The 115,343-nt window shown below is 40.3% G+C and carries 95 protein-coding genes and 1 other annotated feature (1 of these 96 running past the window's edge); of the genes, 45 read left to right on the top strand and 50 right to left on the bottom strand.

Features of this window, described 5'->3' with window-relative positions; translation table 11 throughout:
• The 3 genes from GARC_RS03925 to GARC_RS03915 all read right to left on the bottom strand — a co-directional run.
• Nucleotides 1-184: the 5' portion of an efflux RND transporter periplasmic adaptor subunit gene (locus GARC_RS03925; protein ID WP_007616977.1), read on the bottom strand. Its footprint begins 563 nt before the window's first position; only the first 184 of its 747 coding nucleotides appear in the window; it begins with the start codon at nt 182-184; its stop codon lies off the left edge, out of view.
• Entirely contained in the window at nt 181-777 is a 597-nt protein-coding gene (locus GARC_RS03920) for a TetR/AcrR family transcriptional regulator (protein ID WP_007616975.1), read from the bottom strand. Before GARC_RS03920 ends, GARC_RS03925 begins: the two co-directional genes overlap by 4 nt.
• A gap of 232 nt (nt 778-1,009) precedes the next feature.
• The gene (locus GARC_RS03915) at nt 1,010-1,978 is read right to left on the bottom strand and encodes a sulfotransferase family protein (protein WP_007616970.1); all 969 of its coding nucleotides are present in this window, start codon (nt 1,976-1,978) and stop codon (nt 1,010-1,012) included.
• Between the two features lie 425 nt (nt 1,979-2,403).
• On the opposite strand from GARC_RS03915, the gene GARC_RS03910 reads away from it, so the two are divergent.
• Together GARC_RS03910 and GARC_RS27650 are read left to right on the top strand one after the other, a co-directional pair.
• Nucleotides 2,404-3,354, top strand: a complete 951-nt coding sequence (locus GARC_RS03910) for an alpha/beta fold hydrolase (RefSeq protein WP_007616968.1) — start codon at nt 2,404-2,406, stop codon at nt 3,352-3,354.
• Nucleotides 3,347-4,942, top strand: a complete 1,596-nt coding sequence (locus GARC_RS27650; protein ID WP_407636163.1) for a lipase/acyltransferase domain-containing protein — start codon at nt 3,347-3,349, stop codon at nt 4,940-4,942. The genes GARC_RS03910 and GARC_RS27650 overlap by 8 nt, the downstream gene beginning before the upstream one ends.
• Nucleotides 4,943-5,018: 76 nt before the next feature.
• On the opposite strand, the gene GARC_RS03900 is transcribed toward GARC_RS27650, so the two are convergent.
• From GARC_RS03900 to GARC_RS03880, 5 genes are all read right to left on the bottom strand, one after another.
• The gene (locus tag GARC_RS03900; RefSeq protein ID WP_007616965.1) at nt 5,019-6,494 is read right to left on the bottom strand and encodes an amidohydrolase; all 1,476 of its coding nucleotides are present in this window, start codon (nt 6,492-6,494) and stop codon (nt 5,019-5,021) included.
• A complete protein-coding gene (locus tag GARC_RS03895; RefSeq protein ID WP_007616964.1) occupies nt 6,478-7,644 on the bottom strand; it encodes a M14 family metallopeptidase in 1,167 nt (388 codons plus the stop codon). Before GARC_RS03895 ends, GARC_RS03900 begins: the two co-directional genes overlap by 17 nt.
• An 88-nt stretch (nt 7,645-7,732) precedes the next feature.
• Nucleotides 7,733-10,894, bottom strand: a complete 3,162-nt coding sequence (locus GARC_RS03890; RefSeq protein WP_007616963.1) for a TonB-dependent receptor — start codon at nt 10,892-10,894, stop codon at nt 7,733-7,735.
• Between the two features lie 96 nt (nt 10,895-10,990).
• On the bottom strand, nt 10,991-11,989 hold the full coding sequence (locus GARC_RS03885; protein ID WP_007616962.1) for a FecR family protein: 999 nt from the start codon (nt 11,987-11,989) through the stop codon (nt 10,991-10,993).
• The gene (locus GARC_RS03880; RefSeq protein ID WP_007616960.1) at nt 11,986-12,555 is read right to left on the bottom strand and encodes an RNA polymerase sigma factor; all 570 of its coding nucleotides are present in this window, start codon (nt 12,553-12,555) and stop codon (nt 11,986-11,988) included. The genes GARC_RS03885 and GARC_RS03880 overlap by 4 nt, the downstream gene beginning before the upstream one ends.
• Nucleotides 12,556-12,807: 252 nt before the next feature.
• Between GARC_RS03880 and GARC_RS03875 the strand changes: the two genes are divergently transcribed.
• Nucleotides 12,808-13,308, top strand: coding sequence for a hypothetical protein (locus GARC_RS03875; protein WP_226989056.1), 501 nt, complete (start codon nt 12,808-12,810; stop codon nt 13,306-13,308).
• A gap of 45 nt (nt 13,309-13,353) precedes the next feature.
• Here the strand turns inward: GARC_RS03875 and GARC_RS03870 are convergent, their stop codons facing one another.
• From GARC_RS03870 to hisG, 10 genes are all read right to left on the bottom strand, one after another.
• Nucleotides 13,354-14,100, bottom strand: coding sequence for a hypothetical protein (locus tag GARC_RS03870; RefSeq protein WP_007616931.1), 747 nt, complete (start codon nt 14,098-14,100; stop codon nt 13,354-13,356).
• 313 nt (nt 14,101-14,413) lie between these two features.
• Entirely contained in the window at nt 14,414-15,034 is a 621-nt protein-coding gene (gene hisIE, locus GARC_RS03865) for a bifunctional phosphoribosyl-AMP cyclohydrolase/phosphoribosyl-ATP diphosphatase HisIE (RefSeq protein WP_007616929.1), read from the bottom strand.
• 301 nt (nt 15,035-15,335) lie between these two features.
• Complete coding sequence (gene hisF / locus GARC_RS03860; RefSeq protein ID WP_007616927.1) at nt 15,336-16,109, bottom strand: imidazole glycerol phosphate synthase subunit HisF; 774 nt, start codon at nt 16,107-16,109, stop codon at nt 15,336-15,338.
• Between the two features lie 225 nt (nt 16,110-16,334).
• Nucleotides 16,335-17,333: a branched-chain amino acid aminotransferase gene (locus tag GARC_RS03855; RefSeq protein WP_007616925.1), complete on the bottom strand. Its 999-nt coding sequence runs from the start codon at nt 17,331-17,333 to the stop codon at nt 16,335-16,337.
• A gap of 58 nt (nt 17,334-17,391) precedes the next feature.
• Entirely contained in the window at nt 17,392-18,132 is a 741-nt protein-coding gene (gene hisA, locus GARC_RS03850) for a 1-(5-phosphoribosyl)-5-[(5-phosphoribosylamino)methylideneamino]imidazole-4-carboxamide isomerase (RefSeq protein ID WP_007616924.1), read from the bottom strand.
• Between the two features lie 36 nt (nt 18,133-18,168).
• Nucleotides 18,169-18,774, bottom strand: a complete 606-nt coding sequence (hisH, locus tag GARC_RS03845; protein WP_007616923.1) for an imidazole glycerol phosphate synthase subunit HisH — start codon at nt 18,772-18,774, stop codon at nt 18,169-18,171.
• Nucleotides 18,775-18,776: 2 nt separating this feature from the next.
• Nucleotides 18,777-19,847, bottom strand: a complete 1,071-nt coding sequence (gene hisB / locus GARC_RS03840) for a bifunctional histidinol-phosphatase/imidazoleglycerol-phosphate dehydratase HisB (protein ID WP_007616922.1) — start codon at nt 19,845-19,847, stop codon at nt 18,777-18,779.
• A complete protein-coding gene (hisC, locus tag GARC_RS03835) occupies nt 19,844-20,941 on the bottom strand; it encodes a histidinol-phosphate transaminase (protein WP_007616917.1) in 1,098 nt (365 codons plus the stop codon). The genes hisB and hisC overlap by 4 nt, the downstream gene beginning before the upstream one ends.
• On the bottom strand, nt 20,938-22,239 hold the full coding sequence (gene hisD, locus GARC_RS03830; protein ID WP_007616909.1) for a histidinol dehydrogenase: 1,302 nt from the start codon (nt 22,237-22,239) through the stop codon (nt 20,938-20,940). Before hisD ends, hisC begins: the two co-directional genes overlap by 4 nt.
• A 58-nt stretch (nt 22,240-22,297) precedes the next feature.
• Nucleotides 22,298-23,197, bottom strand: coding sequence for an ATP phosphoribosyltransferase (gene hisG / locus GARC_RS03825; protein ID WP_007616907.1), 900 nt, complete (start codon nt 23,195-23,197; stop codon nt 22,298-22,300).
• A gap of 56 nt (nt 23,198-23,253) precedes the next feature.
• Nucleotides 23,254-23,369: a sequence feature (His leader region), on the bottom strand.
• A 240-nt stretch (nt 23,370-23,609) separates the two neighbouring features.
• Here hisG and GARC_RS03820 point away from each other — a divergent pair.
• The 3 genes from GARC_RS03820 (at nt 23,610) to GARC_RS03810 (ending at nt 27,510) form a co-directional block, all read left to right on the top strand.
• The gene (locus GARC_RS03820) at nt 23,610-23,903 is read left to right on the top strand and encodes a hypothetical protein (protein ID WP_007616906.1); all 294 of its coding nucleotides are present in this window, start codon (nt 23,610-23,612) and stop codon (nt 23,901-23,903) included.
• Between the two features lie 261 nt (nt 23,904-24,164).
• Nucleotides 24,165-26,279, top strand: coding sequence for a TonB-dependent receptor (locus tag GARC_RS03815; RefSeq protein WP_007616905.1), 2,115 nt, complete (start codon nt 24,165-24,167; stop codon nt 26,277-26,279).
• 100 nt (nt 26,280-26,379) lie between these two features.
• Nucleotides 26,380-27,510 (top strand): PepSY-associated TM helix domain-containing protein, encoded by a 1,131-nt coding sequence (locus GARC_RS03810; protein WP_007616904.1) that lies wholly within the window; start codon nt 26,380-26,382, stop codon nt 27,508-27,510.
• Nucleotides 27,511-27,573: 63 nt separating this feature from the next.
• Here the strand turns inward: GARC_RS03810 and GARC_RS03805 are convergent, their stop codons facing one another.
• Nucleotides 27,574-28,089 (bottom strand): peptide-methionine (S)-S-oxide reductase, encoded by a 516-nt coding sequence (locus GARC_RS03805; protein WP_007616903.1) that lies wholly within the window; start codon nt 28,087-28,089, stop codon nt 27,574-27,576.
• A gap of 250 nt (nt 28,090-28,339) precedes the next feature.
• Here GARC_RS03805 and GARC_RS03800 point away from each other — a divergent pair, with 250 nt between their 5' ends.
• Together GARC_RS03800 and GARC_RS03795 are read left to right on the top strand one after the other, a co-directional pair.
• Nucleotides 28,340-30,199, top strand: coding sequence for a TonB-dependent receptor plug domain-containing protein (locus GARC_RS03800; protein ID WP_007616902.1), 1,860 nt, complete (start codon nt 28,340-28,342; stop codon nt 30,197-30,199).
• Between the two features lie 68 nt (nt 30,200-30,267).
• Nucleotides 30,268-31,149, top strand: coding sequence for an EamA family transporter (locus GARC_RS03795; protein ID WP_007616901.1), 882 nt, complete (start codon nt 30,268-30,270; stop codon nt 31,147-31,149).
• An 83-nt stretch (nt 31,150-31,232) separates the two neighbouring features.
• Here GARC_RS03795 and GARC_RS03790 read toward each other — a convergent pair whose 3' ends face one another.
• Together GARC_RS03790 and GARC_RS03785 are read right to left on the bottom strand one after the other, a co-directional pair.
• A complete protein-coding gene (locus GARC_RS03790) occupies nt 31,233-31,907 on the bottom strand; it encodes an exonuclease domain-containing protein (RefSeq protein ID WP_007616900.1) in 675 nt (224 codons plus the stop codon).
• 9 nt (nt 31,908-31,916) lie between these two features.
• The gene (locus GARC_RS03785; protein ID WP_007616899.1) at nt 31,917-33,791 is read right to left on the bottom strand and encodes a putative nucleotidyltransferase substrate binding domain-containing protein; all 1,875 of its coding nucleotides are present in this window, start codon (nt 33,789-33,791) and stop codon (nt 31,917-31,919) included.
• 290 nt (nt 33,792-34,081) lie between these two features.
• Here GARC_RS03785 and GARC_RS03780 point away from each other — a divergent pair, with 290 nt between their 5' ends.
• From GARC_RS03780 to GARC_RS03770, 3 genes are all read left to right on the top strand, one after another.
• Nucleotides 34,082-34,336: a DUF4212 domain-containing protein gene (locus tag GARC_RS03780; RefSeq protein ID WP_007616898.1), complete on the top strand. Its 255-nt coding sequence runs from the start codon at nt 34,082-34,084 to the stop codon at nt 34,334-34,336.
• Entirely contained in the window at nt 34,336-36,072 is a 1,737-nt protein-coding gene (locus GARC_RS03775; RefSeq protein ID WP_007616897.1) for a sodium:solute symporter family protein, read from the top strand. Before GARC_RS03780 ends, GARC_RS03775 begins: the two co-directional genes overlap by 1 nt.
• 179 nt (nt 36,073-36,251) lie before the next feature.
• Nucleotides 36,252-36,689: a hypothetical protein gene (locus tag GARC_RS03770; protein WP_007616896.1), complete on the top strand. Its 438-nt coding sequence runs from the start codon at nt 36,252-36,254 to the stop codon at nt 36,687-36,689.
• Nucleotides 36,690-37,464: 775 nt separating this feature from the next.
• Here GARC_RS03770 and GARC_RS03765 read toward each other — a convergent pair.
• The gene (locus tag GARC_RS03765; protein ID WP_007616895.1) at nt 37,465-37,983 is read right to left on the bottom strand and encodes a cupin domain-containing protein; all 519 of its coding nucleotides are present in this window, start codon (nt 37,981-37,983) and stop codon (nt 37,465-37,467) included.
• A gap of 321 nt (nt 37,984-38,304) precedes the next feature.
• Between GARC_RS03765 and GARC_RS27620 the strand changes: the two genes are divergently transcribed.
• On the top strand, nt 38,305-39,603 hold the full coding sequence (locus GARC_RS27620; protein WP_007616894.1) for a methyl-accepting chemotaxis protein: 1,299 nt from the start codon (nt 38,305-38,307) through the stop codon (nt 39,601-39,603).
• A gap of 187 nt (nt 39,604-39,790) precedes the next feature.
• On the opposite strand, the gene GARC_RS03755 is transcribed toward GARC_RS27620, so the two are convergent.
• Both GARC_RS03755 and GARC_RS03750 read right to left on the bottom strand, forming a co-directional pair.
• Nucleotides 39,791-41,515, bottom strand: a complete 1,725-nt coding sequence (locus GARC_RS03755; protein WP_007616893.1) for a TolB-like translocation protein — start codon at nt 41,513-41,515, stop codon at nt 39,791-39,793.
• Nucleotides 41,505-41,891, bottom strand: coding sequence for a winged helix-turn-helix domain-containing protein (locus tag GARC_RS03750; RefSeq protein WP_007616892.1), 387 nt, complete (start codon nt 41,889-41,891; stop codon nt 41,505-41,507). Before GARC_RS03750 ends, GARC_RS03755 begins: the two co-directional genes overlap by 11 nt.
• A 349-nt stretch (nt 41,892-42,240) precedes the next feature.
• On the opposite strand from GARC_RS03750, the gene GARC_RS03745 reads away from it, so the two are divergent.
• Nucleotides 42,241-45,279, top strand: a complete 3,039-nt coding sequence (locus GARC_RS03745) for a TonB-dependent receptor plug domain-containing protein (protein ID WP_007616885.1) — start codon at nt 42,241-42,243, stop codon at nt 45,277-45,279.
• A 119-nt stretch (nt 45,280-45,398) separates the two neighbouring features.
• Entirely contained in the window at nt 45,399-46,508 is a 1,110-nt protein-coding gene (locus tag GARC_RS03740; RefSeq protein WP_007616883.1) for a metallophosphoesterase, read from the top strand.
• Nucleotides 46,509-47,001: 493 nt separating this feature from the next.
• Here the strand turns inward: GARC_RS03740 and GARC_RS03735 are convergent, their stop codons facing one another.
• The 4 genes from GARC_RS03735 to GARC_RS25830 all read right to left on the bottom strand — a co-directional run bounded on the left by GARC_RS03735 (nt 47,002) and on the right by GARC_RS25830 (nt 50,202).
• Entirely contained in the window at nt 47,002-47,412 is a 411-nt protein-coding gene (locus GARC_RS03735) for an ArsR/SmtB family transcription factor (protein WP_007616881.1), read from the bottom strand.
• Nucleotides 47,402-47,713 (bottom strand): hypothetical protein, encoded by a 312-nt coding sequence (locus GARC_RS03730; RefSeq protein ID WP_007616879.1) that lies wholly within the window; start codon nt 47,711-47,713, stop codon nt 47,402-47,404. The genes GARC_RS03735 and GARC_RS03730 overlap by 11 nt, the downstream gene beginning before the upstream one ends.
• An 80-nt stretch (nt 47,714-47,793) precedes the next feature.
• Complete coding sequence (locus GARC_RS03725) at nt 47,794-48,777, bottom strand: permease (protein WP_007616878.1); 984 nt, start codon at nt 48,775-48,777, stop codon at nt 47,794-47,796.
• 345 nt (nt 48,778-49,122) lie between these two features.
• On the bottom strand, nt 49,123-50,202 hold the full coding sequence (locus tag GARC_RS25830) for a winged helix-turn-helix domain-containing protein (RefSeq protein WP_007616877.1): 1,080 nt from the start codon (nt 50,200-50,202) through the stop codon (nt 49,123-49,125).
• Between the two features lie 241 nt (nt 50,203-50,443).
• Here GARC_RS25830 and GARC_RS03715 point away from each other — a divergent pair, with 241 nt between their 5' ends.
• The 7 genes from GARC_RS03715 (at nt 50,444) to GARC_RS03685 (ending at nt 60,999) form a co-directional block, all read left to right on the top strand.
• On the top strand, nt 50,444-51,091 hold the full coding sequence (locus GARC_RS03715) for a hypothetical protein (protein ID WP_153810858.1): 648 nt from the start codon (nt 50,444-50,446) through the stop codon (nt 51,089-51,091).
• On the top strand, nt 51,091-54,585 hold the full coding sequence (locus GARC_RS03710) for a putative Ig domain-containing protein (protein WP_007616875.1): 3,495 nt from the start codon (nt 51,091-51,093) through the stop codon (nt 54,583-54,585). The genes GARC_RS03715 and GARC_RS03710 overlap by 1 nt, the downstream gene beginning before the upstream one ends.
• A gap of 406 nt (nt 54,586-54,991) precedes the next feature.
• A complete protein-coding gene (locus GARC_RS03705) occupies nt 54,992-55,951 on the top strand; it encodes an aldo/keto reductase (protein WP_007616874.1) in 960 nt (319 codons plus the stop codon).
• Nucleotides 55,952-55,961: 10 nt separating this feature from the next.
• Nucleotides 55,962-56,945: a TauD/TfdA family dioxygenase gene (locus GARC_RS03700; protein ID WP_007616873.1), complete on the top strand. Its 984-nt coding sequence runs from the start codon at nt 55,962-55,964 to the stop codon at nt 56,943-56,945.
• A 53-nt stretch (nt 56,946-56,998) separates the two neighbouring features.
• Nucleotides 56,999-57,976 carry a YeiH family protein gene (locus tag GARC_RS03695; RefSeq protein ID WP_007616872.1) on the top strand — a complete coding sequence of 326 codons (978 nt, stop codon included), beginning with the start codon at nt 56,999-57,001 and terminating at the stop codon, nt 57,974-57,976.
• 263 nt (nt 57,977-58,239) lie between these two features.
• The gene (locus tag GARC_RS03690) at nt 58,240-59,475 is read left to right on the top strand and encodes an NAD-binding protein (protein WP_007616871.1); all 1,236 of its coding nucleotides are present in this window, start codon (nt 58,240-58,242) and stop codon (nt 59,473-59,475) included.
• Between the two features lie 255 nt (nt 59,476-59,730).
• Entirely contained in the window at nt 59,731-60,999 is a 1,269-nt protein-coding gene (locus GARC_RS03685) for a cation:proton antiporter (protein ID WP_007616870.1), read from the top strand.
• A 123-nt stretch (nt 61,000-61,122) separates the two neighbouring features.
• Here GARC_RS03685 and GARC_RS03680 read toward each other — a convergent pair whose 3' ends face one another.
• The 5 genes from GARC_RS03680 to GARC_RS03660 form a co-directional block, all read right to left on the bottom strand.
• Nucleotides 61,123-63,510 (bottom strand): TonB-dependent receptor, encoded by a 2,388-nt coding sequence (locus tag GARC_RS03680; protein ID WP_007616869.1) that lies wholly within the window; start codon nt 63,508-63,510, stop codon nt 61,123-61,125.
• 250 nt (nt 63,511-63,760) lie between these two features.
• Nucleotides 63,761-64,801: a TRAP transporter substrate-binding protein gene (locus GARC_RS03675; protein ID WP_007616868.1), complete on the bottom strand. Its 1,041-nt coding sequence runs from the start codon at nt 64,799-64,801 to the stop codon at nt 63,761-63,763.
• 1 nt (nt 64,802) lies between these two features.
• Nucleotides 64,803-66,089: a TRAP transporter large permease gene (locus GARC_RS03670; protein ID WP_007616867.1), complete on the bottom strand. Its 1,287-nt coding sequence runs from the start codon at nt 66,087-66,089 to the stop codon at nt 64,803-64,805.
• Between the two features lies 1 nt (nt 66,090).
• Nucleotides 66,091-66,633: a TRAP transporter small permease gene (locus GARC_RS03665; RefSeq protein ID WP_007616866.1), complete on the bottom strand. Its 543-nt coding sequence runs from the start codon at nt 66,631-66,633 to the stop codon at nt 66,091-66,093.
• Nucleotides 66,630-68,759, bottom strand: a complete 2,130-nt coding sequence (locus tag GARC_RS03660; protein WP_007616865.1) for a glycoside hydrolase family 31 protein — start codon at nt 68,757-68,759, stop codon at nt 66,630-66,632. Before GARC_RS03660 ends, GARC_RS03665 begins: the two co-directional genes overlap by 4 nt.
• A 248-nt stretch (nt 68,760-69,007) precedes the next feature.
• Between GARC_RS03660 and GARC_RS03655 the strand changes: the two genes are divergently transcribed.
• Nucleotides 69,008-69,757 (top strand): GntR family transcriptional regulator, encoded by a 750-nt coding sequence (locus GARC_RS03655; protein WP_007616864.1) that lies wholly within the window; start codon nt 69,008-69,010, stop codon nt 69,755-69,757.
• An 805-nt stretch (nt 69,758-70,562) separates the two neighbouring features.
• Here GARC_RS03655 and GARC_RS03645 read toward each other — a convergent pair.
• From GARC_RS03645 to GARC_RS03640, 3 genes are all read right to left on the bottom strand, one after another.
• Entirely contained in the window at nt 70,563-73,112 is a 2,550-nt protein-coding gene (locus GARC_RS03645) for an excinuclease ABC subunit UvrA (protein WP_007616862.1), read from the bottom strand.
• Between the two features lie 119 nt (nt 73,113-73,231).
• Entirely contained in the window at nt 73,232-73,354 is a 123-nt protein-coding gene (locus GARC_RS27530) for a VOC family protein (RefSeq protein ID WP_007616841.1), read from the bottom strand.
• Between the two features lie 184 nt (nt 73,355-73,538).
• The gene (locus tag GARC_RS03640) at nt 73,539-74,405 is read right to left on the bottom strand and encodes a LysR substrate-binding domain-containing protein (protein ID WP_007616839.1); all 867 of its coding nucleotides are present in this window, start codon (nt 74,403-74,405) and stop codon (nt 73,539-73,541) included.
• A gap of 183 nt (nt 74,406-74,588) precedes the next feature.
• Here GARC_RS03640 and GARC_RS03635 point away from each other — a divergent pair, with 183 nt between their 5' ends.
• The 4 genes from GARC_RS03635 to trpS all read left to right on the top strand — a co-directional run bounded on the left by GARC_RS03635 (nt 74,589) and on the right by trpS (nt 78,797).
• Nucleotides 74,589-74,915: a DMT family transporter gene (locus GARC_RS03635; protein ID WP_007616837.1), complete on the top strand. Its 327-nt coding sequence runs from the start codon at nt 74,589-74,591 to the stop codon at nt 74,913-74,915.
• A 58-nt stretch (nt 74,916-74,973) separates the two neighbouring features.
• Nucleotides 74,974-76,104: an S-(hydroxymethyl)glutathione dehydrogenase/class III alcohol dehydrogenase gene (locus tag GARC_RS03630; protein ID WP_007616835.1), complete on the top strand. Its 1,131-nt coding sequence runs from the start codon at nt 74,974-74,976 to the stop codon at nt 76,102-76,104.
• Between the two features lie 57 nt (nt 76,105-76,161).
• Nucleotides 76,162-77,001: an S-formylglutathione hydrolase gene (gene fghA, locus GARC_RS03625; protein WP_007616833.1), complete on the top strand. Its 840-nt coding sequence runs from the start codon at nt 76,162-76,164 to the stop codon at nt 76,999-77,001.
• A 737-nt stretch (nt 77,002-77,738) separates the two neighbouring features.
• Nucleotides 77,739-78,797 (top strand): tryptophan--tRNA ligase, encoded by a 1,059-nt coding sequence (gene trpS / locus GARC_RS03615; protein ID WP_007616830.1) that lies wholly within the window; start codon nt 77,739-77,741, stop codon nt 78,795-78,797.
• Nucleotides 78,798-78,903: 106 nt separating this feature from the next.
• Here the strand turns inward: trpS and GARC_RS03610 are convergent, their stop codons facing one another.
• Nucleotides 78,904-79,800, bottom strand: coding sequence for a LysR family transcriptional regulator (locus GARC_RS03610; protein ID WP_007616829.1), 897 nt, complete (start codon nt 79,798-79,800; stop codon nt 78,904-78,906).
• Nucleotides 79,801-79,946: 146 nt separating this feature from the next.
• On the opposite strand from GARC_RS03610, the gene GARC_RS03605 reads away from it, so the two are divergent.
• Entirely contained in the window at nt 79,947-81,119 is a 1,173-nt protein-coding gene (locus GARC_RS03605) for an MFS transporter (RefSeq protein WP_007616827.1), read from the top strand.
• Between the two features lie 158 nt (nt 81,120-81,277).
• On the opposite strand, the gene GARC_RS03600 is transcribed toward GARC_RS03605, so the two are convergent.
• A complete protein-coding gene (locus tag GARC_RS03600; protein ID WP_007616825.1) occupies nt 81,278-82,516 on the bottom strand; it encodes a saccharopine dehydrogenase family protein in 1,239 nt (412 codons plus the stop codon).
• Nucleotides 82,517-82,657: 141 nt separating this feature from the next.
• On the opposite strand from GARC_RS03600, the gene GARC_RS03595 reads away from it, so the two are divergent.
• The gene (locus GARC_RS03595; RefSeq protein WP_007616823.1) at nt 82,658-83,770 is read left to right on the top strand and encodes a DUF2855 family protein; all 1,113 of its coding nucleotides are present in this window, start codon (nt 82,658-82,660) and stop codon (nt 83,768-83,770) included.
• A 92-nt stretch (nt 83,771-83,862) separates the two neighbouring features.
• Here GARC_RS03595 and GARC_RS03590 read toward each other — a convergent pair whose 3' ends face one another.
• Complete coding sequence (locus tag GARC_RS03590; protein WP_007616820.1) at nt 83,863-84,342, bottom strand: DUF4920 domain-containing protein; 480 nt, start codon at nt 84,340-84,342, stop codon at nt 83,863-83,865.
• 294 nt (nt 84,343-84,636) lie between these two features.
• On the opposite strand from GARC_RS03590, the gene GARC_RS03585 reads away from it, so the two are divergent.
• The gene (locus GARC_RS03585; protein ID WP_007616818.1) at nt 84,637-85,263 is read left to right on the top strand and encodes a hypothetical protein; all 627 of its coding nucleotides are present in this window, start codon (nt 84,637-84,639) and stop codon (nt 85,261-85,263) included.
• 325 nt (nt 85,264-85,588) lie between these two features.
• Here the strand turns inward: GARC_RS03585 and GARC_RS03580 are convergent, their stop codons facing one another.
• Nucleotides 85,589-86,569 carry a transposase gene (locus GARC_RS03580; protein ID WP_007616816.1) on the bottom strand — a complete coding sequence of 327 codons (981 nt, stop codon included), beginning with the start codon at nt 86,567-86,569 and terminating at the stop codon, nt 85,589-85,591.
• Between the two features lie 276 nt (nt 86,570-86,845).
• Between GARC_RS03580 and GARC_RS03575 the strand changes: the two genes are divergently transcribed.
• Nucleotides 86,846-87,709: a formate dehydrogenase accessory sulfurtransferase FdhD gene (locus tag GARC_RS03575; protein WP_007616813.1), complete on the top strand. Its 864-nt coding sequence runs from the start codon at nt 86,846-86,848 to the stop codon at nt 87,707-87,709.
• 21 nt (nt 87,710-87,730) lie between these two features.
• Here GARC_RS03575 and dsbB read toward each other — a convergent pair whose 3' ends face one another.
• Nucleotides 87,731-88,249: a disulfide bond formation protein DsbB gene (dsbB, locus tag GARC_RS03570; RefSeq protein WP_039988634.1), complete on the bottom strand. Its 519-nt coding sequence runs from the start codon at nt 88,247-88,249 to the stop codon at nt 87,731-87,733.
• 13 nt (nt 88,250-88,262) lie between these two features.
• A complete protein-coding gene (gene nhaB / locus GARC_RS03565) occupies nt 88,263-89,840 on the bottom strand; it encodes a sodium/proton antiporter NhaB (protein WP_007616808.1) in 1,578 nt (525 codons plus the stop codon).
• 226 nt (nt 89,841-90,066) lie between these two features.
• On the opposite strand from nhaB, the gene fadR reads away from it, so the two are divergent.
• The 6 genes from fadR (at nt 90,067) to GARC_RS03530 (ending at nt 95,362) form a co-directional block, all read left to right on the top strand.
• On the top strand, nt 90,067-90,777 hold the full coding sequence (gene fadR, locus GARC_RS03560) for a fatty acid metabolism transcriptional regulator FadR (protein ID WP_007616806.1): 711 nt from the start codon (nt 90,067-90,069) through the stop codon (nt 90,775-90,777).
• Between the two features lie 255 nt (nt 90,778-91,032).
• Nucleotides 91,033-91,386: a phasin family protein gene (locus GARC_RS03555; RefSeq protein ID WP_007616804.1), complete on the top strand. Its 354-nt coding sequence runs from the start codon at nt 91,033-91,035 to the stop codon at nt 91,384-91,386.
• A 102-nt stretch (nt 91,387-91,488) separates the two neighbouring features.
• Nucleotides 91,489-92,181 carry a hypothetical protein gene (locus GARC_RS26665; RefSeq protein ID WP_007616803.1) on the top strand — a complete coding sequence of 231 codons (693 nt, stop codon included), beginning with the start codon at nt 91,489-91,491 and terminating at the stop codon, nt 92,179-92,181.
• 682 nt (nt 92,182-92,863) lie between these two features.
• Nucleotides 92,864-93,163, top strand: a complete 300-nt coding sequence (locus tag GARC_RS03540; protein ID WP_007616799.1) for a BrnT family toxin — start codon at nt 92,864-92,866, stop codon at nt 93,161-93,163.
• Nucleotides 93,150-93,422, top strand: coding sequence for a BrnA antitoxin family protein (locus GARC_RS03535; protein ID WP_007616798.1), 273 nt, complete (start codon nt 93,150-93,152; stop codon nt 93,420-93,422). The genes GARC_RS03540 and GARC_RS03535 overlap by 14 nt, the downstream gene beginning before the upstream one ends.
• Nucleotides 93,423-93,778: 356 nt before the next feature.
• A complete protein-coding gene (locus GARC_RS03530) occupies nt 93,779-95,362 on the top strand; it encodes an MFS transporter (RefSeq protein WP_039988630.1) in 1,584 nt (527 codons plus the stop codon).
• A 117-nt stretch (nt 95,363-95,479) separates the two neighbouring features.
• Here the strand turns inward: GARC_RS03530 and GARC_RS03525 are convergent, their stop codons facing one another.
• Nucleotides 95,480-96,952 (bottom strand): DUF3336 domain-containing protein, encoded by a 1,473-nt coding sequence (locus GARC_RS03525; RefSeq protein ID WP_007616794.1) that lies wholly within the window; start codon nt 96,950-96,952, stop codon nt 95,480-95,482.
• A 272-nt stretch (nt 96,953-97,224) separates the two neighbouring features.
• Between GARC_RS03525 and GARC_RS03520 the strand changes: the two genes are divergently transcribed.
• Both GARC_RS03520 and GARC_RS03515 read left to right on the top strand, forming a co-directional pair.
• Nucleotides 97,225-98,442: a DUF445 domain-containing protein gene (locus GARC_RS03520; RefSeq protein ID WP_007616793.1), complete on the top strand. Its 1,218-nt coding sequence runs from the start codon at nt 97,225-97,227 to the stop codon at nt 98,440-98,442.
• Between the two features lie 32 nt (nt 98,443-98,474).
• On the top strand, nt 98,475-99,308 hold the full coding sequence (locus tag GARC_RS03515; RefSeq protein WP_007616792.1) for an N-acyl homoserine lactonase family protein: 834 nt from the start codon (nt 98,475-98,477) through the stop codon (nt 99,306-99,308).
• A 64-nt stretch (nt 99,309-99,372) separates the two neighbouring features.
• Here the strand turns inward: GARC_RS03515 and GARC_RS03510 are convergent, their stop codons facing one another.
• Entirely contained in the window at nt 99,373-100,140 is a 768-nt protein-coding gene (locus GARC_RS03510; protein ID WP_007616789.1) for a ParA family protein, read from the bottom strand.
• Nucleotides 100,141-100,272: 132 nt separating this feature from the next.
• On the opposite strand from GARC_RS03510, the gene GARC_RS03505 reads away from it, so the two are divergent.
• The 3 genes from GARC_RS03505 to GARC_RS03495 are packed head-to-tail and all read left to right on the top strand — an operon-like array spanning nt 100,273 to nt 103,911.
• Nucleotides 100,273-100,923, top strand: a complete 651-nt coding sequence (locus GARC_RS03505) for a TetR/AcrR family transcriptional regulator (protein WP_007616787.1) — start codon at nt 100,273-100,275, stop codon at nt 100,921-100,923.
• 42 nt (nt 100,924-100,965) lie between these two features.
• Nucleotides 100,966-102,414, top strand: a complete 1,449-nt coding sequence (locus GARC_RS03500) for a wax ester/triacylglycerol synthase domain-containing protein (RefSeq protein ID WP_007616786.1) — start codon at nt 100,966-100,968, stop codon at nt 102,412-102,414.
• Between the two features lie 42 nt (nt 102,415-102,456).
• Nucleotides 102,457-103,911 carry a hypothetical protein gene (locus tag GARC_RS03495; RefSeq protein ID WP_007616784.1) on the top strand — a complete coding sequence of 485 codons (1,455 nt, stop codon included), beginning with the start codon at nt 102,457-102,459 and terminating at the stop codon, nt 103,909-103,911.
• A 52-nt stretch (nt 103,912-103,963) separates the two neighbouring features.
• Here GARC_RS03495 and GARC_RS03490 read toward each other — a convergent pair whose 3' ends face one another.
• Nucleotides 103,964-104,680 carry a hypothetical protein gene (locus GARC_RS03490; protein WP_007616782.1) on the bottom strand — a complete coding sequence of 239 codons (717 nt, stop codon included), beginning with the start codon at nt 104,678-104,680 and terminating at the stop codon, nt 103,964-103,966.
• A gap of 263 nt (nt 104,681-104,943) precedes the next feature.
• Between GARC_RS03490 and GARC_RS03485 the strand changes: the two genes are divergently transcribed.
• Together GARC_RS03485 and GARC_RS03480 are read left to right on the top strand one after the other, a co-directional pair.
• Nucleotides 104,944-106,572: a GMC family oxidoreductase gene (locus GARC_RS03485; RefSeq protein ID WP_007616780.1), complete on the top strand. Its 1,629-nt coding sequence runs from the start codon at nt 104,944-104,946 to the stop codon at nt 106,570-106,572.
• A 140-nt stretch (nt 106,573-106,712) separates the two neighbouring features.
• On the top strand, nt 106,713-107,825 hold the full coding sequence (locus tag GARC_RS03480; protein ID WP_007616778.1) for a DNA alkylation repair protein: 1,113 nt from the start codon (nt 106,713-106,715) through the stop codon (nt 107,823-107,825).
• Nucleotides 107,826-108,091: 266 nt separating this feature from the next.
• On the opposite strand, the gene GARC_RS03475 is transcribed toward GARC_RS03480, so the two are convergent.
• The 5 genes from GARC_RS03475 to GARC_RS03450 all read right to left on the bottom strand — a co-directional run bounded on the left by GARC_RS03475 (nt 108,092) and on the right by GARC_RS03450 (nt 113,527).
• A complete protein-coding gene (locus GARC_RS03475) occupies nt 108,092-109,777 on the bottom strand; it encodes a methyl-accepting chemotaxis protein (protein WP_007616773.1) in 1,686 nt (561 codons plus the stop codon).
• A gap of 231 nt (nt 109,778-110,008) precedes the next feature.
• On the bottom strand, nt 110,009-110,473 hold the full coding sequence (locus GARC_RS03470) for a hypothetical protein (protein WP_007616770.1): 465 nt from the start codon (nt 110,471-110,473) through the stop codon (nt 110,009-110,011).
• Between the two features lie 883 nt (nt 110,474-111,356).
• Nucleotides 111,357-112,328 carry a glycerophosphodiester phosphodiesterase gene (glpQ, locus tag GARC_RS03460; protein WP_007616766.1) on the bottom strand — a complete coding sequence of 324 codons (972 nt, stop codon included), beginning with the start codon at nt 112,326-112,328 and terminating at the stop codon, nt 111,357-111,359.
• Nucleotides 112,329-112,368: 40 nt separating this feature from the next.
• Complete coding sequence (gene gloA, locus GARC_RS03455; protein ID WP_007616764.1) at nt 112,369-112,752, bottom strand: lactoylglutathione lyase; 384 nt, start codon at nt 112,750-112,752, stop codon at nt 112,369-112,371.
• A 232-nt stretch (nt 112,753-112,984) separates the two neighbouring features.
• A complete protein-coding gene (locus GARC_RS03450; RefSeq protein ID WP_007616762.1) occupies nt 112,985-113,527 on the bottom strand; it encodes a GspH/FimT family pseudopilin in 543 nt (180 codons plus the stop codon).
• A gap of 266 nt (nt 113,528-113,793) precedes the next feature.
• Between GARC_RS03450 and nadE the strand changes: the two genes are divergently transcribed.
• Complete coding sequence (nadE, locus tag GARC_RS03445; RefSeq protein ID WP_007616760.1) at nt 113,794-114,633, top strand: ammonia-dependent NAD(+) synthetase; 840 nt, start codon at nt 113,794-113,796, stop codon at nt 114,631-114,633.
• A gap of 29 nt (nt 114,634-114,662) precedes the next feature.
• Nucleotides 114,663-115,001, top strand: a complete 339-nt coding sequence (glnB, locus tag GARC_RS03440) for a nitrogen regulatory protein P-II (protein ID WP_007616758.1) — start codon at nt 114,663-114,665, stop codon at nt 114,999-115,001.
• Nucleotides 115,002-115,343: the final 342 nt, after the last annotated feature.

The following is a 115,343-nucleotide window of genomic DNA, read 5'->3' as shown; positions in this document are numbered from 1 at the left end:
TAGCCAAGATCTGACCTTTTTTAACCACACTCATAATGTCTACATGAAGTTCTTCCACAATGCCACTGTAATTAAACGCTAAGCTGGCACCCTGTTTTGCATGTACTGTAAATGTGGCATATATTTCTTTGGCTTGTACTTTTGTTATACAAAGTACAAGGGCTAACATTATGATTTTTTTCATTTTTTTATCTCTATTAAATCGAATAGGGTGTCTATATAATCTTTAAACTCTTGTTTCAAGTCTTTGCCATCTGCCCAAGCAGTTAACATATAGCCCCTTTCTGCTTTTATTAATCCATCAACTAAACGTTTAGCAATCCCTTTGATTTCGCCTTTTTTGATCCCTTCAGCAATGATGTTTTCTAAGATCGTTTTAATAAAACATGAACATTCACTGTTGAATTCCAGCATGGGGCAGGATTTTGTCGACAAGGTTACGCTTAAGTATTCTCTGTAAACGTCTTGGTGTTTTTCATAAGACTTATATTCAGATAAGAAAAAATCGAAGAGATATAAGACTTTTTGTTTAGTTGAAGTCTGTTGGTCGCTTCGACTTAGCAAGTTATGCTGGTGTTCTTCTATAAACTTTCGAATGATTTCGAAGACTATTTCTTCTTTATTGCTGAAATAATCATAAACCGTTCCTTTGCCAATGCCTGCGGTTCTAGCAATCTCGGTAATGGTTAAATTTTTAATTCCTTTTTCCAATAAAAGCTCAGTACAAGCACCTGCTATGTCGCGTCTTTTTTTGTCTTTATCTACTATGATCGCCATTTTGAACCGTAAGTCTTAAAGTTATTTATAAATGACCGACGGTCGGTCATTTATGCTGATGGTAAATTAAACCTATTAAAAAATATAGATTTATTTAGGGTAAACAGGTTAGAAAATTGGGAGAGGTTGCGACTAAAAAATTTGTGTAAGGAAATTGTTTAGATAAAATTATTCATATATAAGAGCAATCAAAATCTAGCTAATCTGATGATGTTTAACTTTTTGATTTTTTCTAAGGTATATCGCTAGGGAAATAATGAGTGGATTGAAAATGGTCTTCTTTAATTGGTCTATATAGTTCTAAGACTCTCTTTTTGGAGTCGGTATCAATCAATGTGTCACTTGGGTAGAGATCAAAAATTCCATTTATCTCTTTTAAATGAGTCATTAAGCGCTCTTTGTCTTTAGCTTTAACATCATAGTGATTTATCGTTCGAAGTAGTTTTGTCACCACACTGTGTACACTTTTATTTTGCCTTGGTGTGGGATTGTCGTGGGCAGTGGCTAGACCTAATTTTTGTATGACTTCTTGCACCACATCACCTTGGTATTGAAAAGCTGAAACACTGTTTATACCAAACAGTTTTTGGCAATCACTGACAAAACCTTGATAGTTTAAATGTTGTGAGAACCACTGAATGTCTAACATTTCAGCAAAGCTTAAGTCTCTGCCATAACAAGGATTATTTTGAATTTTTGGGTTGCGAATACATTGTTTATAGTAACTTTCAATAAAGGATAAAGGCTCTCGGAACCATACCCATACTTGTACATCGAAGAGTTGACTTAGCTCAGATAAAATTGTTTTTGAAGCTTCTGGAAAATCCCACCAGTAATTATAAATACCTTCGGATGATAGGATGATGGTGTGAGTGTCTTGCTTCACTTGGGTGATGATGTTTTTAAAATTTGCCAGCAAACTTTGTAGGTTTGTAGTCACTAAGTTCTTTTCAAACCATTGGTGTTTTGGGGCATTGGGGTTTTGTATTTCATCAAGGTTGTGCGGGTAAAGGATGCCTTTTCCTCTAAGTTTTCGTTGTTTTTTATCTAAGTAGGTTTGTAAGCTAGTAGTGCCGGTTTTAGGTGTGCCAGCATGAATGATGAGTCTTATTTTCTGGGTGTTACCTAAGACTAACGATTGCTCAAATGGTTTTAACTGTTCGCGGATCTCGTTAATAAAATGAATATCTGGCGTTTGCATTGGGATAATTATAACCTTTAAAAATTACAGATAATCAAAGTGTTAGGGGCAATATCCATATCACTTAGCCTCTCAAAGCCGTCATTGATGTTGTTTTTTACACAGTGACAAAACGTAGCAGTTTTGAGCAAAACATACTGCTAACATCAGAATTGTAATGAGTTTTTCAAACTTTTCTCAAGCCTTTTGTAAACATATAGCGATTTTAACACGGCAACTGTAGAGTGATATAGCTATGACAACTCATACCGATAAATCGTGCATATCAGGGTGGGGTATTGCTGTTATTTTACGCTATCTTTGATAAAAGTTTTTGGCGGCACTTTGATTATCAATCTGCTGCGAATATACACAACTTATTGTTTGCAGTACTCTATATCGTATCTATCTGGCCGAACATCGGCTGTTGTTTTTGGGGAGTGTGAGTGAAGTATTTAATCCGTCTATCTTTGTTGTTACTAGTGGCTGTTTCTGGCGCTTATGGGTATTTGCAATTTGCTTTTTCAGAGCCAGACAGACCAGTGCAAGATCTAATCGACCGATGGGCTAAGGCACCTTCACAGTTTTTATCACTTTCTGGTATGCAAGTGCATTATCGAGATGAAGGCCCTAAAGAAGACCCTTTGCCTATCATATTGGTGCATGGCACTAGTGCTTCGCTACACACTTGGAATGGTTGGACTGAAGTGTTATCAGATCATCATAGAGTGATACGTTTCGATATGCCGGGATTTGGTTTAACAGGCCCTCATCCGCAAAGTAAATATCGTATTGAAGATTATGCTAAAACCTTAATTAAATTGATGGATGCCATGGGCATTGATTCGGCTATTGTCGCGGGGAATTCATTAGGGGGATATGTGGCGTGGAGCGCAGCGGTTCTTTTCCCTGAGCGTGTAGCAAAACTTGTTTTGGTTGATTCAAGCGGTTACCCATTTGAGTCAGACTCTGTTCCCATTGCATTTCGAATTTATAGCTCCCCAATACTCAAATTTTTATTCGGGAACATCATGCCCAGATCAGTGGTGAAAAGTAGTCTTGCTAATGTGTATGGAAATCCTGATAAGATCACTGAAGACTTGGTTGATAGATATTTTGAGCTGAGCACCAGAGAGGGCAATAGAGAAGCACTGGCAAAGCGCTTTGTTGAAACCAAAGCAGGTCAACTGGCAGACAGAGTCAGTGAATTAACTCAAGAAACACTAATCATCTGGGGAGATAAAGATCACTTGATACCAATAAGTAGTGGTCATCGTTTTCACCGAGAAATACCTAATAGCCAGTTTAAATCATTTAGTGATTTGGGGCATGTGCCCCACGAAGAAGATCCCTTGGCAACAGTTCAAGCTGTCGAAAAGTTTCTGCATAGTGAATAAAATCGCTTTTAATACTTTGGGGTATTTGGCGGTATGTTTGTTACTGTCCTCATGCACTTACCTTAAATACACTTCGGTCCAAGCGAATTACGCGAAGATCCAAAATGCAGAGCCCAGTCAAAAAAACCTAAAACATATGCTGGATCGAGAGACTTTTTTTGTAATCGGTAAAACCATAGATGCGTCTGGGAAATACTCAGATATGTCTTTAGCCATTGCCGCTTATTCAGATAAATTCAAAGTGAATGAACGCGTAGATATTATGTTTTCCAATAGGACCACAGACACCCACTTTGGGTTAAACTTACCTGAAGGAGACTACGACCTACAGGTCTATGCTGATATCAATAGGGATGATGTTTTCGATCACAATGAAGTTGTTGGTCACAGCAAACTCACTCTCAGTAAGGTGCTCTACCCTGAGTTAATAGTCAGCCAAGTTGATATATTGTTAACTGCAAATAAGTTGTCTGCACGGTTTGATAAGATTTTCTTGCCTGTAGGTTTTGAAGCCCAGCAATCTCTTTTTTATCCATCGGGAAGCATACGCTCTCTTAGTGATCCTTTGTTTGACAAAAACATGTCGACCTTAGGCATGTACGACCCAGCTTCATTTCTAGAGCATGCTCCCACTATGTTCTATGCACTCGAAGAAGATCAAGTTCACAAAATCCCTGTGGTGTTTGTACACGGTATTGGCGACAGTGCTAGGGCCTTCGAATCCATCATCAGTCAATTAGATAGGGATAGATATAGACCTTGGTTTTTCTATTATCCGTCGGGTGGTGATCTGGATCAGCTTGCTGGTTTATTTTATAACTTGTTTCTTTCAGGCCAAGTCATTCCCTTAGGGGAAATGCCACTCATTGTTGTTGCCCATAGTATGGGCGGGCTTGTAGTACGAGAGGCCATTAATAAATATAAAGGACAAGAAGGGGAAAATAAGATTAAGTTATTTGTCTCCATCGCCAGTCCTTTTGGCGGTCATCCGCAAGCGGCCAAGGGCGAAAATAATGGGCTGATTGTTTTGCCAGCATGGCGTGATTTGAATCCTAACAATAAATTTATTCAACAACTATATAGAAAACCGCTACCAGAATTTATTAACCACCAACTTTTTTACGCCTTTAGAAACCCAGGTACCTTAAAACTAGGTGAAAATAACGATGGGGTGGTGCCACTTTCCAGTCAATTACACCCAGAGGCGCAAAAACAAGCCAAACAAACATTTGGCTTTGATAGTGGTCATGTGGATATTCTGTCTGATGAACACATGATAGCGCGTCTATTTGATCTGATGGCTGATGTGGATAACATCTTTTCTAAAAAAAGCATGGCGGCCCTAGTAGATGGTGGTTTTGAGGTAACGCTTAGTGATGAATACAGAGCCACAACTAAACATTTGATCCACTATGCAGGTAAGTACTTAGCATTGCTTGTTCATGGCCGAATTGCACCTTTGCCGCAACAAAAACATTTTGTGTTGGCGCTGCAAGGTAAAGTGCCTGTCAGCACTGAATTGGAAAAGGAATTTATGTTGTTTATGCATCAATACCCAGATTTAGTTAGTTCTGTTTTGCGGAATTAATGAAGCTATTCGCACTACTGCATGTATAAATCATTGAATGAAATCGCAATAGCTGGTCAATAGTGCGTAATAAATATTATAAAGCGGGAGAGCGATCACCAATTTGTGATTGATATTGCACATCACCTACTCTTTCACGCCATTCTGTTTTTGCCTTTTGTATCAGCTCGGGCTGTTCGAATAAACGAATTGCACTTAGTGCTAGGGTTTTACTCGCCAACTGCATACCTTTATAGCCAATACTCATACCGCCCGTTGCTACGGCCTGCCAGCTGTGAGGTGCAGTACCAGGAACCCAAGTTGCTGTTACAAAACCGGCTGTTGGCACATTCCAGCTAATGTCACCTACATCGGTAGATGCAGTGGCATGGTAGATATCATCAGTAAAAGTGGCAATTTTTTGTTCATTACCGATTTGCTTTAAGGCACGTTTACTGAGTGTTGGACGAATTTCATCGGAAAATTTTTGCTCTTCGGGTGAATAGTCGATACCACCAAAAGTTTGCATGGCATCGTGAGCAACTTTAGCTAGAGTGGCATTAGGCAGGGTACTCCATACTCCTGACATGATTTCCCAATCGACTGTGGTTTCTGTTCCTAGTGCGGCAGCTTGTGCGGTTTTTTCTAATCTGCTCCATAACGCAGGCAAATCTGCTGCCGAAGGTGTGCGCATGTAATAATAGACCTCAGCGAACTCTGGCACTACGTTTGGCGCGCTGCCACCATTGGTAATAATGTAGTGAATACGAGTATCAGAGGGTACATGTTCGCGCATCATATTCACCATATAATTCATTGCTTCAACAGCATCTAGGGCTGAACGTCCACGTTCTGGTGCTGCGGCAGCATGAGAGGCAATACCGTGAAAACGAAATTTGGCGGTTTTATTGGCAAGTGTCGACATAGGCTGTGTAGTGTTTTGGTCGCCAGGATGCCAGTGTAAAACTGTATCGACATCGTCAAACAAGCCTTCACGTACCATGTACACTTTGCCTGAACCTCCTTCTTCCGCAGGGGTACCATATAGGCGAATTTGGCCTTTTATTTTGTTCTGTTGTAACCAATTTTTAACTGTTAATGCAGCAGACAATGAACCCGCACCAAACAAATGATGACCACAAGCATGACCTGCTGCTTTACCGTCAATGGCTTGTTTGTGGGGTGCTGCTTGCTGAGACAAACCTGGCAAAGCATCCATTTCTGCCAATATGCCGATAACAGGGCCATCATCAGATCCATAAGTGGCAACAAAAGCAGTCGGCATACCAGCGATACCGGCCTCAACTTTGAAGCCTTGCTCGGCAAGGATCTGTTGCATTGCTTGACTACTTTTTTGTTCGTGAAAACGTGTTTCTGCCCAACCCCACATATTTTGAGCTAATTCACGACTTAAAGCTTGATGACCTGTTACATCTTTTTCTACAAAAGAAGCGTTGCTTTGTGCCGTAGCTAAGCTTACCCAAGTACTCAAGCATAAGGTCGCTACAATACTGATGCGTGACCAAGATGGTGTTTTTATCATTGTGTTTAGTTGGCTATTTTTGGGTAACATAAAATGCTTCTGGTTTTAGTCTTAACAAGTTATCGACCAGTGACTTGGCTGCTTGTTTAGCCACATAAGGAATAAGCTGGCGATTGCTGTTATCACCTACTTCGTAGGTTACGCCATGCACTTGGTAGTGATCGGCAATATATTGTTTGAAAATGCCTTTGTCTGGTGACGAAGCTGATTTGTTGACGGGTCTAAATATCCAATTTGTCTCCGCTTCTAAACTCGCTAACCAATCGGTCATCAAAGGTTGTGGTGCTAAATTATGATCTTCTGGCATAGTATAAAACACGTCATGAAAGGTTGAGTGAAAATCAATCGCGAATACTATTTTTCCGCCATTTTTCACTATGCTGGCCATTTTGTCTCTGACTAAGCGAGTTTCAATTTGTGTGAATTTTTTCCAGTCGCGGTTTAAATCAACGCCATTAGCGTTGTGCCGCCAGTTACCATCTTCTACGCCATCTGGGTTTAAGTCAGGTACTAATAATAAATTAAAGCGTTCAAAAAATGGATTTCGTAGGCTGTCGTCTAGTAATAATGATTCACTGAAACTAAATAGAGCCATAGCGCCTGTCACTTCTGGCGGGTGTTGGCGACCAAGGATCACTAGCCATTCTTGGTTTTTTGCAGATTGTTTTACTAAGGCCTTAATTTCACGACCTTTTTCTGAGTGGCCGAGGGTTTCAATAGATATTTCAGGACTTTGTTTTTTTAAGCCTCTTAACCATATGTCGTACTCTTGATTATTGATCACTTCTTGAGCTGAGATCCAAACCGGTTTATTGCCCGTGTTGACTGTCAGCCACATTTCTTGACCTGTTGTATTAAAAGCGAGTCCTTGCCAGTGTATGCCATCGGTGCTGATCTTAGGCAAATAGCGTGGCTTATTACCGTTGAAGGTGAGTTTTATTGTTACCTCAGCTGCATTTTCTGAATGTAGTTTGAAACTAAACCAAGGGCTGGGATTAACGGGCTCATTTTCTGGCAATATGCCGATATGATATTGGTGTTTAGCAAGTTTGTTACAGCTATCTAGACGGGCTCCACTGAAATTACTATCGAAAGTCACATCATCGAATTTACAGGCTTGGGCATAACTAAAGGGTGAAAAACTAAATAAGAATAATATCGGTATAAAGTATCTAAACATGATTTGGGTTATCCATTCTTTGTGGGGGAAGGGCGATAAAAATAGCCAATCAGAGACGGTCTCTGATTGGCTAAGTAACTAAGATTGACTAGAACTTTTTGTTTAATGTCATGTATAAGTAGCGTCCTGAAGATGAATGAACGCTGTTTTCATAACCGAAGGTATTGGATGAAAAAGGAGGTTCTTCATCGCCAATATTACGTGCGCCTAGTGTCACTTTTGTTTTATCTAACCAGTTGTTTTGTTTAGCAAAAGAGTAAGTTGCATAGGCATCGACTGTCGCCCAGCTATCAATCTGATGATAAATTAAATCATCATTTTCATCGAAGTAAGACAGAAAGATATTTTCTAGTTCACTAGTGTATTTATATTTAACACCCGCGCCCCAACTGCCATTTTTCCATTTTATGCCAAGATTACTACGCCATTCAGGACGACCATTTTGCGCTAATAAGTCACCAGCAGCCCCAGGTATTCCCACTGCTGCATCGTTATACAATACTGAAGGATCTCCAGCCGCTTGTGCATCAGCGACACTTTGAGTAATACTGTCTAAGCCTTGTTCAAACTTGGTCAGATGCGCCGCATTTGCACTAAAAGTAAATTTACCTATATCGGTTTCTAATTTATATGAAATGCTGTAGTCGACACCTTTAATTTCACGAGGTAACAAGTTTGTGTAGTCATTGGTAACGTAGAGTATTTCATTGTTGTCATTTCTAATGACGTTTTGATTACTGCCCCCATCAGCTCGTAATATTGCATCATATAAAATTTGTGTTTGGCTACTTAAAATTCCCACCACATCTTTTTGTTTGATATGCCACCAATCAGCAGTCAATGTTATGTTTTCAGTAGGAGTGAAAACAATACCAGCGAAGGTGTTTTTACTGGTTTCAGGTTTTAAGTCAGAACTGCCATTACGAATTTCTAAGGTGCCTTGACGCGTGCCTGAAATAGGATCTGAGCGTGTATTTGAGCGTGATACATCCACTGCTGTAGTTTGTGGTAAACCAGGTGCTTTAAAACCTTCAGCGTAGGCTGCACGAAATTGAACCATGTCATTCACTTGCCATGCTAAAGACACTTTAGGTTTAGCAATATCTCCTACATCAGAAAAACTCTCATAACGGGAAGCAAGTTGCATATTTAGGCTTTTTACACCAGGTAAGTCAGCGAGTAATGGTACTGCCAATTCTAAATAAGCTGAGAACACATTGCGGCTGCCCGATGAATCTGGTGTTGGACTACTGCCCAGTACTGTACTGGCTAATGGGCTTTCCTCGCCCGTTACTATATTGATAAAGCTATTTGTACCGTTTAATGCATCACTACGTGCGTCTGAAAAACTCTCGTAACGGTATTCAACACCCACTGCCATACCTACATCACCGGCTGGTAAAGTGAATAAATCAGGGCGCGAGATTTTAAAGTCATATAAAGCAAGTTCAGTTTCTGACTCTCGCTCAATATTAAACATAAAATTGTCGATGACATCTAGCGGGTTACCCGTTGCATCACCAATATTCGGGGTGGTTAAACTTCCGCCATTAAAAATGTCATAGGCGGTACTTTGATCTGTGCTGTTGACTGCTTGTTGAAACAAAGTTGTATTAACACGATTAGCTGAATCGAGCGTGTGGGCTTTGGAATAAAGTAAAGCTGAATCCCAGTCCCAGTCCTGGTAATAGCCTCTTAAACCAGTAAGAAAACGGTATGAATAGTCTTCTACATTAATTTTACGGGGTCCAGTATCAATGGGACGGTAGCGTCTTACTGTTATATCTTCATCGAAGGGGTTGTAGAAAGCATCACTGGATACAGTAAAGCGCTGGGCAGTCAGATTACCACTCTGTTCTCTTAAACGATCCGCCTCGGCCTGATAATAAAGGGCTTCACCATAAAGCTCGATATCGTCGCTCAGTTCATGGGTCATTAATGCATATAAGTTAATACGACTGACTTCAGAACTTAGTGAACGTTCTGAATTAGAGTCGTATCTTAATTCGCGACCTAAACTGCCTTGATCTGCGCAAATTCCATTGCCAAGATCAGCAACACAGCCACTTAATGTATCTGGCTGAATATGAAATGTACCTAAGCTGTCAGAGCTTAATTCAGCCCAAGGTGTAGAGGTTGTTCGACCATCTAGGGAAGTACTGCTGGCAAATTCTTCACCAAGACCTGGGTAATTACGCTTATCTGAACTGGCTGAATAGGGACGTTCAGACGCCATCAACATATCTTTTTTGTATAAGCTGCCACTTAAGGTTAAATGGGTTTTATCCTCATTAAAAAACCAGCCACCAGAACCCGAAAGACTCAGGGTATCTCTATTGGTACCGTCGTTTTTGCCATATTGAATTTGTAAATCACCACCGGTGTTTTCATCTTTTAGAACGTAGTTGATTACGCCTGCTATTGCATCTGTACCGTATATAGCCGCTGCACCATCACGTAATACTTCAACACGTTTTAGACCGCGCACGGGTAGGGCATTTGAGTTAACTGTGCTTACAGGTACTAAATCTTCAGCCTGAGTACCAGGGTGAAGCACTAAACGACGACCATTTAATAAGGTTAAGCTGTAACCTGAGCCGATACCTCGCAAGTTAATCGAAGAAACATCACCACGGGCGTCATTTACGCCGCCAACTACGCGGGAACTATTAAAACTCACGTCACCTTGCTGGGGTAGCTCAGCTAATAAATCAGCACCACTTTCAATACCCAAGTCTTCAAAGTCTTCGGCATTAAATGTAGTGACAGGTAGTGCGCCAGAATCTTGATTGACGCGGATATTTGAGCCAACTACTTGGATGCGCTCAACACTGGCTTCGCCGTCAGTCTTTTTTGTTTGTGTACCGTTTTGTGGAGTTGCTGATGTCACTGCAGAGGTTTTAGTCTGAGGTTTTACCTTAGATTGGTTACTCTTTTCACGGATCACAAATGTATTGGCAGAGTCCTTTACGTATTCCAAAGTTGTATTCTCTAACAATATAAAAAGCGCTTCTTCTACAGTTAAAGTCGCGGATATTTTGCGAGTGGTGATGTCGGGCATACTAAGGGACGAAAATAATATTTGTGTTTCGCTTTCTTCTGCGAGTTCGAGCAACGCAGAGTTAATATTCTGTGCTGGGATATCTATGTTTAGTGGTGTTTCTTGTGCGGCCAAACTTTGGTTGGTATGCATTATTAACAACATGCTGCAAGCTAGGGTACTAAGTTTAAATGACGGACGTATTCTCATATGTGTGCCTCTATTATTATTAGAATTGACTGTTCCTATTAGAGGTATACGCAATGAAAAAAATAATCCTCCATAAATCCTCCATAAAGGTGCAAATTAATTTTTAGCCGTTAATTCTATGTACTTAGGGTAACGTTCTACATTCACCGGCAGTGCGGCTTCAATGGCGGATAAAATACTATCACCGTCTTTCAATTTGAAAACGCCACTTATTTTTAATTTACCCAATCTTTCATTTTGCAGGGTGATTTTTTTCAAGCGATAACGATTAAATTCAGTAATGACTTTAGCCAAAGGTTCATTGTCAAAACGAAATACACCTTGTCGCCATTGTTGCTCAGTAAGGGTTTCTTGAAAGGTCACTTTTGCCACAACTTCACTGGTGCCAGTAAATGCACCAATTGAGCCTGCTGGTAGTAGTGTTTCTGCATTATCGAATTCAATTTGGTCACTTGATGGCTGTGCAGATGATTGCACCGCAACCAAACCTTCTGATACCGACACTTTTAGTGTTTCATTTGATTTGCGCACATTAAATTTTGTGCCAATGACTCTAATTGTTTTGTGGCCGGTATCTATGCTGAATACTCGGTTGGGATCTTTTGCAACATCAAAATAGACTTCTCCCTTATCTAACCATACACGTCGCTGAGTACCTGTGAAATCTATTGTAATAGCGCTGTTGGTATTTAAAGTCACCATGCTGCCATCAGGTAAATTCACTGTGCTTATTTCGCCAATTGTGGTTTGGTAATGATTCGGTCTATGGGTTGAGGCTTGGTAAAGTGGACCTGTGTTTTGTTTGGGAATGGCTAAAAACCACACCAAAATCACAGCGCCAACCACACTCGCTGCTAAACCGGAGAACCAGTATGCCCGTATAGGTTTGGATGTCGCTTTAGGCGTTTGATATAACTGACTACTGCTATCCCAGATGGAGAGCATGTTATCAAACTCTTGCTGATGAGCAGCACTGTGCTCACACCAAGTGTAAATTTGGTTTTCTTCTTGGGCGCTTAATTCACCTGAATACAGACGAGCAACAAATTTTGCAGCTTGCTGGCGCATAGCTTGTTGATTGTTTTCACTATTCATTCTGGCGACACCTGTGCTCTTATGGCAACCAGTGCTGCTGCTATGTGTTTTTCTACAGTACTTACCGATACACCCAATAAATCGCTGATTTCACGGTAACTTTTACCTTCAATTCTGTTTAACATAAATGCCTGTTGGTGGCTGGTTTTAATTTCACCTAGTACTTTTTCAATCTGCCTTAACTGTTTACGATTTTGCAGTGCTCTCTCAGGTGAAAATATAGATGATAAAATTGCTGTTTCATGATCACTAACATGAGCGTCTTTGCAGCGCACTTTTGCTCTGCGATTACGGTCGATTAATATATGCGTGGCAATTTGAAATAGATAGTTACGCACTGTGTCCATACGACCTGCGAGTTTTTGCTGTAAATTTTCAAATTTTAATAAGCGTTCATATACTTCTTGCATAACATCCTCGCAATCACCTTCACTTAATCGAGAGCGAACGCGGATAAAACGGCGTAAAGCGCTGCCATATTCTGCATACAACTGCTCGACTAAATCGCTATTTTCATCCCCAACAATGGGATGTTTTTGCGCTCTGTTTAGGTAGATTACTTTCATGTTATGCCCGTTAATTTACCTTATATTACTAGGTATACGCAGTGAATATGTGATCCCTCAATAATTTACGAAAATAGTTTTTAAGTTCAACCATAATCTGTGGTTAGACATACATAGTATGCGATTAATTTATTTCGTTACTATTTAACTTACTAAATTTGCATATTCATACTTGGTTAAGCTTAAAATGAATAGCATACTCATTATTCTTGTATTGTGAACTGATGGTCTTTTATGTTTAAAGTGTTTGTAATGAGTATGCTTTTTTTAAGTTGGCAGGGAGTTGCTAAAGATTCAGTTAGCTATTTTTTAAAAGGCGAATTCAACGCCACTGATTCGATTACCGGAATAGGATTTACTTTACCAATTGGCCCTAGATATGCTGCTGTAAAGGGAGAGTTTGTTTCATCACTTAATTACGCCGAAGTTTTAGATGAAGATGGTGATATGCAGGATTTTATGGCTTGGGATACAGGCGTTAGACTAGGCGTTTATGGCAAGGTTTTTGTGTATATAGAAGCTGGTTTTGATGCCTTCGAAATTGTGTCTGATGATAGACGAAACGATGACGATTATTATTTTGATAAAACGCAAAAAAATAATTCTGTGGACGGTTATGCAGGGTTGGGAGCAGGCATAAACATGCCAAATATGCGTATCGAAGGTTTTATTAAAGCTCGCCAAATAGATGGTGATTATTGGGACAGTGACAAACAAGTATTTTATGGCTTACAAATTTCAATGTTTTATTAATCACAGAGTTAATCTGTTGAAAGTTGACTTTGAAGGTTTGTAAGATCATCGGCGTTTTTCCAATAAGGCTTTTGTGGCGTTCAATTCATTGCGGATCTGCCCCATCATGGGCAATAGGACCCCTTGCCAACGTTCCCAAGTTACAAAAGCTTTTATTAGTGGATCATTTTTACAGGCTACATCGATGGGAGTGTTTAGTTTGATACTGCGGATATGGGGTATATCGTCACCATAATCTTTGTTTGATGAAAGCGTTAGACGTGGACCCACGCTGAGTAGCGGATTGTCTTCAAAGCGTTTTTTGAGGGGATGGTCTTCTGCTAAATCACTATTAACTTCAGTCAATTCAAAATGAATCAACATATCGGTAAAACGTTGGCGTTCCTGGGCTGTTTGATGTGCCAAAAGTCGTGGATTGGTTGTTAATTCTTTTAAAGCCTGGCGACGTAAATATATTCCATTAGTGTTTCTAAGCTCATTGATCCCTTTATTCACTAACGATCGATTTGCTTCACTGTCTGAACATGACAGTAAAATATCTAAGGCATCCCCTACAATTTGCAGTGACTGGGCCGCTTCTGTATCTACTGTCGCCACATTAAGGTGGTTGATTTTAATTTCTGTTTCTAGTCGTTCAAGGGCGCGTACATAGTCAGTGTGAGAGCTGTATGATTCATTCCAGTTCGATATTTGCAAACCAACAAACACGCCCATGACTATGATTAAAAAATCAATTAATACTGCAAACCAGTTTTCTTTTTGGATGTGTGTTTTGATGCGGCGAAGTAACATCAGTGAATTTCCTTATTTTCGTTCATTTAAGCGCTTTAATAGTGCCTAGTTAGACCTAACTTGCAGTCTTTCATTAGGTTAAATATATATTTATTTTCTGTTCATATACGTTGTAAATTAAAGCCAGCTTGCCCTGTTTTGGGTGATTTTACAAATAACTGTAAGTCATAAAGGGAATTATATTTGCGAGTGGGTATTGGTGATATTTCAGGTGTTAAAAATTGTTTAGGTGAGGTTTATTTAGAATACGCTGAGGGGAAATGACATGGACGACAGATTGTGCAATCCATGTATTATAATTGAGTAGAAACGTTTATTTACTATGACGGTCTTTTAATACTTTGACCACATCAGACAAATTCAAATCGCTGGCTTGTAACAATACGATTAGGTGGTATAACAAATCCGCAGATTCATTTTTTAACTCTTCTAAATCTTTTACCGTAGCCGCTAATGCTGTTTCAACACCTTCTTCACCGACTTTTTGCGCGATACGTTTAATGCCTTTGCTATAAAGATGTGCAGTGTAACTAGAGTCAGGATCGGCACCTTTACGTGATGCAATTACAGTTTCTAATTCAGCGATAAAACTGATGTCTGCAGATTGACTATCTGCCCAGCAGGTTTCTGTACCTTTGTGGCATGTAGGGCCAACCGGGTTAACCAAGGCTAGTAGTGAATCGTCGTCACAGTCGCTGCTGATTTCGACCAAATTTAGACTGTTTCCAGACTCTTCGCCTTTAGTCCATAAACGTTGTTTTGAACGGCTAAAAAAAGTCACTAAACCTGTTTCTAAAGTTTTATCCAACGCATCTTGGTTCATAAAACCTTGCATCAACACTTTACCACTGACCGCATTTTGCACTATGCAGGGGATTAGGTTTTCCATTTTATCCCAAGCGAGTTTTGCCACATTTTCTTTTGTAATAATCATTTTAATCTCTAATATGTTTTAGCTACGAGCTACCTTCAAAGCGTTTGAACCACAGAGGTCACAGAGCGCTTCGCTACACAGAGGAACAGATTGTTAAGAATTAAGTCTTATTTCTCTGTGTCCTCCTTTTCCTCTGTGGTGAATATTTTTTTATCTTTTAGAACTTCAGCCTTAAAAGCGTTTGAACCACAGAGGTCACAGAGCGCTTCGCTGCACAGAGGAATGGATTGTTAAGAATTCCTTTTCTTTTTCTCTGTGCTCTCTGTGTCTCTGTGGTAAATAATCTTCTAATCTCTAATCTCTAATCTCTAATCGCAATATTTTGCGTTCGTAAATACGCTTTTAGTACTGGTATTGGGATAATGCCTTTATGGAACACTGACGCGGCTAATGCGCCATCTACATCGGCTTGCTCAAATACGTCTTTAAAGTGCACGCTTTCACCTGCGCCGCCTGATGCAATCAAAGGTACAGAACAGCTTTTGCGAATAGCAGACAGTTGCGCGATATCGTAACCCTTGCGTACACCATCTTGGTTCATGCAGTTAAGTACAATTTCACCAGCGCCACGTTGTTGTACTTCTTTAACCCAATCGGCGGTTTGCCAAGCGGTTACTTGGGTACGTGTTTCGTCGCCAGTGTATTGGTGCACTTGGTATTTGCCGGTTTCTTCATTGTAAAAACTGTCTATACCTACTACCACACATTGTTGGCCGAAGGTGTCGTGTAAGCGGGTGATCAATTCGGGATCAGCTAGAGCAGGGGAGTTAACCGATATTTTGTCGGCACCCATTTCTAATATTTTACCTGCTTCCTCAATCGTCTTAATACCGCCAGCTACACAAAATGGGATATCGATGACTTGAGCAATGCGAGTCACCCAGCTTTTATCCACAACACGTTGGTCACTAGAGGCTGTAATGTCGTAAAACACCAACTCGTCGGCACCTTGTTCTGCATACTGCTGAGCCAAAGGCACTATGTCGCCAATAATTTCGTGATTGCGAAACTTTACGCCTTTGACCACTTTGCCGTCTTTTACGTCTAAGCAGGGGATAATACGTCTAGCTAACATAAAAAAACCTTATAAAAAGTTTTGAGTTTTTAGCCGCGAACCGCGAGCAAAAATAAAACAAAAACAAAAACAAAAACAAAAACTAAAACTAAAACAAAAACAAAAACATTTTTAACCACAGAGGACACAGAGACAATATAAAAATATTTTGATTTTCTCTGTGCAGCGAAGCGCTCTGTGACCTCTGTGGTGCAATATCTTTTTGCTTGAATCTCAAAGCTGCTCTTACCCGACTCGAGTCAACCAATTGTGGGTATCTGGTGCTTTGCCCCACTGAATATCATTCAGAGCTTGGCGCAACTTTTGAGTTGTTGGGCCGTGTTCGCCTGTACCTACAGCGTGTTCTTTACCGTTATGAATAAGAGTGCCAACTGATGTAAGTACCGCTGCTGTGCCCGATAACGCTGCTTCAACATTGGGTTTGGCTGCTCTTGTTAATAACTCATCAACACTTAATTGGGTTTCAGTGACTTTCATGCCCAAATCTGCTGCTAAAGTTAAAATTGAATTACGGGTGACACCATGTAAAAAACTGGAATCCAATGCTTTAGTAATGATTTCGTTGCCGTCAATCAATAAGAAATTGGCTGCGCCAGTTTCTTGAACGTCACCATTAGGACAGAACAATATTTGATCGGCTTGTACATCACGCTTCGCGGCTAAAATTGGACCTAGCGCACTGGCGTAATTACCACCACTTTTGATCATGCCCATATGCGGTGCACAGCGCATGCCGGTTTCATCGAGTAACACTCTAAGAGGCTTAGAACCGCCCGCAAAGTAGTCACCTACCGGAGAAATCAGTACATATAACATGGAACTTATACTAGGTGCCGCGGCTTTGCCAATCGCTGCTTCAGTGCCAATGTGAGTAGGACGGATATACATAGACCCAGGTGGTTCTGGAATATCAGCACTGTATTGCTCAACAATGTCCAAAATCATCTTAGATACTTGTGCTTGGTCAATGTCTGGCAATGACAACAAACGACTGCTTTGATCAAAACGATTGAGGTTCTGATCCATACGGAAAACGTGAACGCTGCCATCTTCATGTTTAAAGGCTTTTAATCCTTCAAAGCAAGTGCTTGAGTAATGCAAAACATGGGCACCAGGATGTAATTGAATGCTGTCAGATGCAACTATTGTTGCTTCATTCCAATGATTATTTTCAAAGGTAGTGAACGCCATATGAGGCATAAACACTGTACCAAAAGCCGCCATGATAATTTCCTAATTTGTTATGTTTTTAAAATAGTTTGTTTGCGATATGTTGCTGTTACTAACTCGCTGTATTCCAACACTCAATCGCTTGTTTAACTGTGAACTTACCTTCCAAAAGAGCACGGCCTAAAATGACCCCACTGACGTTTGTAGGTTTGAGCACCGCAATATCGCTAAGATTACCAATGCCACCAGATGCTTGCCAACCTACAGTGGGAAATTGTTTGGTCATTTCGGTGTAAAGTTGATGATTCGCACCTTGCAAAGTACCGTCACGACTGATGTCTGTGCATAAAACATGTTTAGCACCTACGGATAAAAAGTCGTTGAGTAAATCTTCAATCGACACGCCAGAGTTTTCTTGCCAACCGTGAGTGGCGATAAATTTGTTGCCAGACTCGTCAATATTAATGTCTAGTGCCAATACTATGGCTTCTGCGCCGTATTTAGTGATCCAAGCTTTGACCAACTCTGGCTCTTTGACTGCTAATGAACCAATCACCACTCGTTTAACGCCAATTTCTAAAAGCTGTGCTACGTCTTCTTCGCTACGAATACCACCGCCTGCCTGAAATTGCATACGGCCAGTGGCAACCATTTTAGCAATCAGCTCAAGCTGACGTTTGCTGGTATCTTTTGCGCCAGTCAGGTCAACAATATGTAACCACTGGGCACCTTGGTCGGCATAACTATGCACTACATCGATTGGGTCGAGTTTGTATTCGGTTTTTTTATCGTAATCGCCTTGGTATAAACGAACTACTGAACCTTCAATTAAATCTATAGCTGGGATGATCATATTTTGTTTTGTCGCCCTGTCTTATTACTCTGTCTTTTATAAATCAATAAAGTTTTTCAAAAGGTGTGCACCTGCATCGCTTGAGCGTTCAGGGTGAAATTGCACACCAAAAAAGTTGTCTTTGTGAAGCGCTGCAGAAAAGTCCATACCGTACTGGCAACTGGCCATAGTGAATTCTGATATGGCGACTGCAAAACTGTGTACAAAATAAAAATAGCTCTGGTTATCTATACCTTTAAACAAAGGTGCATCGGCAACGGGGGTAACAGTATTCCAACCCATATGTGGGAGACGCAAATCGCCTACTTGCATACGTTTTACTTGTCCGGGAATAAGACCTAAACAAGGGGTGTTATCGCTAAGGCTTTCTTCTGATTTTTCAACCATCAACTGCATACCTAAACATATGCCTAGTACAGGTTGAGTTAGGCCTTGAATACAACTGATAAGTTGTTTTTTCTCAATGCTAGCCATGGCTGCATTAGCGCTACCTACACCGGGTAGAAACACTTTGTCGGCTTGTTGAATAATCGCTAAATCATCACTAACAGTGACTTGGTTACCCAAACGTTCAACGGCAAATTTTACCGATGAAATATTCGCGCAGCCAGTATTCACAATTACAATATTTTGTGTGGCCATAGTTACAAGGTTCCTTTACTGCTTGGTAAAGCTTCACCTTGCTTATGGATCGCTTGACGCAGCGCACGGCCAAACACTTTAAACAAACTTTCTACTTGATGATGAGCATTGCCTTCAGTAGTCGACAAGTGCAGCGACAAACCCATTGCTTGGGCAATAGAATAGAAAAAATGTGGCACCATTTCAGTGGCCATTTCGCCGACTTGATCACGGCTGAATTCGGCATCAAATTTTAAATGTGGGCGGTTGGATATATCCATAATACATTCAGCTCGGCACTCATCCATTGGCAAGGCAAAACCAAAACGGCCAATACCACGTTTGTCGCCTAAGGCTTTTTTAATCGCTTCGCCTAGTGCAAGTGCGGTATCTTCTACGCTGTGGTGATCATCAATATGTAAATCACCATCAACGGTTAGGTTTAGTTCAAAACCGCCATGAGTGGCGATTTGATCAAGCATATGGTCAAAAAAGCCAAGACCCGTTTCGATAGTTGATTTAGCTGTGGAGTCTAAATCGACAGTAACATTAATATTAGTTTCTGAGGTTTTACGTACCACAGTGGCAACACGACTAGATGCCAATAATTGTTTTTCAATGTTCTGCCAGTTGTTAGTTTCGCGATTGTACTTAATACCCACTATGCCCATGTTTTCAGCTAGTTGCATATCAGTATCGCGGTCGCCTATGACAAAAGAGCGAGTGAAATCGACTTTGCCTTGTTGCAAATAGTCTTTAACTAAACCTAATTTAGGTTTGCGGCAAGTGCAGTTGTCACTATCAAAGTGAGGACAAATCAATACATCGTCAAAGGTTACGCCTTGACTCGTAAAAATGTCCATCATCTTATTGTGGGCTAAGTCAAAATCAGCTTGAGGAAAACTATCGGTACCCAATCCATCTTGATTCGACACCATTATTAGTCGGAAACCATTTTGTTGTAGCTTCAGCAATACTGGTAGAACTTGTGGTTCAAATACTAACTTTTCTAAGCTATCAAGTTGTTTATCAATGGCTGGCTCTTCAACCAAAGTACCGTCACGATCGATAAAAAGAAGTGGTTGTTGACTCATGCTGATGTTTCCTGCTGTTTAAAAAAGCTCGCCATTAACGCTAGCAACTTTTCATTTTGTAGTTGAGTGCCAAGCGTAATACGCAGGCAATTATCTAAATTTATTTGTTTTGATTGGTCGCGAATAAGTACTGAGTTGGCCACCAAAAAGTCCATTAACCCTTGTTTTTTCGAATAGCGGAATAATATAAAATTGGCTTTATCGTCACCAACTAATTCTAGTTCCGGGAATTGATTTAATTGTTGTTTGACCCACTGCTTTTGTTGCGACAAATATTCAACTTGTTCGGCCATTTGTTTGAGCCCATTTGGACTCAATGCTTGGGCGGCTATTTGTGCTACAGGATCTGCTATAGGGTAGGGGGCAATCACTTTCATAATGCTTTGAATTACTTCGCTGTTGGCTAAGGTAAAACCACAACGTAACCCTGCTAAGGCAAACGCCTTGGATAAAGTGCGTAATATTACTAAATTAGGGTAGGCCGCAAGTTCTGTTGCCCAAGTATTGTCTGCATCAAATTCAATATAAGCTTCGTCGACTACCACTAAGGCTGAATCTGCAAAATGCTCTAATACTTGTTTAAGCTGTGCTTTGCCTACTGAAGTGCCTGTAGGGTTATTCGGTGAACAAATAAATACTAAGTTTACTTTACCTTGGTAAGCAAAAATCGCAGGAATGTCTAAAGAAAAGTCTGCCTTTAGCGGAGCTTTTTCGATAGCCACATTGCTGGTTTCAGCACTGATGGCGTACATACCATAAGTGGGTGGACAGATTAGAATGCTGTCTTTACCAGGGGTGCAAAAAGTACGGATCAGTAACTCAATGCCTTCGTCGGCACCGCGACTCACCAAAAGCTGGTTGGCTTGCACACCAGCATATTTTGCATAGGGCAATAATACGCTGGGTGGTTGGCAGTCTGGATAACGATTAAAATGTGCCGTGTCGATAGTAAAATCATTGGCAAAAGGCGACTCATTGGCGTTTAGCCAGGTCTCGCTATCGCTGTCGCCGCCAGCAAAGATACGTCTGGCAGATTCGTAAGGCTTTAACGCTTTAAGGTTTTCGCAAATTAGCTTGTTGACTAGGTCGCTCATGATCCCTCACCTTCAGTCTCCAATCTTAGTTTTACAGCTTGCCTATGGGCATCTAAACCCTCAGCATCAGCTAAGTCCATAATTGCATTACCGATATTTTGTAAGCCTTGATAACTCAGTTCTTGCACAGTATAACGGCGCATAAAGTCGGCTAGGCCTAAGCTAGAATAGTTACGTGCATAACCATAAGTTGGCAATACATGGTTAGTGCCACTGGCATAATCACCAGCCGATTCAGGCGACCACTGACCCACAAAAATTGAACCGGCATTGGTCAGTTTATCTAAACTATCCCGGGCATTTTCAATTTGTATTATGAGGTGTTCTGGGGCGTAAGCATTACTGACTTCATAAGCTTGTTCTAAGCTCTCAGTCAAAATATAACGACTGTGCTGAATCGCCTTTTCAGCGATATCTTTTCTGCTTAACGTGGCTAGCTGCAAAGATACTTGCTGTTTTACCGCTGCGATTAAATCGCTGCTATCGGATATCAATACTGCTTGTGAATCTGTGCCGTGTTCGGCTTGAGATAATAAGTCAGAGGCAACAAAAACAGGATTGGCTTGTGCATCAGCAATCACTAATACTTCAGAAGGACCCGCTGGCATATCAATCGCCGGGCCTGCAGCAATGCGGCTAACTTGTTGTTTGGCTTCGGTGACATAACTGTTTCCGGGGCCAAAAATTTTGTCTACTTTAGTAATGCTTTCAGTACCTAGTGCTAAGGCTGCAATAGCCTGTGCTCCACCCACTAAGTAAATTTCGTCAATTCCACACAAATTTGCGGCATAACGAATTTCAACAGCAATTTGGCCATCTTTGTTCGGAGGTGTGCAGAGGACTTTTCTGGCGCAACCGGCTACTTGTGCAGTAGCACCTAACATTAATACAGTTGAGGGAAGTGGAGCTGTTCCACCTGGAATATATAACCCAACTGATGCCAAAGGTGCGTGTTTAAGTTCACAAACCACACCTGGTGTGGTTTCAACAAGCACATCTTTGGGGTATTGAGCCTGATGAAATGCTTTGATATTGGCGTAGGCTTGATCAATAGCCCATTTAACTTCAGGTTTTATTTCGCTGGCAAAACTACTGAGTGACGCATCACTAAAACGTAAACTCTTTAATTTGGCTCCATCAAAACGTTCAGTAAAAGCCAATAAGGCTTTGTCGCCCTGATCTTTTACTTGCTGAATAATATCAGCCACAGTATCGCTCAAGGCTTGGCTATCAGAAAGCGCCGGTCTGCTCAGCAGTTCAGCTTGTTCACTTGGGTTCAGTTGTGCCCATATTTGCATGACTATTTGGCCTTTTACTAAATTCTGCTCTTAATTCTTAGTTAAATCCTATTTTTGCCTAAGACATCATCTTTTCAATTGGCATCACTAAAATCGAACTACAACCTAATGCTTTGAGTTTTTCCATGGTTTCCCAAAATAAGGTTTCTGGGCTGACTACGTGGATAGCAACAAGGTTGTCATTACCAGATAAAGGTAAAACGGTAGGATTTTCAGAGCCTGGTAGTAAACTTTTCACCTGTTCTAAATAAGCTTTAGGCGCATGTAACATAATGTACTTACTTTCTTTAGCCTGAGTCACGCCATCCATGCGTGGCAACATTTTACTGATCAAAGCTTGTTTTGCTTCGGGCATTTCGCCAGCGCGCTGAATAAATACAGCCTTTGATACAAATATTTCGTCTGCTTCTTGTAAGCCATTAGCTTCAAGGGTGGCACCTGTTGATACCAAGTCACAAATGGCATCGGCGACACCGGCACGAGGGGCCACTTCCACAGAGCCTGTTAACATTACAGTGCTGGCGTTAATGTTCTTTTCTTTGAAAAAACGTTCTAACAAGAAAGGGTAAGTGGTGGCCACTTTTTTGCCTTGTAAAGATTGTATACCTTGATAATCCATTTCGTTAGGAACGGCAATAGATAAGCGGCAACCGCCGTAATCAAGGCGTCTAAGCTCAATGTATTCAGCTTTTTTACCGGCTGCTTGGCGTTCGAGCATTTTTTCTTCTAGCTCGTTTTGGCCGATAAAACCTAAATCAACTACACCATCCATAACTAAACCGGGAATGTCGTCGTCACGCACTAATAATAAGTCGATAGGTTGATTAGTCGAATGAGCAATCAACAAACGATCACGAATTTGCAATTTAATGCCTATCGCTTTTAACAAGGCGATGCTGTCGTCGCTAAGTCGACCTTTTTTCTGTACTGCTATACGAAGTCTGCTGCTGTCACTCATATTGTTCTCAATCCTATTTTAAAATTTATCACTTAATTTGCTATAGAGCCGCAAAAGAAAAACCCCCGAAAGATGCCTTCCGAGGGTTTAGAGTGTGTCTGCGCCGCTAGAAGGATCCAATAGACCTCCCAGCAAATACCTGAAAGGTTAAGCTATATGGTGATGATGGACGACTGCTTTCAAGGTAATGTTCATAATTTTGGGGTCTTTTAAATCACTGCGCTTCAATGGCGCTTACATTATGCAATCGACCCGATTAATGCAAGAATATTTCGGGAGAAAGTCGTTGCTTTCTTACAATTAAATCAACTAAGTTAGTTTACAATCTAGAGATTGAATGTTTTATGAACAAAATAGCCAAAAAAGTTGTCAAAATAACTGTTAACCCTTTTTTGTTAAATAGAGAGGAATTATGACTAGCGACCTTTTATTTTCAATACTACCCCGTGAGGGCAAAGTACCTATTGCCCATGACAGTCAAAAAGTGGCCAAAATTGATAGACAAGAAAAATTACGCGCCTTAAGTGATGAGGAAAAAGAACTAAAGAACGAGGAAAAAGACGCGCGGAAAAAGCAACAACAAAACAAAAAAGAGCAAAGCTCTGAGCCTGAGTCTGATACCGATACTACTCAAGTTAACAAAGTAGCTGAAGACAGCGACCAGAAAAAACCTAAAGGACCCAAACATTTGGATATTTATGTTTGAGTTGACGCCTTTATTTGCGCCTGACATTAAAATTAGTGGTGAAAATATATAGTAATACCAATCCGTATAATTCCAATAAGAGTTTGAATCATTTAAGCATGTCACGACAAAAGCTTAAATAAGCTGATCGCGCTAAATGCCTCCCAATCCCAATTTTGTTGACGAGTTACTCATATAAGTAAAGTTCAATTCACATGTTGCAAATAGGAATGATTGTCATTACCATTGCTGTCTTTTGTAACATAATCAATTGGACACACCATGCAGTATGCTTCTTTATCACTTCTTTCTTTTATAGTCAGCGCCAGTCTTCACGCCCAAAGTAACAACAATTATGATGTAGAAAGAGTCATAGTAACCGGTAGTCGCATCGTCGAAAGTATTGATGAAGTACCCGCATCTGTTGTAGTCATTACTCAGCAGCAGATCCAAGATCAACTTAAGGTGACCAGCGAATTACAATCACTTTTAGCTACTTTGGTGCCAGGTTTAGCGCCGTCCACTGGGACTTCCAGTAACTCCGGACAAACCTTAAGAGGCCGCGCACCGTTAATTATGATTGATGGTGTGCCGCAATCGACGCCATTACGCAATGGGTCGTTAGGTGTTCGCAGCTTAGATGCCAGTACTATTGAAAGAATCGAAGTGATAAAAGGCGCTACTTCTGTATACGGCAACGGAGCTGCAGGGGGGATCATTAACTACATCACTAAAAAAGCTGCCAAGGACAAACCCGTTTCCGGCCATTTGACTGTTGCTTCACGTTTTAGTGGCACCAAGTTTGAAGACTCCTTTGGGGCTAGGGTAGATGCAGGAATTAATGGCAAGCTTGATAAATTTAGCTACGTGTTAAATGCGAGTTATGAGGAAAATGGAGTACAGCGGGATGCCGAAGGAGATATTCTAGGTCTGACTTATGGTTTAACCGATACCAACACAGAAAACTATTTTACCAAATTGGGTTATCAGTTTGACGACAGTAAAAACCTACAACTTACCTACAACTACTTTAAATCAATACAAGATACCGACTTAACTAATATTGTGGGGAATGTGAATTTAGGCGTGAAAACTTATGCCATTGAAGTCGATGGCGGAGCGACTCTTATAGGCGAGCCTCAAGGCCCAGAAAATCACAATTTTATGTTGAAATATACGGATGATGAAATATTCACCAATACACAGCTAACTGTGGATGCGTACTCACAAACCATAGAGAATACTTTTTTCTTCTCGACTAATTTGGCCAATCCTGATGAAGGTTTTGATGGTGGTCAGTCGGTTATCGAATCTGAAAAAAAGGGACTACGTGCCACCTTCAACAGTCAATTTACCTGGCATGATATAGACACTACTGTGATTTACGGTATTGATGCTCTTAATGACCTGACATCTCAGCCTTTAGTTGATGGGCGTATGTGGGTGCCAGAAATGGACATGGAAAATATAGCGGGCTTTTTACAAGCCAAATGGGTTTTACTGGATGACATCATTATCAAGGCTGGTGTGCGCCATGAAAATATCGATTTAAAGGTTGATGACTTTAGCACCCTTAGATTGTGCATTAGTGCAGAACAATGTTCTGTCGCTTTTGATGTAACAGGTGACACCTTAAATTTTAAAGCTACCACCTATAACGTTGCCCTGCGTTACAACTTAAGTGAAGGGTTTAGGCCTTTTATTAGTTACTCTCAAGGCGCGGATATTTCTGATACCGGCCGTTTGTTGCGCACGGCGACCGTCACTGATATTGCGCTTATTCACACCGAAGCATCGATCATTGATAACTACGAAATTGGTTTCACCTCTGAATTTGACGCATTACGTTTTGAGTTTTCGGCATATCGTAGTACCTCTGAGCTAGGCACAACTAATACCTTTAACCAAGAAACGGGCATTTATGTGCCGGTTCGCGCCCCTCAAGAAATTTATGGTTACGAGGGTTTAGTTACCTATAGAGTGCAAGACAATTTAGATCTGTCAGCTACTTACTCATGGGTTGAAGGGAAAAACACCGAGTTAGATGTATATCTGGGTGGTAAAGATATCAGCGCGCCTAAAGGTACCCTAAATGTTAACTGGCAACCGGCTGAAGGTGCACGGATCAATTTGAATTATTTGTATGTGGGTGATCGCAAACGTTTTGACCAAGTTGATGGTGCATATGTGGGTGATCAAGGGCCTGTTGATAGTTATCAATTAGTCAACGTAAATGGCAGTTATGATCTAGGTAACAATTGGCAAATATTTATGGGCATAGAAAACCTGTTGAACAATGATTATTATCCTAGCCGCTCCCAAGTCTATACCTACAATGGGTACAACCATAAAGGTTTGGGCATGACCATCAATGCCGGTGCGACTTACCAGTTTTAACCCAATTTTGCTGAAGTCTTAAATTCAATACAAGCGGTATGTCTGCTTGTATTGTGTTGGATCATAAAATCGCTTTAACAACCATGATTAGAGAAACTTATTGAAAACTTGGCTTAGACGTATACATCTTACTTTTGCCTTAGTCAGTGCCATTTTTTTGGTTAATCTTAGCCTAACAGGGACATTGCTGGTTTTTGCTAAAGACATCCAAGCATGGTGCAATCCGCAGTATTGGACAGTGGCAGATAGCCAGATTTTAAAGCGGCAAAATACTCCACTGGCGACTAGTGAAATTGTAAATCAAATTGATTTGTTAACACCGTCTTCCATTTTGTTTATCGAACGTAATGAATCTCCATCCAGCGCATGGCAAGTTAGACTTGCCGACAAAAGTTATGTAAGCATCAATCAATATACTGGCGATGTGTTATTACACTACCAATATCAAGATACCTTCTACGGCTTTGTTATGGGATGGCATCGCTGGTTGTTATATAGCGAAGGTGACGAACATCCATTAGGCTTACTGCCACCTCTTGCCAGTCTTATATTATGTTTAGAATTAATCCTAGGGTTTTATCTCTGGGTAAGACCTAAAAACCGCTTAAAGCGCCTTAAAGTAAGGTGGCAAGCAAAAAATAAAGTCAGATTTATGCAGTTACATAATGTGTTGGGTGTTTATAGTTTAATACCACTTTTTCTTATTGCATTCAGTGGCTTAGCTTTTTACTTTAAAGATGCCACACAAGCAGTAGTTGAGGTTGTAACTCTGTCTCAAATTCAGACACCACAAAAGGTAACTCTATCTACTGTTCGGCAAGCTGAAACTCTTAAAACCACTCCAGAAAATTATCAATTAGATAAAGCCGTGGCCTCAGCTCAAGCTGTGTTTGAGGATGCTTGGGTTTACCGAGTGTATATGCCGCAATCTCAAGAGGAACCAGTCAAACTTAGAATGCGTAGACCAGATGAAAGCCATGCTTACAGTTATAGCTGGTCAAATCCTTTTACTGGCGATGTGATTGATAGCTTCGATGCCAGCCAGACTTCTTTAGCAACGCGGGTATGGAATTTTAAATACTCATACCACATTGGCAATTTTATCGCTCTACCAGTGAAATTTATTTGGTTATTTTTAGGTTTGCTGCCAACGTTTTTTGTAGTCTCTGGCATTTATATTTTTGTTAAACGCCGTGCTAATCCACACGCTAAAGTAAAAACTAAAGTGTAATTAGCTAGTTCATTATTACTGTTCTTCAAGTGATACTGATGCCTATTGTTGCGAGCACAAAACTCAATCGGACTTATATTTATGCAGTATATTCTGAGGGATATGGCAATAATCATTTGGAAAACGGGTCAGTCTTTCTTGGTGTTCCTCATCGCTTTTCACATAGTTGCTAAGCGCTAGGATCTCAACGGCTATCTTAGCTGCGTCGTCACGGTTTTTAATATACTGGATAGCGGTTTTAAGATGACTATCTTGTTGACTGTATATACCGGTTCGGTATTTTTGCCCGACATCCTCTCCCTGTTTGTTGATGCTGTAGGGGTCAATAATTTCAAAAAAGTAGCCTATCAGTTTGTTGGCGTTGATTGCGCTTGTATCGAAGGTCACTTTTACGCACTCTGCAAAACCATCATAATTGCTATTGGTTGTATCAGTTAAACCATTGGCTCGGCCAGCTTCTGTTGCGGTCACACCAGGTAGGTGCTTCAGAAATTCTTGTACTCCCCATAGGCAACCGCCGGCAAAATAAATGATTTCTAGGTGGGTGTTGTTATTGTTATTCTGTTGTTTTGTTTTCATGTTTAGCGTGTGTAATCTTTCATTCGGTAATATACAATGCCGATTATTACATATCAACCGACCTAAATATTATCAAACGATAAGTGAGTTTGGTTGTTCCGGCCTTTTTAAACCACCCTATAGCTGCAGTCGATGGAATTATTCCCGAACTAACTAGAAACGATGTTGAGTACAAAAGAATCGTCTTTCCTCATCGATAGATCGAACTGCGTAAAATAGTGTAAAAAATTGAGTAAATAGAGAACATTAAATGATTCGAATTAAACAAACTGCTGTGCTTGCTTTGTTATGTAGCGTAGCAACTTGTTCTGCAGCATCCGGTGATGCTAATGAAAAAAATATTGATATTGAGAAAATTACCGTTGCGGGAGCTGCGACAGCCAATAAAGAACCAGTGGGAACCTTTGTTTCCTTAGTTTCAAACCTAGAATATGATCCCCGCGTTGATTTACAGTCGCGAAATATGGCTGAGGCTCAAGCCGATGTGACTATCCGTGGTGGTATTTTCGAAAATACAGGTTTTCGGGTGGGCAGTGCAACTTTACTCGATCCTCAGACTGGGCATTACTTTTCAGAAATTCCTATTGCTCCGGAAATGTTGAGCAAAGCTAATGTATTTACTGGGGTAGATAATGGCCTTTACGGCGTTAATAGTTCCGTAGGTACTGTTTCCTTCGGCTGGCAACCGATTAAAACTGCAGGCAGTGTTTCCCTTGGTGCAGGTAATAACAATTTTAATCTACGCAGAATACACACTGGTATCAGTGTGCCGCTAGATAATGCTAAGGATTGGATTATCGGATTTGAAGGTGAATACTCTTTTTCTGAAAGTGACGGCACTATCGACAATGGCGACCACGATTTCAATCGCACTTCTGGTCGTGTTCAACTTGTAGGGCCATCATCTCAGACTGATTTATTTATTGGCTCCCAAGATAAATTTTTTGGCTGGCCGAATATGTATACGCCATTTAATGTTAATGAGACGGAAGATCTTAGTACCCAACTGTTGATGCTTAACCATAAACAGAATTATGGGATAGACAGTACATTTGAAATTTCCGCTTACACCCGCACTCATAAAGATCACTATGTGTATTCTCGTGATAATCCTGAGGCATTTCAGGCCTTTCACGAAACTGAGGTTAAATCTGTCGGGTTTTCTGGGCGTCATGCGCAAACGGAGTCCTTTGCACTGAATTATTCGGCACAGTTTATCGAAGACTCCATCGAATCGACCACCCTTGAAAATAACTTTACCTCTCGTGAATATTACAAGGCGAGTGTATTGCCTGAATATCAAATGAGTCTAAACGATGAACAGCAGCTAAAGTTCCGTTTAGGCGCTGCTTTTGATGATACTAATCGAGATGATTCAGATGTTTCATTGATTGCTGACATAACTTGGATTTCCTTCAACAGTGACGACTTATCTCAGACTATCTCTCTTTCTTATGCAGAGGCGAGTCAAGTTGCGGGTTATACGGCTATAGGTGGGAGTGACAGCGGTGGGTTATTCAGAAGTAATTATAGTCTTGAACGAGAAACGACTAAAAATTTGGAATTGGGTTTAACATTAGACGGACTATCTTGGAGCTTTGATTCGGCTATTTTTTATCGCAAGGATAATGACTTAACCGATTGGACCTATAGCTTGAGTTCAACTTCGGCTCGTTCTGCAAACCCGGTGGATATCGATACCTTGGGTTTTGAAGTGCTTGCAATTAAACGTTTCGCAGACGCAGAAATCATCACTAGTTACACCTTTCTCGATAAATCAGAAGACTACGGCACAGTGGATATCGATGCCAGCTTTTACGCATTAAACTACCCAGATCATCGCCTAACACTGGGTGCCATTTGGCATCCTAGCGATATTGTGGAAATCCGTGTGGATAACGAGTGGCGCAAACAGCAAGAAAATATTCTGCGAAACGGTGACCAGGATGCTCTATTCACACACCTCACGTTAAAGGTTTCTCCTTCACAGATCCCAGGCTTGGATATTATTCTTGCAGTGGACAACCTTTGGGGGGAATCTTTTGAAGAGATCCCTGGTACACCTGGGCGGGGAGAACAGTACACAGTCACTGTTACTTACCACTGGTAAAGGTTAATGCAGTTATTTTTGTTCAGGTCACTACACAAATTGAAATTAAATATTAGAGGTTCTTTTTAATGATCTATTTAGTGATCACTACCCTTATCTGGGCTTTTTCTTTTGGACTTATTGGCACCACGCTTAAAGGTCTTGACCCTCTTCAAATAGCGGATACTCGTTTGCTAATTGCGTTGCTGGTTTTTCTGCCATTTCTTAAACTGGGTCACACCAGTTGGCTGGAGAAATGGCAGCTCACACTAATTGGTGCACTTCAGTACGGCGTGATGTATACCTGTTATCTTTCTGCATTTAGTTTTCTACCGTCACATTTGGTCGCGCTATTTAGTGTGCTTACACCACTTTATATTGTCATTATCAACGATCTTCGCCAGCGCTGTTTTACGCCTTGGTATTTGTTGGCCGCAATACTCTCTATTTTGGGTGCCGCGGTTATAAAAATTGGCGATATAGATCCAAGGGAAATTTGGCTAGGGTTTGGCCTTATGCAAATATCCAATATGGCGTTTGCTTTCGGACAAATTTATTATCGTGATTGGAAGCGAGCGCGGCCACATATTAGCGATGGCGCGGTGTTTGGCTTTTTATATCTAGGGGCTGCCATTTTTACCGGCATTGCTGCGCTGTTAATTTCGCAGCAGCCGCCCATTCCTATTAATGCAACACCGACCCAGTGGCTGGTTTTGATCTATCTTGGGGTAGTTGCATCTGGGCTGGGTTTTTTCTTCTGGAACAAAGGTGCTACCCAAACGACTGTAGGTGTCCTTGCTGCAGCTAACAATGCAGTTGTGCCACTAGCAATGTTTGCCTCTTTGTTTATTTTTGGTGAAGCCAAAGGAGGCACTATGGAGGAACTTGTCAGGCTTAGCGCCGGTTCGTTGCTGATTGTGGTGGCCTTGTTGATTGCAAAAAGCAGAGCGACTTTATCAAGACAACCATAGTAATCCGGACTTATTAATCCATTTCAATGTTGATAAAGTTGTCTTGTGCATTCGCGGAATGTAGCCAAATAATGATAGGGGTTTTACAGTAAATCCTTTAATTTTGTGGTGGCTGTTTTTTGCTGGGCTAACAGCAGTTCAGCTGTAGCAATCGCATCATTAAGTGCGTTGTGAGCGTAGTGGTCGGGTAAATTATGTTTGTGACGTAAAGCCGAAAGTCTTAATTCTTGGGGGTCGTAAGCTATGTCTCTTTGATCGAGTTTACGTTTTGCCAGCGCTAGAGTATCCAAGATCATAAAAGGTGGTGACACGCCATATAATTCTAGACAGGCTTGTTTTAAAAATTGTTTTTCAATTCGGGCAAAATGCACCAACATAACCCTACCAGCTAATGCTTTTAATAGCGTCTCGACTACCACTTGTAACGATTTTCCTGCGGATTTTTGCTGGTCAGTAATTTGATGAATAATCACATTATCTGCATCAAGGCTGTGTTTAATATCTATGATTTGATGGTAACAACTGCCAAGTTTTATTTGGCGTTTATCAATGTTTACGAAACCCACGCTAAGGAGTTTATCTGTAACCGCATTTAAGCCCGTTGTTTCAAAATCTACAGATAAAATCGGTAGTTCTGACAAACAGGTGTCTTCGCTAGGAAAAGGAACAGATAAAAAATCGTGCAGCGCCCCTTTAGGCACTTTTTTTAAAAGACGTTTTCTACGGGCTTGGTAACCAAATAAACTATTGAAAAACAAAGTAGCCTCCTAAAGAACAGCTGATTGGCGATAATCCTGCATGGCTTTAATGACTTTAAAGGCATCTTTTAAATGTTCTCTTTCTAGCTTGGAAATTTGTTTAGGATCTATGTAGTTGTCGACAGCTTGTTTGTTACTCAATAGTTTGCCTTGATGTTCAAGGCGCACAGAGGTCAAAAATGCATAGGCATCTATTAAATTTTCTGCCGAGGCTTTGGTCAATGATTTGCTACCTGAACATTGTTGTAATCGTTCAAGTGTATTAACCGCAGCAATGCCTTCGCTTAAGGCGTAAATACGCGCTAAGTCTACAATTGGTGCAATGCCATTGTGTTTTAAGTCTAGTGTTGCATTGTGTTTACCGTCTTGAATGAGCACAAAATCTCTGAAAAACCCCAGAGGGGGTCTAGATCGTAAAGCGTTTGACGACATATGTGCAATAAATAAGGTACTGACTTTGGTTTTTTCTAACATGCGTTGACGCACTTTTTCAAGTAAGTTGACATCACCATGAATGCTACTTAAATCAAAAAACACGCTGCTATTTAGTAAGGCTTTTGGACTAGGAGTATCAATCCATTTATCAAAATATTGTTGCCATATTTTCTGTGGTTGACGCCATTGTTTGTTAGTCGCCATGATATCGCCTGGGCAATAAATAAATCCACATTCGGCTAAACCGTCACATACAAAGGTTGCGAGACTCATAAACCAAACATCATCTTTGGGTTGCATGGAGTCACTAATGATTAAGGCGTTGTCTTGATCAGAGTGGGCAAGTTGTTCTTGCCTTGCTTGCGAACCTGCGGCTAACCAAGCATAGGGAACAGGCGCAGGTCCCAATTTTTGTTCTGCCATTTCAATTAAACGTATGGTAAATGCCATAGTAATAGCACTTATGCTTTTGCCAATATGGTCGGCATTGGCTCCAAGTTTTGTGAGCTTAACTTGTAATTTATTTAACAACTTACTGATGGTAACTAATTCGGCAACAGAGCTAGCTTTATGAATAATGCTGGTCATGTTAACGGCGTTATGTTCTTCGTTATTCACTAAATCGGTGACGCTTACCATGCCTGCAAGTTTACCGAACTTAGTGACCGGTAAATGGTGAATATGTTTACTGGTCATGGCAATTAAGGCGTCATACGCATTGCACTTGATATCAATAGTGGCGATGTCTGCAGTCATTATCTCGCTTACTGGATTAGAAGTAGCTAAACCTAATGCAACACAACGTCGCCTAATATCTTTGTCGGTGACTATGCCTAATCCCAAATTAGCGCTCTGCTTATCTGCATCATTGTCGTCAACCACCACTAAGCAAGAAAAGCCTTGCTCGGTCATTTTAATGGCCGCCTCTTGAATAGAAGCGCGAGGGGATATGGTTGTGATTGGATGATGATAAAAGTCTTCAACTGAAGTATTGCTTATAGAAGAGGTTAAAATAGCCTCGTCATTTAGTTTGTTTTTTTTGCTATGGAGTCGCTGTTCAGAAGAATGCTCTAAAAACTCAATAACGTCTGGGTAATTGACGAGCAATGTTTTAAGGGTTTTATAATCTAGGCTGTAAATTAAAGAATCTTCGTCGACAATAACCGCAATATCGGTGTTTAATTTACTTTTTTGGCAGTAAACAGCACAAATGTCACCTTCAGCATATTTTTCTGTCAGTTTTTTATTTGCATCTAAATAACGCAAGGCTCCTTTGCGCAATATGTACAATTTAGGCTGTTCAATATCATCAGGTGATAAGTGTTCATCGACCCTTAAATAACTGATGCTAATTTCTCTTACAAGTTTATCCAGTAAGGTGTCAGGTAATAAATCAAAGGGCGGAATTGTGGTTACAAAAGCGCAGACTTCAGCTAATTCATTATCCATATCAAGACCTTTAGGTAACTTTTATACAGCTAACTTGGGGCGGCTTAGGCATTAAGTCAACAGCTAAATGCTGATATAAGACCAAGGTGGTATATCTGCCAAAAACAAAGCTTGCTAATGTTGCTGATAGTTAGAGTTGTATATGAATTGTTATAAGTTGTTTTCGGGTTTGTTATAGAAAGCACTTGGCGGCATATCTATATTCAAACTTTTTCTCGAAAAATGAAGTTATTACAAAAATAAACGGCTTATGTAATAAATTAAATAGCATGCAGTGCTAGGAGAATTATATGGAAAAGAAGACAACATATTGGCAGGAAAACCTGCGCTTAATAGCAATATGTCTAGTCATTTGGTTTATCGTGTCATTTGGCTTTGGTTTGTTATTAGTAGAACCACTAAACGAGTTTCGTCTCGGTGGTTATAAGCTCGGATTCTGGTTTGCTCAGCAGGGTTCAATTTACGTTTTTGTTGGTTTGATTTTTTGGTATGGCTATAAAATGAACAAACTTGACAAAAAATACCAGCCTGAGGATGAATCATAATGGATGAGTTAAAACTTTATACCTACATCGCGGTCTTTGGCACTTTTACACTATATTTCGCTATAGCATGGTGGGCTCGAGCCGCTTCAACTAGTGACTTTTATGTTGCTGGTGGTGGTGTCACTCCCTTGCAAAACGGTATGGCAATTGGTGCCGATTGGATGAGTGCTGCGTCATTTATTTCCATGGCTGGTTTGATTGCCTTTTTAGGATACGGTGGTTCTGTATTCTTAATGGGGTGGACAGGTGGTTATGTATTATTAGCCATGTTGCTCGCACCTTATATGCGTAAACACGGTAAGTTTACTGTTCCTGAATTTATTTCCGATCGTTATTATTCAAAAACAGCACGTATTGTTGCCGTTATTTGTCTAATCCTTGCGTCGTTAACCTATATCATCGGTCAAATGAAAGGCGTGGGTGTTGCATTCTCTCGCTTCTTAGAAGTTGACTACGGTTTAGGCTTAGGTATAGGTATGGCCGTTGTTTGGTTCTATGCTGTGCTGGGCGGTATGAAAGGGATCACTTATACACAAATAGCGCAATACGTTGTGATGATCTTTGCTTACACCATTCCTGCAGTGTTTATTTCTTTCCAATTAACCGGTAATCCCATTCCACAACTTGGTTTAGGCTCTACACTTGCTGACGGTAGTGGGGTGTTCTTACTTGATAAATTGGATCAGGTTGTCACTGAATTAGGCTTTAAAGAATACACCACAAGCAACATGAATGGTTCATTAGATATGTTCGCATATACTATGTCATTGATGATTGGTACTGCGGGTTTACCCCATGTCATCATGCGCTTCTTCACTGTTCCTTCAGCACAAGCAGCCCGTTCTTCAGCAGGTTATGCGTTAGTCTTTATCTCATTATTGTATACAGTTGCTCCAGCCGTTGGCGCAATGGCACGTCTTAATTTGATGAATACAATCGAACCTACTGCTGGTCAATATTTAGAGTATGAAAAGCGTCCTCAGTGGTTTAAAGACTGGGAACAAACAGGTTTATTGGAATTCGAAGATAAAAATGCTGACGGTAAAATACAATATTCAGCAGACCCAACAACCAATGAAATGGTGAAAGTGGATAATGATATTATGGTATTAGCCAACCCTGCTATTGCTAACTTACCTAACTGGGTGATTGCATTAGTAGCAGCTGGTGGTTTAGCCGCGGCACTGTCAACAGCTGCAGGTTTATTACTGGCTATTTCATCCTCAATTTCCCATGATTTAATGAAAGGGGTATTGACGCCAGATTTGTCTGAGAAAAATGAGTTGCTGGCTGGACGAGTTGTTATGACATTGGCTATTTTAGTCTCCGGTTACCTCGGTTTAAATCCGCCTGGATTTGCCGCAGGGACGGTGGCGCTGGCCTTTGGTTTGGCAGCTTCATCAATATTCCCTGCGCTAATGATGGGTATCTTCTCTAAGAGAATGAGTGGTACAGCAGCAGTAGCAGGTATGTGTTCTGGTATTGGTATAACCATGCTTTATGTATTCCAACACAAAGGGATTATGTTTGTTCCTGGTACATCCTTCTTAGGTGATATGGCGCCAAACTGGTTCTTCGGTATCTCACCAAATGCATTTGGTGTAGTGGGGGCGATAGTTAACTTTGCCGTCGCCTTTATCGTGCTGCAGTTTACAGGCCCTGCACCTAAGCATATTCAAGCTTTGGTTGAAAACATGCGTAGCCCAGGTGGCACAGGTGCAATCAGCGCTCACTAGACATTAATTGTCTACTTGAAGAGATGACGGATAGTGGATAGTTAAGATGCTGTGATAAGCATGATTTATTGAACGTTAAAGGCTAAAGAGTTTCTCTTTAGCCTTTATTTTTCTCGATGCTTAAATCAAAAATCCGTTAACATAAATTAAAATAGTCGAAGCCTTAAAAAGATAAAATAATGAACAAACATACAAGAACGGCATTTATGGTGGCACCAATTTTAGCTGTAATTGGGTATATTGCTGCAGATTATTATGAAGAAGACCAAGCTGAAAAACAGAAAGTCATCCAGTTAATGCCAGTTGAAGACTGTGATGTGATCAATCAAAGCTGCATCTTGAGATCTGGCGATTTCGAAGTGAATGTTTTTGACAAAAAAAACTTAACAACGGTCAACTCAACGTTTCCGTTGGACAGTGCAACACTATTTCTAGTTGATAAAAATAACAACCCAACGCCATACCCATTAGGCATGATACAAAGCCCTTATTATTGGCATGCAGAAACAAATTTACGAGAGTTAATCGGTGATCCAGGACAAAGTTACAAACTTCGACTTGTATTGAATATCAAAGGTGGAAGTTATATTTCAGAGTTTTCTACAAAAACAAAATAGCTTTGGGTGAAAAACAGAGGTAAGTAAATAGATGCTAGAGACAAGCTAAAAGCAAAAGACAAAAGCTTTTCACCACAGAGGGCGCAGAGAACACAGAGAAAATAAATTATGGCATCGCTGAAAAGAGCAAAGAAAATTACGGCTGAGCAGAAAGATAAATATTTATCACTTCTGAACAATAGACCTAAATTAAACCTGGCGGGTGGGTTTGAGCGATGAGCGGTTATACGATTAATACCTGCTGACTGTTTCAAAAACTGAATAAGCGGATGGTGACATCCACCCGTATATACCCCGTCATTCCCGCGAATACGGGAACCTCCAACAACATCTGTAGATTTCAATAAAGTATCTTATTTCCAAAGTTAAAATTGATTGAAATACACTAATATCATACTGTTTTTAAACGATTTAAATTGGCTGCACGGTAAATGTTAGTGGGTTCCCTCCTCCGAGGGAATGACATGTAATATCTTCAATATCTGCGCCGTCAGCGAGGTGTAATAGCTTGTAAATCCTCACCGTCTGCTATTTGTGATCGTTAAGTGAGTGGTTCAGCAACGGCAAGTATTAGCACATAAGACCCAGTCAGTTTTAGCTCCTTACCCCAATAATAACGCTCTTTTCACCTGCTTTTCACCTGCTTTTCCTCTGTGCTCTCTGTGTCCCTGTGGTTCAAATTCTTTTTGCTAATATTTTAAATGGACGTATTGGTAAATACCTTATTTATCAATAACTAGTGGTTTATAAACAACCTTGTCCTGTTAATTTATGACTACGGTTTTTTATTCGCCAAACGCTCAATAATGACTTTATGTTGAGGAAATTTACTGAGTAACTCATCTCGACTAACGTTTATCATGTCTTGCATTTCCCATCCAGGAGCGACTGCTTCACTGACTAAACCGTAAGTGCCGGATGTGAGTTCCGCCGCTTTATACGTGCCACCAGGTACAGCTAGCTGCAACTGCTGACCTTTTAGTATATCCGGGCCTACTACTACTTTTTCATAGTGACCGTCTGGGTCAATCATATGGTAGGTAATTGGCGCACCCATATGATAAAACTCGATGCCATCTGAATGTTTAGTATGAAAATGGTCGATATTGTTGTCTTCTGTCAACATATAATAAATAGCCGTCATAGTGGTGCGAGCGCCGCGGCTAGTGGTTACTTTGTCCCTATGATTGGCTTTAAATGTTTGACGAAAATATCCCCCTTCGAAGTGATGCTCCAAATTTAGCTGTGTTATGACCTGCTCTTTGGTTAATTCTGGTATGTAGTTTTTATTCAAGATATTGCCTTGTTTGAAGAGCTTTTGTAACCCATGATTTTGTTTCTATTCTTGTTGATATTTTATGACATGAACAAGATAAGTAATAGATTGATATCGCTGCAGTGTCCACAAATTTCCTTGTAATTTCATAGGCTTTGCCGACTTTTAGTACTTTCTATTTGCTGCGGGAGAAATATTTACCAAGTTATGAAATTTGTATATATATTATTGCAAAAGAACAATAATTGGCTAAGTATAGCCATGTACTTGAAGTGCTCACTTCAAAGAAACAAAAGAAATAATAGTGCCAAACTAACTAACAATAAAAACTAAGGCCACATGTTTAATAAAACACTAAAAAAAGAACTAGAATATTTAAAAGAATCTCACGATATTGCCCATTCATTAGTTGATTCTATACAAAATCACGTCGCCTTTATTGAATTTAGTCCGCAAGGGATAATTATTGATGCTAATCAATTGTTTACAAATGTGGTTGGCTATGAAAAATCCCAAATAATTGGTCAACATCATAGTATTTTTTGTGATGACAGCGTAATAAAAACCGCTGAATACCATGAGTTTTGGAAAAAACTTAGCAATGGAAAAAGTCAGAGAGGAACTTTCAAACGCAAGGATATTAATGGCAATGTATTATGGTTAGAGGCGACCTACTTCCCTGTATCTATGGACGGTCAAGTCACACGAGTGATTAAAATTGCGTCTGATGTAACCAAAAAATATGAAGATCTTCAGTCTCAATTAGCTATTACACAAGCATTAGATCGAGCATTGGCAACTATTGAGTTTACGCCACAAGGCAATATCATTTCAGCTAATGAAAACTTTTTGCAAACTGTCGGCTATAAACTCAGTGATATTCAAGGCAAACACCACAAAATATTCTGCACTGATACTTTCTATCAAGACCATCCAAATTTTTGGATTGAGTTAAGTCAAGGTAACTTTAAATCTGGGCAATTTGAACGCAAAGATGCAAACAACAAAACTGTCTGGTTGGAAGCCACCTATAACCCCATATATGATGGAAAAGGTAACGTTATTAAAATAATAAAGTTTGCCTCCGATATAACCACCAGAATTGAAAAAAATAAAGCTGTGTCAGAAGCCGCTGAAATAGCTTATTTAACGGCAAAAGAAACCGTGCAAATAGGGATACAAGGAGCAGATATACTACAAAACTCAATTACTACGTCTCACGACATTAGCGAACAAGTAATTGTAGCGGTGAAGTTGATTGAAGAACTTAACGCACAGTCAATACAAATTGGCTCAATAGTATCCACTATTAACGCTATCGCTGATCAAACCAACTTACTTGCCTTAAACGCCGCAATCGAAGCAGCTCGGGCAGGAGAGCTGGGAAGAGGTTTTGCGGTCGTTGCCGATGAAGTAAGAAATCTAGCCGCAAGGACAACCCAATCAACTAATGAAATCGGGGCTGTGGTGACTGAAAATCAGGGACTAATACAAGATATTACTAAGCAAATTTCATCGGTATCAGAATCGTCTGAAAAAGGCAGCGATCTTATACTTGAAGTGTCAAAGGTAATGGACGAAATTATTGAAGGCGCAACCAATGTGTCGGAGACGGTATCAAGCCTATCCTTAGACTAATAAACCTGAACTCACCTACTATTCTGAATAGAGGGTGATATCGGACTTTAAATGTGCTCGCCAGCATGATAAGCCAACTTGGGGCTGGAATGCGAAAGCCTAGCCACTACCTCTGTGCGTTTATTGCATAGTCGACAAGGCTGACTTATGGGAGGCTCCGTAGGTAACTGTGCAGTGAAATTCCGAGTCATAATAAAGGATGCCTCAACATGTGTATGCTACCTTGTGGATTTCCGGCACTTGTAAATAATAGCCTTTTGGGATTTTCTGCAAGTGTTAAAGCAGTTGTATTTTTTAACGCGTGTTTAGGGATACGAATAAGTGGCGTGAGCCGTTTATCAATTAAATCATAAAAATTTAATTGATAAACGTTTTTAGTTTTTTGTTTAAAATACACACCGTTATTGTTGTACACCCAAGTATATCGAGTTCTAAATAATGAAGCGGGTATTACATTTACTGAGGGAGTATTATCGATAATATTTTTTTGCCAAAGACCCTCACCAGGAATACTGTAGAGTAAAGTTTTTGGGGAAGTCATTATACCCAATCTTCCCTTATCAAAGGTTAATTGTTTAGTGTTTCCTGAGGCGATATCAATTTGATAGAGACCACTAATATTCGTTTCTGCAATACTAGAAATAATTGCCTTATCGTCATAACTCCATGTTGGCCGATAATGGTTTTTAAAAGGGCTCGGTAATTTAGTTATTTTATGTGTTTTAACATCTAATATGAAAATACTATCTTCAGGAACGGATAAAAAAGCTATTTTTTGTCCGTTATGTGACCAACCTGGTGATTGCGCCACTGTTTTTAAATTTGTTAGCTGCTTTTTGTTCTCTCCGTTTGGGTCTGATGACCACAGCTCGTAATAACCTGATTCATTCGATGAATATACTATGCTATTTTTCAGTTTGGAGTAGTCACTATTAAGGTGGTTGAATTCTGATTGAATACTGGGAAATGGGCTATTGGCGACTCCATCATCTAGTGGTAGATGAGAAATATGGTATTTTTCACTCAATACTTGATAAAACAATTGGTTTGATTTTTTAGCTAACGCGGGAAAATTGAAATTTGGGATGTTTAAATTTTTTACTTCTTTAGTGTCTAAGTCTAAAATATACGAATAACGATTATCTGACTTTTGTGTCGCATAAATGAGCTTTTTACCACTGCGATTCCACGTAAACCCTAATATATCTTCTTCTCCAGATGTTAATTGTACTGACTCCTTATTTTTTAAGTTTACTAAGAAAATATTTTCATCGTAGTCATTGGTACGTCGTGATACAGCTATTGTTTGGCGATCGGGAGAAAATGCCATATCCCTGTCTCTATAATGGCAATTGTCATGGCAAGAAAAACGTATAGGCAGCGCATTTGGTTGATCTAATCGAAGAAAGTAGATGCCGAACTCTTCATCTGTCTCGGCCTTGTGTGAATAAGCTAATGTTTTATCATCAGGGGAAATATCTAAATAAAGATGAGAGACCCCCATTTCACAATGTGTTATTTCTGTTTCTTGTAAACTAGCAACATCCAATTTAACAATCATACATTGATTTTTTTCTTCATTGTCACGGGAAAAATACAAATATTTACCGCTATTACTCCACGCCGAAAATCCCTCTTTGTGTGCATCAAAAGTGATTTGTTGGGGGGGCGATTGAAGACTGCGTACATTTTGTATATATAGGTCTGTATTACCATTAACTAAAGACACTTTATTATAAGCTACAAATTGCCCATCTGAAGACGGAGCTGGATGTGTTTCAGCACCCTGTTGCTTGGTGATTTTAGTGATTTCAATGGGTTTTAAATCACTTTTCTGATAGTTATATCCAACTAGAAATAAAACCAATAAGACTATTGATATACCAGTAAATATCATTTTTTTACGTGACATTGAAAGAAGGGGAATTTCGAGGGGGGGAAATAGAAAGCTCTTCACTATCAGGTAGTGTTTCTTCCCACTGGGGAGCAGTAGATAATTTGTAACCTACTTTGCGTATTGTTTCAATACTGGCTCCATCATTACTGGCGGGTTTAAGGGTTTTGCGTAGATGCCAAATTGCATTGGTTAATCCGTTATCACCTACAACACTTTTTTCTCCCCATATAGAGGTAATAAGTTCTTCTCTTGAAATAACCCGAGGGTAATGGACCGCAAGATAACTTAACACTTCAATCGATTTTGGCTGTATTGAACGTTTCTTTTCTCCATCAAACATTATGCTGTGTTCAAATGGATCAATTTGACAATTGCCCAGTTTAAATTTCATTACTTTCGTCATCGATATACTTATAAATTAATTGCTGAATTTTATTCTTCGAATAAATGTTTATAAAACGTGCCTTAAATAAACCTGTTTTGGAGTTTAACCATATGCAGTAATACTTATTGGTATTCAACTGTTTTCAAATACCTTAATTCATTCTGATGTAAATTCGATATAAATTCGACTTTCTATAAATGGTAATAAGCTCGATTATTTAATAAAAAAGAAACAACTTATTTTCTTAGTAGGTTAAAGTGTCTTTGTACAACTAAGTTACAGCGAACGATATAATATAAAAATCAATAATGTCAAATATATACATAATAATATGACAATTAATTTAAGGGTTCACATGAATAAAAAATTAATCACTTTAGCCGTTCAAGCGGCGATAGCGGGAAGCGCGTTATTATCAATTTTACCTACCTTTGCCCAAGAAATAGATCAAGTAGAAAAACAAATTGTCTCAAGTAAAAATACACCAGAAAAAAAGGTTAAGGAAATTGATGAAAAAATCACGGTAACTGGTTCTCGTCTACGTAGAGATAATTTTAATGTGTCAACACCTTTGGTGACGTTAGATAAAGATGATATTGAAGATTCTGGCCTTGGGGAGCTCACAGAAATTTTAGTTGATGGAATACCTTCATTATCATTTTCTACCAGCAATACCAGTAGTCAAAGCTCGGCATCAAGTACAGGTATTACAACCGTTCAATTAAGAAATTTAGGCTCAAATAGAACACTTACGTTAATAGATGGTCGCCGTGTTGTTTCTAACTCAAAAAGTGGTAATGCTGTCAGTTTAAGTACCATCCCTGCAGGTATGGTTGCGCGCACTGAAGTCATTACTGGAGGTAATTCTGCGACCTATGGTGCAGATGCGGTAGCGGGCGTTGTTAATATCATTACGCAAACAGATAAAGAAGGCTTTAGTTTTAAGGCTCGAGGAGGGGAAAGTACTGACGGTGAAGCGCGGGAATTTACTTTAGATGTAAATTACGGAACGAGCTTTGCGAATAATAAAGGGTATTTATATTTCAGTACCAATTGGGATCGACAGTTTGGTCTTAGGCAAGAAGATCGAAGTCGTGCTTCTATTGAAGCTGATAATGGTTACGACAATGATTTAATGTGTAATACCATATCGACAGCTGAAGGGGATGTTTGTCTGCGCGATACTACGCAAGACCAATGGCGCTCTCGTAGTGATGGTACCTTTGGCGGTGTGTTTCTTGAAAGTAGTAACTTCGATACTCAGTATTGGTATGACGGCACAACATTAAAAGATGATTGGAAAGGAAATGAAGAACTTTATGGTATAGATTCTGATCAGTTCGTCATGCTAAAAGTCCCAAGCGATCGTTTCTCTACTGCATTGAAAGTAGACTTTGATCTTACAGATGATGTGATGTTTTATTCGCAAATTCAAGTCAGTGGTAACTTTACAGATAATCTTAAAACACCAGAAGATTCATATGAAGGTGAAGAAGCAACATTTACTGATAGGGTTACTGGTGAGCCAGGAGTGGTTGAAGCGGGTTATATCCCAATTAATAATCCTTATGTACCAGACGTTATTCGTGAAACCGCTAGTCAATATAAAGATCGTATTTATTGGGATCGTCGTTTTGCTGAAGTGGGGCCAGTAATAACTGAAAATGAACGTATTACGGTTCGTACTTGGGCTGGATTACAAGGAACAATGTTCGATAATTCTTGGGATTGGGATGTGTCTGTAAATTATGGCCGATATCGTCAAGACCAACTGCGTAAAAATGAAATTGATGTTTTTAATTTAATCAATGCTTTAGATGCAGGTTATGCAGAGGATGGAATAACTATTCAATGTAATGATGCCGATGCTCGTGCTACAGGCTGTGTCCCCATTAATTTATTTGGTGAAGGTTCTGTCACTGCTGAAGCCGCAAATTATATTCGCGCAAATGCAAGACTAAAAACCATTAATGAACTGATTACCTTTAGTGGCTATATGACGGGGGATTTATTTGAACTGCCAGCAGGTTCTGTTCCCGTAGTATTTGGTTTTGAATACCGTATAGATAAACAAGAAGCCAAAACAAGTGATGAGTTTACCTATGGCGGTATAACGGCAAACTTAATTCCATCATTTAAAGGACAAATTAAGGTAGCTGAATTATTTGGAGAAGCATCATTTCCTTTAATTAGAGACGCATCTTTTGCAAAACATGTGTCAATAGAAACTTCTGGACGCGTTTCCCAATACGACCTTAACAATATCGACATAGTCGGCAGTTATAAATTAGGCTTTTTGTGGCAAGTAGTAGATGGCCTAAATATAAGAGGGAATTGGGCAATAGCACAACGAGCACCAAGTGTTGGTGATATATTTGAGCCTCTTGCCGGAGATTTTGATTCGTTTGATGATTTATGTGATGAAGTTACTGCTACATCAACGGATCTTGGCCACGATAATTGTCGATTAATTCCTGAAATTGCAGCAGAAATAAATACAGATCCCTCGTTTGAATTTGAGTCTGAGGGCAATAACTATTCACCTGGTGCAGGCAATCCAGACTTAGAAGAAGAAAAAGGCAAGACAACAACACTTGGTTTTACTTATCAGCCTGCCTATCTTGAAGGCTTCCAAATAGCTATTGATTATTTTGATATTACGATTGATGACGCTATATCAGCATTTTCAAATGAACGTATTCTAGAAGAATGTTACGCGACGGATATCGTATTAGGAGATGAAAATGAGTTTTGTGATGTTATAACTCGTAATAGTGAAGGTCAGTTAACACAAGTTATTCAACGTAGTTATAATATCGACGAGGTGAGTACACGTGGTATTGATTATGCCTTAGCCTATCGTCATGATCTTAATAATTATGGTCGTTTAAAATTCAAAATGGATTGGACACATCTTCTAGAATATTCTAATACGTCAACAGGTAATGAAGGTAAAATTAAAACTGACTTAGTAGGATTTGATGATATTTTCGAAAACTCTGCATCTGCTTCGTTAACTTGGTCTTATGAAGATTTGAGAATTAGTTGGCGAACAAAATATTTAAGTTCGATTACTGATGATAGAGAACTTCAAATCGAATGGGAAGAAGACATAGTAGACAATGCTGAACGCTGTAGTAATGGCGATGAGGATTGTATAGCCAACCCAGAATCTTTAGCTTTTCAACATTTCCCTTCATATTTCAGACATGACATTTCTGCGTCTTATGAAGTGGGGATGGATAATGATATGGAGGTTAAATTTTCTGGTGGTATCAAGAATATATTTAATGATAACGGTGATTTTTACGTAACCAGTAGAGGTAATTATAAATCAGAATATGGTGGAGGTGTTGGGCGATTTTTCCACTTAGCTGTTGAAGTAACCTTCTAAGTTAAATTACATATTTAAAATTTTGATCCACAAGGATGTGGTCATATTTCCTCTTGTCTATTTTAAAAACCATACTTAGTTAACAACGTTGAGTTGGTCTTTTTTAATTAAGGTCTTTTATGTTTAGCCGAAACCTCTATTTTGCATTGATAGTGCTGTTATTATTCATTTTTTCAGCATCTATATATGCTGAAAATCAATCTCTAACCACCTTGCACACTTTGAATGATGGTCCTCATGTTTTTGTTAGTAATGAAAAAATGGATGCGTATTGGGTGTGTAAGGGCCAAGTTGTCAGCCTGACATTACCTAGGGTAACACTGCCATTTTTGACTGAAGCTTGTGACATGTCAGCTCAACTGCATGAGACGATGAGTGCAGAAACTAAAATATTGGAATACAAAGGTGATTTTACCGTCGCGGCATTAAGTGACTTTCACGGCCAGTATGACTTAATGCTAGAGTTGCTTAAAAATAATCATATTATTGATAGCGATAAACATTGGGCTTTTGGCAATGGACATTTTGTTATTACAGGGGATATATTTGACCGAGGCACAAAAGTTACTGAAATCTTATGGTTTTTATATGATCTGGAACGTCAAGCTGAGTTGGCGGGAGGGAAAATACATTTAACACTAGGTAATCATGAAGTGATGATACTAAATGGTAATTTTAAATATTTAGCGCCAAAGTACAAAGACGTTGCAAAAAAGCTGAACAGACCATATGAAACATTATTTAGTAAGGATAGTGTTCTAGGTAACTGGCTACGAAGCAAACCGGTATTAGTAAAAGTAAATGATATGCTGTTTGCTCATGGTGGTTTTCACCCGAAGTTAGCTAAAGATAATCTGAGCATTGAAGAGATTAACCATATATTCAAAGCTAATTTAGTTGAAGTAGAATTAGGGACTCCACGTGAAGGGTTGGGGAAATACCTACACAAAACCGACGGACCTATCTGGTACCGAGGATATTTTGCAAAAGAAAGAAAAAAAGACAATGGTGCAACATTAAGTGAAATAAACTTACTACTAGAACACTTTGATGTTAAGCATATTATTGTTGGACACACCTCACAAAAGCAAATTGAAACACGTTTCGGCGGAAAAATTATTGCTATCGATTCAAGTATTAAAAATGGAAAATATGGTGAAATTTTATTCATCGATAAAGAGAAAAAGTGGCGTGGTAGTCTGACAGGAGAGAAACTTAAATTAGATTAATGATGCTCAAAAATAGTGAAGACACAGTAAGGTTTTCGCCTTTGAATCGTGCATGGGAACACGGGCTAGCGCATATTTTTTCTGTCTTCATATTTGAGACTATTTAGGGAAAGTTCCCACGCATTGAGCTTATCCTAAAACTGTCTGGTTGGAAGCCACCTATAACCCCAAATATGATGGAAAAGACAACGTTATTAAAATAATAATGTTTGCCTCCAATATAACCTCCAGAATTGAAAAAACAAGGCGGTTTCAGACGCTGCTGGAGTTGCTTATTTAACGGAAAAAGAAACCGTGCAAATAGGAAAGAGCTTTGCGGTCGTTGCCAATGAAGTAAGAGATTTAGCCGTCATGACAACCCAATCAACCAATGAAATCGGGGCTGCGGTGACTGAAAATTAGGGACTAATACAATACATTACTAAGCAAAATTCATCGGCTTTGACACTATCGATTGCTAAGGTTTTAGAACTTGGCATAGGTCACTAAAATATCATGTGTTTGTCGAGGAGCTAGTAAATTGACTGAGCCACTCATCGCTATTGGGCCCAACAACACATTGATTGTTTACTCTCATGGCTAAGCGTTTGATACAACGATCAGACACCTCGGCAAAACCACTTTCAGGAAGTGCGCGCACCGATTCAACTATGGCACACCAATGTGGCAATGTTTGTTGCGCTAGAGTGTAGTAAACCCACTTACCACTTTTTTCTTGAGTCAGTAGCCCTGCTTTATAGAGTATTTTTAAATTGCGAGACACATTATATTGTGTCTCTTGAGTTACATCCATAGCTTCAGCTAAGGTGACGCGTTGATCAACATGTATTAATAACCAAAATAAGCGTAGCCTGTGGGGTTCGGCCAGAGCCTTTAACGCATCAATGTACTGTTCATTGTTCATCAGTTGTTATTCTTTTCTTAAGGCTGAGCCACATTATAAACACACCAATTAAGAAAACTATACTTGAGTGGCTTGCATGAAAAACCAAAGTTGATGAGTCAGCCCCAGTAAACAAAGCAAACCAGAAAAAAGGACAAAAAATTCCTAACAACGCAATATTACGGCCCATTTTTGTTTGATCTGATAATTTACCCCCTCTAATCAAGATATAAAGTACTTTATATATATGACTATAAGCGCAGTATTTACTTAGTCGAGTGAGTATATTTGTTATCACTTTGATAAATCGTGAACCTAACATTCATCCTCCATGTTATTACTTAACAATAAAACATAGTCAAAAGTCATTTCCGATAACAATCAGAAATGACTAAATTCCTTTTAAATGACATATTGAAATAACAGCCCACCCACTATGGCGGTTGCTAATATAATAGAAACAAAGGCCACAACAGCTTTAGGTTTAAGCACTGCAGATACCAGAGCAATCTCCGGAAGGCTAGCGCCTGTTCCGCCAATAATAAGTGCCATCGCGGGGCCCATGCCCATGCCTTTGGCAATCAATACATTAAGCAGAGGAATGGCCATTTCGATACGTAAATACAATGGCACACCAATTACTGCAGCAATGACAATAGAAAATATATTATCGCCACCGACATATTTTTCGACGAGCTCGGCAGATAAGTAAGCTGCCGATAAACCGCTTATCAAAGCCCCAAGCAAAACATAAGGCATAATTTTTTTGAAAAGAGCCATAGCAAAACGTAATGCATTCTCGGTTTTTGTGGGCTGGGGCATTTCTATGTTCGCCTCTGTTGTTGAGGCTGCGTTGCTATTTATACTGCCACATGTTTGCACCGGTTTAGCATCACACTGTGTTGCCTGAGCGGCAGAACAACTAGGCGGAGTTTTATTGGTTTCTAACTCATCGCCACGTTTTATTTCGTGCCGCCAAGGTGTTTTAGTAATAAGCCAACCACCTATGATAGCTGCCAAAAACGTAATCAATAAATAGCTTGCCGTTACTTTAAAACCAAATGTGGCATACACCATGGCAAGCACAATAAAATTACACAATGGAGCTGAAATCAAAAAGCTCATAACTGTACCAAGGGATACCCCCATGGTGGCCATACCCATAGTAACAGGCACAACAGAAGCGCTACAAAAAGGCGTTAACATGCCAAAGAAAGCACCTAATAATGGGCCCCATTTTTCATGTTTAGTGAGTTTTTTTTGCAGTTTTTCTTGAGGAATGTACTCCCGCATAAACCCCGTTAAAACAGAAACCACAGCAATAACGATGGCTAGTGCTCCCCCAACGTGAATAAATTCACTTAGTGCGATCGTTAGTTTATCCATATCGACTTTAGCGCCTTCTTAAAAAGTAAATGAGAGGCGCAATATATGATCACTAGCACAATTGTGCAAGTATGATATTGTTTGATTTTGAGGATGAATTTCAATAAGTGTTTTAGAATACTTTTCAGCGATTGCGAAAACATCTAAAAGGAAAATTGAGTGATAAATTCGAGATCCATAAATTTCATGACCGCGTAGGGTCAATGGCGTGTAACATTAACGAGCATCGATACCGTTGTGCCGTTATCCCCTTTTGATGTTAGTGAGGAACCAGTATTTTATTAGGGATAGTTTGCTGTAAAATTGTGATTATTCAGTGATACTCTGTTGTGCGTTATTCATCAATTATAAAAGTCCACGATCCCGTAGCCACTTTGTGATTTGTTTATCCAATTCACTTGGATAAGGAACACCATCTTCCACCCCAACATACAGCAGGCACATATCGCTGCGAGGAATAAATACGTTGTGGTATTTACTCACCCAGAATGCCAAATGTTTATGTAAAACGTCCATTAAAGGAAATTCGCTCATCAATTGCGGATTGTTATCGATAAGTTTTAGCATAGTGGTATTTGCAGAAAATAATGTTCCCGTGGTGATCCCTCTAATTTGAGCAAACACAAATTGCTCTTCTTTATTCATCAGTGGATAATATTTAGCAAAGAATTTTTCGAACTGCTGTGTCCGTTCTATGGACAAACGTCGAGTGATCATAGCAACTAATTCATTGCGACGTTTAGCCTGAATCACAAAAGAGCTATAAGACAATTTCTGCTGTTTGTGCAAGGCTAATAACTGATTTTCTAGATTTTGCTGCTGCCACTTTGTGTAAGCAATAAGTAACCCAGCAACCACAACAAAAATAGCGAAGCCCGACCAAAGCAAATGTTTGCGGGCAGATTTTGGTGAGGGGATGGGGGATACATCCTCAGTGCTTTTTTCATTAAGCTTGATGATTGACAATGGTTGTGGAGTCAACAGTTCATCTTCTTCAGTTATAGGTTGTCGCTTAAGGTTTAAGCTGGGATTGGAGTGGATCTGTGATCCCTCTTGATTTTTTAGGCCCGGTTCAAAATTATTTTGTCTGTTTGCATGAATGGCGGTTACATTTGTGAGTTGCGGATAAACCAGTTGATAACCTTTTCGGGGAACGGTTTGCAAATATTGACTGGAATTACCGACTTCGGACAAGGCCTTTCTGATTTTGGAAATGGCCGTATTGATAACATCATCACTCACTTCCTGATTCGTCCATACCTGGCGCAGTATCTCTTCTCTGGATACAACTTCACCTTTAGCTTGTAATAACACCAACAAAACATCCATATTTTTAGGTTCAATATGAACATTACCATCAGGGCCGGCAACAGTGCCAACCTGTGGATTTATGCGGTACTCAGCAAAAGTAATCATTGATGGCATATATAAAACCATTGTCTCTGGAGCGAATATAAATTTTTTGTCTGAAAATTGAACAATACTCTAACAGTTCTATTAAAACAGGTTCATCAAAATTAGCAAATATGAATAAAATTAGATAAAAAAGCTCATAAAATCAATTTGTTATAGGTCTTAAGATTTTCCTCAGGTTTTCTTTAGAACTTGTCCCATGCAATTTGCTATTTCTAGTTCTGCCACTCAATCACAGAAGCAGGATATGGATATGAAATTTTTAAACCGCGTTTTAAACAACAAACTATTTATTAATTTTTGTTTGTTAATTGCACTTGGACAAGCTCACGCCACTGTCATCTCGTTGGAAACATCAACAATGTCGCCAGTGAATGGCGACAACTTTGTTATTGAACTTTGGATCAGGGAATTGGGCAATGAACCCCTGAGTAACTTCGACTTTGATATTGCCTTTGATGAAAGCCTGGTGCAACTCGGCGACGTTACTTTTGGCCCACTGTTGGGTGATGGTATTGATTCATTTCAGGACAGTATTCTCTCTACCAACAGTATCAATTTAGCCGAATGGTCACTGCTATCAGGTAGTGAATTGGACAGCTTGCAAAATGACATTGCTGGTCGTCTGGACTTTATGCTGGTCAGTCTTACTTTTGCTGCTATTGCGGAAGGGGTGGCGTCATTTGCACTGAGTTTTGACCCTATCAATGGTGGCTTGTTCGACGCCAATGCCGACAGTATAAGTTTTACGATCCCTACAGCCCAACTAGCAATGAATATTCAACCCAAACTGGCCAGCCAGGTTTCGGAACCAAACACACTAGGTCTGTTTGCCAGTTTGTTGTGTATTGTTTTGGCCGTGCGAAGTCAGGGGCGTTCACAATCTTGGAGTAGATCATAATGAAACTGACTCACTTCAAGGCAGTTATCTATCTAAGCTTGTTTTTTTCAGCCTTTCAAAGTTATGCCACTACTTGCGATGTAGATAATGATGACGACATTGATCGGTTGGATATCAATTTAATATTTCAAGCCAGAGGGCAATCAGCATCTGGCATTGATGACCCCATGGATGCTAACAGCGATGGGGTTATCAATGCACGTGACGGACGAAGCTGTACCTTACAATGTACCCTCTCGCGTTGCGCCATAGTTACACCTGCACCACCTGCAGCAACTCTTAATTTACTGATTTTGGACGCTGAGGGCGGTGTTGTTCCAGAAGCGTTTGCTACAGTGGTGTCCAGTGGTGAAACACTATCAGCCGATGACGATAATCTAATTGAAATTAGCGGACTTCCTGCATCTCAAACATCCACAATTCGTTTTTCCGCACCTGGCTACACCAATCAGGTGAAAAATATCAACTTAGGTCCGAAGGGCTCGACCAGCGACTACCGTATTAGTTTGTTAAAGCGCCAACCAGCTAAACGGGTATTGGCAGAAAATGCCCAATCACTAGTGGGTTATGATGGCGCTAAAGTGACCTTTGATGGCGGTGCTTTCGTAGATAAAAACGGCGAGCCAGTGAGCGGCCAAATAGACGTTTACATGAGCCCAGTGGATGTAAGCCGTGGCAGTATGAGAAATGCCTTTCCGGGTTCATACGCTGGCATAGCCGAAGGTGAAACTGATGCGGAAATACTGATCAGCTTTGGTGCGACAGAATATTTGTTTATGCAAAACGGACAGGAGCTTCAGTTAGCTCTGGGTAGTACTGCCATCATTGAGCTGCCAGTTTACGCCACTGTTCTTCCTGATGGTGAAACCATGGCCGTTGGTGATGAAATTCCACTGTGGTATTTAAATGAATCTAACGGTATTTGGCAACAGGAAGGTTATGGAATTGTGGTGGCATCCAATCTTTCCACTACAGGTCTAGCATTGCGTGGTGAAGTAGCACATTTTTCATGGTGGAATGCCGACGATATTCCGGGCAGGACCGGAACCAATAATTCCACTCCCTCCATATTTAGGGTCAACGTTAGTGTGATACTGGATAATGACGCCCTTAATGATGAGACTACCTTTGCTATTGTTACTGGTCAAAGTCGCAGTGTTGCCCAAAGTGCAACATTGCAGGTTGATTTAAATACCACAACTCAGTTGTTGGCTCCCAAAGGAGAAACCTGCTTTGAGGCACAGGTATATTTAGTTGATGATGGCAGTACCGAGTTGCTAGGTGCGGCTGAGCCTAAGTGTGTGACTTTGAATACCAGCCAAGACGATTTTAAACTGGTTGAGTTAGTAATAGATCCCGATGTGCTTTTTTGGGGCATACTGACCTTACCAGCCTGCAGTATTGTCGACCAGACCTTTGGCCCAGCAGGAGCCACTGCAGTAAAAGGGCGCAAGCCGTTTAGTTATTATGCAGTAGCCTCGCCCAACTTGCGTTTACCTTTTGGTTTATCAATAAATGAAAATAATGGGGTGATCAGCGGCATTCCAACTGAAACCGGGACATTTAGGGTAGGCGCCATCATTAAAGATGGCGACGACGACAGCCACCTACTTGAAGTGGGTCCTATTTATATCAACGAGCCACTACTTTTGGTAAACGATATTCCTAATGAGGCTAATTTAGATGAATTTTACTCCACTGACATTATTGAAATCAGTGGAGGATGCCCACCTTATCGCTACAAACTAGCTGAAGGTGAATTGCCAGATGGTGTCATATTGAATCGCTTAACAGGGCAGATATCCGGTGTTCCTCAGGCACCAGCACAAGGTAGTTTTAAACTTGAGGTGATCGACAGTGTTGCCAATCGTTTAGAATCTGAGCTGGTAACTATTGCGTTTGGCACACCGGCCTTGTTAGCCGTTGAGGTGGATCCCTTGCAACCCAATGTATTTTGGTCAAGCTCAGTACTTGCGCTGTTCACTAACCTAGGCGGCCCAATTGATGACTTAACGGTTGCCAATTTACCTTCTTGGTTAAGTTTTAACTCAGTCACCAAGGGACTCAGTGGCACACCTGTACAAAGCGGTGTCGTTGCATTTGACATTCAAGCATCCAACGCAGCAGGTTCATCTAGTATCACTGTCACCTTGAGTATCACGGGTAGCATCTTAGCGCCGCAAAACATTGTTACCACAGTAATAGGCCAGGTACTCAAGGTTAACTGGGATAGTGTTAACGCCGCTACCGGCTATATAGTATCCGTACGAGACAAATTGACTGGTCAGCTTGCGTCTGAAACTGAAGTGTCTCAGTCCACGGCCTGGATAACTGGTTTGGAGCACAACAGTAACTATGAAGTCACAGTAGTGACTGTTGCCGGCAGTGCACAAAGCACGGCAAGTACAGCCACTTCAGTAAGGGTAAATGAAAATGTGCCTGAACTGACAATTGAGCCCGCCAACAATTATAATATTCAATATAGCCCACCAGTGGATTTTGTTTATCGGCCACAAACGGATGAACTGCTGATTGCTGGCAGTGGAATTGTGTCTATCCCCTTGTCTGATCCAAGCACTTATACCTATGTAGTAGGGGATGACGATATTAGTTCTGTAAGCAGTTTATTTTTAAATAAGTCACAGGGAATAAGCTATTCGGCATTCTCGTCTGATGCGTTTCGCTATCGGATATATCAACAACAAACATTTGCCGTAGCAGCCAGTTTAGTCAAGCAGCTAAACACTATTGTTGGCTGGCCAACAGTGGCTCAGAGTCATAATGACAATATTACGCTCAGCTACAACAGCCGAATAAACTCTGAGGCAATTTTGCAGGTTTCAAGTATTGCACCTGATGGTAGCGAGATACCTAGGATGAGCAGTGATGAGTTAGTCAGGGAGGATGTGGATGGTGATATTTTCTACCGACAAGAGTTGTATCAGGGAAGGGAAATTGCCGCCTTTGCAGGTTCTTCCATAGTGGCTGTCCCTGTTCGTACTCAGGACCAGAATATTAATATTGGCCAAAGTTTGTATTTGATCGATGAAAATCAAACTGATCCCCTTGTCGCCCCAGATTTATTCCCGTTACAAAACTGTAGCCCATCTTTTGACTATATCGCAGACAAGGTTGTGGTGGGTGATATTCGTGATGTTTATCAGTCGGATAAAAGTGGTGAGTTACTAGCCTTTATTAAACATGACCCAACGAGTATCGGCGGCCTTATGCGTTTAAATATTAATAGTAAAGAATGCAGTATGCTCAGCGGCATAGATGCTTTAGGTGATGTTTTTGGAGCAGGAGAGTCATTTGTGCTGCAAAATTCTCTGGCTTCGGAAATCACTATACTGAATGAACAATATATATTGCTTATTGAAGGTGTGTATGGCGATTATCCCAAGCAAAACTTCACTGTGTGGATGATAGACCGCCACAACGGCAACCGTAGTCAACTGCTCCAGCTACTGTATGAATTTGCTGGGACCGATTGACTACACAGTCGGACAGAAAACTAAGTTTGTAATCTATAATATAAAAAGGGCTAAATCGTAGCCCTTTTTATTGCCTGCAATTGGGTAACAATTACACTAGCTTAGCAATTTAAAAAGTTAACAATAAATCGAGCTCAGATTGATAAACAGTGTCTTTACTTGAAGTTTCCGAAACCCTTGATCATAAATTTCTGCAGTAATAGCCAGTTATTGGGAGCAAGTTCAGCTAAGGTAGGCGCAATAATAGCGATACTGAACGCTATTATTGCGAGTTTAAGTTACTTAACCTCCCCCAAAAAGAATTTTATCTCTTCAGCACATTTGACAAAGTTTAAGCATTCACTTAACTTATGTCTTATATAAGACATATAAAATAAATTTACGCTTTTAAAATTGGAAACAATAAATGTCAAATAATCATAAAAAGATGCCCAAAGTTGGCTTTGGTCTTTGGAAAATATCTCAGGATATCTGTGCAGATGCAGTGTATAACGCCATTAAAGCAGGATATCGTCATCTAGACAGTGCTTGCGATTACGGCAACGAGGTGCAAGTAGGTGAGGGCATTAAACGGGCGATTGATGATGGTCTGTGTACTCGTGAAGATTTGTGGGTGACATCTAAGTTATGGAACACCTATCATGCTAAAGAACATGTTAAGCCTGCGTTAGAAAAGACTTTGGCCGATTTGCAATTGGATTATGTTGATTTGTATTTGATTCATTTTCCTATTGCGCAGCCTTTTGTAGATTTTGATGATCGTTACCCACCAGAATGGATCACCGATCCAGCTGTTGGAAAAATGGAATTAGCGCCAGTGCCTTTGTTCGAAACATGGCAAGGAATGGAAGATATCTACCGACAAGGCCTAGCCAAGCAGATTGGCGTTTGTAACTACAACACTGGTTTGTTGCATGACTTGATGTCTTACGCCCAGATTAAACCTTCGGTACTACAAGTCGAATCCCATCCTTATTTAACTCAAGAACGTTTGATGCGATTAGCCAAGCAGTATGGTATTGAGGTGACCGCTTTCTCACCCCTAGGCGCTTTATCTTACTTAGAACTGGATATGGCTGGAGCTGCAGAATCTGTGTTAGAGCAGGCTGTGGTAAAACAAGCAGCGCAACGATTAGGTAAAACCGCCGCACAAGTTGTGTTGCGTTGGGGCGTACAACGTGGAAATGCCATTATTCCAAAAACATCTCGACCAGAGCGTTTAATTGAAAATTTAAGTATTTTTGATTTTGAATTAACTCCTGAAGAAATGCATGGAATTTCAGCGCTTAACAGCAATAGGCGATTTAATGATCCGGGTAACTTCTGTGAGGCTGCCTTTGATACTTTCCACCCTATTTACGATTAGAGGCCGGTCTATGCAAGTTATTAATTATGTAGAAGTACCCCATCAATTGCACTGTGGTGATTCAGTTTTTCCTAGTGTAATAGTCAACGATGGTTCTTTGACTACGCAACAAGAATGCGCAGATTGGGTTAAATCAAAATTGCCCGAACTTGAAGCTAAGTTAAAGGATACCGGGGCTATTTTGTTCCGTGGCTTTCCGGTGGATTCGGCTGAGACTTTTGATGAATTTTCGAATTCTTTTGGGTATCCGAATTTCACTTATAAAGAATCATTGTCGAATGCCGTAAGGATCAATTTTACCGAAAGAGTGTTTACTGCTAATGAAGCACCCAAAGATGTGGAAATATTCCTGCATCATGAAATGGCGCAAACACCTATATCACCAAGTAAATTGTTTTTCTTTTGCAAAAGTGCAGCTGAGCAAGGAGGTGAAACACCTTTATGTCGTTCAGACTTGTTATTTGCAGATTTAACAAAACAAATGCCAGAGTTGGCTGCTGATTTTATTAGTAAGGGTCTCAAATACACCACTCAAATGCCTGCAGAAGATGATTCTAACTCAGGACAAGGCCGTAGTTGGAAGAGCACCTTAAGTGTACAAAACGCTGCTCAAGCCGAACAAAAACTGGGTGAGTTAGGTTATAGCTGGGAATGGCTTGCTGATGGTAGCTTACGGGCTACTACACCTGTGTTACCTGCTGTGATCGACATGGGAAATGAGAAAAAAGTATTTTACAATCAACTAATTGCTGCATTTATGGGCTGGAAAGGTGTACGTGAAAACCCATCTAGTGCCATTACCTTTGGGGATGGTACTGCTATCCCGATTGCAGGTTTACAGCTGGCAGTGAAATTATCTGAAAAATACACTTTTGATTTGCCTTGGCAGGACGGCGATGTTGCTTTGGTAGATAATTATTTGGCTATGCATGGCAGACGTCCATATTCTGGTGAGCGCAAGCGCCAAGTGTTGGTGGCTTTAGCCATCGACTAATCGAGTACTGACAATTTTTCTGTCTTTTTATAACGACCATTTAGGCCAATACATTGCATATAAAAACTAAGCTGCCGGGTGTTTTAATTTCTGTCATTGTTGGTCTAGCCGCACTGTTCTTAAGTGAACACTATGGCGCACCTGCTATGTTATTTGCCTTGTTGTTAGGCATTGCTATGTCGTTTTTGTATGAAGGTACAACATGCAAAGAGGGCATTGAATTTACCGCTTGTCATATTTTGCGAATAGGTGTGGGATTATTAGGGTTACGTATTGCCTTTGGTGATTTGGCGGCACTAGGCTGGCAAACTGCGTTATTGTTAATAGTGGCTATTGCTAGCACTATTGGTCTGGGGATTGTGTTAGCCAAAGCCCTTGGCTTAAAAAAACGTTTTGGTGTGTTAACTGGAGGCGCGGTAGGTATATGTGGTGCTTCTGCGGCTATGGCTATAGCGGCTGTGTTACCCGATAGTAAAGATAAAGATCGCGATACTTTACTGACTATTGTTGTGGTTACTGCATTGTCCACAGTGGCTATGGTGTTGTATCCAATAATAGCGGAACTACTTAATTTGAGTCCTACTCACATTAGTATCTTTTTAGGTGGCACTATCCATGATGTGGCGCAGGTAGTTGGAGCTGGGTATTCAGTATCAGAGCAAACTGGTGATTTGGCCACAGTGACTAAGTTAGTTAGGGTAGCGTTTTTAATGCCTGTAGTGGTATGTATATTACTAGTGTTGAGGATGAATCTAGATAAAACTACAGATGCAAAACCGCCAGGTATTCCAGCCTTTTTAATTGCCTTTGTGGTGTTAATGACCATTAACAGCTTAGTGGATTTACCTGAGGTGGTGACTGAAGGTGCTACAGATATTTCACGCTTTGCCTTAGTGATATCAATTGCGGCTATTGGTATGAAATCAAATTTGGGGCAACTGCTTCAAGTAGGGTTAAAACCTATTTTACTCTTAGTGTTAGAAACGCTGTGGATAGCTGGACTGATACTATTAAGTTTACCCTATATTTAGGCGTCACTGTTTAGTACTAATCCCTATAAAAACTCTTTAAGCACGGCGCCTGCTCAAGGCGCGAGAATCCAACAACAGTAAACTCCAATAAGTTAGCTATTCATAGTAAGTTGCTTAAATCCTGTCCTTCAATAAAAACTTAGTTATTTGATGCCCGTTATAAAGAAGTAAAATCCTTACTATTCACTACCTTATGATGTCAGGCACTGCTAAAGTGGGTCTGTTTTCTAGTGAATGCTTTTCGATTCTCAAAGGTGGGTGGTATGTCTTTTCTTACAGTAAAACTTAGTTGGCGATGGTCCGCTGCTGTTGTACTTTTTCTGTGTGCTTTTTTCGCTTTGATGATGGGTGTGTCGCTATCAGAGCGGCCAAATGTTCAAACTGCGGATATGCTGACGAAAGCCTATTACAGTTTAGGTTTATTTGTCATGGGTGGCCTGGATTTAGGCACCCCTATTGATGGTCCTTTAGGGGCAAGATTGTTGTTGTGGTTGAGCTATTTCGGCTCGCCTATATTAGCGGCATCTACCATTATTGAAGCGGTGATTAAAACCATCTCCCCATACAAATGGCACTTTCGGAGGATCAGTAATCATATAGTTGTCTCAGGATCAAACGAGTTAACTATTACCTACTTAAAACAACTAAGGTTAGTACAACCCAAGATCCCAATACTCATTATTTGTGATGAAATTTCAGCTATACGAGAAGAAGAATTAAAACGCCGTTATCACGCCATAGTGATCACCGGTGATATTACCCATAGTTATTTTTTATCTAAATTATTCCTACATAAGGCCAAAAAGGTGTTGTTGCTCGGCCGAGATAATTTCCAAAATTATGAAGCTGCTCACAAAATTTTACAGATACAACCTTCATTGCAAGGCAAAATTATTATTCACTGCAATAGTATTCGCTTTATGCGTTCCATGGCCGATTCTTCGGTGGCTAAACAATGTATTAATTTTAATGCGTACCAATTGGCGGCTTCGGCTTTAGTGCAGCAACATTTGATTTCGCATTTTGTGCAAACTGTACCTAAGGATGTGGTGGTGATTGCCGGGTTTGGTTTATTTGGTCAAACAATTCTGGAAGAACTACAACACTATACACAAAAAGAAATTGATACTATTGCGATTATTGGTATTGATGCCAAACGTCGTATTCAAGTAGTGGATGAGCAACGGCAACTAACTGATTTTTGTAAAAGAGAAATCTTCGAGGGCAATATTTCTCATCCAGAAGTGTGGCAACAATTGCGTTCCAAAGTGGACTTAGCTAACACTCAACCCATAATAATTTTATGCACAGATTCAGTAGAAGATAACTTTAGAACCTCCCTGTGGCTCAAAAATAAATATCCGGATTCAATGATAATTGCTCGCAGTTATTTACCATCAAAATTTGCTGAAAATGTCAGCGAACAATACAATATTTTGAATGTGAGTATTAATCAGTTAGTCAAAGATAATTTACCCACCGAGTGGATGACGCCTTAGATAACCTTGTTTTATTCCAAGCCAATAAAAACCTGCAATGATTAGCTAATAGTAATAGTACTGATCAGTATCAATATTAAAATCCTCCATAGGCGTATGTTTAATATCTAACCTAAATTTGGGTTAAGACCTGCCGAGTCCCTAGAAATAATTACAATAAAAAACAATGTGTTAAATGGTTTTTGTTGTTGTGAAACGACATCGAGTGTATCCAGTATTGCTATTATTGGGGTTATCGAGGCATTGGAGATTATTATGCATGATATTGCTGTTCTAGCAGTGATTTGGACTACTGTCTTTGTTGCATCTTATTTAGCCCACAAAACGCGTTTGACCCCTGTTTTATGGTATCTATTTTGCGGAGCTATTCTCGTAAACGTGGGTTTTTTGCCAGAGGTTTTGCCGGTGTTTATTGTTGATTTCGCAGAGCTTGGGATCATCATTATTATGTTTGCTCTGGGCTTTGAGGAAAACACCGCCAATTTTTTACAAGGTATCAAGCGTAGTTGGGGGATCGCATTTTTTGGTGCTATTACGCCTTTTGTTATAGGTTATGTGGTGGCAGACATTTATTGGGATGACACTAACACCTCTCTTTTTTGTGGTTTGGCTATGATGGCAACCGCAGTGTCCTTAACTATGGTTTCACTGAAAAGTGAAGGTTTGAATAATACTCCTGCGGCTACTGGGATCATGACCTCTGCGGTACTTGATGATATCGCTTCACTGGCATTAGTCGCCATTCTAGTGCCTATTGCCATAGGCGAGGCAAGCGTTTCCCTAGAAGGTATCTTGTTAGTTTTAGGCAAAGCAGTGGCGTTTTTTGCAATTGTGACTGTGATTGGTGGATGGTTATTTCCAGCTAGTCAGGGATTTACTCAGAAAATCCCTTTTTTGGGTAAACTTAATTTACGAGAAGTATTGGCAATGGCAAAAGGAGAATACACTGTTCTCTCGTTGTTATTGATTGCGGTATTAGTGGGGCTGTTGGCTCATGAATTTGGTTTTCATCCGGCGGTTGGCGCATATATGGCTGGGTTGATCATTCATCGTGAATATTTTAACTTTCACAATGATGAAGACAAAGACACAGATAAAGATTATTACCAACAGGCTAGGGAGATTATCGACAATGTGGCATTTTCGTGGATTGGCCCAGTATTTTTTGTCGCTTTAGGCAGCAAGCTATTATTTGACCTTGAGACCTTTGTGTCTGTGTTACCCGAAGCACTGATATTGTTTGTCGCTCTATTCATTGGCCAAGTACTCTCTGCAGCTCTGGCAGCTCGTTATACAGGTTATTTCGACTGGCCTGCCAGTTGGATGATTGGTTTTGGTATGTTGGGTAGGGCAGAATTAGCGTTTGTGGTGATGGATATCGCTTATGTCCAGCATCACATCATGTCTGTAGAGGCTTTTTATACCTTAATGTTGGTCACTTTTATGCTTAATCTTTCGGTACCACTGACGATAAGTTGGCACAAACGGCATTTTAAGATGGAAAATAGTAGTGAGATTGTTTAAAAATTTGCAAATGTTTCATCTCAATATCTCTAACCGTTATCTGTATAGCTGCCACAAAAAAGGCGCTCAAACCTCCTAAGAAGAAGAGCGCCAAGACACGCTAAAGTAAGTTTAGAACTTAGTTTAGAACTTGGCTCGTAACTGCACACCAAAGTAGCGATCAGCATCTCGAGGGATCTGATAACGGAAGCCATCGCCACTGTAAGTAGTGATATAACTTTCGTCGGTTAGATTTTTACCAATGATTGAAATTCGATAATCATCATCGCTAAACGAGAAAGCTAAACTTGCGTTAATAATAGCGTAATCAGATAGCAGATCTGTTGGCGTGGCTGTTGCACCAGGCGCACCGGCATATATTTCATCGGTGTAAACGTATGAACTATTAAAGTAGATATCCATATCCTCTAATTCCCACAGATACTCGCCAGTGAGTGAGTATTTTAAGTCAGGGGAAAAGGGTAAGTCTGTACCTGATATTGCATCGCAACTGGTTGTAGTGCCGTCTGGACATAAAAATTGATCAACTTCTGCATCTACATTAGACAGTCCACCTGTTAATGTCAGTTGATCTGTGGCTTGCCACATAAAGTCAAATTCAATGCCTTGGGTAATAACCGAACCCGCGTTAGTTAGGCGGGTAATAGTGACACCGTCTAATAATTCAGAGTTGTTAGCTTGGAATCCGTCTATTTCGGTACGGAATATCGCGGCGTTAAAAATTAAATTACGACTGGCATATTTATAACCAAGCTCATAGGCATCTGATGTTTCTGAATCTATGGGCAAAGTATCGTTGTCAGACATGTTGTAAAACACATTAAAGGCTGGGCCTTTATAACCTTGAGAGTAAGTGGCGTACACCATGCTGTCGTCGCTTAAATCAAACTGAGCGCCAAATTTTCCTGACACATTTGATTTATCAGTGGAGCCTGCGTAATCAGTCTCAGCTGAACGAACCCCCACACCGGTACGACTGTATTGGTCATTACTGCTACGAATATGGGAATAACTGACTTCATCATCGGTATAACGTAAACCAAATAACAATCTAAAATCATCATTGATATGGTATTTACCATCTGCAAACAAGGCCCAGTTATCAAATTCAGTTTTCATATAGGCTGTGGCACCAACAATATCATTGGCATTACAGCTAAGGCCTTCGTCACTAATAAATTGCTCTACTTCAGCATCAGTTGGGGTGGCTTGACCTAGTACATCAACTAAATAGGTGCTAATAGCTGATGCGAATTGACCGCCATTGTTCTGGCAACTGGCATCACGAGTGAAATTACGTTCAGACTTTTGATTCCACCAGAAAAAACCTGCTTGGTAATCGAAGGCACCACCTGTTGGCGAGGCGATACGTAATTCTTGCGATATTTGATCCCATTCTTGAGCACCAATATCATGTAACTGAAATGCTACTCCGCCATCATTAACGTTACCAAAGTTGACAGGAAACGGTATGGAGCCAGTCGTTGAAGTGAAGTCGCCTTCTCTAAATTCGGTATTGTTCCAACTACGGTATGCTGTGATTGAGGTGAGTTGGTGATCGCCTAGTTCTTTGTCTACTTGCATCGAAAACGCTGTAGTTTCGTCTAAGGTACGCGTTTCAAAATCATGGTCTATTTGTCTTTGTTCTAAATCTAGACCATCTGGATTGTTAGGAGATGCTTTTGAGTCATGTCTAAAGCTGTCTGTTAACTCTAAATCAGCACAACAATTGTCATTGGAATTTACATTTTCAAAGATAAACAAGATGTCGGTGTTGTCAGTCGCCTCGATATCGAGCATGGCGCGAACACCTTCTTTATCGTATCCATTGGTAGTTTGGTTGTTGTATACGTTATTAATGTAACCATCAAACTGTGATTTTAAAACAGTTAAACTACCGCTTACTTTATCGTTTAGCGGGCCTGACACGCTGGTTTTTAAACGATATTCGTTATCTTGAAATAATGTTGCTTCAAAGCTGCCTTCAAACTCATCTGATGGACGTTTAGTGGTGATGTTAACCACACCTGCAGAAGCATTTTTACCAAAAAGTGTCCCTTGAGGACCGCGCAATACTTCAATACGCTCAAGATCGTATAAGTCTACGAAGGCTTGTCCCGAGCGACCTAACACTACACCGTCAACAACAGTTGATACGCTTGGTTCAGCTGCAACACTAAAAGAAATTGTGCCTACACCGCGAATAGTAATGGCTGAATTACGGGTAGTGTTACCTTTTCTAAAACTAACTGAAGGCACTAAAGCTTGTAGGCCTTCTATATTGGATGAAAAAGCAGAGTTGATTTGGTCTTCTCTAAGCACGGATACCGCAACTGGCACTTCATTGAGACTCTCTACGCGTTTTTGCGCGGTAACAGTGATTTTTTCAAAGCCTTGGGCTTCTTCTTTCTCTGCTTCTTGAGCATTGGCGCTGAAACCAATAGTCATACAAGCAGTTAATGCAAGTGCCTTGGTGATGCAGGTGTGTAAGTTACTGGGTTTAAGTTGCATAGTGTTCTCTCAAGATTCGTTCTTGTCTATTTTATGTAACGGCGCCCCAGTGAATATTTATTTCAACTGCCTGAGGTGACGGCTTATGTGTTATTGGTTAGTTTCACCAATTATTATTTTTATTCTAAATGTTGATTTACTTTAACTGTCTTATATAAGACAGAAGACGTAGGAAAATTTAACCCCTAAGTAACAAATTTGCAATCATTTTGTTGTTTAAAGGTTAATTGTTTGTAATCGAAGTGGAGTGTTACTTGATACTGGCGTTACATTGAGTAACTGAAGTTTCCAATAAATCTAACCATTCTTGGCCAAAATTTGTGATAAACCATTGACGCATGTTGCTTGATGCGTCCTTAAACGCTTGTTTCTCTGCAACACTAGGGCGGTAGATGGTACCGCCCGCTTGCTCAAAAATTTTGTAAGAATGGCTTTCCTGAGTTGCGACTAATTCACTGGCTGCGGCTTTTTGTTTAGCAAATCCGTCGAGTACAATTTGCTGAATATCTTTGGGTAGGGTTTTCCATACTGGTTCAGAAAACCACCACAGGGTTGCCATGTAAGAATGTCCATCAAGGATAATATACTTTAAATGTTCTTCCAGTTTAGCGCCGATAATATCTTGAATGCCATTTTTACTACCTTCAACTACTCCGGTAGCTAACGCAGTATAGAGTTCAGCCCAAGAAATAGGGGTAGGGTTAGCACCTAACTGCCTGACTAACTCTTGCTGAATATCCGCGGGAGTGGTGCGGATTTTCTGGCCTTGTAAATCTGCTGGGCTGTGAATAGGTTTTTTGGTAGTGGCAAAATTACGCCAACCGCCAGTATTGGATACACCAATTAAACGAATATTTAAGCCTTGGCCCAGCACAGTTTCGCGCATTTTATGCAAAATAGGGCCATCTAATACACACTCTGCTTGTGCATCACTTGTAAAAACATAGGGTAAATCTAACACTTGAGCCGGTGCAAAAAAGTTACCTGTACCGCCTGCTGTGCTAGGGAACATTTCTAATACACCCGATTGCAAACTTCCGATACATTCGGGGACGCTGCCACAAAATTGACCTGAAGCGTATAACTGAACTTGCACTCGGCCGTTGCTGGCTTTTTCGACATATTCTTTGAACGCCAACAGACCCACATAATCCTCATCTTGAGTGGAGGCTTGGATCGACGCTTTAATAGTAAATTCTGCTTGGGTTACACTAGCGCGGAAAATTCCCACTAAACAAGCAATGGTAATTAGTCCATAAATAATCAGTAAAATTAAACGCTTCGTCGACATATTAAGCAAATCCAAAAAACGTTGGTAAGGTCATTGTGAGGGCAGGGAAGTAGGTGATTAGAAATATGACCGCCGCTTCTACCGCTAAAAAAGGCAGCATTTCTAAGGCGATATTTTCAGTTTTTTCACCTGACACAGACGCCGCAACAAACAACACTAAGCCCATAGGGGGTGTGGCGAGTCCTACTGTTAGATTCACACACATGATCACCGCAAAATGCAAAGGGTCTATGCCTAGAGTAATAAATATAGGCGCCAGCACTGGACCTAAAATTAGGATGGCGGGCCCAGCATCTAAGAACATGCCTATGGCAAATAAGAACAAATTGATGATCAATAACAGTAACAACACATTGTCGGTTATACCTATTATTTCTGAGGCGAGCGTATCGGCCATGCCAGAAACTGTGATGATCCAAGCAAAAGTCACAGCCGAACCGACCAATAATAAAATGGTTCCAGATTGCACTGCTGCATTGACCAATATAGTAGGTAACTTGTTAAATTTTAATGTGTTGGTCACAAACAAGGTGATGAGCAGCGCATAACCTGCCGCAACTGCCGCTGCTTCGGTGGGGGTAAATACCCCAAGCACTATACCGCCGAGTAAAATAACTGGGGTTAACAAAGGCAAAAACGAGCTTTTTAAGGCACTACCCCGTTGATGCCAAGTGGCTTTAGCATTAGCCACAGGGTAATTACGCTTTTTGGCAATATGGCTGGTCATTAACATTAAACCGGCGCAAATCAATATGCCCGGCACTATACCGGCCAAAAACATGCCTGCGACAGATACGTTCATAATAAAGGCGTATAAAATCATAATGCCTGAGGGGGGAATAATCGGGCCAATCACCGAGGATGCGGCAGTCACTGCTGCGGCAAAACGCCTGCTGTAACCATTTTGCTCCATGGCAGGGATCAGCATTTTACCTAGGGCTGAAGTATCGGCTACCGCTGAGCCGGACAACCCAGCAAATAACACCGAAGATAAAATATTCACTTGTGCTAAACCGCCTCGATAGTGACCTATCAAGGTTTGGCTAAAACGTACAATCGATTGAGTGATCCCCCCTTGATTCATCAGTTCGCCAGCGAGGATAAAGAAGGGTACTGCCATCAAAGGAAAAGAGTTCATACCTGAATAAAGTCGATTTAACAGCGCAGAAAAAAACACTTCCTTACCATCTAAAATCAGGCTGACGCCAGGACCAATTAACAGCGCAAAAATGACCGGTGCACCTGCGGTTAACAATAAAATAAAGACCCAGAAATAACTTAACGACATATTAGGTGGCATCCTGCTGTGGGGCAAAACAATGATCTAATGGTAAACACAATTGTTCGATGAGTTTTTCTAAGCCAACCAAACAAATCGAACCAAATGCAAAAGGGGCACAACTATAAAAATAAGCTAATTTAACAGGCACAGACGAGGCATTAATACTCAAGCCTGTTTGCCAAAACTCTAGGCTCTGTATAAAAAATATGCCGCAAATAGCTATCACTAACAAAGTGATCAGTAACTCGGTTATTCTGCGTAAAACCGCAGGCAGTGCATCGGCGAACATCTGGATCGATACATTCAAGTGTGCACGATACGCCCAAGGCGCAACTAAACAGGCTACCCAAACCATGGCAAACTTTGCGAGTTCTTCAGTCCAGGCTAATGAATCGTTGAGTACATAACGAAAAAACACCTGCGCCAGTATCATGGCCAACATAATCGCAAGTAATCCACCGGCTAAGTTTTTGGCTATATTTGCCACTGCGTAGTTGAGCTTGCCCAAGGGTGTATTGATAACAAACAGAGCTTGCTGCAGTTTAATCATAGTGACTTTACATCTTTGATTGGCCAGAAATGACTGACTTGTTGGCCAATTTTTGGTTGCTCTAATTGTTCGGTATGTAGCACATCTGGACCAATAGGTATTTGTTGTGTTGCTGGGACAAACACCGCCATTTCATCTAGGGCTAAAGTTAACTTGTGAACTTTTCCCCCGGTAAATGCTTGTTGTTCAGGGAATCTTAGCCATTGACCTTCAGGTAGATAAAACTCCACTTCGCCACCGGCTTGAGTGCAAGGCACAACCAATAAATTGTCACCAAACATAAACTGTATTTCAAAACCTCTGGCTAATCTGTCATCGGGAAAGGCCAAGGCCATAGCACGCATTACAGGTAAACCTGTTTCGCTTGCTTGTTGCATAGTGTGTTGAATATAAGGAATGAGCTGGTAGCGTAGTTTTAACGCTTGATTAACCGCTTTTTCGGCATCCGAACCATAACTCCAAGGTTCGCGCTGACCTATGCCATGTAAGCGCATGTGCGCAGAAAATACCGCGGTTTGTGACCAACGAACAAACAACTCAGCGTCGCGGGTATCTTTATAAAAACCACCTACGTCAGTAGCAAAATAAGGTGCGCCAGACATGCCCCAAGATAAGGCTCCACGTATACTACCAATCAGTCCACCCCAATCAGCCTGTGGATCGCCGCCCCATTGACTAGGATAACGTTGCGAACCTGTCCAAGCGCTGCGACTAAATAAAAATGGTCCTGTTTTGCTATATTTTTCAGCGGCTTGATACACACAGCGGTTATACAACAGGCTATACACATTATGTAATCTATGGCCTGAGTCGCCGTTGTGAGCAAGCATGTTATCGTCTTCTATTTGCTCACCAAAGTCGGCTTTGATCATATCCACGCCTAGGTCGAATAGCGGTTTGTGCGATTCAAGCCAAAAGGCAAATGCCTCGGGGTGTGTAAAATCCACTATGCCGGACTCAGGCAAAGGCGTAAGCACTTCGGCAAAAGCACTCATATCCCACTGATAACGGTAGGCTTCACCAGTGCGTTTATCGGTGAGTAACCAACCTTTTTTAGCCATTTCTGCAAACAATGGGTTTTGTACCGATACTAAAGGGTATTCCCAAATACACACTTTAAAGTCCATGGCTTTTAAATCAGCGATGACTTTATCGGGGGGAAAGTTGGCAAATCGTTTGGGATCCCATTCAAAGGCAAAACGGGTATCGGTATCTTGCCAAGCGCGTCCATCTAAGGTGATCACATCACAAGGCATATTGTGTTCACGTACTGCTTTGGCAGTAGCCATGAGTTCGGGGACATCTTTGTAATAGGCTTTAGATAAAATCACTCCCAAACTCCACACTGGCGGAACCGGAGCTTTACCTGTTAGTTCGGTATATTGATGGATTATCTCACCACCATTTTTGCCCTTAAGTATAAATATATCTAAGGCATCATCTTCAACCAACAAAGCATAAGCACGTTGCGACCAAGGTGCGTAACCCACTGCATGAGTGACTGGAGCTGGGGTATGTACAAATACCCCCCAACCTTCAGGGCTCCAAGCAAAGGGCGTGTTTTTATAGGATATTTCAGCATTTACCCCAAGAGCATCGTGATTATAGGAGCGAATGAACTGACCTCGTTTATTTAAACTCGACCATTTTTCGCCTAATCCATACACGGCTTCTTCTGCGCCTAGATCTAAACTAAACAACCAACCCTGAGCTGTTTTTGCTAGAGGTGGCATACGGTATTGACGTACAAAATGTCCATCATTTGGGGTTTTTTGGACATTTTTGCCATCGCAACTGAGTGCAAATGAAAAAGGATTGTGTTGAATGATAAGTTCATTATTATCAGAGGTGATGGTGGTACTTTGATTGCCCTCACTCAATAGGCTAGGCCGTATCTCGGGTTCTTGAACTAACATTTCATAATTGGCAGTAGACTTACCCGCTATTCTCAAGCGTAATCCAGATAAGTGAAAACTCACCTGTAACAAACCAACAGAAGTCGGCAGCATAACTGAACCATCATCGGCAACGTAAGCACCACTAGTAACACTAACTTGAGTGACAGTGTTCCAATCAGGTGCGGAAAGGTTAAGTACGGGTGAAGGTGACGGGGTAAGCACAGACAAAAGTAACCTCTAATAGTTTGCTAAACGCCAAATAAATTTATCATAAACTGCTTTCAGCATAATAAATAAAAGGTGCGTTATTAATCTTATATAAGACATAAGTTATAGTAGTGTTAAATTTTTGTCAATCAATCAGGGGGGATCGACTGCACTAGGAATTTTTTGTAATCGATAAAACAGCTTAAAGCCTTGTATAAGAGTGGCAGTTAATATTACTCTAGACAAACGTTTACTTGCTGTTCACATTAATGAATAAGAATCGTTTTGATAATAAACTCAGCCATCCTGGGCTAGCTTTCCAACCTTTATACAAACAAGTTGAAGAACATGTGACCCAACTGATTGTTGAACAACGTTGGAAGCCTGGTGAAATGTTGCCTAATGAATTTCAATTGGCTAGCGAGCTAAATGTGAGTCAAGGCACGGTGCGTAAGGCGTTAAACAGTTTAACTGCTGCTAAAATTTTGAATCGTAAACAAGGTATTGGTACCTTTGTATCTGAGCATACTGGGCATCATAGTTTGTATCGATTTTTTCCATTAATTGCTGATGGAAAAACCCCTGAATTACCTAAAGCGGAATTATTATCAGTTGAAACTCATGTAGCGACTAAACAAGTTGCCGAAGCGTTAGAATTAGCGCCTAAAGCGAAAGTGATAGTACTAACTAGAAGACGGATTTTGAATGATGAGTTTTGCATCGCAGAAACTATATTTTTGCCACATAAATACTTTGCTATATTAGAAAAACAACCTGAAATTCCGCACACTCTTTACCATTTTTATCAAACTCAATTTAACCTAACAGTGCGAGACACCCGCGACAGTATTAAAGCCGTGCTTGCCACTAAACAAGATGCAGAAATGTTAGGTATAAATGAAGGCGAGCCGTTACTCGAAGTTACCAGAGTCACCCATTCATTAGATAACAAGGCCATTGAATTTAGACTAAGTCGCTGTCGCAGTGATAAATATCATTATTTGGTGGAGTTGGGATAGATTGCTGTAACTACAAGGTCAATTTAGTCGCAAAAATCAACTTAATTACAGAAAATCTCAATTAGGTGATTGGCGTCTCTTTGGCAATCAGGTTATGTCTAACTCTGCTGCAGATAAAGGTTGTTGAAATGGTTTACACTAAAGGGATACAGCCATTCATGGCTTTGTGCCCTGCATAGAACCTTAACGGCCATTTACAAATATCAACCATGCTTAGTAATGTTTTCATTTAGCTCATGTTTTTATCCGCGACTATCGCTTCTAAGACTTCTAACTCTTTCAATTTTCTTTTAGCGATGTCGTCATCAGTCGGCGACATTAAACACAGTGAATACATCGCCCAAGAAGTGTTTGTTGAGCATGGAAAATACTCGACTCGCTGCTAGCCCCAGAAAAATTGAAATCTTGGTTATGGGGCATATTGCGCTTAAGTTGAGTCATTATCGCCGTAACGAAGAAAAACAACTCCAATAGGTGAACGTTGTCTATAAGTACATGTTGACTTGAGGCAATGATTTTAGCGAAAACTCTTATGCTCTTATAACCAACTCTCGGAGAATGAAAATCCGCGCTGATAGTCGTCCAACTATCATAGTTAAGCTTAAAGCTCTGAATCAAATGCTTCTCTCCATTTTCCAAAGCGTATTCAAGCCCTTGCTTCTTTTTGCAACCTTGCCAATATAAGTTAATTGTTGCCCCAGTAGGCGGCCTTACATCTTCATTGTTGGCAGTAAGCTCAAAAGTGTTGGTTGATGAATTTCCTGACCTTTGATTAGTTGGATCAATAATACCATGGCCACTTGTGTTACGTGCTCAAGAAGGGTGCTGTGCGGCTAGTCTTCGACATTGCGACCTCCGCTGGTGATCCTTGAGCAACGACGAGTCCACCTTGATCACCAGCGCCGGGGCCAATGTCAATAAGCCAGTCGCTGCTGCTGGCGACCTGCATATCATGTTCAACCATGATGACAGTATTGCCTGCGTCAACCAGTCCATTCAATTGCGACATCAATCTCGACACATCAGCTGGGTGTAGGCCAGTGGTAGGCTCATCAAGAATGTAGAGGGTATCGCCTCGTTGCGTACGCTGAAGTTCAGTTGCAAGTTTGATCCGTTGGGCTTCGCCGCCTGACAATTCTGTTGCCGGCTGACCAAGTCGCAGGTAGCCGAGTCCGACTTGCAACAACGCGTCTAAAGCTCGCAATACCGGCGCTTCATTTGCAAAGAATTCATGAGCTGATTCAACGGTTAAATCAAGCACTTCGGCAATGTTTTTGTCTCTGTAGGTGATCTCAAGTGTTTTGTCATTGTAGCGCTGTCCCTGGCAAACCTGACAAGGTGAATAAACACTGGGGAGAAACAGCAACTCCACAGAAACAAAACCGACCCCTTCGCAATTTGCGCAGCGGCCTTTTACAACGTTGAACGAAAACCGCCCGACATCGTAACGACGTGCTTTGGCTTTACGCGTTGAAGCGAACAACTTACGCACGTGATCAAACAGGCCGGTATAGGTAGCAAGGTTTGAACGCGGCGTGCGGCCGATCGCTTTTTGGTCAACAGTCACCAATCGTCGCACTTGCTCCAAGCCGTCAATAATTTTACCGTCTGTTGCTGTTTCAAGCTCCCGTTCCAGTAATTCGGCCTCACCATTGGGAGCTTCGTCGCTTTTCTTCACGCCCAGCGAAGCATTAACCAGTTCCACAAGTGCTTGACTCACTAGGCTCGATTTACCCGAACCCGATACACCGGTAACTGTCGTCATGACGCCAAGGGGGAATTCAACATTGAGCCCCTGAAGATTGTTTCGTTTAATCCCCGCCAGTTTTAACCAGGCCGTCGCCTGTCTAGGTGTACGTTTCTCTACCGCATCGCTGGTAAAAAGGAATCGACGGGTATGTGATTTAGTTACTTCACGCAGGCCGTCTAACGGACCATTGTAAATGACTTCCCCGCCATGAGTCCCTGCATCTGGACCAACGTCAACAATCCAGTCGGCATGTCGAATGACACTGACATCATGCTCTACAATAAATACCGAGTTGCCAGCTAGTATAAGTTCATCCAATGCACCCAGTAATGCTTGAGTGTCGGCGGGGTGCAGACCTGCTGAGGGCTCATCTAGTACATAGACTACGCCGAACAACTGGGAACGGATTTGTGTTGCCAGTCGCAGACGTTGCAGTTCACCGGGCGATAAGGTGGGCGTGCTACGTTCGAGTGACAGGTATCCTAAACCAAGAGTCGTTAGCGCCTCGACACGGGCTAGAATGTCGCTGGCAATGCGCTGCGCGACTATCACTTTTTCTCGGTCGTGCACATGGACGGCTGGCTTTGTACTGGCGGCATCACGTAACAGCATTGCCAACTCTGTAAGCGTCAGCTGGGACAATTCACCGATATCGAGTCCAGCAAATTTCACCGACAGCGATTCACGTTTTAGTTTTTTGCCATCACAATCTGGGCACTGAGAAATCTGCATAAACTGGGAAACGCGTTTTTTAGTCCGGGGGCTTTGTGTGGTTGCAAAAGATTGCAAGATGTAGCGTTTAGCGCTTGAAAACGTGCCCATGTAATGAGGCTCTTCGCCTTTTTCAATTGCTTCCTGCGTTTGTGCAAGATTGTATTCTGGAAAGACAGGTACAACGGGAGTCTCTTCCGTAAATAGTATCCAGTTGCGGGTTACTTTTGGTAACTCTCTCCATGGTATGTCAATGTCGTGTCCGAGTGACACCAGTATGCGGCTTAGGTTTTGACCTTGCCACGCCGGTGGCCAAGCTGCGATGGCTCGTTCGCGAATTGTTTTAGTATCGTCGGGAACGAGTAACTTTTCAGTCACTTCAAACACGCGCCCAATGCCATGGCATCTAGCACAGGCTCCTTGCGGTGTGTTTGGGGAGAACGCGTCTGCATATAATATACTCTGACCGCGGGGGTATTTTCCTGCACGAGAGTAAAGCATGCGCAGGGCATTTGAAATTGTGGTAACACTGCCGACGGATGAGCGAACCGACGGAGTTCCTCGTTGTTGCTGAAGTGCGACCGCTGGCGGCAATCCGTTTATTGCATCTACATCGGGCTCCTCAACCTGATCGATCAATCGACGGGCATAGGGCGACACCGAGTCGAGATAGCGACGTTGTGATTCCGCAAACAAGGTGCCGAAGGCAAGTGAAGACTTTCCCGACCCAGAAATCCCCGTAAAAACGACCAATGCGTTACGAGGCAAATCGACGTCGACATTTTTTAGGTTATGCACCCTAGCACCCCGTACCTGAATGCAGTGATCAGGATCACAGAGAACATTCTTGGTGTTATTTTGAGTGATGGTTGACGATCTTTTGTGTATGGCCATAAATCGATTGCTCCTGTTGCGTAAAAATTTACCAAGACATCTTCGAATACTTCTGCGATCTCAACAGGTATTATTGGAAATATATCGTATCTATCACTTCTAGAATTGAACACATAAAATCAATAACATTCACCTAAGTCAGTGATACGCTTATAGCCCAATGTTGCTAAAACATTATCATAAAATGCACGGGCCTGATCCAAGTCGTTGGTACCGACACTTACATGAGTAAAAATGCTCATAATTGTGCTCCATTCATTAAGAATTAAATATTCGATTATCGATGTGTAGCGTTATTGCTAATGTGTGATTCGATGAGAGGTATTTTACATTCATTCCAGATATTGATAATCCCATGTAATGTAAAATAACTGTTTCTGAGTGGTAACAATGAGTGAATAAATTGAAATACCTAGAATTGAAAAGTTAGGCTAATTGCTCAGCCAAATAATCCACTAACAACCTTATTTTGGGTGATAGATGGCGATTTTGTGGGTAAATTGCCCAAATACCTTCGTCAGGTTCGCGATAATTATCAAGTAAGGTGATCAATTCTCCACTTTGCAAATGATCTTGCACATAATAATCAGGTAATTGCACTATCCCCAAGCCTTTCAACGCAGCATCAACAAGCCCAAACCCACTGTTATAACGAAGTTTGCCCGTCACACGAATGTTTTTTTCTTTGCCTGATCCCCTAAAGCGCCAATAATCCAGGGTTCCCAGCAGGCAACTGTGTGAATTAAGCTCTGACAAGGAATGCGGAATACCATGCTTGCTTAGGTAAGCGGGTGATGCACACACAAAATTTGTGCGCTTTCCTAGTTTTTTCGCCATCATCGACGAATCACTTAACTTACCAAGACGAATGGCTAAATCATACCCGCCCTCAACTAAGTCCACTTGTTGGTTGCTGAGAAAGGCAGTTACTTCGACGTCACTGTATTGCTGCATGAAATTATTTACCAGAGGCAATATTTGTTGTTCACCATAGGTTACTGGCGCGGACAGTTTGACTTTGCCTTGGGGTTTCGATTGCAAGTTTGTAATGGCTCTTTCGCCGGCCTCTAATCCATCCAGTACGCCGCGGCAGTGTTGATAAAAAACCCGACCTTCTTCAGTTAAAGATACCTTACGCGTAGTACGATAAAACAATTTTACATTGAGTCGTTTCTCTAATGCGCTTATCTGCCGGCTTACTTGTGCAGTAGAAATAGCCATTTTTATTGCCGCCTGGGTAAAGCTCTCATTTTCTGCGACGTAGACAAATTCGCTAATACCATCCCACTGCATGATTATTACCTATATGTAAAAGACATTTCACAAATTAGCATATTATCATTCCTACCGGAACAACTATAATACTCGCCATAACGTAAAGCTGCTGCGAACTAATAAGTGCTAAGTAACGCCCTTTAGTCAACAAGTCGTTTTACTTCACTAACAATAAATTACGTAACATTTTAGGAAGCAAATATGAGTTGGTTATTTCTGTTGTTAGGTGTCGCTGCTGAAGCCATGTCCCATGTTGCATTGAAAGAGACTGATGGCTTCTCCAAGCCGCTACCAAGTGCGTTAGTCCTACTCGGTCACCTTGCGGCGTTCATGTTTTTAGGGCAAGCAATGAAAGACATGCCTATTGGTATTGTGCATGCACTTTGGGCAGGGCTCGCCATTATCACAGTAACCTTATTGTCTACCGTCATTTATCGTCAACACCTTGATTTAACCACATGGTTTGGCATGGCGTTTGTGGCAGTAGGTATTGCCATGATTAACCTGTCGCAAGGTCATGCTCATTAGCCCAACAGCAAACAACTTAATTATTTAAATTTAGATCAACTACGAAGTGAGAATATATATGTCAGACAAATTTATTAAATCAAAAGCCGCCATTGCTTGGGGTCCAAAACAGCCACTATCAATCGAAGAGGTAGATGTCATGCTGCCCCGTAAAGGCGAAGTACTGATAAAGGTTATCGCCTCGGGTGTGTGTCATACCGATGCTTTTACTTTGTCCGGTGATGATCCAGAAGGTGTTTTTCCGGTTATTTTAGGTCACGAAGGGGGCGGTATCGTTGAGCAAATCGGCGAAGGGGTGACCAGTGTGCAAGTGGGTGACCATGTGATCCCGTTGTACACACCAGAGTGTGGTGAATGTAAATTCTGCCTATCTGGCAAAACTAATCTGTGTCAAAAAATTCGCGAAACACAAGGCAAGGGTTTGATGCCAGATGGTACTACGCGTTTTTATAAAGATGGCCAACCTATCTTCCATTATATGGGCTGTTCAACGTTTTCGGAATACACAGTCTTACCTGAAATATCCCTGGCAAAAGTCAATAAAGATGCGCCATTAGAAGAGGTTTGTTTACTCGGTTGTGGTGTGACAACAGGTATGGGCGCGGTCATGAATACCGCTAAAGTTGAAGAGGGCGCGACTGTTGCTATCTTTGGTCTTGGTGGTATCGGCCTGTCAGCGGTTATCGGCGCAACAATGGCAAAAGCCAGTCGTATTATCGCTATTGATATCAACGAAAGTAAATTTGAGCTCGCCAAAAAACTAGGCGCTACGGACTTTATTAACCCGAAAGATTATGACAGGCCAATTCAGGATGTCATCGTGGAATTAACCGATGGTGGTGTTGATTACTCGTTTGAATGTATTGGCAACGTGAACCTCATGCGCTCTGCATTAGAGTGTTGCCATAAAGGTTGGGGCGAATCAGTGGTGATTGGCGTGGCCGGAGCAGGTCAAGAAATCTCAACTCGGCCGTTCCAGTTAGTGACCGGTCGTGTTTGGCGCGGATCAGCCTTTGGTGGCGTTAAAGGTCGCTCTGAGTTGCCTGATTATGTTGAGCGTTATTTAGCTGGCGAATTCAAATTAAGTGATTTTATTACTCATACCATGCCCCTTGAAGACATTAATGATGCGTTTGAGCTAATGCACAAAGGCGAAAGCATTCGCACTGTCATTCATTTCGACAAATAATAACCGCTCCACAGCCCAAAATCATTTTGATTTTGGGCTGCTCTTTGAGGAATTCCAATGACAATTGAAAATTTAAGTGCCAATAAAAGTTTTGGTGGTTGGCACAAACAATATAGCCATCAATCACTTACATTAAATTGCAGTATGCGGTTTGCTATCTACTTACCGCCGCAAGTATCAAGTGGAGAAAAAGTACCTGTGCTGTACTGGCTTTCGGGCTTGACCTGCACCGATGAAAACTTTATGCAAAAAGCCGCTGCTCAACGCATCGCTGCTGAATTGGGTATTGCGATTGTCGCCCCGGATACTAGCCCTCGTGGTGAAAACGTTGCAGATGATGAAGGTTACGATTTAGGACAAGGTGCGGGATTTTACGTAAATGCCAGCCAGGCACCCTGGGATCGTCATTATAAAATGTATGACTATGTGGTTAATGAGCTACCTGCGCTAATTGAAGCAACGTTTCCGGTGTCAGATAGACGCGCAATTAGCGGTCATTCCATGGGCGGACATGGCGCGTTGACCATTGCGATGCTAAATCCCCAGCGTTATACATCGATGTCGGCATTTAGTCCCATTTGTAATCCAATGACAGCTCCTTGGGGCAAAAAAGCTTTCACCGCCTATCTCGGTAAAGATAAAGCTACTTGGAAAAACCATGATGCCAGTGAATTGATGCGACAAGCGACCCAGTTTGTTCCGGCTAAAGTGGACCAAGGCGGCGCAGATGATTTTCTGGTTGAGCAGTTAAAGCCTGAAGTGTTAGAAGCTGCGGCCAAAGTGAGTGGTTATCCATTGGTGTTGGCTATTCATGAAGGTTATGACCACAGCTATTACTTTATATCGAGTTTTATTGAAGAGCACCTGCGCTTTCATGCCACTCACCTGTACAAATAATCTAGATCGCTCGCTTTAAAACCATAGTAGGAAGTAATAATGATTGTTCGTGATAAACCTAATGCATTTCAACTTTTTTTATCCTAGGTGGTTCTATTGTGCCGCTTATTTTTCCACAAATTCTTTTTGTCACGCTACTGGGAGCGGGAGTTGCCGCCACACAATAATATTTACTATTTTAGGTGTACATTGCAGTGGTGTTTGGGTAAGTTTTCAGTGAAAATTTATCTTACTGACCATCCAAAAAGTCCAATTAGTACAGAGTGGCCTGGCAGTTCACATTCGTTATAAGTATTCAATGGTTTAAAAAATTTGATTGTTGGGTGATCTTTCGGATATGAAGTTTGGCATAGTCTTTTAACCAAGTTACATAGGCTTTCATATCCTCGTCACATGCGAAGATAGCCTGGCGATTATTACCACGCTGAATTATGTGCACTGGCACTCCCGCTAATGAAACTCTTGGTTTTCTAGGCATTTTTTATTGAGCCAAAGCGTTAGATTACTTTAATTTAGTCTTTAAATTGGATCTGACCCCTTTATTTTACTTGCGCTAATGAATGCAGCTTGATATTTTGCGTGGAATGAAACCAGCACTTATTTTTATACTTATCACAACATCTTGGTGGCACTCTCTTTTTTAAGAGCGGTGTTGAATACTTTTGTTCATAGATCGCCGGATGGCAGCTTATGAATAAAGTACGAATGTCTCCGGTAATATATTTAGGAGATACACAATGGAAAACGCGACAACACTTCAATTAGATCCCGAAGCTAATTCAAATCAAACTATCGACAGCCAGGAAAAAATTCTCACTGGTGATCGTGCCACAGGCTCATTACACCTTGGGCATTTTGTTGGTTCGTTGCAACAACGTGTGCAGCTACAATACCGCTATGCACAAACTATCTTAGTTGCTGACATGCAGGGGTTGACTGATAACGGTCATAACCCGCAAAAAATATCTGCAAATATTCTAAATGTTGTGGCCGACTATCTGGCTGTGGGTATCGACCCGCTAAAAACCACTATTTGTTTACAATCAGCCATACCTGCACTTGCTGAACTGACTATGTATTACGCTAATTTGGTTTCTATTGCTCGGTTAGAGCGTAACCCTACGGTTAAAAATGAGATTAAAAGTAAATCTTTCGGCCGTTCAATTCCAGCGGGGTTCTTAACATACCCGATTAGCCAAGCCGCAGACATTACCGCGTTTAAAGCGACATTAGTGCCGGTAGGTGAGGACCAATTACCTATGTTAGAGCAGACTAATGAAATTGTCAGAAGGCTGAACCACATCGCCCAGCAAGATATTTTAGTTGAGTGCAAACCATTATTAAGCAAGGTTTCTCGCTTACCCAGTGTTGATGGTAAGAGCAAAATGTCTAAATCCATGGGCAATACTATTATGCTAAGTGCCAGTGAAAAAGAGATAAGCAAAGCGATTAAGGCAATGTATACCGACTCGAGTCATTTGCGTGTGAGTGATAAGGGCCAAGTAGAAGGCAACGTTGTATTTACCTATTTAGACGCGTTCCATCAAGATCAGGATTATGTTGCTAATTTAAAAGAGCAATATACTGCAGGTGGGCTAGGTGATGGCAGTATTAAAAAAATCCTAGATGAGTGTTTGCAAGAATTATTAAAACCCATCCGTCAAAGTAGAGAAAAATTTATTGCTGATCCTTCGCAGCTTATTGCAATATTAAAAGAAGGGACAGAGCGTTCCAACGATGAATCCAATGATGTCTTAGCTCAGGTGAAAAAAGCCTTTGGTTTAAATTTGTTTTAAAAGCTTGAGTAGTCGAGACTTTTAAAAAATGAAAACTCTGAAGACGTTCTAGCGTCTTTGGAGTTGCGCATACTAGAAAAACATCCGTTACCAAGTCTAACTTTAATTATTCTAATTTTAGTTTAGGTTTAATAAAGTCTAAAAAAGCAGTTACCCGTTTCGCCACGGATGAGGATTGATAAAATACCGCACTGATTTGTTCTCTATCTGTATTCAGTAATCGATAAGAATTTAACAAGGTCATTAAGGCCCCAGATGCAATATCTTGGTGCACCATAAACCCAGACAAGCAAGCTATCCCATTACCTGACAATGCCAATTGACGGATAGTTTCGCCGTTACTCGCAGTTAGAGTTGGCACAATTGGTTCGCCACCTTTAATTGGCCATTTGTTAAGTGATTTAATATCAGAAAACCCAATAATGTCATGGTGTTTTAAATCTTGGGGCTGCTTAGGTACTCCTCTTTTAGTGATGTACTCAGGTGACGCCACAATATACAGAGGACTTTTACCTAGTGCTTTTGCATGTAAAGTTGAGTCTTCGAGTTTACCAATTCGTATTGCAACATCGGTTCGGTTTTCTATTAAATCGATAAAGGATTCATTTGATCTCAGTTCAAGCTCTATGTCTGGATAGGCAACTTTAAACGCTTGTATCAGAGGAATGAGTTGATGAAATATGAACGGGCTTGCGGCATTAACACGTAGCCTACCTGCAGGTAACTCACCACGGGCAATAATCTCATTTTCAGCCATTTGCAGAGACTGTAAAGCAACTCGTATGCTACTAACAAATTTTCTGCCTTCCTCTGTAAGCTCTATTCGTCTTGTGGTTCTGGTTAAAATAGTAACGCCTAGCTGCGTTTCAATTTTACTTACCGATCTAGAGACACGAGCGACTTGAATATCTAATATTTCAGCCGCAGCAGAAAAACCACCTGAGTCGACAACACAAAGTAAAAGCTCCAAATCATCGGAACGCGTTTTTAAGTCAATATTCATACTGTTTTCTACAAAAGTAATTTGTTAATGGTGCTATTTATCACAACAGTATAGCCGTGAATAATTACCTCTACAAAGTGATGGTTGAAATAATTCCGCTATCACAGTCCCACAATTCACTATTTGAAAATTATTTGGAGATGATTATGCCACTCGCGTTACTTGCATTAGCGTTAAGTGCCTTTGCAATAGGCACCACAGAATTTGTTATCGTAGGTTTGCTGCCAACCATGGCTCAAGACTTGAACGTATCTATACCATCAGCAGGTTTACTTGTGAGTCTGTATGCCCTAGGTGTGGCAATTGGCGCACCTGTACTCACTGCGTTAACCGGCAAGTGGAACAGAAAACACGTTTTGTTATTTGTTATGGGTTTATTTGTTATCGGAAACTTAGTGGCATGGCAGGCCCCTAGTTTTGAAGCGTTGATAGTTGCTCGCATTTTAACTGGCCTAGCTCATGGTGTTTTTTTCTCGATAGGGTCAACTATTGCTACAGGATTAGTGCCTAAAGAAAAAGCGGCCAGTGCCATAGCAATCATGTTTACAGGTTTGACTGTGGCTTTAGTTACAGGTGTGCCATTAGGTACTTATATAGGCCAACAATTTGGATGGGAAGCAACTTTCCTCACTGTTTCGGTATTAGGCTTAATTGCAATGGTAGGCAGCGCAATACTTATTCCTAATAATTTAAAACAAACTAAGCCTGCAAAAATGTCAGCACAATTAAAAGTATTAACACATCCAAGGTTATTATTAGTCTACGCCATCACAGCTGTTGGTTACGGTGGCACCTTCGTGGCGTTTACTTATTTAGCTCCCATTCTTAATCAAATTACTGGGTTTAGTCCTAACGTTATTGGTTTAGTGATGTTGGTATACGGTGTATCGGTAGCTGTTGGAAATATTTTGGGCGGAAAAATGGCCGATAAAATGGGCCCTATAAAAGCACTTACTATTATTTTTACTGGTCTAGCGGCAATATTATTTATCTTTAACATTACAGCTGTAAATCCTCTGGCGGCTATCATCACTATATTAGTTTGGGGAGCATTTGCCTTTGGCAACGTGCCGGGTTTACAAGTGTATGTTGTTAAGTTAGCCGAGCAACATACCCCAGAAGCCATAGATGTGGCTTCTGGTTTAAACATTGCTGCATTTAATGTCGGTATTGCCCTAGGCGCTTGGGGTGGTGGTTTAATAGTAGAACAGTCTGGCTTAATGAACACCCCTTGGGTTGGCGCTGTTGTAGTATTAATTGCTCTGGCACTGACGCGTTTTAGTGGAGTGTTAGATAAAAGGTTAATCGCTGCCCAATAAAAGTGTTTTAAGCCTTCTAAATATAAATAATTGGCAGTTATGTATTAGACGTACACTCTGTAATTGCCAAGTTTTCACAATCCTGCCCCCATATTTAAAATTTATTTGGCGCTGGCTCTTTAGCGGTTGCAAATTATGGGGGCGGTTTGTGTAGATTATTAGTCAATAATCTCAAAGGTTAACCCCGCATGACTTTCTAAACGTGTGATTAATTGTGAACCAAAGATACTAGCGGGAGTCCAGAATCCACCTGGTACTTTGTCTTTGCTGATATCTTGGGCCAAACATGCGGCGGCTTGTCCTAACATTTTAGCGGTAGAGCCATAACCTGGATCTTGATCGCCTGTGACTTTACAGCGAATTTCTTGACCACTATCGGTTTTACCGTAAAAACGTAAGTCGTAAAAACCTTTTTCTTGAGCATCTTGGCTTGGACCTTCGCCGGGTTTAGGCAGAATAAATTTTTCCATTGCCCAGCGGGTAGGGGGGATCACCGCCGCCATAGCAAAACTGCCTAATCCAAAACCAACACCAGCTGCTATACCGCTGCCCATTAGACCTTTACCGGTTAACATCGCTTCGTTGTATTCAAAGTGTTGGCTGTAGCCGCCTGCAACTAAAGCATTGCTTCTATGCACAATGCGAGTGTTAATGACTGCCATCACAAAAGGTGCTACCCAACTGTTAAAGTCGTTGTCATATTGTGGGCGGTTCATGTTGTCTTGGCGCACTTTATTGCCATGGTCGGCAGGACAAATGGCGTAAGGGTTAGCTAAAGTTTTACGTAGGGCAGGGTTACTGGCCACTTCTTTAAAGATATTGGTCATGCTGGCCACTGTGCCACCCGACGCAGCGCCTTTCATCTTTTTGACGCGCATTTTGATGCTACTACAGGCTTCTCCAAATTTTTGTTTGGCATGTTGCTGTAAAAAGTACACTCCTAAATCAGATGGGATAGAGTCAAATCCACAACTATTAACAATACGCGCACCAGTTATTTTAGCCTGGTCTTCATATTGCTCTAACATTTTTGCAATCCACTGCACTTCGCCAGTTAGATCGCAGTAATCTGTGCCCAAAGCGACACAGGTTTTAACCATAGGTTCGCCAAAAAGTGCATAAGGGCCCACTGTGGAAATAACCACTCGGGTAGAGCCACATAACAAGCGTAAACTAGCTTCATCTGCGGCATCGGCGACTAAAACATCAAGGGGTTCTCCCGCTATACCTAGAGACAATTTGAGTTCGTTGAGTTTACTTTGGGAGCGCCCAGCAATCGCCCATTTAAGTTCGCCTTCAACGCCAAACTGGGCAAGCATGTATCGCGTTAATATTTGACCCACAAAGCTGGTGGCACCAAATATAACAATATCAAACTTAGGGGGAGTGTTTTGCATGGTCGCTTTTCCTTTGGGCTAATCATCTTAGTTTATTTCACAGCATTCAAAATCGTGATGCCGTTCTAGTGCTGTAAAAACTTATACTTAAATCAATAGTCTTTAATCTATCAGAATAAATTCACTTTAGGGCGAAACATAATGAGCGAAGTACATAATGTGACCGAAGTTTGGATTGAAAAATCCAATGTGGCCAATACCAAAATTGTTGAAAAAGAGTTAGACAGCACGCAACTAAGTACTGATGAAGTGTTGCTTGAAATCGATTCATTTGGCTTTTCAGCTAACAATATCACCTACTCTGTTTTCGGCGATAAAATGGGCTATTGGGGCTTTTTTCCTGCTGATGATACTTGGGGTATTGTGCCCATGTGGGGTTTTGCTACTGTGCTTGAGTCAAATCATGCAGATGTAAAGGTAGGCGAAAAAGTCTTTGGTTATTTACCCATGGCAAGCCATTTAGTGATCACAGCAGGTAAAATGTCACCCACTCACTTTTTTGATATCAGTGAAAAACGTAAAAGTATTTCACCTGTATATGACAATTATGTGCGCTGTGCTACCGACCCCGGTTATCAAGTTGAGCGAGAAGCTTGGCAGCTAAATTATCGGCCGTTGTTTATGACTTCTTTTGTGTTAGATGATTTTGTAGGAGAAGGATTAGTTGCTTCTGAGCAACCGGTTAAACAAGTGATATTAACCAGCGCCTCAAGTAAAACTGCTTATGGCGCTGCGCATCTTTTGATGAAACATAAAAAAGAGCGAGGTTTAGACTACCAAGTAATTGGCTTAACCTCAGCGAGCAACAAGGCTTTTACTCAAGACTTAGGTTGTTATGATCAAGTACTGGGATATGACGAAATTGCTCAGCTAGGACAAGACAAGGTTAGCTGGGTGTTGGATTTTGCTGGCAACAAAACTTTGTTGCTTAATTTACAAAACCAATTTGCTGAGAATCTCGGTAAGTTAGTTTTAATTGGCTCAACCGATGTGGATGCACAGCAAGATAAACCCGATGGTCATTTAGACAGCGAGTTTTTCTTTGCTCCAAGCCAAGTGAAAAAACGCACTGGTGAGTGGGGACATGCTGGTTTTGCCGAACGTTATGCAAAAGCTTGGCAAAGTTTTGCAGTGCATATGAATGACAAAGTGCAAGTTGCAGAATACTCCGGAGCCAAAGCGATTGAAGCGCTTTATCATACTGGCCTTGAGAATAAGTTAAATAACTTAGAAATTAATGTGTTGAAGTTTTAAGTTAGGCAATACTTTTTAAGCGGGTACTGCCAAAGGTGACAATGCCCGCTTATACTCATTCTACAACCCGCAATAGCTAGATTTGCATTTTATTAACTGCGTGGAATTCTTACGCTATCAGCCACAATTTCATAAACTACACCGGATTTCAGGATATCGGTTTCACTTTTTAAGTCGGCTTTAAAATGTGCTACTTCATCTTTGCTCATTTCTTTTTGTACCAATTCACCTGCAATGGTCACGGTTTTGCCACTGCTATCTGTTGGGATAAAGAAGCCATAATCGCGAAATGACACCCGTAAAATATGTTGCTCTTGTTGTGCAATAAAGAAACAACCTTTCTTTTGACACACTTTGGCGATCCTAGCTTCTACTTGAAATGGCGTAGCTAAGTGAGAGGTGGATTCAGTGACTAAGTTTTTCATACTAAGTTTAGGCAGCGAGTTATCAAGCTTCACGCCAAAGGTTTCACTTTGGGCGTCTTGAGCTACAGGCTCCGATAGTCTCAATGTTTCTGCGAATACGCTGAACGTGAGGACCAAGCCGATTAAAGTACTAAATACGCGTTTCATATATCACCTGTTGTTATTTGATTTACCAAGCTTAGGAATTGTAGCTATTAAAACCTATAAATGTTGCTGGAACCAGTGAGCTATTTTAATTTTTATTAAAAGTGACAATTTAAGACCTCTCATACAACAATTGGCAAATTGTTGCCTTACTAAAAGCGATATTTAGCGTCTGGAAAGGAAACATCTTTCTATTAAAAACATATTCATCCTGAATTTAATGGATTTTTAAATGTTTGTTAATGCTGGCGTGTTAATTGCTCTGCTATTAGCTAAATAAACTAGCCAGTTATATTTATGGAAATTACTAGCAACACTCTATCTCTATTTAATTACATCGGTGATAGTGAAAAGTCCAATGAAGTGCTGCAAGGTCTTGCCAATAACACTAATAAAGATGTTAGTGGTGGACTCGATTTGCTTGAAAGTGGATTGAGCAATGGGAAGTTTGAAGAAACATTGGAGTTAATGGAAAAGGGTGAAATCGATATTGATCTGAACCTTGTCGATAACTATTACCAATTTAATCAACAGAAACTTAATCGAGAAGTCGCTCAATTGGCGAGAAACTTTGATCTTGGATCCGAAACAGCAGTGACATTGCAAGATGGCAAGTTGGTGGTTGAAGGGGATTCCGATAACGCCAAAGCGCTGCAGAATTATCTTGATAAAGACACACGCCTTAGTGCGTTAGTGCAACAAACTGCTAAATTGCAGCAGTTTGTTGAATGGGGGCAAGCAAAAGAGCAGGCCGCTGTATACCAATCTGAAGATATGCCTGAAGATCAGTTAATCGAATTTTTAAAAGAAGCCAGATTGGTGATGACTCAAGATAACCAGTTTTTGATGTCTAACAAAGGTTCCGCTTTTTACTCTCAGGGCCATACCCAATCCATAATTGATAAGATTGCACAGCAAACTTAAAAAGGTTAAACAACGCTAAACTGACAGCTTCAATTGAGAAATGGAGGCTGAGGATTAGTTTCAGCCTCCTTGGTGGGAATAATAAGCATTTAACGGGATTGTGGGCACAACTTTGTCTTATGGAGTATTTACCTAGCCACCCATAATAAAGTTTTGAGTCTAGCGCGAACATTCAATATCGATTTTCCGCGTGAAAATGGCTTGGGTTGAGTGAGGTATGAGACTAAGGGGGAGTTTCAGCCTATTTGGTGGGAATAATAGGTATTTAACGGGATTGTGGGCACAACTGTGCCTTATCGGTGATAAGTTAACCGCTTTATTAAGGTTATGCGCAGCGTAGCAGCGTTTTTGCTTTACTCATGCCTCGAATGCGTTGGTGGCCTGTGTGCACTTTAAACTGGTTCATCATTTGTTCTGCTCCTGCTGCATAACAAAAGTGTTTTTCAAACTCTGTGGTGAGAGTGAGCCATTGGTCGTCTGATAGGCCTAACCTTTGTAAGATGGGTTGTTGTTGTTGGTCTATATACCCTGCTTTGTCTTCTCTGATTATTCTGCCGGTTATGTCTACTAATTCACAATAATCTTTGAGTGAGAAGGTGATGCCCTTGGGCATATCCTGTCTAGGGTTGCCGATAAAAGGCATCAGCGAATGTGTTGTGATGGGGTCTTTTATCGATTCTAAACGTTTTTTAATACTGGTGTGCTTTGAGGTCTCGAGGGTATTCGCTATCTTGGTTCTAATAGGGTTAAGGTCAACATAGGCCATACAGGCCAGTAATGCGGCGTCATCTAATAAGGCTTGTGACTTAAATCGTCCTTCCCAAAATCTTCCGGTACAGTCATCCTCTTTATTGGCTTCTCGGGCAATATGTTCATTCAGGTTACCCATCAACCAGCTAATATCATGTAAGCGTTTGCGATACTCGATTATGGTGTCATCTAAAGTTAGCTTTTCACCTTGGCTTAACGTGTCTCCTCTGACAAACATTTGCGTGAGCAATGTGCCTTTATGTAGGCGGTGCCAGCGTTCAACCACTTCACTATCTGTCCAAGCCATCACTTGTTGCACATCCACATGTAACACCACATGCACGTGATTACTCATCACAGCATAAGCACATATATCAATGGCAAATATTGAAGATAAAAACAACAACCGCTCTTCAACCCACTCACGGCGATGTTCATAACTTTGACCTGAGTAACTATCGATACCACACAAAAAAGAGCGGCGTACACAGCGAGAAACACAATGGTAATAAGGAGTATCAGATAAACAAATTTGACTGCTACGAGGCTGGGGCATGACATCAATCCTTTGATTTATTTCCTAATCAAAGCCTAGCTTGTCTTCATATTTAGTCAAATTGTTATGGGTGACTTGGTAAATCACTTGGTAAATCCCTAAAAACAATTGGTATTGTATTTATCATCTAAAAATTTAAGGCTGTTTTTTCCTATTGGATATTTATTTGGGGATGCATATCTTTACCCTTCTAACCACCTAGGGTAGTTTAGGCGTCTGAATTTCTTGTTATAGCCTTTTTTCTTGCGATCTATTAAAGCTTATCCAGTAGTTAAAATGTCTCACTCTAGCGAACAAGGTGCAATACCAGAACGTATAGAGTGTAACGATCTCGTGGTGATCGAAGAGCCGCTAGAAATATGGTTGTCTGCTTATTCGTCTTCCCAATCAAAAGCCACACCAGAGTTACTTTTTACAACTATGCGTACGCCTGGCGACGACCTAAATTTAGTGAGGGGCTGGTTATATTCCAGTGGCGCTATTCAAGACTTCAGCAAAATAGAGTCAATTACCCATACAGGGACGGGGCGTCTGAAATCTCAGTCAACTAATCGTGTACAGATTAATTTGGCGGCAGGGGCGAATGTTGATCTTACTGCATACCAACGAGTTGAAGTGATGAATGCAGCTTGTGGTGTTTGTGGTCAACAGAGTATTGAAAATATATTAGATAAATTACCTCATGCTCTAAGCGGAGATGTGCAAACACCTTTATTAGCCATTAACGCTATTCACTTATTAACACAGCAGTTAAGAAGCAAGCAGATGATGTTTGAGCAAACAGGTGGTTGTCATGGTGTGGCGTTATTTGATCGCAGTGTACAACTAGTGGATGTGCGGGAAGATGTAGGTAGGCACAATGCTTTCGATAAAGTGATAGGCGCTAATATTGATAGGTTGGTAGCAGATAATCATGGGGTTGAATCGATTTTAGGTGTGGTCTTGAGCTCAAGAGCCAGTTTTGAATTGGTACAAAAAGCGGCCATGGTGAATCTTCGTTATATTATTGCTTTAGGTGCGCCGTCTAGTTTAGCCATAGATTTAGCTAAGGATTGTGATATTTGTTTACTGGGTTTTGTAAAAACCTCGGGGGAGGCAAGCAAATTTAATGTTTATTCAAGCCCACATATGTTGGCTTGAATAAAGTTTAGTTGTATTGATTTACAGGCTACGTTTTAGCAATACTCTGCTGAGCAAGATCACGGCCCAAATAGCGCTGTAAATAGCAAAAATCACTATCATCCATTGCGGCATGCTCATATCAAAAAATGACCAGTTGATATCGCCACAGTCACCTGTTGCTCCGAATATATTGGGAAGCCATTCATGTAACGGCGCCCAAGACGGGAAGTTTGGTACAAACTCACAGGTAGCAAAAAATGGGTTTACAGCTGTCTGTATTTCCACATGTTCCATGGCTATGAGTAAGCCCCAAATAGCAGATATTCCCCAACCAATATAACCAATCAAGCGGGTAATGAGGTTATTTACTAACATCGCCGGCATAGCCGCAAACATAATACCAAATACGGCAGTACGTTGATAAATACACATAATGCACGGACGTAAATCCGTAACATGTTGGAAATACAATGCGGAAATTTCCAAGCACAACGCAGAAACAAATAATAGTCCCCACGCGCGCCTGTCGGTAGCTAATAACGATAGTTTAGTTAGCAATGTTTTGTCCTATTTAATGGGGAGCCGCACTGGGTATCATCCCAGAGTGATGCTCTATAAAGTGCATTTCATATAACCATTGTGTTAAGTCATACAATCCGAAGTAAGTTGCAGCCAAACCAACTAGTGTTAAAACCACTGTGTAGGGTAGCGCCATATACACCATAGTACCGTACGATAATCTAAGCAGAGGTGCAATTGCTGATGTTAGCAAAAATAAGAATGCAGCCTGACCGTTAGGGGTGGCAACACTAGGTAAGTTAGTACCGGTATTAATCGCTACGGCTAACATATCAAATTGGTCGCGACTGATAGCGCCACTTTGAAGTGCTGCTGTCACTTCGGTAATATATACCGAGCCAACAAATACATTGTCGCTGACCATAGATAACAGGCCATTGGCTAAATAAAACATCACTAACTGGGTTTTACCTTCAAAGGTTAATACCCAATTAATCACTGGACTAAATAATCCTTGATCGATTATGACGGCCACCACACCAAAAAATACACACAACAATGCAGTAAAAGGTAGGGCTTCTTCGAAGGCTTTGCCTATAGAGTGTTCGTCAATCACGCCACTCATTGAGGTCGCCAAAACAATTATAGAAAGTCCAATTAATCCTACTGCTGCTAAATGTCCTGCTAAACCTACCACTAACCAAATTGCAATTAGGCCCTGCATGGCTAATCTGACTTTGTCTTGGGTGGTTAAGTTGGCTTCGATATCTTTATCATAATCAGTCAATATTTGTCTGACCACTGACGGTAATTGCGCCCCATAACTAAAGAGTTTAAATTTTTCTACTATAAAGGTAGTGGCTAATCCGGCAAAAAATACCGGGATAGTGATGGGAGACATACGAATAAAGAATTCCACAAAGTCCCATCCCGCTTTATCTGCGATGATAAGGTTTTGTGGTTCACCTACCATAGTCATTACGCCACCCAGTGCAGTACCTACGCCAGCGTGCATCATTAGGTTACGCAAAAATGCCCTGAAATCTTCCAAATCATTACGCTTGAGGCTAGGTACTTCTTCATCGTGGGAATGATCATGATCAGAATTAAAGTCTTTGCCTGATGCAACTTTGTGATAGATAGAATAAAACCCTAAGCCTACCGTTATAATAACTGCCACTACAGTTAATGCATCTAAGAATGCCGACAAAAACGCACAAGCAGCTGCAAAGGCTATTGATAAGGCAATTTTGTTTTTAAGTTTTATCAGTAATTTTGTGAAAAGGTAAAGTAACAACCCTTTCATAAAGTAGATCCCGGCCACCATAAATACTAAGAGTAGAATAACCTCAATATTGACCACCATTTCATGTTTCATATGTTCTGGCGAGGTCATGCCGATAAACATCGCTTCCATCAGCAATAATCCACCGGGTTGCAGTGGATAACATTTTAATGCCATCGCTAAAGTAAATATAAATTCTATTACTAGCGCCCAGCCAGCTACATAAGGATTAAATATGAATAAAATGGGGTTAATGATAAGAAAGGCGATGATCGCCTGTTTATACCAAGTTGGGGCTTTTCCCAAAAAATTGGCGGCTACTGCTTGAGGTACTGACATTTGCATAAGCAAAGTTCCTTGCTGAATATTATAATTATTGAATCAACGATTTTAAGATTGTACCCACAAATAATCACAAAATCTCACAGTTATGACACAATTAGACAAAATTTTTTCCGCTTTTTGGCAATACTTTATTAACAAAGCAAAGATTCATTGTTACCAGTAAAAATCATCTGGTACAATCAGTATATAAGTATGAGAAAAACAATAATAACGAAGTGAGTGGTTGATGATATACAAGGCACAAAGCCCAGCAGGATTCGCTGAAGAATATATAGTGGAATCTATCTGGAGTGGGCGCTTCCCTCCTGGCACAATTCTTCCTGCAGAACGTGAATTATCTGAACTTATTGGTGTAACACGCACCACTTTACGTGAAGTATTGCAACGTTTAGCCCGTGACGGTTGGTTAACTATCAAACATGGTAAGCCTACTAAGGTGAATAACTTCTGGGAAACCTCGGGCCTTAATATTTTAGAAACCTTAGCTAGACTCGACGAAGACGGGATCCCTGAGCTTGTTGACCACTTGTTGGCAGCAAGAACTAATTTAAGTGCGGTATTTATTCGCGGTGCTATCCGTAATCAACAAGATAAAACTATCGAGATATTAAATAGCCATAGCGATATTCCTGATGATGGTAAAATTTTTGCGCAAAGTGACTACCAACTTAATCATGATCTGGCTTTTGCATCTGGTAATCCTGTTTATGTATTAATGATGAATGGGTTTAGAGGTTTATATTCGCGCATTGGTGGTTATTATTTCTCGAATCAAGACTCTAGAGACTTAACGCGTGGTTATTATAAACAACTATTAGAGCTTGCTAAGAAGGGCGACTATGAAGGTGTACCACTGGTCATCAGAGACTATGGCATAGAAAGTGGTAAAATTTGGCAGGAATTACGTGCAGACATGCCAAAAGGGTTAGTCGATTAACTGCTAAATTCAGTTTTAAATCGGCTGACGGCTCTTTATCGGCTGACGGCTCTGTCAGCCGTCACAATCCCCAAAAAAACTCAGATAAATATCAAAATAAAAATCATTTATATATCAAAGGTTTGTGATTTAATTCAGTAATAAATCAAAATATCTGTTCAATTAGTATGCGGATTCTAATTCGTTTCTTTAATCTTGCCCTTAATCCAGACACACAGTCCAGACACACCCATTTATTTAAACGAGGAAATACCCATGACTAAATTAGATGCTATCAAAGGTAAAGTGAACGAAGCTGAAGAATTTGCACGCAAAATTTGGCTTGCAGGTTTAGGCGCTTATGGGAAAAGTTTTGACGAAGCCCAAGGCCGTTATGAAAAAATTAGTGTTGAAGCGAGCAAAATGTTCGATGAACTAGTGGTTAAAGGTTCTAAAATCGAAACTGAAGCCAAAGATAAATTTCAAGTTAAAGACAAAGTTGAAACTCGCGTAGCAGAAGTTCGTAAAAAACTAGGTTTAGACACAGTAAGTGCCGATGAAAAAGTTGAAGAATTATCTGCAAAAATTGATGCACTTACCGACGCTGTTGCAAAACTAGCGGCCAAGTAATTGCCATATTACTCAACGCATGTATAGGCAATAACCCTAGACTGCGTTGATGTTTTATCTTTACGCCCTATTGGCGTGAGTTAAGGTATTAGGAGGATCACTTTGAATACGGCTAAAAAAACAATAGTTTTGGCACAGCAAACTTGGTTGGCTGGGGTTGGTGTTTATGATATCGGCCGCGAAACAGCGATCAATAAGTTTGACCAAATATTCGTTGGTGGTTCAGCACTCGTCAATGACTTGCTAGAAAAAGGCGAGTTAGTAGAAACGCAATTACAAGCAAAAATAGAGGCCAGAAAAATGTTAAAAGACAAAATTTTAGCACTAAAAACAAAGCTTGGTTTCGGTAACGAAAAGCAAGAACAGCAAATTGATATGTTGTCTCAACGTGTTGATAGCCTAATTGAAGTGGTAGCTAAACTCGCTCAACAACAAGCAGCTGAGAACAAAGCCCCCGCTACTAAACCAGCAGCTAAAGTTACAGCGAAAAAAGCAGCAGCTAAACCTGCAGCCAAAGCTAAGGCAACAAAAGCGCCAGCTAAAACTGCGGCTAAACCAGTAGGCAAAGCAACTGCAACAAAAGCGCCTGCTAAAACTGCGGCTAAACCAGCAGCCAAAGCAACTGCAACAAAAGCGCCAGCTAAAACTGCGGCTAAACCAGCTGCCAAAGCAACTGCTACAAAAGCACCAGCTAAAACTGAAGCTAAAACAGCAGTCAAAGCAACTGCTACAAAAGCACCAACTGAGTCGGTTGCTAAACCCGCTAACGAAGCTAAAGCAGACACAAAAGATTAACGACTGAGATTTTAAACCCCTTCAATCTCAATTTTGTTAATGAAGCCGCTAATTTTTAGCGGCTTTTTTTATGGGGGAGGGACTCTCTTTATTTGGACGAAGGGGATCGACTTTTATATTGGTTGTTATCTTCTTCCATGATCAGACTCTCGTTGTAATTTTAATATTTATTATGGTTGTCTTTGTAATTCCATTAATATTTATTATGGTTGTCTTTGTAATTCCAGTCTTTGTAATTACCAGATGCAAACGCTTTAAGTTCGTCACTGGCACATCCATGATGATCGACATCCAATCTCGACTTCCCTGTCGAGCTGTTCGACTGGGCGAAGCAGTGCTTCTAAGGAATCCAGTTTCACCCATGCAAATTGCCCTACTAAATTCACCCGATAATTGGCGAATATAAATGCGAGGGTAGATCAAAAGCATCGGCTTCGCCGACAACAGCTTTGGCTGTTGATAAAGAAGTAAGTTGGACACTTAGATGTTGTTTGAACAAAGGCAAGGATGCCGGTGTGCGTGCACATGTTCTATTTATTAAAGTATGTATTGGCACTTACCGCCATCCATGGATTATTTCTCACAGAATCCTTATGCTGGGTAGTGTAAAGGTTGGATGTTAGCGACTTGAAGCTATGGGTTTAGTACTTGATTTAATTGTATATGATGGCAATATACAAAAATGATAAATTGGAAACAAGTAACTGGCTTTGACTGGGCCGCTGGAAACGAGCGGAAAAGCGAAGAAAAACATACGGTAAGCCGCTTTCAGGCTGAGCAAGTGTTTTTTAACCAGCCACTGCTGATTTTGACTGATGAGAAACACAGCCAAAGTGAAGCGCGTTACCATGCACTGGGAAAGAGTAATGATGCTAGGCAGCTGCATATAACTTTTACCCTGCGTTCCGATGAAACATTGATTCGTGTGATTTCAGCTCGTGATATGCACAGAAAAGAGAGGAACATTTATGAGCAAAATTAAAACTACCCCTAAATTTAAAACTGAGGCTGAGGAACGAGCTTTTTGGGAAAAACACGATTCCAGTGATTATGTTGACTGGAAACAAGCTCAATCAGTTGCGATGTCAAATTTAAAACCTTCAACTAAAACGATTTCACTCAGATTGCCGGAAGGATTATTAGATAGCATTAAAATTGAAGCCAATAAGCGAGATATGCCCTATCAATCTCTGATCAAATCTTGGCTTGCTGATGATGTTAAAGAAAGCCGCGATGTTTGATGGGGTGTTAACTCTTAACATATGGATATTTTAGGTGCGTTCTTCAGCGAGCTAAACTCCCACTATGTTGTTGGAACAAAGGCAAGGATGCTGGTGTGCGTGCACATCTTCTATTTATTTTTGAAGATTCTAATTAAAGTATGCACTGGCACCTACTGCCATACCACGTTGCAGCCACTTACTGTACGACTTATTTTTCATCTTTGTTCTGATGCAAGCTAACAACTTAACCCTGCAAATATCATTTAAACCAATCACACCCGATATTTTAAAATATAAGTCAATTCTGCTGGCCTATTTGACGGTAATTGGGTTCAATATGGAATTGGATCATCTTGCCTAAGGATAAATTTTTCGTGCAAGTTAAAGACTATTCATTTCATCACCCATTCGCATTTTGGACCGGCTGTGTGTTCCTTACTTTAGGGGTGTTGTCACACATTCCAATGTTTGTGCATGCCTCGCATATGGGGTACCGGATGATGGGGATGCCTATGAGTAATACCATGCTGGTGGGTATGGCAATGATCCCAATGGGATTGTTATTTGCCTGTTATGGTTTGATGCCAAGGTTAGCTTTATTACGCCAAGATAATTGCAGCGCAACGATACATTTTCATGTGGCGGATCACAGCCCTTTGAATTGGGAACATTTCAAATTGGTATTGGCCTTATTGGTGGCGGTGATAGTGGATGTAATGAAACCGGCCACTTTGGGTTTTGTGATGCCGGGGATGGCGAATGAATACCAAATAAGCTCAGAGTCTGTTGGTTCTTTGGCGCTTATAGCTTTAACTGGAACGGTATTTGGCTCGATATTATGGGGGCGCTTGGCTGATATATTGGGCCGTCGCGCGGCCATTTTATTATCGGCTTTGATGTTTATTGGTACCTCCATATGCGGAGCGATGCCTAGCTTTGAATGGAATCTCATCATGTGTTTCCTAATGGGCTTATCCGCAGGTGGTTTATTGCCCATCACTTTTACTTTAATGGCTGAAATGATCCCCGCGCGTCATCGAGGTTGGTTGCTAGTGGCTTTAGGTGGTGTGGGTACGGCAGCCGGGTATTTATTGGCTTCTGGTGCTGCTGCAATTTTAGAGCCCTTATTCAGTTGGCGCATATTATGGATGTTAGGTTTACCTACAGGTATTGCGGTGATCATGCTCAATCGTTATATCCCTGAGTCGCCGCGTTTTTTAGCCAATGCTGGTTTAGGTAAAGAAGCTCGTGCGGTATTAGCACGATATAATGGCCAGGTGGATAGTGAGAATGAATCTGTCGAGCCTGAAAAGGCAACGGCAACAAGTGGCTTTTTAAAGACCATTTTACGTACCTATTCTAATATCACCATTGGTTTACTTGGTGTTGGGATAGTGTGGGGCGTGGTGAATTTTGGCTTTCTATTATGGTTGCCAACCAATTTACGTAATATGGGCATGAGCGGGGAAACCACAAATTTGCTGTTGGCACAATCGGGCTTGTTTGCTTTACCGGGTATTTTGCTGGTGGTTTGGTTGTACCATCATTGGAGTAGCGTTAAAACATTGGTTTTGTTTGTGGCGCTAACAGCAATCAGTTTATTGCTGTATTGGTTGTTCGATATATTTGGGGTTATTTCCAACAATACTATTATTGTTGCTACGGCTTGTTTGTTGGTGAGTTCCAGTGGGGTGATTGCTATGTTGATCCCTTATGCTGCAGAGATATATCCAGTGCATTTAAGAGGTTCAGGTACGGGTATTGTGGCGGCAAGTTCTAAGTTTGGTGGGATTTTAGGCGCAGTATTGGGGATTATGGGGGTCTTTGGTAGTTTGTCTTCCGCTGCCTTGTTAATAGCTATACCACTTTTGTTCTTTGCCTTTGTGTTACTCAAAAGTGGTATTGATACCCGCGGACGGCGCCTCGAAGATATTCAGGCTGAATTTGAGAATAGATAAAACTAATAATTTGTAATGGTTTAAACACCCATTCCGTTGATGGAGTGATTGGGTGTTTGCGGTTTTATCCTGTGTAGCGGATAACACCGAAACCAAAGGTAGCAAAATTATTAGTTGCTAGTTATTTACTACTCTCAAGCCATTATGTTCACTAAGTAACCTTGCTTCTCTTTGTTTTAATTTACTTAGGTAATCCCTGATGGTTTTGCTGATCATAGTGTTTCGCTTAATTAAATCTAACTGTGGCCAAGTGGCGCGTTCACCGTGGCGGATGAGTTCTTGAATGCTTTTTAAGCTGGGGTTTGAGCCAATGTGTTTTAAATTAGCAAAAGTGGCGCTAGGTAAAATATTGATATCGCCTACATATTGTTGATCAATAATAGAACGTATTTTGTGTATGCCTAATCTAGCCGCACGATGGCTAATGAGGTTTTCAAGAATATCGAAGGCATAAATACTGTTCACTTTGGCAATTTTTGCAGCATAGCGCCATGTTAATCCAACTAGGCCTGTGGTATCTCTTTTGTCGCGCGCCAGGAAAGGCACTGCAATTAAGTTGGTTTGACTGACAATACTATGATTCACACCATATATGCGGGCTAAGCGCTCAAAGGGCAGGTCGGCCATAATAGAGCCGTCTGCAAAACGACGGTTAGGTATATAAGGCACTATATCGCCGGCCCTGTTTTTGGCTTTAAGTTGCACTGGTTTGAATAATAATGGGATAGCTGTTGAGGCTCTAACTGCTTGAGTAATAATAGCGTTGGGTGAGGTTTTGGCATTTAATAACCGTGAATATTGATGTAAATCAGCCGGAGAAACTGTGATGGTCATATGACGACCGGTCTTCTTAAAGGCTTCTTCAAAGGTGGTTAAATCAAATAATTCAATTAAGGCATTTTCTAGGTTACTACTATCGAGCAAACTTTCTTTGCCAAAGCCTTGCCATATTCGCCATTGTTTAAATTTTTGTTGGATGACTTCTGGTTTAATAACTTCTAATAATTCTTCGTTGGTGCGTGTGCCAACAAGTGCGGCAATAATTGAACCTGCGCTGGCTCCAGATACTACTTTGGGCAGTAAGTCATGTTCTACAAGTGATTTGATAACACCACAATGAAAAAATCCCAGACCCGCGCCACCACTTAACATTAAACAACTACGACCAAATGCTTGGGCTGTTTCTTCAAAGAAGGATAATTTTTCGTAGAAGTCGATTTCATTTTCATCGGCTTGATAGATAAAGTCCAAAGCGCCGCACACTTCTTGGATAAATTCTTCAATTAGCTGTTTAGTACCAAGTTTGGCGTGTTGATTAAGCGCAGATGAGGCTATGTTGCCTAAGTTTCCGTGTAGCCCTTCATGCAAAATATACATTAAACCGGCCGCATCACCACTGACTCTGGCTTGTTTAATACGTTGCACCCGTTTACGAATAAGTCGGTAATCATAGTCCTTGCTGGGATCTTTGGCTTTCCATTCTTGGGCGCCAGACAATTCGTCATGAGCTTGTGCTGCCTCTTGGTATTCTTCAAAAGAAGCGGCTCGTTTCATAATGTCTTGTAATTCAGAAAGGGTGTGATTCGCCATGCAAGTTTCTCTTTTTACTCATCTGACCAGATATAACCTTAAATAATTAGAAATTGCTACCCAAAATTCGCTGTGCTTTGTAGAGACGGTAATTAAGTTGAGTTAACTAGTTGTATTTAAATAGAGTTTTAAATTGGGTTTTATACAGATAATTTTTCAACCTAAGGTATTTTTAGATTGACCATTCTAATTCCAATAGTTAGCCTCGTATAAGGTAGTATGGGTTTTTATATCGACTCAAAAACAATATTGACTAGGCGCCACTGCTTTTTATGCAATTATTTGATCAACTTATCACTCATATTCCTTTGTTATCTATCCCTATTATTAGTGCAATAGTTGGTTGGTCTACTAATTTTTTAGCTGTCAAAATGATGTTTTATCCCATCGAATTTATTGGCTTTAAACCTTATTTGGGTTGGCAAGGTTTAATACCTGCCAAACGCCGAGAAATGGCAGAGATTGAAGTTGAACTGGTATTGGGTAAATTACTCAGTGTCAAAGAGTTAGCCGACCGAATTGACCCTATTGAACTCACCAAAGCCATTCAGCGACGCCTCAAACAAACTATTCGGACCATTATCAACGATGTGATGAAAGAGTCGGCACCGCAGTTGTGGGCATCTTTGCCGGTGCACGGCAAAAACCTGGTTTATGCGAGGGTAGAAGCTGATATTCCCAATGTTGTGGCTAAGATGGTGGACGATTTTAAGTATAACATTGAAGAAATAGTGGATATCAAAGAACTGGTGGTTGGGCAGCTAGTTAATGCACCTGAACTTATTAATGAGATCTTCTTAAAATCTGGAGAAAAAGAATTTCCTTTTATTGAAAAGTCAGGCTTTTATTTTGGTTTTTTGTTCGGCTTACCCACTATGTTGGTTTGGATGTTTTATCCGAATTGGTGGGTATTACCAGTTGGTGGTTTGATAGTAGGTTATGCCACAAACTGGATTGCCTTAAAGATCATTTTTGAACCTAAACACCCAATAAAATTTATGGGTTTTACTATTCAAGGCATGTTTTTAAAGCGCCAGAAAGAAGTGTCCCGAGTGTATGCGGATATTATTGAGTCTAAGTTGATGACGTCTAAAAATATTATGGAAATTGCAGTTCATGGTTCTGGCTCTGGGCAATTGTTGGAATTAATTGAATTACATGTAAACGACGCAATTGAACGATATGTCGCCATTACACAGCCCTATTTTGCCTTAGGAATAGGTTCAGACTCCTATTATAAAATGAAAGAATTAGCGACCCAGCGAATTTTTGCAGACTCAGAAAAATACTTATCTTATGCCTACGAATACACCAATAAAGCGCTGAGAATAGGCGATGATTTGTGTGAACGTATGCAAGCCTTATCACCTGAAGAATTTGAAGGTGTATTGCGGCCAGCCTATGAAGCCGACGAATGGAAGTTGATTGTTACAGGCGCACTTTTAGGCATGGGTGCTGGTTTTATGCAGTTGTATTTAGTGTTTATTTAAAGGCACAATGCCTTATTTAGTTAAGGAATATTTTGAAAATATTATCTGTAATATCCATATTTTTACTCGCTATTATTATGCCCAATTTTAGCTTCGCAGAAATTAACGGCATTAAACTTTATGTATTAGATTGTGGCAGTATTGATGTATCAGATATGGCTGAGTTATCTGAAAACGGTGAATACGATGGGCAACAGATTAGTCTGGTAAATCCATGCTTTTTAATACGTCACCCAAAAGGCGATTTATTGTGGGATACAGGACATGAGGATAGCCTAGCTGATACTCCAGACAAGGGGACTGAGGGAGTTTGGCGATCTTCTTTGAAAACTAAGTTAAGTACACAATTAGAAAGCTTAGGATTAGCCGCACATGATATTGAGTTTTTATCTTTGTCTCATGTTCACCCAGACCATTCAGGAAACGCCAATAAATTTTCAGACGCCACCTTTATAGTAAATAAACTTGAACATCAATATATGTTTAGGAAAGATACTCTGGCCATGTTTGGAAGCGGCTATTCGGCGCTGGAACAGTCACCGACAGTTTTTTTTACTGAAGAACACGATGTATTTAAGGATGGAAAAGTAATAATTAAGTCGATGCCTGGACATACCCCTGGTAGTTCTGTTTTGTTTGTTCGCTTAGAGAAATCCGGTAATTTATTACTGACAGGTGATTTGTATATTCATGCTAGGGGCCGACAGCTAAACACCATGTTGATATATAATACAGATAAAAAAGTCACGCAAAGGTCTAGAAAAAACTTTGAGGCCTTCGCTAAGGCAGAAAATGCTCGCGTGATTATTCAACATGAAAAACAGGCTTTTGACTCTTTGCCACTATTCCCCCTCTATCTAAATTAATTTCAAGCATCTGTATAGGATGTTAGGTTTATAAAGGTTTAGGTAGGTAACTCCTAAAACTAAGCTAGTTTTTATCTAACAATTCAAATATAGCTATCAAGGATTGCGTTAGTTTATGTTTTGGCGCAAGCAATATCAGTGGCTTTTTAGCTTGGTGTGACTCGCGCATCTTAACTGACTGACCAATATATTCTGATAACACTGGAAACCCTTCGGCTATCAATTCATTGACGATTTGTTTGGGTAAGTTGGCGTTTGTCATATATTGGTTGGCAATGATCCCTTCAATTTCCAAGCTTTCATTATGATCTTCTTTTATCTCCGCAATTTTTTGTTGCAGGCTATATAACCCTTGCCTTGCAAAGTCGTCGCAATCTATTGGTATTAAACATCTTTGTGCCGCAATTAGCGCCGACATACTGTAAAAGTTAAGTGCCGGTGCGGTATCGATAAATATGTGCTGATAGGTATCTTTTAGTGACTCTAAGGCTTCTCGCAGCTTATAGATTTTATGCCGGCTATCTAACTCACTTTCCAGTTCTGTTAAACGCTCTGAGCCTGCAATAATATCGAGATTTTCAACTTGGGTTGCATGACAAAAATCACTAGCAGGGCGACGATGCAGATGAAAGGTAATGGTTTGTTCAAATAAATCCGCTATGCTGCTGTCTTTGGGCAGATCAGTGACATTCAAATAGGCTGTACTATTACACTGGGTATCTAAATCAATAAGTAAGGTTCGGTATCCTTGACTAGCAGAAATTGCCGCTAAATTTACTGCTAAACTTGACTTACCTACGCCGCCTTTTTTGTTGAACAATACTCTGATCATTTTTTACCTCTTTGATGCTTTAATCTTGTCACTATTTTAAAGATGCAAAAGCTTTATTTTCAAACACTTGCACATCATGCTTGCAGTGTGGAATGATACAACTATGCTCCATAGTATTTTGGTGATAATAAAATGAAAACGGCTCAACGTATATTGATAACTGCCCTTGATATTTTTAATCAACAAGGGGAAAACAACGTTAGCAGTGTCGAGATTGCAATGGAACTAGATATCAGTCCTGGCAATTTGTATTATCATTTTAAAGGCAAAGAAGTCATAGTTGCGGCACTGTTCGATCTCTATCAAGAGCAATTACGCGCCATTCTTGATGCACCAAGTAAACAATCAGATACTTCTCTTAACATTGAAGATTTTTTTTATTATCTTTACCTAATTATTGAAAAAAATCATTTATTTCGATTTTTGTATCGAAATCCTACCGACTTGACCGACAAATATCCAAGTGTGGCCAAAGGTTTTATCAAATTGATGGCCGCTCAAGAACGCTGTGTTACTGAGCTTTTGGCAAAATTTGTGACCCAAAGTACCATTACTGCTTCTGCTGCACAGTGTAATCAAATGGTTGAGATCATTGGCTTAGTCTTTAGTCAGGCTGGCAATTATTATGCTTTGAAAGGCAATGATATTAATGATGATGAGTATTTATACAAAAGTCTGTCTGCTATTTTGTTTGCGTTGTTGCCTTATATCAACATTGAACCGGGTGAGTTACATCATTTGCAAGAAGCCATTGTTAATCGGGGATTTTCTCATGATGAGTAACAATCCAACGTGGGTTATTTCTCTATGTAAAAGGATAATGTTTTGAGTAAAAAGCTAACTTTTCTTGATAAGACTTTTTGGATCACCGAGTCTGAGGATAACCCTAAACATGTCGCCACTTTACAGCTGTTGAAAATACCAGTTGACGCTGCAGCCGACTATGTTGATAAGTTGTTTGCTGAAATGGGTACTTTTGATCAAGCTAGCGCACCCTTTAACTGCCGAGTTAGCACTTTTCTGGGTTACCCGATTAAGTTTGTACCCATTGAACAGTTAGATATGTCATACCATTTGCAACTGCATACAATAGCTGATTTAAACGATAAGCCAGCTTTACATAAGTTTGTTGCAAGTTTGCACGAACCTTGGCTAGATAGAGATAAGCCGCTTTGGCAATACCATATAATTAAAGATAACAATAGCGAACAATTTGCTTTATATATCAAAATCCACCATATGTGTGGAGACGGTAGCACTCTCATTCGTTGGTTTCAGGCAGCTTATAGCCCAAGCCCCAGCACTGAAGGTTTTGTTCCTGTTTGGTCTATGGACAGAACCCAAAAAAAACGGCACAAAGCACATTGGTTTAAAGCAGTCTTTGGCGGCCTATGGGGTCTGTTCATCGCCATTAAAGACTCTATTTGGATCTGGTTTAGGTTATTGCTTAAGCTACTTAGGATCAATCAAAACTATATGCCGTTGCCTTTTACTGGCACTAAAACCGTGCTCACAGGGCAGGTGAAAAAAGGCCGCGCGGTAGCTACTTTGGATATTGATTTTAAACGTGTAAAAGCGCTAAGCAAACGTTTAAGAGCATCAGCCAATGAAATAATGTTATGTGTGTTTGATATCGCCGTACATAGACAACTTGCTGATTCTGGGCAAACATTTAAAAAAGCCTTGTACACCAATATGCCTATTAATCTTCGTAAACCTGGTGAGACAACCTATGGTAATAAAATTGCTATAGTACCTGTGCAGTTGGCCCATGGGCATACTGATCCTTATCTTAGACTCAGAGAAATAATTGAAAACCATCGAATAGTTAAAAAAGCTGCAGCGTCTTCCCATCCTGCATCATTTAGTTATTACACCTTATTGATCCAGACTTATGCCATCATGTTTGAAATGTTAGGCCTGTCTAACTGGGTTAAACCCATAGCCAATATTTTGATATCTAATATGCCTGGTCCTTCTGATATAATGTTCTTCAAAGACAGTCAGTTGCTTGCTAGTTATCCTATTTCAACTATTACGCCTGGTGGTGGGGTGAATATTACTATGATGACCTATAGAGGTCAGGCTAATATCGGTCTAGTTTGCTGTAATAATAATATTGATAGCCTAGAACCACTGGCACGTTACTGTGACGAGGCGTTTGATATGCTGGAAAAGTGTATCGATGACCCAAGTCTGAATATTAAAGATATTGGTGAAGAAATTAATGATGGATCCGTCGCAAATGTTGATGATGAACCTTTCAACAATTGATTCAAATAGATGAATGCGTTATGCATTACTTAGCGAATAAATATGCTCGATAAAAACAACAATTCCAGTTATACCATTTCAGTAGACAGAATGGTTAATGCAATAAGTGGTAATGAAGACGGAAAACCTTCTCTTTATCAACAAGCTGCAAACTATTTTGAAGAAGAGCCTGCAAACAAGCAGAAATTAGCGTTTATAAAAACCGAAATTCAGCAGGTTACTTCAGCTATGAAGGCGCAATCAGGTAAAAAAGCCTTGCAGCTAAAAGAGTCTATCGTGCAACTGAAAAAGAAGTATAACCACGAATTACGTATCCAAAAAAACACTAGGCTAACCAGACTTAATGACGCCGTTGATATGTGCCTTAATTTATTGTCTTTGAGTGAAGGTGATGATTTTGAAGAAACACAGCTAAAAAGCGCCAAATTTTTAACTACATTAGTACTGTTTTCACCAGGTAAAGGTAAAAAACTAGCTGAACTACACCATAAATTAAAGCCCGCTTATAAAGCCGTTTTAAGTTTGCGAGTTCTAGATAAACTTGTTCTTGATGGTATGGTAAAAAACACCTACATGATGAGAAACTATGATCCTAACAAACGTTATGAGCCTGAAGCTAGTGATTATATTTGTTATACACAAGCCGTTATTTTACCCATCATGCTCGCAGCCGTTTTTCAGGATGTAGGTCTTCAACACCCAGATTTAATTGAACTTTTAGAAGGTAAAGATGGCGAGAAAGACAGGTTTCGCTTACTGGAAAAAGATGAACGTGAAAAAATGTTGCGATTGAATTATGAGTATACAATTGATTATTTGCAAAATGGTTTAGGTTGTCAGCAAGCCAGTGCTGAAACCGCAGAAGAAGAGTACGCTTTTGACGTGGCTGAACAGCAAAGACTTAAATTTCAGCTGAGCTTAGTTTTAGATGCCAACTCTTCAAAACTCGGAACTAGCGAGATAATCAAAATACCGCAAATATATGCATCTGTTATTTTTTCGACCAAACGGGAATATCAGCGAAAGAGCTTGCCAACGGCTTCGGTATTGATAGAACAATTAGCTATCAAAAAAATTATCAGCGAACCAATAGCTAAAGCATTTGTGAGTATAGTGGGGCACTTCCCTTTGGGTTATGGCATCGTCTACATACCCAAAGACATGCGAGGGAACGAATTAGAACTATATGAATATGCTATTGTGACGGGTTTAAACCCCAACTCAGAAGAAGAGCCAATCTGCCGGCCTGTTACAAAAAACTTGATATTTTTATCTTATGGAAAAACTAAGGTTGTGGAAAAAAGTATCAATCTACATTTTCCAGTTGCTCGCAAAAAACTAGTGAAAATTGATCCAAAACGTTTAGCTGAAATTATGGAAAAGTTAACCTACGACTTCAAAGTTGAAGAGAGTGCCGCATTTATTCCCTATTACTGGGAGCCATACAACTATTTTTGTGTCGAAGGTAATCAAAACTTGTGGAGTCGTGGTGGTTGAACCCTATTTTTTAATATAAAGACTTTTGTCACTCTACTAATGAGTGGATTGTTTAGAACTTAAATCTCAAATGACCCTCTTCAACTACTACCTTTTTGCCATATTGGATAAATAAACCCTCTTCAAAGTTGGTTTTATCCAAACTGTATTGCATATCTTCACTGGCGGCCAATTCAATAATGATGTTTTCTATTTGTGGTTTGTGGTAATCCAGTACCTTCTGTTTGCTGCCACTTAAATACACTTGCAAATAACGGTTGGCCTCGGACGCTGTAGTGCCTGTCATAATATTAAAGGCAGTTTTCATGGTTCCCGCTACCATAGACAAAACTGGGCTAGGGACAAACAGACTAATAAGGTTGGAAGTGTCTTTTAAAATTGCATATTCATCGTTTAACATATGAATATCGGTAATACTTATTTCAGTTAGCAATACGTTTTTTGTGTTGTGCTCATAATGTGGTTTGGCTCGAACCACTAAAATAACGTGGGCGCGGTAAATGGGGTTACCAAGATAGGTGACCTCAATGCCCCCTAACAACTCGGCTTGAATATAATTTCCATTATAAGGCATAGTTATTTTGGCTTGTGAAAGGGTAAAACGTCCGTCTCCTCTTGGCACAGAAATAGGAAATGAAATAGGTAAGTGAGGCTCAATTAACTGACTGATATCCTCTACTGAATAATCTACGTGTTTCAGTCGTTTAAAACGGATAAGACACTTAGCTAGGAGTAAGCGAAATGAGGTTTTGATAGATTGAGGATCCAAACTAATGCTTCTCCATTGATATTAATGATAATGCTTTGCCCAATATATATTTTATAACTAATTGAATTTTATTGTATAAAGTTATTCCGCTAGGACAGCTTCAAGTTTACAGGAAAGTAACACTAAGATAGCTTTTTTGATACACTAACTGGTATGACATCAGATGAGTGTTGTTGGTGCTGTGACAGGTGATAACTCTGTTTTAACGGTACCCTAAAGGCAACAATTCACATTATTCTAAGTTTCAAATAAGTAGCCGATTAATGCAAAAACTTTCTCAAACAGAGTTCGACTTTATTATCATAGGTGCCGGTTCAGCTGGCGCTACTTTAGCGGCGCGACTAACAGAAAAGAGTCAGTTTAGTGTGTGTTTAATTGAAGCTGGCGGTAAAGATAAAAGCCCGTTTATTCATATTCCTTTTGGTCTGGCTTTTCTTTCCCGTATGACAAATTTAGGTTGGGAATACAATACTGAGCCACAATCTCATTTAAATGATCGTAAGCTTTTTTGGCCAAGAGGCAAGGTATTGGGTGGTTCAAGTTCGCTCAATGCCATGTGTTACATACGCGGTGTGCCAGAAGATTATGATTTATGGAGTGAAATGGGCGCCAAAGGATGGGATTGGCAAACGGTGTTACCTTATTTTAAGAAGTCTGAGAAACAACAACATGGTGAAAGCGAACTTCACGGCGCAGACGGGTACCTAAGTGTCAGTGACTTACGTCATACCAATCCTCTTGCTAACTCCTTCGTTGATGCAGCACAAGACATTGGTCTTGCTAAAGTCACTGATTTTAATAGTAGGGAGCGAGAAGGATTAGGCTTTTATCAGGTTACCCAAGAAAATGGGCAGCGTTGTTCTACAGCTAAAGGATATTTAACGCCTGCTTTAACACGGTCTAATTTAACTGTTATAACTGACGCCTTAGTTGAGAAAATTCAAATTAACGATTCAGTGGCAACAGGGGTAAAACTGCAACTTAATGGTGAGTTTATTGAACTAACTGCCACTAAAGAAGTGTTGTTATCAGCGGGAGCAATCAACTCACCACAAGTTCTAATGTTGTCTGGTCTAGGACCAAAAGCGCATTTAGCAGAAAAAGGCATTGAAATAATTGCGGATTTACCAGGAGTAGGGCAAAACCTACAAGATCACCTTGATGCCATAGTCCAGCATCGCTGCAAAAGTCGCGAAAGTTATTCTATTTCACTGGCGCTTATTCCTCGTTATGTGAAAGCGGCGTTTAATTATTGGTTTAATCGCAAAGGTTTGTTGACCAGCAATGTTGCTGAGGCTGGAGGTTTTGATAAAACCCAAAGTGCCGGTGATATTCCGGATATTCAATATCATTTTTTACCAGCCATTTTGCTGAACCATGGTCGTACAACAGCCTTTGGTTATGGATATGGGGTGCATGTATGTGGTCTGTATCCAAAAAGCCGAGGTGAAATCAAATTACGTTCCAAGGATCCACAGGATCTTGCGATGATTGACCCTCATTATCTCGAACATCCTGACGATCAAAAAGTGATGATTGACGGAGTACGCCGCGCCAGAAAAATTTTAGCCGCACCATCCTTTGAAAAATACCAATCTTGGGAAATTGGCCCTGGTCCAGAGGCACAAACCGACGAACAAATATTGGCTTTTATCCGTAAAAAAGGCGAAACCATTTATCACCCAGTAGGCACCTGTAAAATGGGTAATATAGACGATGTAATGACAGTGGTAGATCCAGAGCTTAAAGTAAAAGGTATTAAAGGCTTAAGAGTCGTTGATGCCTCAGTTATGCCCACACTTGTTGGTGGCAATACTAATGCTCCCACTATTATGATTGCAGAGCGTTGTGCGGATTTGATTAAGCAGCAATATCAACCAATACCCATTTAGATATCTGTTCAAAAAAGTCATTGATTTGAGCGCAAAATGTTTGTGTATCTTGCAGCTAAAAGAAGGCAATCGGTTTAAAGAAGTAGCCCCTTATTTTTGAGAGCTCAATTCGCTGACACAAAATACTAGAGAGTAAAAACTTGGCAGAATCGCTTAAAAATAAATACCCTATAGAGGTCGCTGAAAAAATTAGTAAGATGATTTTCGAAGTGCATCCTAGATTTGATCCCCAAGGTTTTGTTAGTCATGTACGGCAAGGTTATGACCAGCTTGAACTGATGGATCGAGGGCGAAAAATTGCCGCAGCGTTAAAGGTTTTTCTTCCTGATGATTTTGAGAAAGCAGTCACGATTTTATTGGCGTCTATGGAACCGCCTGTTGAGCACGACGAAAACAATAGCCTAGCGTCATTTATATTTATGCCCCACACCATCTATGTTACTGACAATGGTTTAGATAATTTTGATATTTCAATGCAAGCCCATTATCAATTAACACAAAGGTTTACCTCTGAATTTGCGATAAGGCCTTTCATTCAACGTTATCCTGAAAAGTGTTTAGCGCTGTTAGCAAAATGGGCCACCGATTCAAATGAACATGTTAGGCGATTGGTATCTGAAGGTACTCGCCCTCGTTTGCCATGGGCGTCTCGATTACCTGAGTTTATTCAAGACCCATCACCTGTTATTGAATTATTAGAGCTACTGAAAGACGATACTGAGTTGTACGTAAGGCGTTCAGTCGCTAACAACCTTAATGATATTGGTAAAGATCATCCAGAGCTTTTAGCTGACATAGCGACAAAATGGTTAAAAGGTGCGTCTAAAAATAGAGAATGGCTAGTAAAACATGCGTTACGTAGTGCGATAAAACGTGGTGAGCAAGGTGCGCTACAGGCGTTGGGTTATGGAAGCAAAGCCGATGTTAAAATACAAAATGTGGCAATTACACCAGAAAAAGCCAAGATGGGAGCTAGCGTTCAAATTAGTTTTGAGTTAGTTAATCAAGCTCATAATACGGCTGCATTAATGGTCGATTTTTCGATTCACTTTATTAAAGCCAACGGCAAAGCTAATCCTAAAGTATTCAAACTTAAAGCTGTTGAACTAGAGCCTAACGAGTCGCTTAAGTTTTCTAAAAAAGTGTCATTAAAACCTATGACCACACGTACTTTGTATCCAGGGTTACACAAGGTTGAAGTAATTATTAATGGACAAAATATGTTAATTGGTGACTTTGACCTTAGGCAGTAATCTATTTCATGCAGAAGATATTCGTTGTTGAACGTGATTCAATCGAACTAGAAAAGGTGGCGCTCTTCTTCCAATATTGTCTTATGCCAATTCAACGTTATTCGTTAGTAAACCTTAACTCTGGATTAGTCATACCGTCCAGTACTGGATGTGTTCACTGTCATCGCAATGCAACTACAATTTTCTCACAGAGTGTTATTTTTGCATTTGTTTTTAGGAACGCGATGTGTCAAAAACAGAGTTCAGGTTAGTAATTTAAATTTAAATTAGACTTTAAATACACTCAAGTTGTTATGTAAATCATTTACGTTTTCAGCAATCTTTGAATTGGCTTCTGATGTGGACTTTGCTCCTTGGGCTGTTATATCAGCGAGTCCACTAATCTTAACAATGTTCTTATTTATTTCCTCTGCCACCACCGATTGTTCTTCAGCAGCAGTGGCAATCTGTGCATTTAAATCTGAAATTTGTGCTACAAAATTTGCAGCATCTTCAAATGTCTGGCTGGTTTTTGCACTTTTCTCGATACATAAATCAGCACTTTCAGTGCCTTTGTACATGCTGGTTACTGCGTTGTTTGCTTCTGTTTTAAGTCTCACTAATAAGTCTTGAATATCAACAGTAGAAGTTTGGGTACGCTGCGCCAATGTTCGCACTTCGTCAGCTACCACTGCGAAACCACGCCCTGTTTCACCTGCTCTGGCAGCCTCAATTGCGGCATTAAGTGCCAACAAGTTAGTCTGTGCAGCAATACCCTGAATCGATTCTAGTACATTGCCTATGTTATTCGTTTCCTCTACTAAACTTGCTATTACCTGTGATGCTTCGGTTACTTCTTCAGACAATTGTTTGATAATAGTTTGAGTTTCTATCGCATCTTTTTTACCTTCAGATACTTTGTCTTTTACATTCTCTGTCACGTCTGCAGCATGGGCTGCATTTCGAGCTACTTCCTGTGTGGCAGTACTCATTTCATTTACCGCTGTAGCAACCATTTCCGTTTCTGTTCGTTGATTGTCAACATTTGAAGCGGTGCTGCGCATAGCCTCTAATGCTACTTCAGCAGATTTTCCTAATTCATCAGCCTGATTATTGGTATTGCTGATTAGTGTTCTCAATACACTAATAAATTGATTAAATGCCCGAGCAACATCTCCTGTTTCATCCTTGGATTTTTCATCTAATCTGACTGTTAGATCCCCATCACCATTGGCAATTTCTGCCAACCGAGAAGATAATAAATTGATCGGTTTAACGATAGATTGACTAATAACAAATGGCAAAACCAAGCCTACTGCTAGTGAAATGATAAAAGCTACGGATATCCAAATAATACCAGTCTGTTCGTCATGTTCCGCTTTTAATGATGCACTTAGCGTGAACTTTTGGATTTCTGTTGATAAATCAATAAGTTCTTGTTGTAACGAACTCTGTATTTTCTCGAATTTGGACGAAAGCTCAATAAGCTCGTCAGCATTATTTAGTAAGTTAAAGCCTTCAATTTTATTGATTAATATTTTATACCGCTCTTGTACGTTGTTTAATACGACCAAAACGTGGCGGTACTCATTTTTCACTTCTTCAGTATGAACAATTTCAATAGCTTTGCTAACAAAGGTTTTGATGCTTATTATGTCTTTTTCGATAGTATGTGTCAGTTCGGATACCTTTTTATTGAGGTTAATCAATTTTACCGAGTCAACATTACTATTTTGCGAATTGAGAGATTTATAGAATAACGTTCGTTCAATCAAAATTGCTTGTTCAAGTTGCAACTCAGTAATATGGGTTACCTTAGCTCCGAGAGGAATGTGTTCTTCAGCAATATCAACTAATTCGACACCAATCTTAGCCATTTGACTTAACGCGATTATCCCCATAATGAGCATTAGTATGAGTTGAATAAAGCCCAATACGTAAATTTTTTGACTGATCTTTAAACGCTTTAACATTCGCTCTTCTCTTTCTTTAAGTTAAAATTATTATTGCGATTAAAGTGCTCCTTCAACTCAATTGCAGGACTAGGCAATAGCGCGAGATCAATAATGCTATCTATGCGCTTTAAAAATATCAGAATCCTTGTATCTAATAGGGGGTAACATATCTAGATTTTTATATCCCATGCGATAATCGGAGACGTTTTATTTGGTTATTTCATGGGTAAATTTAGTCACGTAAAAGAATTAGAATGGCCTACTAAAAGCCACTCCCAATACATAGGCCTGCTCTCCATCTATAAAGTCAATTGCCACTGTCGGCTCTATTCCAAAATCGCCAGCATGAAAATCGTAGTTCGCACTAATACGATACAAGTCTTGTGAATGAGGGTGAGCGCCTCCAATTTTTTCCTTACCTAAGCCAACTCCCATCCTGACGTTACTTAATGGGTGATAAAAAAACTGTGCTAAGGTAACTGTTACTCCATCACCATGATGTGCATTGTCTGTTTTTTCATAGACTGCACCTAGCCCCCAAGTTTGGTCGAATTTATATTCATATTCGACCCCATAGGTAAAGTTGGTTTCATCTTGTGCATTTGTATAGCCAATAAATATACCAGGAAAGTGGTGCGCATCACCCACAGCACATACATCACTTGAGCTTATTAGCAGTAATGCAGATAACAAAATTGTATTTGGGGATTTCATATTATTTCCTGTTTAAAAACATTATTTTAATTTGAGAGTCTCAAAGACTGATTTGCTAAATGTTACACAAAGCCATTTATGTAGTCTCTTAGACTAAAGTCTAGTTCTAGCTAATATTGATTTGAGTGACTAACAGAAATTATTCGGTGATAACTGATTGTTTTTTTATGTAGATGTATTTATGAATTTAAGCAGTTTAAAGATTGTATTTTGTCTATGATTATCTACTTAATAAACTCAAAACTATTGTCATTAGGCTATAGGATTATTATCTAGTTAAATAACTTATTACTGAGCTAAGTTATTTGTTCCAATCAAGGCTAAAAATAACAAATATGGCACTGAGTTTTAAATTCTCATTTTGTGAATTAAAGGTAAAATAAAGGTAAGGTAAATGTGCTGAATACTTTATGTGGAACCGTTGAAACCCTGAGCTAAAGTATTTGGTTGCTGCAATATACAAAACTGTTAAAACAAAGGTTTAATCTGAAAAAATATAAATAGTCAGTTAAATAGATTAGTTAGGCATAGGGGATGTTTTGCTTTCATTTTCCACATAAAAATACATTTTTATTGATTATTGTTTTAGCCAAAATTTATGTGATTCATGGTATTTCCCACAAAAATATTTGTTTTGATAAAAGATTTTTTTTCTTAAAAAAATATTGGTTGATTTCGATTTTTGAATTTAAAAAAAACCAATATAGGAGCATATGAATATGTGTTTTTTACTTACCTAAACAATAGTTATTTAATGTTAATAATACATACCTATGTATATTTTAACATACCTTAAAGGTGACAAAATTTAGATTAATTATTTATACATGCATTTTAGTTATTCTAGGTTTGTATTTGATTAATCATTGTTTACAACTGTTTACTAATCAATTAGTAAATAATTAACCACAGTGTCTGTGAAATCAGTGAACAGACCATCCACTTTTAAATCATTAAATAATAATTGAAGTGTTTGTTGTGTATCTAGATTGTCTGGTAATGCGTCTTTACGAAACGTATAAGGATGCACTTGCAGTCCTGCAATATGTGCTTGTTTCACATAACCAGTGGGCTGCATTGTTTTGAGATCGACTAGTTGAGGTAACCAAGGACCGATGCCCTGAGCCACTTTGGCTATTGCTGCTAATCCCTGTGGTGTTTTTAATACCTCATAATCGCTAGGTGATTCTAACCAATCATTTTCGGCAATGAGTTGTATTAGTTTTACTTTTGCGCCTAGGTCATTGCGTAACCGCTGAGTTTCAGCAAAATCAAAACACTGAACATAAATGTTTTTATTCCCATCATCTAAGTCATGCTTTCGCAACATAGCCATTACCAGTTGGCTAATATCTACACCTTGCTCTTTATGCCAAGCAGGGGATTTTATCTCAGGGTAGAAGCCAGTATTTTTGTTGAACTGACGATTGAGTTGTTGGATCAATTCAATTTGATCTTCAAAAGTCGCAATGTGAAACTCGCCTTTGCCTTGATAGCGATTTGGAAAAACTTGTTTGCCTTCTGCATCTTGGCGCTCATGAACAATAAGAGTCTTCAATTCAGCCAAGGTGAAATCTAACGCATAATAACGGCCATCTTGGCGTTTTCTAGTTGGGAATACTTGCTCGACGTTAGTGACAGTTTCAAGATGTATGTCATGTAAAACTATTAATTTTGAATCCTTAGTCACTACCAAATCTTGCTCAATAAAATCAGCGCCTTGTGCATAGGCTAAAGTAACAGATTCAAGAGTGTGTTCAGGTAAATAGCCGGGCGCACCTCGGTGTGCAATGACCAAAGGTTTAGCGGCATTCACTAAAGGTTTAGGTGGGATCACCTGACAAGAAGAAACCATAATTAGTATTCCTAAAAGGTAGTATTTCATAATATTCACTTTATTTACGTTCAATTAATTCGATTGCATAACCGTCTGGATCCCGCACAAAAGCGATAACCGATTTACCGCCTTTTACTGGGCCAGGTTTACGATATACGTCGCCACCTTTTTGCTCAATAGACTCGCATATGGCATAGATATCATCTACTGCAATAGCAATATGACCAAAGGCTTCACCCATATCGTAGTTATCTTTACCCCAGTTATAGGTTAGCTCTAAGACAGTTGTATCGGACTCTTCACCATATCCTATAAAAGCCAAAGAATATTGGTATTCTGTATTTTCACTTTGCCTAAGCAACTTCATACCCATAAGTTTGGTGTAAAAATCAATTGAAGTTTGCAGATTGCCGACTCGCAGCATAGTGTGCAGTAACCGCATATTCACTCCTTTTATAGTCTGACGTAATAGTCGTTAGTGTTTATTGATAAGGGATCTGAGCATAGTAGAACAATAATAGGAAATTAATATGACAACTAGGTGGTTTTTATAGGTATTTGAATTTAAATTTCGCAACCGCTGGGTACGACTCTTGGTTTGATGCGAGCCGCCAAGAGTAAATCGCTAAAGGATAGTTAAATGATATTATTATTAATTTAATTAACGGTGATAATTAACAGGACAGCTCGTTACCAGCAGCATTTTCGTTTACGCCATTTTTGTCACTGTCGGTACTCATTTTTACTCTTCCTTGCAAGGTAACTGACAATGAACGGGCGTATTTTGCTTCTCCGTCTTTATGACAAAGTAAAATTTCAGTGGCTTGATTGGCTTCACCGGTACCAGTAAACTTAATGGTATCGGTAGTGTTTGTCATCAAACTAGATTTAGACGTCGCGCCGACAGAGACTAATAACTCTTCTCCTACGTCGCGGATCTCGTCATCGTTATCATCAATAAATACTATTTTCGGATCATTCCAGTCTTCAGAACATACAGAGTAATCAGTTGATGGACAGACCACAACTTGGGCTTGTTCGTCTATTGCATGGTGCCTGGCATATTGGATCACCGAACTAATTTCGTTAATTTCAGCCACAATTCGGTTTTTTATTAAGATGCTTTGAATACTTGGGCCAACAAATGCCAGTATTATTGCCACAATGGAGACAGTGATCATTAACTCTATCAGTGTTACACCTTTTTGTTGTTTCACGTTATGCACTCCAGTAATTTAGAACAATCACCTTAAGTCATTGCCCTTTGAGATTGGAATGACTTAAGGTGATCGTTATTACTTACGATAAACTATTTCTGAACTTTTAGGGTATGAAATAATTATCAAAGGTTAGGATTAACATACACATGTTGATAATATTAAGCTGTAACTGACTTTCAGGTTAAAACCAATGATAGTGTTAAGGGCGGAAATAACCGACCTAGCTGAATTTTTTTGAGTGGCATGAGATATTGAGGGAAAAAATGCAAACGAGTACTGTTATAGAACAAATGCGGGTTTTACCTAAAATCGATGTTAATTATGAGGTTGAACGGCGGGTTAATTTTATCAAATCCCAGCTTATTAGTAGTGGCTGTAAAACCTTGGTTTTGGGTATAAGTGGGGGAATCGATTCCTGTACTTTAGGTCGTTTAGCCCAACTTGCAGTAAATGAGTTAAATCAGCAGCAACAAAAAGGTTACCAATTTGTCGCAGTAAGATTGCCATATGACGTGCAAGCTGATGAAGCCGACGCCCAAGCTTCAATTGATTTTATTCAGCCTAGTCAAAATCTTGCAGTGAATATACAACCCGGTGCAGATGCGATTGATCAACAAACGCGTTTAGCCCTTGATGATATTGGCTTGCTTCCTAACAGCGAATCTAAGCAAGACTTTGTTAAAGGCAATGTTAAAGCCCGTACTCGCATGGTGATCCAGTATCAAGTTGCCGGTTTACTCGATGCTTTAGTTTTAGGCACAGATCATTCAGCCGAAAATATCACTGGTTTTTATACAAAATACGGTGATGGTGCCTGTGATCTAGCGCCACTATTTGGTTTAAACAAACGTCAAGTAAGACAGGTCGCTGAATTTTTAGGTGCACCTCACAACATTATTTACAAAGCGCCAACAGCAGATCTAGAATCTCTTGCACCACAAAAAACTGATGAACAGGCACTAGGTATGAGTTATGACCAAATAGATGATTTTTTAGAAGGTAAGGTTGTAGCAACTGATATAGCTGAAAAACTAGTCGCTATTTTTGTAAAAACACAACATAAACGAGTCCCAATTCCCACCATATATGACTCGGGACTTTGAATTAACAAGCCACACTAATTGAGAATATAATGAAAAAAATAGAAGCGGTAATTAAACCATTTAAAATGGATGATGTGCGCGAAGCATTGTCAGATGTTGGTGTTAGTGGCATGACTGTCACTGAAGTAAAAGGTTTTGGTCGCCAAAAAGGTCATACTGAATTGTATCGTGGCGCTGAGTATAATGTTGATTTTTTACCTAAAGTTAAAGTTGAATTGATAGTAGCAAATGAACAAGTAGATCGCTGTGTCGAAGCTATTATGAACACCGCAAAAACCGGAAAAATAGGTGATGGGAAAATATTTGTTTATGACGTAGAGCGGGTTATTCGTATTCGCACTGGTGAAGAGAACGAAGAGGCTGTTTAACTTAATACACTGATTGATCCACACCTTGTTTTGTTTCACTAAATAAATGGGTAATTTGTCGATAATTAACTCGTTTTAGAAAAAAACTGAAATAATTATAACTACCCTTAGGTCTAATGTTTCGAAACCAGACTATAGTGTTTAACAATCTTTTTTATTGACTACTAATTTTTGAGGATACCCAATATGAAACAAATTAAAAAAACAGCAATCGCTACAGCACTTGGTGCAGTTGTTATCGGCTCACTTGCTTCGGTTAGTGTTCAAGCTAACACTAACCCGTTTAACGTTCAGTCTTTAGAATCTGGCTATATGCAAAATGCCCCAGAAGGCAGTTGTGGT

This window comes from Paraglaciecola arctica BSs20135, assembly GCF_000314995.1.
Lineage (GTDB): Bacteria > Pseudomonadota > Gammaproteobacteria > Enterobacterales > Alteromonadaceae > Paraglaciecola > Paraglaciecola arctica.
This window is presented reverse-complemented; position numbering and strand designations above follow the sequence as displayed.

Coding starts and splice junctions, on each gene's coding strand:
- GARC_RS03890 (WP_007616963.1), bottom strand. CDS start 10,894: ATGAGAATACGTCCGTCATTTAAACTTAGTACCCTAGCTTGCAGCATG.
- GARC_RS03680 (WP_007616869.1), bottom strand. CDS start 63,510: ATGCAACTTAAACCCAGTAACTTACACACCTGCATCACCAAGGCACTT.
- GARC_RS03575 (WP_007616813.1), top strand. CDS start 86,846: ATGTCTCACTCTAGCGAACAAGGTGCAATACCAGAACGTATAGAGTGT.
- nhaB (WP_007616808.1), bottom strand. CDS start 89,840: ATGCAAATGTCAGTACCTCAAGCAGTAGCCGCCAATTTTTTGGGAAAA.
- GARC_RS03780 (WP_007616898.1), top strand. CDS start 34,082: ATGGAAAAGAAGACAACATATTGGCAGGAAAACCTGCGCTTAATAGCA.
- GARC_RS03590 (WP_007616820.1), bottom strand. CDS start 84,342: ATGAAACGCGTATTTAGTACTTTAATCGGCTTGGTCCTCACGTTCAGC.
- hisB (WP_007616922.1), bottom strand. CDS start 19,847: ATGAGTCAACAACCACTTCTTTTTATCGATCGTGACGGTACTTTGGTT.
- GARC_RS03710 (WP_007616875.1), top strand. CDS start 51,091: ATGAAACTGACTCACTTCAAGGCAGTTATCTATCTAAGCTTGTTTTTT.
- GARC_RS03770 (WP_007616896.1), top strand. CDS start 36,252: ATGAACAAACATACAAGAACGGCATTTATGGTGGCACCAATTTTAGCT.
- GARC_RS27530 (WP_007616841.1), bottom strand. CDS start 73,354: ATGAGCATTTTTACTCATGTAAGTGTCGGTACCAACGACTTGGATCAG.
- hisG (WP_007616907.1), bottom strand. CDS start 23,197: ATGAGTGACAGCAGCAGACTTCGTATAGCAGTACAGAAAAAAGGTCGA.
- GARC_RS03800 (WP_007616902.1), top strand. CDS start 28,340: ATGATTCGAATTAAACAAACTGCTGTGCTTGCTTTGTTATGTAGCGTA.
- GARC_RS03870 (WP_007616931.1), bottom strand. CDS start 14,100: ATGTTACTTCGCCGCATCAAAACACACATCCAAAAAGAAAACTGGTTT.
- GARC_RS03670 (WP_007616867.1), bottom strand. CDS start 66,089: ATGTCGTTAAGTTATTTCTGGGTCTTTATTTTATTGTTAACCGCAGGT.
- GARC_RS03815 (WP_007616905.1), top strand. CDS start 24,165: ATGCAGTATGCTTCTTTATCACTTCTTTCTTTTATAGTCAGCGCCAGT.
- GARC_RS03740 (WP_007616883.1), top strand. CDS start 45,399: ATGTTTAGCCGAAACCTCTATTTTGCATTGATAGTGCTGTTATTATTC.
- GARC_RS03675 (WP_007616868.1), bottom strand. CDS start 64,801: ATGTCGACGAAGCGTTTAATTTTACTGATTATTTATGGACTAATTACC.
- GARC_RS03485 (WP_007616780.1), top strand. CDS start 104,944: ATGCAAAAACTTTCTCAAACAGAGTTCGACTTTATTATCATAGGTGCC.
- GARC_RS03635 (WP_007616837.1), top strand. CDS start 74,589: ATGAGTTGGTTATTTCTGTTGTTAGGTGTCGCTGCTGAAGCCATGTCC.
- GARC_RS03915 (WP_007616970.1), bottom strand. CDS start 1,978: ATGCAAACGCCAGATATTCATTTTATTAACGAGATCCGCGAACAGTTA.
- GARC_RS03715 (WP_153810858.1), top strand. CDS start 50,444: ATGAAATTTTTAAACCGCGTTTTAAACAACAAACTATTTATTAATTTT.
- GARC_RS03605 (WP_007616827.1), top strand. CDS start 79,947: ATGCCACTCGCGTTACTTGCATTAGCGTTAAGTGCCTTTGCAATAGGC.
- fadR (WP_007616806.1), top strand. CDS start 90,067: ATGATATACAAGGCACAAAGCCCAGCAGGATTCGCTGAAGAATATATA.
- GARC_RS03920 (WP_007616975.1), bottom strand. CDS start 777: ATGGCGATCATAGTAGATAAAGACAAAAAAAGACGCGACATAGCAGGT.
- GARC_RS03655 (WP_007616864.1), top strand. CDS start 69,008: ATGAATAAGAATCGTTTTGATAATAAACTCAGCCATCCTGGGCTAGCT.
- GARC_RS03775 (WP_007616897.1), top strand. CDS start 34,336: ATGGATGAGTTAAAACTTTATACCTACATCGCGGTCTTTGGCACTTTT.
- GARC_RS03805 (WP_007616903.1), bottom strand. CDS start 28,089: ATGAAAACAAAACAACAGAATAACAATAACAACACCCACCTAGAAATC.
- GARC_RS03665 (WP_007616866.1), bottom strand. CDS start 66,633: ATGATTAAACTGCAGCAAGCTCTGTTTGTTATCAATACACCCTTGGGC.
- GARC_RS03785 (WP_007616899.1), bottom strand. CDS start 33,791: ATGGATAATGAATTAGCTGAAGTCTGCGCTTTTGTAACCACAATTCCG.
- glpQ (WP_007616766.1), bottom strand. CDS start 112,328: ATGGTTTCTTCTTGTCAGGTGATCCCACCTAAACCTTTAGTGAATGCC.
- GARC_RS03690 (WP_007616871.1), top strand. CDS start 58,240: ATGTCTTTTCTTACAGTAAAACTTAGTTGGCGATGGTCCGCTGCTGTT.
- GARC_RS03820 (WP_007616906.1), top strand. CDS start 23,610: ATGACTAGCGACCTTTTATTTTCAATACTACCCCGTGAGGGCAAAGTA.
- gloA (WP_007616764.1), bottom strand. CDS start 112,752: ATGCGGTTACTGCACACTATGCTGCGAGTCGGCAATCTGCAAACTTCA.
- hisA (WP_007616924.1), bottom strand. CDS start 18,132: ATGATCATCCCAGCTATAGATTTAATTGAAGGTTCAGTAGTTCGTTTA.
- GARC_RS03735 (WP_007616881.1), bottom strand. CDS start 47,412: ATGAACAATGAACAGTACATTGATGCGTTAAAGGCTCTGGCCGAACCC.
- GARC_RS03510 (WP_007616789.1), bottom strand. CDS start 100,140: ATGATCAGAGTATTGTTCAACAAAAAAGGCGGCGTAGGTAAGTCAAGT.
- GARC_RS03795 (WP_007616901.1), top strand. CDS start 30,268: ATGATCTATTTAGTGATCACTACCCTTATCTGGGCTTTTTCTTTTGGA.
- GARC_RS03540 (WP_007616799.1), top strand. CDS start 92,864: ATGATAAATTGGAAACAAGTAACTGGCTTTGACTGGGCCGCTGGAAAC.
- GARC_RS03730 (WP_007616879.1), bottom strand. CDS start 47,713: ATGTTAGGTTCACGATTTATCAAAGTGATAACAAATATACTCACTCGA.
- GARC_RS03610 (WP_007616829.1), bottom strand. CDS start 79,800: ATGAATATTGACTTAAAAACGCGTTCCGATGATTTGGAGCTTTTACTT.
- GARC_RS03470 (WP_007616770.1), bottom strand. CDS start 110,473: ATGAAATCCCCAAATACAATTTTGTTATCTGCATTACTGCTAATAAGC.
- hisH (WP_007616923.1), bottom strand. CDS start 18,774: ATGGCCACACAAAATATTGTAATTGTGAATACTGGCTGCGCGAATATT.
- GARC_RS03535 (WP_007616798.1), top strand. CDS start 93,150: ATGAGCAAAATTAAAACTACCCCTAAATTTAAAACTGAGGCTGAGGAA.
- GARC_RS03645 (WP_007616862.1), bottom strand. CDS start 73,112: ATGGCCATACACAAAAGATCGTCAACCATCACTCAAAATAACACCAAG.
- GARC_RS03640 (WP_007616839.1), bottom strand. CDS start 74,405: ATGCAGTGGGATGGTATTAGCGAATTTGTCTACGTCGCAGAAAATGAG.
- hisC (WP_007616917.1), bottom strand. CDS start 20,941: ATGAGCGACCTAGTCAACAAGCTAATTTGCGAAAACCTTAAAGCGTTA.
- GARC_RS03630 (WP_007616835.1), top strand. CDS start 74,974: ATGTCAGACAAATTTATTAAATCAAAAGCCGCCATTGCTTGGGGTCCA.
- trpS (WP_007616830.1), top strand. CDS start 77,739: ATGGAAAACGCGACAACACTTCAATTAGATCCCGAAGCTAATTCAAAT.
- GARC_RS03600 (WP_007616825.1), bottom strand. CDS start 82,516: ATGCAAAACACTCCCCCTAAGTTTGATATTGTTATATTTGGTGCCACC.
- GARC_RS03705 (WP_007616874.1), top strand. CDS start 54,992: ATGTCAAATAATCATAAAAAGATGCCCAAAGTTGGCTTTGGTCTTTGG.
- GARC_RS03475 (WP_007616773.1), bottom strand. CDS start 109,777: ATGTTAAAGCGTTTAAAGATCAGTCAAAAAATTTACGTATTGGGCTTT.
- GARC_RS03745 (WP_007616885.1), top strand. CDS start 42,241: ATGAATAAAAAATTAATCACTTTAGCCGTTCAAGCGGCGATAGCGGGA.
- hisIE (WP_007616929.1), bottom strand. CDS start 15,034: ATGATTATTACAAAAGAAAATGTGGCAAAACTCGCTTGGGATAAAATG.
- GARC_RS03750 (WP_007616892.1), bottom strand. CDS start 41,891: ATGAAATTTAAACTGGGCAATTGTCAAATTGATCCATTTGAACACAGC.
- GARC_RS03520 (WP_007616793.1), top strand. CDS start 97,225: ATGCAATTATTTGATCAACTTATCACTCATATTCCTTTGTTATCTATC.
- GARC_RS03725 (WP_007616878.1), bottom strand. CDS start 48,777: ATGGATAAACTAACGATCGCACTAAGTGAATTTATTCACGTTGGGGGA.
- GARC_RS03525 (WP_007616794.1), bottom strand. CDS start 96,952: ATGGCGAATCACACCCTTTCTGAATTACAAGACATTATGAAACGAGCC.
- GARC_RS27620 (WP_007616894.1), top strand. CDS start 38,305: ATGTTTAATAAAACACTAAAAAAAGAACTAGAATATTTAAAAGAATCT.
- nadE (WP_007616760.1), top strand. CDS start 113,794: ATGCAAACGAGTACTGTTATAGAACAAATGCGGGTTTTACCTAAAATC.
- hisF (WP_007616927.1), bottom strand. CDS start 16,109: ATGTTAGCTAGACGTATTATCCCCTGCTTAGACGTAAAAGACGGCAAA.
- GARC_RS03505 (WP_007616787.1), top strand. CDS start 100,273: ATGAAAACGGCTCAACGTATATTGATAACTGCCCTTGATATTTTTAAT.
- GARC_RS03495 (WP_007616784.1), top strand. CDS start 102,457: ATGCTCGATAAAAACAACAATTCCAGTTATACCATTTCAGTAGACAGA.
- GARC_RS03700 (WP_007616873.1), top strand. CDS start 55,962: ATGCAAGTTATTAATTATGTAGAAGTACCCCATCAATTGCACTGTGGT.
- GARC_RS03880 (WP_007616960.1), bottom strand. CDS start 12,555: ATGAAAGTAATCTACCTAAACAGAGCGCAAAAACATCCCATTGTTGGG.
- GARC_RS03875 (WP_226989056.1), top strand. CDS start 12,808: ATGAGTATGCTTTTTTTAAGTTGGCAGGGAGTTGCTAAAGATTCAGTT.
- GARC_RS03755 (WP_007616893.1), bottom strand. CDS start 41,515: ATGTCACGTAAAAAAATGATATTTACTGGTATATCAATAGTCTTATTG.
- GARC_RS03580 (WP_007616816.1), bottom strand. CDS start 86,569: ATGCCCCAGCCTCGTAGCAGTCAAATTTGTTTATCTGATACTCCTTAT.
- hisD (WP_007616909.1), bottom strand. CDS start 22,239: ATGCAAATATGGGCACAACTGAACCCAAGTGAACAAGCTGAACTGCTG.
- GARC_RS25830 (WP_007616877.1), bottom strand. CDS start 50,202: ATGCCATCAATGATTACTTTTGCTGAGTACCGCATAAATCCACAGGTT.
- GARC_RS03585 (WP_007616818.1), top strand. CDS start 84,637: ATGGAAATTACTAGCAACACTCTATCTCTATTTAATTACATCGGTGAT.
- glnB (WP_007616758.1), top strand. CDS start 114,663: ATGAAAAAAATAGAAGCGGTAATTAAACCATTTAAAATGGATGATGTG.
- GARC_RS03900 (WP_007616965.1), bottom strand. CDS start 6,494: ATGTTACCCAAAAATAGCCAACTAAACACAATGATAAAAACACCATCT.
- GARC_RS03885 (WP_007616962.1), bottom strand. CDS start 11,989: ATGAATAGTGAAAACAATCAACAAGCTATGCGCCAGCAAGCTGCAAAA.
- GARC_RS03685 (WP_007616870.1), top strand. CDS start 59,731: ATGCATGATATTGCTGTTCTAGCAGTGATTTGGACTACTGTCTTTGTT.
- GARC_RS03855 (WP_007616925.1), bottom strand. CDS start 17,333: ATGGCGGCTTTTGGTACAGTGTTTATGCCTCATATGGCGTTCACTACC.
- GARC_RS03895 (WP_007616964.1), bottom strand. CDS start 7,644: ATGTTTAGATACTTTATACCGATATTATTCTTATTTAGTTTTTCACCC.
- fghA (WP_007616833.1), top strand. CDS start 76,162: ATGACAATTGAAAATTTAAGTGCCAATAAAAGTTTTGGTGGTTGGCAC.
- GARC_RS03595 (WP_007616823.1), top strand. CDS start 82,658: ATGAGCGAAGTACATAATGTGACCGAAGTTTGGATTGAAAAATCCAAT.
- GARC_RS03555 (WP_007616804.1), top strand. CDS start 91,033: ATGACTAAATTAGATGCTATCAAAGGTAAAGTGAACGAAGCTGAAGAA.